The following is an 86321-nucleotide window of genomic DNA, read 5'->3' on the forward strand; positions in this document are numbered from 1 at the left end:
GCCAGCGCTGCGTTGTAGGACTTCCAGTTCGTCGTGCGGTAGCGTGCGCGGGGCGGTTTGCTCATCGCCTATCATTAACCCACTGGATTCACGAACGGAATCCCTTGGGCATTTGCGCAACAAAGCCACATTCAATTGAACGCGACTGCAGCCAGGCAGAGCCTGCCCGCGCAGTTGTGTGCAGCCTACTCTTGCGCCTCCGTCGCCAGGTGACCTGGATGGCCTGATCGGGCCGAAAGACGAATGTCCGGTTCGCCGCCGAACCATAAGGATAGCTGACATTCGAGCGGGTTTCTGGCCCACTGCGTTTTAGGTCTGGTCCGGCACAGCCCGTACCTTGGCGGCCAACCGGTCAATGCCAAATGGCTTTGCGAGGAATTCGGTGCCGGGATCGAGCTGACTGTTATGAACCGCAGCGTTGCGGGTGTATCCCGTGATGTAGATCATCGTGACGTCGGGAAGAATGGCTTGCGCCCGATCGGCAAGTTCCCGATACCCGGCATGGTGCGGCGACGATGGCCAGCGCCGCCTTGTCGCTTTCGTGGCGGATCGAAGAGATGACTCAACTCGATGTGCAATGTGTGACCAGGCTCGATTCCGCGACACCCGACGTGCGTCTCGTATTCGGTATCAGTCACAAGTTCCGAACTGGCGACCCGGCGAAGGGCCGGGCCGCCAGGATATCTTAAGCGATGCCGGCGCCGCCGGTCACGCCATAGACTTCTCCCGTGATGTAACTGGCCTCCTGCGAAGCGAGGAGCACGTAAACGGGCGCAATTTCGACCGGCTGCCCGGGACGACCGAACTGGCTCTGCTCGCCAAACTTGGCGACCTTTTCCTGAGGTTGACCACCACTAGGCTGGAGCACAGTCCAGAACGGACCAGGGGCCACGACGTTGGCCCGAATGCCTTTTTCGATCAATTGTTTTGCAAGTGCCTTTGTATAGGCGACGATGCCCGCCTTGGTCGTGGCATAGTCCAGCAGAATATCGGACGGCTCATAGGCCTGAACCGACGCCGTCGTTATGACTGATGCGCCCGCGGGAAGGTGAGGAACGGCAGCCTGGGCAATCCAGTGCAATGCGTAGAGATTTGTCTTGAGGGTCTTGTCGAAATCCTGCGAACTGACCTCGGCAACGCTCTCGCGAAATTGCTGGCGACCGGCATTGATGACCAGGATATCCAGGCCGCCAAGTCCGCTCACTGCATCCTCGACCAGCTGCTTGCTCCAGGCCTCGTCGGTAATATCGCCGGGCAAAGCCACGGCTTTGCGGCCTTCAGCTTCGATGAGGGCAAGGACTTCCTTCGCGTCCTTTTCCTCGTCAGGCAGGTAGGCAATGGCGACATCTGCACCTTCGCGCGCGTAAGCGATTGCAGCAGCACGCCCGATACCGGAATCGCCCCCTGTGATGAGAGCCTTTCGTCCTTTGAGCTTGCCGGCCCCGACATAGCTGTCCTCGCCATGATCAGGCTTGGGGTCCATTTCCGCGGCAACGCCGGGCGCCGTCTGCGGCTGTTCTGGAAACGGGGGCTGCGGATACTGTGTGCGAGGATCTTGCAGTGCGAGGCGGTCGGTCATGAACGCTCCTGTCATTTGGATGGGCCCGCTCTCGGAAGCGGGCGGGCAAGAACCAAAACAGCCGCGATGTGCCTGGTTCCATATCTCATCCAGTCCGGCGCCAAAGATGCGCCAGGGCGTTCCTCGGCAGACGCTGCCCGACAAGAATACCCGTTGTTCATGAACGGCGTGCTGCTGGCCCTGTCACGAGGCTGACAGTTCCGAATTGGCCCACCACACCTTGTCACTTATCGATGCGGGGTAATTTGATACGGCAACTCTGGATTAACGGAGTCATCCATTAAGGCTGCAGGTGGGTCCCGTTCAACAGTAGCAACTGTCCGATCAAGGTGTCGCCGACCGTCGCATCAGAGCCAGGCTATAGGATGTTTCGCTTCGAAGGGATCAAGTTTGCCGGCTGATGGTTGAAGCAACTCTCAAGAAGGATAACATCATGACCACGCAAACCACGATCTCAACGCTCAACGGCCTGATCAAAACGACCCTCGATAGCATGAAGGGCTATGAGGACGCTGCCAAGGATGCTGAGAGCACCCAGTTCGCTACGATGTTCGCTGAGTTCGCACGGGACCGCAGCGCGGCGGCCAGCGACCTTCAGGCCGAAGTTCGCCGATTGGGCGGAACCCCTGAGGACGACAGCAGCTTCCTCGCCGCCGCTCACCGCACGTTTATGGACCTGAAGCAGGCTATTACTGGCAAAGACGACAAAGCGATCATCCAGGAAGTCGAGCGTGGTGAAGACCACATCAAAGCCAAGTTCGAAGAGGCGCTGCGCGACAGTGAGCTGGAACCGTCTTCGCGCTCCGTCCTAGAAAAGGCGTTCGTATCCGTCAAAGAAGGTCACGATAAAATGAGCGCGTTGAAGCACAGCATTGCATGACAAGATTAAGGCCGCCCCGTTATGGGCGGCCTTTATACATCTGGACGAAGGCTTGTTGGCGGTTTCTGAGTCGTTCATGCCGGGAGAGAATGAAGCTCCAGACGACGAGAAACGCACAATCGCCCAGTAGGGTAGATCGCCAACATCCGCATGCGGGCGACCCGTTTTCGAAAGTAGCTTAAGGCCCTACGTCGCTCTCAGAGGTGCGCAGGCGATAACCTTGACGCGACGAAAAGCCCAGGGCAGCGGCCACGGGGTCATTCCAGCCATAGGGGTCAGAGCGGATAACGGGCTCACCATCCTCACCGAGCACCACAGTCTGGTAGAGCAACCTCACGGGAATCTCGCGCGGCAGCTTGACGAACGTCTCCTCGCCGGTCGCACGAGCTTTGTGCCATTCGTCGAGTACGCCTTCGTCCTTCGCAAGCATCTCGGCGAACCCTAGAGCATCTTCTACGCGCACGCAGCCGTGACTGCGCTGACGCTGGACCTCCTGGAAGAGCTGCTTGGCGGGCGTGTCGTGCAGGTAGATCTGGTGATCGTTCTTCATGTCGAACTTCACGAGGCCGAGTGAATTTTTCGGTCCAGGCTGCTGGACAACCCAGCCATCCTTCCATGCCATGTTATTGCGCTCAAGGTAGGCGCTCCCCTTGCCGGCGATCTCCTTGTTCTGGATCGAGCGCGGCACTGTCCACGTTGGGTTGGCGACGAGGCGATAGATCGGCGATCCCAACTGGGGTGTCTCGTTCTCAGGCTCACCGACGACCACTTTGCGGCTGTCGGCGACCTTACCGTCGCGCCAGTAGAGAAGGCGTCCCGCGGCAACGTTCACGTCGATGCGCGTAGGGGCAGGACTGCGGTCGAGCCAGCGCAACCGCTCCATCGCCACCGCCATCGTCCGGGCCCGATCCGCGTCCGACAGGTTGAGGATTTCGAGAGCGTCAGCGCCGATGACGCCATCCGGCTTGATTCCGTAGTCAGCCTGCATGCGCTGCACCGCGCGGACCATAGTGGGGTTGTAGGTGTTTCCCTGCACAGCAGAGCGATCGAGGTAGTCGGAGGCGACAAGCTGGCGCGTGATCGCGGGAACCCGCGCGTCAGTGGCGCCAGGCTTCAGCGGCTCGCCCTTGTCGGGGATCGTGGAGGCGGGCGCGCTGCCTTGCTTGCGCAGCGCGAGATAGGACCTGGACAGCGCGCGGTAGCCGTCGTCCTGCGGAGCCAGCCCATCGAGCCATTTGTCAAGATGACCTTCCTTGAGAGCTGCACCCAGACCATTCAGCAGGTTCGGATTGGGCCGGGTGACGGTATAGACGTCATAGAGCTTGGCAGGATCTGACGCCCCGCGGGCTAGCGCCGAGGCGTAACGCAACGCGCTTTGCGTCAGGGCGCGATCGCCTTCGGCATTGCCGGGCTGGCCATCCACAGCGAACCGCACCCGGTCGAGGCCATGCGCAGCACGGCGGCCGATTGCATCGCGCAACTGCCGGACAGCCCCATCATTCCAGCGCACCTGGTCAATGTTGATCGGCGGCGCTTCGGTTGTCTGGGACGTATTGTCAGGCTTCGAATGGCACGCGGGAAGCGCGACCGTTAGGGCCAGCAACGAGCAAGCGATCACAGTTCTATGCACACGGATCTCCTGGTAAGACCCGTACGACAACTTATGGAAATCACGTAGGTTTCACGCTTGCCCTAAGCGCGGGCTGCAAAGACCATCCGTCCTTCGCCCAGGAAGCTGAACACGTCGCTGAGCTTGTTCTCGCCGACCGCAAAGCATCCCTGACTGCGGCCGAGCTTGCCATGGGAGGGGATCATGTCGTCGTTTGCATACCAAGCGCTGTGGATCACGATCGCACGGCTGAGCGCGTTGTTGTTCGTCGGGTCGAGCCCCACCAGACGCTGCGACCGACCGTGCTTTCATGTATAGTAATCGGCCGTGAGGAAGGCACCCTCACTCGAGGCATTGGAGCCGAAGGCGTTGGAGAACCGCTCGAGGAACCCGGTATGCCCCGGGTCGGAGCCCGAACCATGCGCGACCAGTAACCGCGAAGCCTTGCCGCTCACTACATCGAGGAAGTGCAGCCGGGGATCGGAAGATGGCGCAGTAAAATCTACAATGGCCATCCGGTCTCGCGCCTTGACCGAACCTGAGTGCTGCTCCAGCGCAGATAGAGCCCGGCGCAGCAGCGCCGGGTCCACCGAAAAGCGAGCGGCATCTAAAGTCGTCTGCGGCATGCCCGAAGAATTACGGGGGGTAGCTGGAATAGCGGTTGGCCGGTGCGGCGGTGACGATTCTAAAAGTGGCTTGGCGGCCGGCCCGGCAAGGGCCGCAAGAGCAATGCCCGCGCTTGAAATAATCATGGCGCGCCGGTCGGTTCTGAAAGTCAGATCAGCCATGCCTCCGATAATGGCTATGTCCGCTTGCGATTAAATAGGCGTTGGCGACTTTTGTTGGGGCACTTTTGCAATTAAGCGCCGAACCGTTGTAAATACGCGGTCGGCAGCTTGAGGTGCCATCTAAATTTCTGGAACAAATTTCCCGCGCTGAACTTTCTTGCACTTTTCAAACACTCCGTTCGGATTGCAAAAGCCTGAAAGAGGTCTCGCAATCAGGGTGCGAGTGGTGCCGAGGCGCAAATGTCCGGCCTACCTATGAAACTCCGGGCGTGCATTGTTACGTTGTCGCCTCCTCAGTCCCGGCAGCTGCTGGCGAGGGGCCCTGCTTGGGATCGCCGGTATTTCCTTCCGCGACGTCTTGCTGAGCGCCCTCAGCCGCACCCTCCTTCGCCGCATCGGCAACCGAATTTTCGAACATCCGCTTGAGAACCCAGCCTACGGCGAAGGTGACAGAGGCCGTCACTACCGCGCGAACCGCAGTTTCCTTCAGCGACCGAACGAACTGCTTACGCTGCAGCCGCCCCGGCTGACCCGCGACTACGTCTGCTAGCTTCTCCCTGGTTCGCATCGGACCGTCCCTCAAATTGTTGCATGATCATCGAATAACGCCCAATCGCAGCTCTGGACGCGCTAAATGGGTCGCCGGACCTACGATGCAGCGTCTAGGACACCCGCTGACAGATTAGCCGCCGGCGACTTCAACCGCACCAGCGTCGCGAAAAGCCTGGATGACCGCATCGCCTTCATCCTCGTTCATATCCACCGAGACGACAAGCTGACCTTCGTATGCCGCGCCGGAGCCCTCGGGCGTTTCCCGGTTTTGTCCGCTCGCGACGTCCGCCCCGGCAGGCTGATCGCCAGCGCTGTTTTTGCTCCCCGCGGGCTCGATGAAGATGTCGGTCCGTTCTATGCCATATTCCTGAACAAGGTGCTCGACTGCAAGCTCGACTTCCCGGCGGCCAGGAAACAGTGCCTTGATGGTGGTGGACATGCATCTACTCCATTACAGGTATTGAGAGCGCAAGGGCACTGACATAGTTCCCGCGGCACGCCGTAATCGAACTCGCTGATTCCTTCGCTGTCACCTGGGCGAGGACATCTACCCACGCATCGGCAACGCGCTGTTCCTGATCTCGATGAGCCAGGGCGAAACCGGCCCCGGCCTGCCGGTCTAAACCGGGGCCGGCGCCGGTTGTATGGCGTAATGGATCGGCTTGAACGACCCGCCGTTCGATGCATAGGCCGAGCAGGCGGTCAGCCCGATCACGCAGTCCTCGGCCGCGCGCAGGCGGATCAGGTCGCCCGCGACGCTGGTGGGCGGGATCACCGAGATGCGCCCCGTATCCTGCTCCACCGGCACGTTCATGAAAAGGTTGAACGCGGTGGGGATTGCGTCCTCCTCGATCCCGTAGGGCGAGAGCGCTGCGGCGAGGTTGCCGAAACATCCGCGATGGACCGGCTTGTCGGGATAGAAGTGCCGGAATGTCGCCTCGCTGCAGGGCGTCAGCAGGAAGTCGTGTCGGCCGACGGTGTCCTCGACGATCTCCAGCAGCACCCGCGAGCGGTTGGACCAGAGTCGGTTGCCGGTGGTGAGACTGATGGTCTCCTCATAGTCGAACGTGCGCCCGTTCGAGATGACTTCGCGCACGTCGTGCGCCGCGAAGGCCAGCAGGTCGGCGACCTGGCAGCCCTGCGGGTCGGTCACGGTGAGTATCTCGCCCGCGCCGAGGAGGAAGGCGGCACCGCTGCGCGGGCCGATCACTTTGGGCTCAATCACTTTCGCATCGCTCATACGCGCGGGTCCCTGAACGGGCAGCCCCAGTCCGGCTCGACCGCGCGGCCGCTGTACTGGCGCGCCTCGCTCGCCTCGCCGTGGCGCGCTAGCATCGGATTGAGCGAGCCCGCGATGGCGAGGTCACGGTCGAGGATGCGCTCGCGCATGCGCTCGTAGCGGCCTTCGGTGCGTAATCTCTCGAACTGTTCGTGCAGGTTGAACACCAGCACCGGGCGCGTGAAACGTCGCGCGGGCCGCGAGGCATTGGGGTGCAGGCCGACGACGAAGAACGCGCTGCCACCGAAGCTGAGCGAGAAGTGCGGGTCCTCCGGATCAGGACTTACCGCATCGTCGTAGGGCTGGCCGAGCCAGGCGTCCTTGTCCGCGAAGGACTGAATGCGCTCCCACATCGCGTGTTCGAACGCGCGCTCGGTGAGGTCGTCGGGGCCTTCGAAGACGACGGCCAGGCTGCGCAGTCCTTCCGGGTCGCCCTGATAGTCCTGGCTCCACTGCAGCAGCTCCCGGTGGATCACGACGTCGTTCCAGGCGCTGGTCAGGTCGCGCGCCGCGACGACCTTGAGCGAACCCTTGGCCAGCGCCGACTTCGCCCCAACGCAAGGGAACGCTGGGTCGCGAACGAACGCTGTGAATTCTTCCTCCAGGTTCCGGAGCGAGGGGTCCGCCATCATGCATTTCTCTCCATTGCGGATGTAAACGAACGACGGCCGGAAAGGTGTCCACTCCTCGTCGCGGGATCGAAGACCCTGTGGTGTTCGCTGCTTGGGAAAGGGCAATGAAAAGGTGATGCCATGCACGTACTGATTATCGAGACGGCCCGCTGATCGCCATGTTGATACAGAATGCTCTGGAGGACGCGGGCACGACGAGCTTCATATCGTCGAACATGAAACCGATGCGGTAATTTCCGCCCGGTACGACCAACCCGCGTTCATCACCTCCGACGTGAAGTTGAACGAACGCACCGGCCCCGCGGCCGCGCGCATCCACGATGAACTCAGCGACATACCGGTCTTCGTCACCGCCACGCCGGACGCGGCCATGCCCTGCGACCCGGCCGGTGCGGTGCTCCGCAGGTCCTTTGCCCACGACGAGCTGGAGCGGGCATTCCGCAAGGCGCTGACGGCGTGAAAAGGCCAGTCGGCCGCCGGCCTTCACGCTTTACCGAGAACCACTCCATGAGGCCGCGCCTTCGACTAAAGCGAGGGAATTTGCGGTTACATCGTACCTCGCATCGCAGCATACTCCGCGATGAAATCTCTTCTCCCTTAGGCACCAGGAGCAGCGCTTCGCGTTCCTCGGTTCTATCCGACTAAGGAGTTGCCGCTTGGAAAACGTCGCCAGTTGGATTGCGCCCGCTGCCACGATGATCGCCGCCATGATGACCGGAGCCAATCTCGGTACGCGGGTCACAGGCTGGGGCTTCGTCGTCTTCACTATAGGCTCAATCGCATGGTCGGTCGTCGGCCTGACGACGGAGCAGACCAATTTACTGGCTACCAATGGCTTTCTGACCCTTGTCAACCTGATCGGTATCTGGCGCTGGCTGGGCAAGCAGCGGGCATACGAGGATGGCGGTAGGTCAGCCACCGAAGCAAGTCGGCGCTCCGCCTATCCCACACTGTTCACCGCGACAGGCATGGCCGGCATGCCTGTGACGACCAGCGATGGCGAGCCGATCGGCAAGGCGGTCGAAGCGCTCGTTACCTGTGAGGACGGCAGCGTTAGTTACGTCGTGGTGGCCGCCAACGGTGTCGGCGGTATCGGCGAGGAACTTCGTGCCGTTGACCGAACGCAGATCGACTTCGCTTGCGACGAGCTAAAGCTGCGGCGCTCACGCGATTGGTTCGAAAGCCTGCCGCCTCTTACTGACGGAGACTGGCCCGCGGCACCGGCGGAGATAGCCCCGCGCGACCGTCGCTGAACGCTTTTCATCGTTTGGGAGTGCCTGCCCTTCCGCGAGTACGGAGTAGGTCATCCGCCAAGCCATTTGAGAGTGATCCGCAACAGGAGCGAAAGTCTGGATCGCCGGTTATCGCGGGAGGCAGGCTACCTGCCGAAAGATAACAGCGAAGGAAAAACCATGACCAAGAAAGCGCAGGATGCGATCGCTTTGCTCAAGGCTGACCACCGTACTGTTGAGGAACTGTTCGAGAAATTTGAGAGTGCCAAGGCTCCGACGAAGCAGGCGACGCTTGCGAAGCAGATTTGCACCGAGTTGATTATTCATACAATCATCGAGGAAGAAATATTCTATCCTGCCCTCAAGGGTAAGATCGAGGACGACATGTACGACGAGGCGCATGTCGAGCATGATGGTGCCAAGCTGCTGATTAGCCAGATCGTGGCCGGAGAGCCTGGCCAAGATTTCTGGGAAGCCAAGGTGACCGTTCTGTCCGAGGAGATCAAACATCACGTCCATGAAGAAGAAATGCCCAAGGAGGGTATGTTCGCGCAGGCGCGCGCGGCGGACGTGGATTTGGATGCGCTCGGCGCTCAAATGGCCGAGCGAAAGGCCGAACTACAAGCCCAGTTCGAAGCCGACGGTCTGCCAACGCCGACCACGCGGACTCTCAGCCCGGTGGAAGTCGAACTTGGCGCGCCTGTCGCCTAAAATCGGCGACCGAAAGGCCACGCCTTCGAACCGAGAAGACCGGGTCCATGTGCCCAGAATGTAGGCCTTCGATTACAAGATCATTCCGGTAAGGCCTGCGGTTCTCTAAAAAGGGTGCGTTGCGATGCGACGCGCCCTTTTCATCCACGTGGCAACCAGCTCACGTTAGCTAAGAGTAAATCTAAGTCGGACGTATAAGCCTTCGGGGCGAAAATCGAATTCGGCCCCGCAACCCTCGCCGCGAAGGGCGCGTGAGATCATACGCGAGCCGAAACCTTTTCGGTCAGGGGAAGCCACCTTCGGCCCGCCAGTCTCGAGCCATCTGATTTTCAGGAATTCGATATTACCCTTAACGTAAAGCTCCCAAGCAATCTTCACCGTTCCGGTCAGGTTGGAAAGAGCCCCATATTTCGCTGCGTTCGTGGCCAGTTCATGAAGAACCATGGCAAGCTGCAGCGCGCGCTCACCCGAGATTTCCACGTCTGGCCCGGTGATTTCGAACCGCCTATCGGCCTCAGCAGCGAAAGGGGATACGGCCCGTTCTACGATATGGGTGACGTTGACCGCCTCCCAATCGCGCTGCGTGAGCAGATCATGCGCTTCGGAGAGGGCGAAGAGGCGCGCGTTGAATGCCTCCTTCTCCGCACCCGGGGCCTGGCGAAACGTTTGCATGGCCACCGCCTGGATCGTCGCCAGCGTATTTTTGACCCGGTGTTTCAGTTCGTGGAGAAGCAGCTCATTCGCTTCCTCCGCACGCTTTCGCTGCTCGATTTCCTGCTGGGCAGCCTTGTGCAGCCGCGCATTATCCATCGCGACAGCGGTCTGGGCTGCAATCGCGGAGACAAGGTTTTCGGTATCAACCGTGAACTTTCCGGGCTCATCATGGGCAAAAAACAGCCCCCCGAGCACTTCGCCCGACACTGAAGTCACAGGCACCGCGAGATAGCTGACGACAGGGAGGTGCCCCGCCGGCATCCCATAGTGCGGGGCACTGCGCCCGTAGCGCGGATCTTTCCGGATATCGTCGGAGCGGATTACACCTTCGCCTGCAAAGGTCGGCGCAAAGACCGCCGTGTTTCGAGGCATTCCAAAATTGAACGCCTCCCGCGCTGCGCCGGAAAGCGTATAAAGCTGGTAGGATTCTCCAGCAGCGTTGGTGACGTTATAGAAGAAAGCACCGAATTTCGCACCGCTCAGCTCCGTGCCAATGTCGGTCACTGCCTGCACAATCCGATCAAGATCAAGATCGCGGGAGATTTCGCTGGCGACGCGATAGAGGGTCTGCAGACGCTCGGATTGCTGAGTGAGCAATGTCTCGGTCTGTTTGCGCGCGGTGATGTCACGAGCGATTTTGGAGGCACCGATTACCTGACCATCAGCCGCTTTGATCGGGGATACGGTGAGGGAAATATGGATCAGCGACCCGTCCTTGCGCCGGCGCAGGGTTTCGAAATGCTCGACCCGTTCCCCTGTTTTGAGGCGCGCGATGATCTCGTCTTCTTCAGACCTGCGATCCTCGGGGATCAGTGTGAGTATCGAAGCGCCTATAATCTCGCTTGGGGAATAGCCGAATATCCGCTCGGCACCGGCGTTCCAATCCGTGATAATGCCATCAAGCGTCTTGCCGATGATAGCGTCATCGGAAAATTCAATGATGGCTGCAAGCCGATCGGCAGCGCTCAATGCGCGTCGCTGTTCAGATCCTTCTTCCCCGTCCATACCCGTAGCGACTTCCGCAGCCATTAAGGCTGTCCCCTTTTCCCGCCCAAATCTGCAACAGCAGTGAGCAAGCGATCCATTGCATATGGCTTGTCGAACACCAGGTCAAAGAGATCGGTACGAGACCTCGCTATGGCGCCCTGGGCCCCGCTCACCAAGATGATGGGGATGCCCTGAAGGACGCTGTCAGCCTTCATGGTCTCAGCCAGTTCGAGCCCAGTCATCAACGGCATCATGAAGTCCGTGATGACCAGATCCGGCGCCAGGCTGCGTATAAGCTTCAGCGCGTCTACACCATGTGCCGCGTCGTGCACCTCGTGGCCGGCATCTTCCAGACTGACCACCAACAAATCGGCGATCAGGAACTCGTCTTCGGCAACGACTATCTTCATGGAGAACTCCGACCGGGGTTTTTGTCCATGACGAGCGTCACGCTTCGAGGGGCTTTGCCAAACCGGTAGAAATTCCGGTGGCTTGTTCGAACTGTCCGCGGATCGCAAGGCCGTGTCCGTCAATGTAGACTTCCTGCGGAGCCGCCTGGAACGATTGGTCGCGGATCTTCAAGACGGACAGCACACGCTTATATTCGGACCGGATTTCCACTTGGCGCATCATTATCAGGTTATCTAGCAGACTGGAAATCTCGGGCCCTGGCGCTGCAACTCCGGAGGCGAAGAGGTCACGCAATTCCCACGTGCCAACAGCGGTAACGCCCATGGCGCGCAATTCGTTCGTCAGAGCCGCAAAGAATTCCACAAGCCGAGGAGGATGAACGGCTGCGCGCTCGAACCCGCCCAGAGAATCAATGAACAGCCGCTTCACACCACGTGCCGAAACAGCATCCAGAAGGCGGTAAGCCATCTTGTCGATGAGATTTTCCGTCAACGGCTGCCACAAGATTTCGACCTCTTCGCTTTCCACATTCCCCTTGAGGTCGAGGCCGAGCGCGCTCGCTTTGAGCAACAGGCGCTCGGGTGATTCGTAAAAGCCGAAATGCAGGCCGGGTTCCTCACGCGAGGAGGCCGATAGAAAGTTCAAGCCAAAGGAGGTTTTACCGCATCCCGAGGGTCCGATGAGCAATGTGATAGAGCCTTGCGGAAGTCCGCCGCCGGTAATTTCATCGAAACCTTCGATCCCTGAGCGCAAAGGCTTGGGGTCTGGTTTGTCGATGGCGGACGGAGTGTGAAGCGCGGCCTCGATACGTGGAAAAACGGAAATGCCTTCATTGGAAATTTCGTACTGATGATACCCGCCTAGGGCGGCGCTTCCTCGAGACTTACGGGCCCGCAGACGCCGCACGGTGCGGACACCGACCAGTTCGTCATGCAATTCCAGGACGCCGTCCACCATGGTGTGTTCCGGGCTGTCGTCGTGAACTCCGGCGCTTGTCAAAAAGAGGACCGTACAACCCACGAATGCCGCCTGGCTCTGGACTTCTGCCACGAACGTCTTCACGTCGAGATCGGTCTCGGCGCGGTCACGGGCGTTGAGCAGGCCATCGAAAACGATCAGAGAAGCGCCTTGCCGCTTGGTTTCCTTGCGCAGCAAATCGACGACAGCGCCAAGACCCTCTTTGGCGAGGGTCTGGAAGACGCTGACATAGACGATGTTGCTACCGAGCCGGTCTTTTTCGAAGAAGCTCAGCGTCGAAAGCGACTGGAACAGCCGATCGTGCGTTTCGGCAAGGAGCGTGACATAGAGCACTTTCTTGCCGGCAGCTGCCGTCGCGAACGCAATCTGATTGCCCAGGATCGTCTTGCCGGCGCCGGGCTGGCCCTGCACGATGTAGGAGGCCCCTTCGACGAAGCCGCCGCCAAAAACGGTGTCTAGGCCAGGGATCCCGGTTGAAAAGCGGGGAAGGGTCTGCGTCACGAATAACCTCATCAGCACGAAGTGGCCATGAGGCCATGGGTGCTGATAGCAGCCCATAAAGCCACCGTCAGGATGGGCGCAGGACTTTTTTGCCGTCACATCGCTGGCAGAAGCTTCCCCGTTCGACTGATGGGTCGCGTCATCGTTCGTTGGAGAGATTTTGAGTGTGCAGAGCGATCAATACCCCAAACGTCGATTTCGCAATTGCACAAATTTGTTCGCGCATGCAGTATGGCTTTGCCTTTCAGGCATCCTCTCCCAGACTCCAAGGCCGGCTCTGCCGGCCTTTTTCTTTTGGATTGAGCTTGAGCTTTGGCGCTTGCTACAGATCGGGCAACAACTGGTCGGCACGTCCCCAGTGGGCGAGGTTCTTCGACGAAGCGCGCTTCAGCATTTCGGCGCCGTCACCGATATGCCAGTGCGAAGGCGCGTCAAGATCGTGCAGTTCATCCCACGTCAGAGGAACGGCGATGGGCGCAAACTCGCGATTGCGGGCGCTGTAGGGCATCACAGCGGTCGCACCGCGCTGGTTGCGCAGGTAGTCGACGAATATGCGCCCTGTCCGCCGGGCCTTGGACAACGCGGCGGTATAGCGATCGGGTTCTGCCTGCTCCAGGGCTTGAGCGAACCGATGAGCAAAATCCTTCACCTGCGGCCATTCGGCCGATGGGGTGAGCGGGGCGATCACATGGACCCCCTTTCCGCCGGTGACCATCGGAAAAGTGGTAAGCCCCATCTGGGCGAGGAGATCGCGCACATGGAAAGCGGCCGAGACGACATCCTTGAACCCAAGTCCTTCATCGGGGTCGAGATCAAAAACCAGCCTGTCGGCCTTTTCGACGTCCTCGATCCGCGCGCCCCAGCCATGGAACTCGATCGTGCCCATCTGCACACAGGTCAGCAGACCTGCCGGAGTGTCGACGAAGAGATAGGCCTCTTCATGCCCGTCCTTTTCGCGAATGCCGATGTGTTTGACGTCATCGCCGAAGCTGCCTGCATCATGCTTCTGAAAGAAGCACTTCTTCGCCCGGCCTTGCGGACAGCGAACGAGACTGACGGGCCGGCTTCCTGCCCAGGGGAGCATGATGGGTGCAACCAATTCGTAATAGTCTGCCAGCTGGCCCTTGGTGAGCTTGCCCTCCGGGAAGATCACTCTGTCCCGGTTGCTCACTTTCACCGTGCTCGCGGGCGAAGCCGTGGCAGCCGTCACCGGGGCCTCCTTCTCGATCACCACCGCTTCGGGCTTCTTATCTTCTCGAAGCCCAAGGTAGCTGGGATGGCGCAGCACCCCCTCATCGGTGAACTCGAGGTACGCAATCTCGGCAACCAGCTTCGCCTCGATCCAGTGGGCGCCGCGCACAGCAGACCGCGGAGCCTGAACCGTTGCCTCCTTGCGCACGAGGGGCGCCATGATTTCCAGAAGGCGCTCTATCTCGTCGCCCGTAAATCCCGCGCCGACCTTGCCGGCGTATCGCAGCTTCCCATCCTCGTTTACGCCCAAGAGAAGCGAGCGGAACCCGCGCTGCTTGTCAGAAGGCGTCCAGCCTACGATAACGAACTCCTGGCGGCGTATGCACTTGGTCTTGACCCAGCTTCCGCTCCGCGAGCCGCTATATCGAGCGTCGACGCGTTTCGATATGACGCCTTCCAGCCCTGCCTCGCAAAAACTGGTCAGCAGCTTTTCACCGTTGCCGACGATATGATCTGAATAGCGCAGCCGACCTTTTTGGCCCTCAAGAATGCTCGCCAGCCTCTCCTTACGCTCAATCAGCGGTAAGCTGGTGAGATCCTCACCGTTCATTTCCAGCAGGTCGAACGCGAAATAATCGATGGCCTCACGGTTGTCCTTCAGCGCGGCTTGCAGAGCCTGAAAGCTGGTCCGGCCATCGGGCAGCGTCACCACCGCCTCGCCGTCGATCAGCGCGCTTTCAACGTCAAGCTGAGCAGCCTCTGTGATAAGGCCTGCGAAACGATCCGACCAGTCCAGACCTGACCGGGTATAGGCCCGCCCTTCACCGCCGCCAACGGTAATGAGCGTTCGATAGCCGTCATACTTCAACTCATGCAGCCAGCGATCGCCGGGTGGCACGTGATCGACCAGAGCAGCAAGCTGGACAGGCTGGAATGGCGGGAGTTTGCCTTTGTTCTTGCCCCGACCGGCCGTGGGGGGCGATGATTTGCGCTTCGCGGCCGGGCCTGTGGCCTCGCCGCTCTGTTTCCGGACCGGCTTGCCTGCGGCGATTTCTTCCATCGTCCGTCCGCTGTCGACACTCGTGAGATGGATGCCGATAAGGTCATCCGAGCCACCGGCAAACTCGTCGTCGACTTTCCGCAGGATCCAGTTTTCGCCCTTCTCTTTTCCCCGGGGCTTGAGGCGGAACATGATCCACTCGCCCTTCCTGCGTCGGCCATGGAGGGTGAAATGCAGATGCCCTTCGGCAAGGGTTTGGGTGGGATCCTTGCCCGGGACCGGCTCCCAGGTGCCATTGTCCCAAAGCATCACGGTGCCGCCGCCATACTCCCCCTTCGGGATAGTCCCCTCGAAACGGGCATAGTCGAGGGGGTGGTCTTCGGTGCGGACTGCCAGGCGTTTGTCTTCGGGGTTGGCGCTTGGCCCTCGGGTCACCGCCCAGCTGACCAGCGTGCCGTCGAGCTCGAGGCGGAAGTCATAATGCAGGCGGGTCGCGGCATGCTTCTGGACAACGAAGCCATTACCCGGCGTCGGCTCGGAGGCACCGGAGGGTTCGGCAGTACGCGCGAAATCCCGCTTCTCGCGATATTTCGCGAGCCGTTCTTCTGCCGAAGTTGCTTTCGCCTTTGTCGCCCGTGCCATATGCGCTCCGATCGAGAACCTTCTCAAATCCCGAAAATGGCGCCGCGTTCCCTTCCTGCACGTATCGGAAGCGTCGTTGCCCGGGAAACTCACATCAATATCGAGCGAGCAGCCGTTCCACGCTGGGCGCTGCAGTCTTCTGCTTGTTGTCTTCATCCTTGATGTCGGCTTCGAGCGCTTCGCGAATACGCGCGATTTGGGCATCCGTCAGATGCTCGATGCCGACGAACTCCACGCGTGCCTTGTCCAGCGCCCTGATAATCTCGTCGAGCTTTGCCTGCATGGCCGCGCCGTCACGATTCTGGCTGTTCTGAATCAGGAAGACCGCAAGGAATGTCAGGACCGTGGTCGCGGTGTTGACGATCAGCTGCCAGGTATCGGAGTAGTGCATGAAGGGCCGCTCACTGCCCACACGACAATGAACAAAGCGGAAATGATGAAGGCCAAAGGCTGACCCATCAACTGCGCACACTTTGTTGCAATGCCGGTGAAAATTCTATCCATCATGGGGCTCCGTTCTCTTCGTATCTGCTGTCATCGGTTGCCCCCGACGTCATTTCAGTTCTTTCAATCTCCAGTCTGCGAGTTGGGCGCTGCTACCGGCTTTGATTCGGGAGACTCGCGCTGGCGCAGGAATATGGAAAGGACTACCAGTACGGCCGTCGAAAGGAATTCGCTCTGCCAGTTCTGGAACGATTCAAACCACAGCTGCGGATCGCCAAGATAGGCAAGCACGGTCTTGGGTGTTTCCCCATGTTCTAGGGCTTCTTGCGCCGAAGCATGCGCGCTGTTGATCCAATGCATCGTGAACGACGCGACAAACAGCAGGATCAATGCCAGGCCAAGAGAGCGAGCGTATATCTCGCGCCAAAGCGGACCTTTGCGCAAGATCGATGGTGAGCCGTGTTCTTGGGCTTTCTGGTCCAGATCATTGTCGCGGGGAGGCGCATCCGGGTCCTTCGATTCTGCCGATCCGCGCTGGATCAGGAAAGCGGTAAGCACGACGTAAGCCGCCATTTGCAGGAACTCGCTTTCCCAATTCTCGAACACCGAGGATAGGAATTGCGGGCTTACGGCATAGGCCAGGAGCGTCAGACCGGGCTCGGCATGGCGCCGGGCATCTTCCAATTCGACATACCATCCCGAGATATATTGCCCGGCAATGCAAACGACAAAAAGTGCCAGAAGGGCAATCGTAAGCCCATTATTTTTAAGCAGTCGCATGCCGATGCCTCTCGCCGATTTGCTTTGGATGGAAACGCGCGGGAAACATTTGGGTTCGAAAGCATTTCAGCTATTGCGTGCAAGCAGCTAGCCATTCCCCGAGGGATTTCTGCGACGTGGCCGCCGTCTCGGCTCCCATGCTCTGTGCCATGATCTCCAGGGCCCATCGGCCTCGTTCATCGCCCTCGGCAGCCACGGCATCTTCAGGCACCCATAGGTCGTATTCGCGCATATGGGCATCCGCTGCGGTGAACAGCACGCAGATATCGGTAGCGATTCCGCTCAGCACCAGTTTGCTGACGCCCAGCTGCGGTAGCAGCACCGGCAGGTTCGTGGCGTAGAAACCGGAAAATTGCGGCTTGATGACGAAGAAGTCGTCGTGCTCCGGCCTCACCATCTCTGTGACCGGATTATCCTTTTCGAGCGCGCGCCTTACGAGCTTGGAAGCTTCTGAATGCCATTCGCCAAAATTATCGTTCACGTACACGACTGGCCAACCGTGCGCGCGAAACTCCTGGCGTAGGCGATCTATTCGCCGTGCCGCTTCGAGAGCCCGGGGCTCCAGAGCCTCGGCCCCCTCAAAATCAAAGCAGTTGACCATATCCAGGATCAGCAAGGCCGGGCCATCACCAGATCTCGGCGAAGTGGCTGCGGGCTGCTTGTCCTGAGAATCCATAGAAACCTGCCATGAATTCGGGGTCGGCGCTGGACGACCCCATTTCGCTCACTCCTTGGTGAGCTTTTGTGCCTGAGCGTCCAGCGCCGCGCGATCATTGCCAAATCGGTCGATGAGATCCTGCGCCTGCTCGACAGTAAGACCGTGCTTTCGAGCAAAATAGTCGACCTCATAGCCCTCGCCGCCAGCGACCGTGCGGCGATCAGCGCCGCCGCGCTGTGATTTATCATCTGCCATGATGCATTTCCTCTTTCGCAGCTGTCTGAATTTGCAACCCGTGCCAAAGCCGTGAGTTCCAGCGAGGTTGTCTTGACGAGCATGGAACCGGCATGCCGCATCGTCGTTTGCCCATCCAATGAAACAGCCGCTCGACTGCCTTGTCATCGGCGCAGGGCCCGCAGGTCTGACGGCCGCCATCTATCTTGCACGATTTCACTTCTCGATCGCGGTTGTCGATGCGGGGCATAGCAGGGCGGCGCTGATCCCACGCACGCATAATCATGCCGGTTTCCCGGGTGGGATAGCTGGCACCGAACTTCTCGGGTTGATGCGGGCGCAGGCTGCCGACTTTGGGGCAGTCGTGACGGAAGGTTTGATTGAGGGACTGGAGAGGACCGAAGAGGGTTTTGTTGCTCGTGCACAGGGCCGTGAATGGTCTGCGCGCACTGTCCTGCTCTGCACCGGCGTAATCAACAATCGGCCTCAGATCGCACCGGACATCCACGATGCGGCGTTGCGCCGCGGACTACTTCGGTACTGCCCCATATGTGACGGGTACGAGGTCACTGACAAGCGAATCGGTGTTTTGGGTACCCGCTCCCACGGCTTCAAGGAAGCAATCTTCCTGCGGATGTATACGCGCGATGTGACACTCATCGCTACCGATGGAGAGCACGACCTTTCAGATGACGAAAAGCGTCGGCTCGCTGTGGCTGGTGCCGTCCTAATCGATGGCCCCTGCGCGCCACTGCGGTTGGAAGATGCGCAGATTGTCGTGCCGACGCCGCGCGGCGAGCTCAAATTCGATAGCGTCTACCCGGCGCTCGGTTCTGTTATCCGGTCCGAACTGGCGACGGCGATTGGCGCGGAAGGCACTGACGATGGGTGTCTCATCGTGGACGACCATCAGCGCACTTCCCTTCCCGGCCTTTACGCGGCGGGAGATGTTGCCAGAGGTCTCGATCAGATCAGCCATGCGATGGGCGAAGCCGGGGTCGCCGCCGTTACGATCCGCAACGACCTCGCCGAGCGAGGCATCTTATTGCGCTAGCCCGCCGTTACAGCGGGCCGCTCCCACTTACGAATACCGGGTCTGGGCGGCGGCACCCGCGCAGATGTCACCGCAATCAGGATTCCAGAACGTTCCTCACCTTCGGGGCGAGTTGTTCGATGGTAAAAGGCTTGCCGATCAGTTCCAGACCCGGGTCGATAACGCCATTATGCACGACCGCGTTGCGCGTGTAGCCAGACGTGTAAAGAACCTTGAGTTCGGGTCGCCGGCGTTGGGCTTCGTCCGCCAATTTACGGCCGTTGATGTCCGGCATCACAATGTCTGTAAAGAGCAGCGCGATTTCCGGATGGGCGTCGATTAGCTGTAGTGCTGCCACAGCGCCGTCCGCTTCGAGCACCTGATAGCCAAGATCGGTCAACGCATCGACGCTGAATTGGCGCACCGCCGGTTCGTCCTCGACTACCAGGATGATCTCCTGTTCCTCACCCAATGGCAAGTCGCCGTTTGAAAGCTGTTCGGCCTCGATCTCGTCGCCGATAAAGCGGGGGAGATAGATCTTGACGGTCGTTCCTTGTCCCAACTCCGAATAGATTTTGACGTGGCCACCCGACTGCTTAACGAACCCATAAACTTGACTGAGTCCGAGCCCTGTGCCCTTACCAACCTGTTTGGTCGTGAAGAACGGGTCGAAGGCTTTGGCAATGATCTCAGGCGGCATCCCGCAGCCGGTATCGGAAATGGCAATAAGGACATAATGCCCTGGCGGAACGCCAAGATGCGCGGCAGCATAGCGGTCGTCGAAGTGGACGTTTTGGGTTTCGATCGTCAGTCGTCCACCCTCCGGCATCGCATCTCGCGCGTCCACGGCGAGATTGAGAACGACATTTTCCAGTTGGTTGCGATCGGCGTGTGTGCGCCACAGCCCTGCGGCGCGCACCGTCTCCAACCGCACGTCAGTTCCCAGAGAATGGATGAGCAGTTCGGACATACCAGGTACAAGCTTGTTCGCGTCCAAAACCTCCGGATTGAGAGGCTGCTGGCGTGAGAAAGCCAAGAGCCGCTGGGTCAGGGTGGCGGCACGTCCTGCGCCTTCCAGTGCTGCGTCGACGTAGCGCTTTGCGCGCGCATCCTCATCACCAAGACGGCGATTCAGGAGATCCAGTGACCCAACGATGACGGCCAGCATGTTATTGAAGTCGTGCGCGATCCCGCCGGTCAGTTGGCCGACCGCCTCCATCTTTTGAGATTGCCGCAGCGCTTCCTCGACCTGTTCCCGCTCGGAAATCGCCTGAGCCACGCGTCGTTCCAGATGTTCGTTCAGCTCCAGAACCCGCACCTCCGCGCGCTTGCGCTCCGTAACATCGATGGCGGTGCCGATGACGCGCAGACATTGGCCGCTTTCGTCGAAAACGCCGCGCCCTTTCGCGGCTACCCAGCGCTCTATCTGGTCTTCCTTCCCGATAGTGCGATATTCAACATCATAGATAGCACGTCTGGCAGGATCGGCAGCTGCGGCGTAAGCTTCGAAAGTGGCTTCCCGATCATCGGGATGAAGGCCGCTATAATAGTCTGCCATGGAGACCGGCACGTCGGGCGAAATGCCGAACATGACTTTGACGATTGGCGGCCAGATGAGAATGTCATGCACGACATCCACGTCCCAGAAACCTACCTCAGCGGCCTGCGTGGCGAGCCGCAGCCGCTCCTCGTTTAACATCAGCTCGGCGCGGGTGCGCTGCTGTTCTGTCAGATCGAGCATGGCGCCGATCATCCGGACAGCTTTGCCTTCCTGGTCGCGGATAATGTGTCCACGGTCGAGAATAGCTGCGTAGCTGCCATCGAAGCGGCAGAAACGATACTCATCCGACCAGCTTTCCGCATCACCATCGATGGCGCCATGAATGCTGTGATGGACACGATCGCGGTCGTCAGGATGGATATGTGCGATCCACCACTCTCCCGTCAGCTCTATATCGGCGAGCCTATGGCCATGCGCCGCTTCCAAAGCCTGGTTCCATGTGACGTGATCGGTGGTAAAATCCCAATCCCAGATGGCATCATTTGTCGCCCGGCTCACCAGGCGGTAACGTTCCCGAATGGCTCTCAGCGCCTTTTCAACTCTCGCACGCGGTTCCACCTCTACCCGCAATTCCTCAGCGCGTGAGGCTTGGGCCTGAAGGGCCTTACGAAGTTCCAGCTGGGCCATGACCTGCCGCGCCAGCACCTCAAGCACGTGGCGTTGATAGGAAGTGATACCGTCAGGGCGCGGCGCACGGTCCAGCACGCAGATCGTGCCGATCGGCAACCCGGCCTTGTCCCGCAGGATTGCGCCCGCATAAAAGCGCAGGCCACCCTCCGCCGTTACCAACGGATTGCAGGCGAAACGAGCATCCTCACGGGTGTCAGACACGACAAGAAAATCATTTTGCAAGATGGCGTGAGCGCAGATCGATACATCGAGAGGCAGCTCGCGTACGCCTATGCCAACTTCTGCCTTGAACCACTGGCGATCACTCGCCACCAAATTGACGACGGAGATCGGCGCTGTGAAGGTCTCCGCCGCTAGCCTGACGATATCGTCGAAGTCGGCTTCCTGCGGGGTATCGAGAATTCCATAGCTCCCTAGTGAAGCCACACGATCAGCTTCAGACCAGACCTCGGCCGTTGAATTGCCTGGGATTTCCGTCACTTTTGAACTCATGCGGGGTGACTATCATCCTCCCACGCGGATGGCACTGAAAACCTGCAAGGCGGTTGGACGGCGGTCAGGCTGGCGAGGTTAGCTGGGGCGTTGCTGCAGGCGTTCTTACTCCGCCCGGCGAAAGGCGCGGTCTGTCGCATCCTGCCACGTGACCGGCAGTTTTGTCTGAGCCCGGTGATAAGCGGACTAACCGCTAATGGGCCTGTCATTTTTCCACTTGAACGACTTGAATGGGCGCATGACGGAATTTCAGAACATGCCCCGTTGCGAACATAAGTTGGTGTTGCGATAGGAGGGGCATGACCGCCTTCGCTTTTATCGGTGCTGCCTTGGCTGAAATTGCTGGCTGCTTCGCGTTTTGGGCGTGGCTACGCCTGGGAAAGTCACCTCTTTGGATTATCCCGGGCGTCGCGTCTCTTTGCCTATTTGCCTATTTGTTGACTTTGCCATCTGCTGATCAGGCTGGCCGCTCGTATGCGGCATATGGTGGCGTCTATGTTGCTATGGCCGTGCTTTGGCTGTGGCTCGCGGAAGGGGCGAAGCCAGATCGCTGGGACTTACTCGGGGCTGTCGTTTGTTTGGTGGGTACGGCCATCATCTTCTTCGGCCCGCGCGGGGTGAACGGCAACTAGCCACCCATTCGGGCTACTGACCGAGCCGGTCGGCAAGGGAAAGCGGACGGCTCGCCGCCAAGTGCGCCAAATCGCCCCTTGAGCGACCTGCTAGAATACCTAGCAATCACTCCTCCGCCCGCATTTTGCTCGCCTAGCGTGCGTAACCTGTCGCTGCGAATTCACTTACCGTATAGAACCCAATGGCTCGGCAAGCTCGTGCCATTGAACCATCTCAAGGAGCTTTCCCCTTGCGCGCGATCCATGACCTGTCCGGCCTGATCAAATATGCTGGGCGCGAACCCTGGAAGACACGGCTTGAGGAGTGTCTGGAAGAACATTTCGGGCCGGCGGCCGACGAGCTCGACGTCGATTTCGACGAACTGCTCGACATTGTTGGCCCGCACTGGGAAGGTCCCTTGTGGGGCTGCGCGTTCGAAGACCTGATCGGGCGCGAGTTCGATGGCGAAAATCTCGCCGACGATTACCTGAAGCGGCGTGGCTGGAACGAAAAGGCCTCCGTCAAAGCCTATATCAAGGCCCTGCGTCAGACACCGATGTCACTCTACGAAGTGAGCGACATTGTGCCAGGCAAGTCGATGCGTTTGCGCGACCTGCTTCAGGACGGCGAGCCTGTCACCGTTGAGGAGCGCAGCGCGAGCAGTAGCTTGCACAACTGGGACCGGATTGCCACGCGCCTGATCGTCGGCCGAGGCGGCGCCGTCATTTCTGGAGCCTTGCTGGCATTTAGTCCGGATGGCAGCGAGCAGTTGATCGATGGCTTTACGAAGATCGGCGCCCAGCCCGACCCGGACTTTGATTTCGACGTAACCGACCGCGCGGTACTGCTGCACCACAGCGCGCCCGTGATCACCTCGACCTGGCTGCTGGACGCTGCCGGCGTGCTGGGCCCCCCGATGCCCGATCTGGTCAACAGCGACGGCGATGACATTCTTTTCCATCGCCTGGTTTTCCCGTTGCCCAAAGGCGTGACACAAAAGCAGATCGCAGCCCGATTCCAGACCCTGCCCACCTTGTCGCCCGCTTCCGCCAAATTCTGGAATTGGCTGGAAGACAAGCGCGTCAAATCCCGGCGACCCAAGCAGCCCGGCGCGCAAATGCTGGCATCGACCATGGACGATGGCTCGACGATCCTTGGAAATGCCGAGCTGGCGGGACGTTTCCTGACGATCGAGGTCAACAGCGCCGAACGCGCGCAGCGTGCCCGGGACCTCTTCATCCCCTTGCTGGGCGATCTGGTGCAGGCACCTTTGACCGAGATCCGAACCGTTGCCCAGATGATGGCTGAACAACGGCAGGTGCGCGACGAAACCGCCCAGCCGGAGATCCCTGCCGCGGAGATGCAGCGCATCGTTCGCGACATGATGGACCGACAATACCGACAGGTCCTCGACGAGCCGGTCCCCGCTCTGGGGGACAAGACGCCGCGGCAGGCTGTCAGGACCAAGGCCGGGCGCGCACAGGTGGTGGAATGGCTGAAGTACCTGGAGAACGGGACCGCCAAATCCGGCAACGAGCAGATGGCCGGCTACAGCTTTGCCTGGATGTGGGAAGAATTGGGCATAGCCGACCTGCGGAAGTAGATCGGTATGGCCATGTCGCACGAGTTCCAAAGACTCGGCAAAGGCCGGGTCAATCCTGCCCAATGACCTTGCGCGATACGCCCCACTCTTTGCCTCTGGCAGGACATCCCCGTCGGACAAGCTGAAGCCGCGCCCCCAAGCGCGGACATACCGGTTGTCAAAAAACGGGCGCATCGGGCAAGAACCCTGTCAAAGTCTTTTGACAAAACCCCAGATGTTCCCGATTTGTCAGGCCAACTTGGCTGTCAACGGACACTTCGCGGTATCCTGGCGCCGGCCGCAGCGCCGCGCGACGATGCCCGCCCCGACCGAGAACTCGGACAACGAACTGCCCGATCTGCCGCCAGCCAGCGGCGAGATGGGCGGCTCCTACGATCCGCAGACCACCGGCGACGGCCTGGGCGAGAGCACGGCGAGCGCGCCCAAGGGCCGCGGCGCCAAGGCGAAGGAGCCCGAAACGGCATAACCCAACCCTGCCGGCTCGCATTAGCGAGCCGGCACGCTTACCGCACCGCGAAAGCGTGTCGGCCCGTCGCTAATCGGGGTTCGATTGGCTTGCCAATGTCCTCGGGCATAAGCGAGGATTGAGAGCTGCGACTAGCCCCATGAGCGCGGGTTCGGCTCGACACACCAAGCGCTCCCAACACCTGCGCAACTGCCAATCCCCCCTGGCGCGCAGGTGGAAGACCCGCCGTTCGGACCACCGAACGGCGGGTCTTTTTTTCACCTCTACTCTCACGTCCTGAGCGCAGAACACGATGAGCCGAAATCTAAAGCATTGGGACAGCCGTAAAACAATGTTACCCAGACACACATAGACAACTGGAGAGCCTGCATTGCCGCCGCGCAAAATCACTATGCCGCGACACGCAAGTGACGATGCTTGCCAGTCCTCGTATCTCGTGCGCCTCGAGATGCGGCAATTGCTGATTGTATTTTATGTCCTCTTCGCATTTGACGCCAACATTCTGCTTTTCTGTGTCCACCGTACAGCCAGCAATTGGACGTCATCCATTGCTGACCATGCCGCAATTGCGATCTTCGTTAGCGGAGCGCTAATCATTTTATCCCGGGTGAAGCCTCGAGTGCGCAGAGACTGGGCAACGCTTCGTGAGCCCTTGTGCCAACCTTCCACAAGATCATCGCGCATACAGTCGATCGCGACCGACACATGCACGATTGCGCTCTGGCTCGGCTTCGTCGGCTGCTCGATTTATTCCGCTGTGCCCGTCGACCCGCTCACACACGGTTAGGATCACAGAACGTGTCAACTCGACCCAATGCTCAAGCGCTGCAGAGCCTCTACTGTGAGCATTGCCGCAGATCCATTCCGCTTGTGGCAACTGCAGTTTTCAAATTCATCATCATCATGATGGTCACGAGCCTCGTCGTCTCAGCCTTTCCAACCATTGCTGCACTGGCCTGGATACGCTTCGCAATCATCGCTTTGAGCGCCTACTTTTTTTGCCTCCCAAGTCTGGGATATTTAAGACTTGCCCTGCAAGTCTGGCCCGCCCTTGGCGGACCGAATTCCCTCAAACGATGGCACACCGCAAACATAATAGCGCACACCCTCTCAGCGACCACCGGTCTAGCCTGTATGCTCTGGACTCTCTCGCCAGCTCTAATGCCGCTGCTACGCTGATCCACCGCATAGCATCCCCCGCTAAGCTCAACCGGGGTCTATTAAGCTGCCCCCGGCTGAAGGCGGGCCAGCTGCACCAAGCCGCCCTACACCCGTCTCGATGCCTCGGGTGACCATTCCTGACGCGAAGAATGTCGACACAATAGCTGCCGCAGAGTGACGGCCAAAAACCATGATGGCGGGCCAGAGGCCCGGAAGGAAAGGGGGAAAGATCCAGCGAGTTTCTCAACATACGGAGGACGAAATGCTCGATCTGACCAAATCCCGCCGGAAAACCGCCTATTTTGGCAAGGATGCCCGCAAGGCGGCCGCTGCTACGAAATTCATTGGACGCGGATCCGCACTCAGCTCAACAGCAGCCTACGCCCGCGCATGTGGCGACCTCTCAAACTGCCATGCCTACACGCGCGAAGATGTCGTCATGATCTCGGCCGAAGGCAACCGACGCGGCCGCCTGACGCCAGATTTCACGGAGATCGACCTGGCAATCGCAGCACGATCGCGCTTCATCACAGATTGCCGAGAGGATCGCGAGCGAGCGTACAACATAGGCGAACGCGAAGTTGCTCGTTATCTCGCCCATCATGGCTATCGCGAATATGCAGGCGGCCACTGGATGCCACAGACCTCAGATATCGTCGGAGTTGAATGATGCCCGATATGAAAGCCTTTGACGACAACCCGAGTATGGGCCTCGACATCCTGAATCTCGAAACGGCCACCACCAAGCTTATCGAAAGACTTGTCAGCGCGGCCCTAAAGCAGACCTTCGCAGAGGATCCACCGCAATTCGAACTCGACTACTGGCACGATGCAGTCCGCCTGTTCGTCAAGATTCCCTTGCCCGATGATCCCTCAGGCGAATGGCCCGCATGGTACATCGGACTCGAGGATCTCGTGCGCGGCACAATGGAGCAAGATCGAGACAACATGCGCGATCCCGGCCTCGTTGCCAGCGCCGTCAATCTGGCGAACGAATTTCGACGCATGGCTAACCTGATCGAAAGCGCCTTGCCCGAAACATAGGAAAATGATGCCCGCCCACAAAGGCTGCTCACTCAATGCCGCGCTCAATAAAGGCCCGTTGCTCCACGCAAGCAACGGGCCTTTTCCTTTGATGGTGCCCTAACGGGCACGACAACCCATCACGACGCCACCGCACGTCCACAGTCCCACCCTTTCGCAAACAGGCCAGCCACGCCCTCGCTTTCAGCGGGGCGGACAGGCGCGCGTGACGCGCGCCGCCGGGCCCTCGAGGGGCCCGGAGGAGGAGGGGGAGGGAGAATGATGAGCTCGGACAGGGTGTTCGGGCGCATCAGGAGAATACGACATGGCACGCAACATCGGCACTCTCGCCCGCGTCAACAACGGCCCGATCGCGGGCGACATCAAGACCCTGACCTTCAGCGCGAAGATCGCGCTGCGCGAAGTTCACTCGAGCAACGAGCGCGCGCCGGCGTTCGATATCATGGCGCTTTCGAGCGATCGCCGCTCGTGGGTCGAAATCGGCGCCCTGTGGGAATTCACCTCGAACTCGACCGGCGAAGTCTTCTACTCGGGCCGCATCGACGACGTTTCGATGCCCGCGCCGATCGACATTGCCGTCTTCAAGCAGGAGGACGGCAGCTTCGCGGTGTCCTGGCGCCGGCCCCAGCGCCGCGCGACGATGCCCGCCCCGACCGAGAACTCGGACAACGAACTGCCCGATCTGCCGCCCGCCAGCGGCGAGATGGGCGGCTCCTACGATCCGCAGACCACCGGCGACGGCCTGGGCGAGAGCACGGCGAGCGCGCCCAAGGGCCGCGGCGCCAAGGCGAAGCAGCCCGAAACCGTCTGAACCATCCCCGGATCGGCGTAGCAGCCTCCACGCCGGTCAAACTTTGGCCCGCCGCCCTTCGGGGCTGGCGGGCCTTTTTTTGCTATGCAAACGCAAGTCACCAAAAAACCGAAAGAAGAGGGGGAGGCAATCGGTCAGACCAACCCTTGACCTAGAGATTCACATTGGGACAAAAAGGTCATGAAAGGACCGAGCAATGTTTTATGCCGATCACATCGCAAATTTCGCGCTGGAGCACGACCTTGTTTCGGCATTCACACTGTGTCTGCTCCCGGGCCTTTACTGCGTATTCTTCACCCTAATGCTTCTCGTTTGGGGAATGAAAAGTCATTCAGAAACTGTGATGCCAAGGGGGGGACGGCTACAAAATTGATCACCGCCAGCTCGACCACGCTGGCGGCTTATTGCGCCCTCTTGTTCGCCACGGGAGCTCTCGATTCGGCCATTATCGCAAATCCGACATGGCAAAACGAAACCATCTCCCGTTCGCAGCGTAACAAACTGTTGGCTGGCATCACCAAATACGGATGCGATCGCTCGAAAGTCGTGCACATTGAAGCCAAACGACCGCTCGAAAATTCCGATCTTGCCAAGCTTTTCCCGGACGTCGGGGCCAGTTTCCTCATCATCGGTCTACCCGATACGCCTATTACTGGTTGCTGATCTCATCGGGCAGCGCCACGTCGACCCATGAGCATCGACACAACAATCCGCCAATAGCAGACCCCGCGGATACAGACGCAGCACCACTATGCGCTGGTATGCCGGTATCCATTGCAACACCTACCATGTGATCCGGATGGTCCTCCACACCAAGCTATACGGCCTTGGAACCGCACCCACTACGAACCGGCTCAAGTCCCTTAGCCTCGCCATCACAAACAAGCGGGAATGCACCCCGAAGCCCTCGTATCCGTGCCAGCCAGAATGCGAATAGGGCTCCTTACCTGCTCCCGACCACCTAACGTTCTTCGCAGTCAGCCACCACCAAAGAGCCGGCGGCGCCGACCGCCTCGCCAGTGCCCCTTGCCCCTGTTCGCAACCCTGCCCAACCCCGGCAAACCGGGCCGTGTTGCCCGCTAAAGCGGGCTGCCCGCACCACCCCGGTTCTTAGGGGTTCCCCTCCGTTTCACTCCGGTGGGCCGGGCTCCGCCCCGGGGCTCATCAGGGGCACCGGCGGACGGGCCGCCGGCTCAAATGGAGGCTTGTAAAATGAACGTAGTCAACCTGGTCGGCCGCATCGCCAAGGACCCCACCACCCGCAGCTTCGGCAACACCACCGTCACCGAAGTGATCCTCGTCACCGAACGCCCGCGGATCCGCGACGGCAAGACCGAAAAGGACCCGCAGACCGGCTACACCCTGATGGACAGCGAGTTCCACAAGATCGTCATCTTCAACGGCATGGGCAAGGGCGTCCGCGACCACAAGGAAAAGGGCGACAAGCTCGCGGTTACCGGCAGCATCCACTACTCGCAGTGGACCGACAGCGACAACATCAAGCGCTACGGCTGCGAAATCCGGGCCGACAACGTCGAGTTCATCTGAACCCCAAGGGCGGCGCCTGGCGCCGCCCTTTCGCCTGTCCACGCACCTTCAGCTTCTACAGGAGCACCAATCATGGATGCTAACGATAAGATCACGGTCGAAATCGACGACGAGGTTCTCATTGAGCAAATCACGAAGCTCACAACCACACTCATGCCGTTACTCGCTGCAAGAGGTAAGCATCTACCGACCGACGATCTCGACCTGATACTCGTCAAGATCCTCTTTCACGGATATTTCCACACCGACCGGGACCGTCGCAGCAAGATCTGGTTCACCGCATTCAACAACATGATGGACGCGATCGATTCACAACTCGAGTTCATACCGCTCGGCCAACTCAGCCTGCTTGGCACACGAATGGTTGCCGCGGCGTGCCGCTCTGATGAAGCAAGCAAGGCGCGCATCGCCAAAGTCGAACAGGCCATCTTCGAAAACTACCGGGTCTTGAAAAAAAACGATCTGACAGTCTCCATTTGATCTGGGTGCGGGCGTCCCCCGCACAGCGGGGCCGGGCTCTATGGAGCTCGGCCCGGCTTCACCCTGGCGTACCGCCAGGCTTGCAGGCGGGCCAGCTCCACCAAGCCAGCCTGCGGCCGTCTTGGCCCTCCGGGTCACGATCCATGACGCGCTGATAGTCTCATCCTCCCCGAAACCTTGCCCGGCGCCCATGGAGCAAGGTACTATCTCTCTTCAGCGGCATGTTCATTCAACGGCACAGGACGACGTCCATGTCTGCAGTGATCTACGCTTGCGGCCATTCGCGCGGCCGCAAATTCCAATCCGAAGATAGCCTAGCCACCGAGTACCACGCTCCCGATCGCAAAAGTGGTAACCTTTGCCCGCACTGTCGATCGAAACACCAATTGCGACGCCTGCGCGGATCGGATCGGCAAATCCAATGGGCCAAAGCTATCCGAAAAAGCCTCGATCTCGACCTGTCCAACTTCTTTCAGCGCACTACCGGCGTGCTCTCAAGCGAGGACATCACCCAGCTGGATTGGATCGTCAGCTACGTGCATTCCCACGAATCCGCTGCGGAATGGTGGATCCAGAACCGACTGAAAACACCGCTGGAATTTCTCGAGCAAGCCATCGCGAAATGCCCTGAGAATATTCAACCCGAGGGTTTCCAGATCCTCGACAAGATTTCCTGAATTACAGCGTTACGCATCGCTCCGGGCGTCCCCCGCTGAGCGGGGACGGGCTCTATTACGCTGTCCCGGCTTCACCCTGGCGTACCGCCAGGCTTGCAGGCGGGCCATCTCCACCAAGCCAGCCTGCGGCCGTCTTGGCCCCCCGGGTCACGATCCCTGACGCACGGCACCGGCGTTGCCGAGTGCCTTGCAAAGACGCGCACGCGGCGCCGGTCTGACCGGTCCGCTAAAGCGGCCCGGCAGCCGGCTTTTGCGCGCACTCGCTTTGCGTCTCTCCCCCTCCAATTGCCTGCGGCAAAGCCGCCACCCATGGGGGTGGCTGGCGGCAGGGAGGGGGCTCGAAACTGGAGGTGTCCCCGCTGTTCGCCGTGCGTTCCGCGACGGCGGCGGGGACGTCTTTCCTATCACACTAGGAACACCTGCCAAAACCTATCGACGTTCGGGGCTCCGTCAAGGATCGCGGTGCCCCCAATTTTCACGACAACCAGCAAGCTGGCCGCCGAGAAAATCGGCTCCCCCACGCCCGTTTCACGGCGACGCGCCCAGGCGCGTCGTCCCTGACTTCTCCCCTCTGCGCCGATGAATTTTGGGGGTTCCCACGGTGGGAACGCTTCAAAAATCGGAGGCTTTCATGACCACTTTCAACAACTTCGCCGACCTCGCTGAACTCCTCGTCAACGACCGTATCGCCAAGGCTGCAACCGATGAACATGCCGCCGAGACTTACGCGGGTGCCTTCATCGAGCACAACGAGCTGGCCAAGCTCACCTACATGGACGAACCGGTCTCCAACCAGATGCCGGATCCCGATCAGGCCCGCGCAGCCGTCGAACTAATCGTAGGCACGCTCTTCGACGTTTTCCGCGACACGATCATGGAAGAACACGCGCAGCGTCTTGCATGGGGCTTCGTCAACTCCTTCCACATGACCGCACGGCTCGCCGAGGGGCGTGAGGACGATGCCGCCAAGAAGCTGGGCGAACTGGTCCGCATCAACGACACGAGCGAAATCCACACCGTCGAAGTCGAAGAGACACAGATCCTCTGCCAGACCATGCAAGGATGCCGCGAAGCGCTGGAAGCCATGCGCGACCACGCATCGGACATGTACCGGGTCGAAACCGGGCGCCCATTCACCGCCGCACGCGGTTCGCAAGTCTCGAAGAACACCGCCACGGCCTCACAGGTCCAAGCTCGTGACTTCCTCGCAGCCCGCCGGCGTCAACGCGACGAACAGCTCGCTCCGACCGGGCCCGTCGTTGTCGTATCGGGCGGTCAGGTCTGGCACGACCACGCGATGCTGTGGGAGATCCTCGACGACATCAAGGCGCGCATCCCCGAGATGGTCCTTGCCACGACCGGAATGCGCAAGGGCGTCGATGCCATCGCAACAGGCTGGGCACAATCACGCAAGGTCCACGCCGTTCACTTCCTCCCCAATCGCCAGCACGGCAACCGCGCGCCGTTCATGCGCAACGAGACGATCGTAAAGCTTCGTCCGGTCGAAGCGATCGTCTGTGAAGGATCCGGCATCCAGAGCAACCTCGCGCAGCGCCTTCGTGCCGCTGGCGTACCGATGCACATCCGCCGCATCGCCGACCAAATCTCGCCCGAGCGCATCAAGCAGGCCTGAGCGCCACATGGGAGGTCCCGGCTACGGCCGGGGCCTCCCATTTCTTTTTCCGTGCGCAAGACGCGGCTCCGGGGCATCGAACCCCTTCGCCGCGATCGGGACGAACCCTGACGGGTTGTACCCTCCGCAAACTGGAAACGCAGTGTGCCGGAACGCCGGCATTGCCGAGCCTTGTGACCCCGCCGCAGGCGCGCCGGGGCACGTCGTTCGGCTCGCCTCCGGGTTGCGCCTGGCGGCGAGGGCAGGGCGCCAGTGGCCCGCGTTTCGCGCCGAGCGCCGCAATCCCATCGGGCATGGCGGCCGGGGGCCGCGCGCCCTCGGTTTGCGTGCGCCGGAACGTCGGCATTGCCGATCCTAGTGACCCCGCCGCAGCCGCGCCGGGGCACGTCGTTCGGCCCGCCTCCGGGACACCCTTCGGGACCATGAAGAAAAGAGGAGGGGGGAAGCGATGAGCACCACCAAAAGGGAGGATAAGATGCTCGTATTTTTCCGGCTCATCGACAAGGCGACCCCACTGTCATCAAAGCCAGTTCACGCCACGATGCGCGATCTCGGTCACCTTAAAGGATTGCTACACGCCAATGGCGTCATCGCGGATCCTGACGACGGTCAACACGAACACTCTGCGAAGAGCTTCGAGATCAATGCCAACGGCATTGCTTTAGCGGCGTTCGACACACGATTTCCCGGCCGTGACGATCTGCTTAGTATCGTCGAAGAAGCCCAGTTCCTCGCTCGGATGATCCGTATCGACGAAGCTGAAGACGGATCGGGGGCAACTCTGTCCGTGAGCGATCACATTGCCATGACGCCGGATATGGCGGTCACCGAAATTGCAGCTTCGCGCATCATTCGATGTCTTGGCATTACCGAACGGCGAACCCAAACAATCACCTTGGACCAGCTGCGCAGGGCTCTTGAATACCCCGTCGTTTACGATCGCTTCGAAACAAAGAACCTCGAAGCGTACTACGCGTACCTCACGCGCATTGCCGGCCTCGAATATGGCGACCAGACACCAACAATGACGTGGTCTTGATTACCGCCACCACAGCACAGAAAAGGGGACCGACCGGCACGCCGGACGGTCCCCTTTTTTGCTTCAAACTCTCAAGCCTCAAGCCGCCAGAGAACTGGCCTCGGAAGTCGGGGCCGCAGCATTTGCCGTGCTGCGCTGCGTAGGCACGGATACCGAGCCCTGCAGAAGCGCTAGCGCCTTATCTGCACCCAACTGCACAGTGGCTTCAAGGATCCCCCGAGCAGCCTCGAAGGGAAGCTTTTTTACGAGCTTTTGGATCTGTCGATCCTGCTCCATGCGCTCCTTATCAGCGAGGCGCTTTTTACGCTCTGCAAGAGCCGCTTCTTCGGCTTCAATAGCCTGCCGCTCACGTTCAATTTTGGGATTCACAGCTTCCTCCATATGCAATTGGAAGAACCCTGAAAGCACGCTCGACAGTGGCCGCATTCAAGCAACACCTAGGACCTTCTGTGAGCGAAACTATTCCATCCACCAAGACGAAAGCAAGTGACTATGCTCTCCCCTCGACCACAGTCCCCCTTTAGATGGACCCTGTCGGCTTGGTCTGACGACCAGGCCGCAGGGTCAGATATCTCGGCCTTACGGCCACGGACCCACACTGGACGCCCCATGGAAATCTCGGGAACCCGACATTACCTCCCTCGCCAAGTCGAGGGCCCTCAGTCCCTGATTTTTTGCACACCCTACACGGCAAGCCGTATGGTTTTTCCTTTCCAAATCAACGTGTAGACTATCGTGTACGCGTACACCATCGTGCACACTGCCAACTATATGCAATTAAAGGTCATATAACAATATCTTAGGCGTGCACTATAGTGCTCGCCTAGATGCTAGACATGTGCGGAATAGGTAGAGTATAACGTCTTCGCGATAGCCAGATCAGGTTCTCTCAGGAGAGCTTGAGTTGGAACAAAATCAGAGCACGCAGGCTCGCTCAGTCCGTTTAAGTCCTGGCGAACTGAAGCTTATCGACCAGCTTGCCGAACAGATGGAAACATCACGTTCGGAAGCCCTTCGCTATGCCATCCGTATCGGCCTTCCATTTGCTCTCGCTCAGCGCGGGATCAACGTTGACCGAATCCTAATGGCAATCGAGATCCTCGTCACCCAAACCTTGTGGCAAATCGAGGAGCATGAAGGAGCCGAGTCTGTACAAAGACTCTTGAACGCATCCTCTCAGTCCGTGACTAAGTACCATGCGTGACGGCGACATTCGCTTCAGCCGAAAAGCGGCCACGCTCGAACATCATTCCGCCCGCGGAAAGGTGATCCGGAACTCGACTAACTTCACGCGCGGTTCCCAGCTCTTCTCGCACGAAATGATGATGACCTGGGCGGGCATCAAAGTCCCCTTGATGACCTGGCTCATCCTCTCGGTGGTGCTCCTGTTTGCCATCGCCTCATTCCATTTCCACGAACACCAATTCCAGCTCGTTTGCATGAAAATCTACGCCGATCTCTGGGGCTGGATCGGCCTCGATCCCGACAAAGCGGTCAACCTCACGCTACCTGATGGATCGGTGAAACACGGAAAAGTCCTCTGGGTCCCCTACCATCCAGCTGTCGTTGCCGCCTGGAATGCCGCCTTGCGGATCCTTTTTGCCGCCGCGCTTGGCTCAGTGTTCATCTGTATCCCCATGACTATCTGGTTCGTCGAGTATTCGCGCAAGCGTGGAAAGGACATCCTTCGGGAGCGTCATGAACGCGGCGCGCTGCTTATCACCAAGACCGAACTGGAGAACGAGATCATCGCTCATAACCAGGCCGAGTTCGGCAAGGAATGTGCATCCAAGGACCCGCCAGTCTCCCCATCGGACGTCCTGCGCAAATCAATGCGCGAACGCGTAGCGGAAGGGTTTCACGCTCCCTATCGTCTTGCAGGTATTCCGTACCCGTGGCGTCTCGAGCAGAGCCACGCCATGTTCATCGGCACGACCGGTGCAGGCAAGACCACAGAGCTCAAGAAAATCGTGACACAGGCCCGCGCCCGCGGGCACCGCTGCGTGATCTTCGACCTGACCGGAAGCTTTGTCGAGAACTTCTACAACCCCGAGACCGACGTCCTCCTGAACACGATGGACCGGCGTTGCCAAGCCTGGACCATTTTCAGCGATTGCGACAACTATTCCGAGTTCCTCTCAGCGTCCAACGCACTCATCCCAAGCGGACACAACGCCGAGGATGACTTCTGGCAAAAAGCGGCCCGAACCTTGTTCGTGGAAATGTGCATGAAACTGATCGCAAAGGGCGCCACCTCGAACGGTGCCCTTGCCTACCACCTCATGCAAGCCGACCTCAAAAAAATCAGCCGCGAACTGGAGAACACGGTCGCTGCCCCGCTCGTCGCGACGCAAGCAGCAAAGATGGCTGAATCCATTCGCGCTACCTTCAACACCCACGCCAATGCGCTGCGCTTCCTACCTGATCCCGTACATGGCGAAGAACCCTTCTCGATCAACAAATGGATGATCCAGGACGAAGAAGAAGGCTCGATCCTGTTCATCACGTCAAACCACAACGATTTGGTTCTCAATCGCCCCCTGTTGACCTTGTGGATGGACCTTGCCGTCAACGCGCTGTTCCGGCTGCCCCGCACTCGAGATCTGCGGACATGGTTCCTGCTCGACGAAGTGCACTCGCTCCACAAACTGCCAGCAATCGACCATGGCCTCCAAACCGCGCGTGCCTTCGGCGGAGCTTTCGTACTCGGCATCCACTCGTTCGACAAACTCGCCGAAACCTACGGTGAAAAAGGCGCGATTAATTTGGCGTCGCTTGCGCGAACCAAACTGGTCCTCACGACATCGGATCTCGAAACCGCGAAGCGCTGCGCCGACTTCATCGGAAGCCGTGAAGTGCGCCAGATGGACGAAGCCTACAGCTATGGCGCAAACAACACACGCGACGCCTCCACGATCACGCCACGCAAGGAGGTCCAACACCTCGTCATGCCAGACGACATCAAGGAGCTTCCTTCGCTCCATGGCTTCGTCAAATTCCCAGACGGCTTTCCGGCGGCAAAAATTCAACTGACCTACAAAAGCTATCCCGAGATCGCCGCTGGATTTGAGCGTGTGACTGTCATGCGAGCCTCAACCTACAAACCCAGCCAACCTGACGACGATGAGCTTGAAGAAGGCGGGCGGGAAACGGATGGACGCGATAACGCACCCATTGCGATCGCTGACCTGGCCGACAAGGAACGACAGCAAGAAAACAGCGAAGCGGCACCGCTATCCGAAGCGGAAATTGAGGCTGCGAAAATGGCCCAAACCTGGGATGACAAGGGCAACGCCCAAAAACCTGACACTCAGCCTCGCGACACTGAGTCCGCACCTTCTGCGAAGCCCCAAGCCAGCTTCGAATACATGAACAAGAAACCCGGTGAAGAAGACAGCTCGCGCGACGAGGAGCTCGATGAGCGCGGCCAAACCCAACCCGATGAAAAAGCCGCTGCGCACACGACCAAAACTCCCGACGCCCGTGCCGCCCGCGAGAGCCAACGCGACAATCAAGAAAGCCTCATCACCCGCGAGGAACGTGAAGGCATCGGCACGGAACACGCCGAACGAGAACACGACGCTGGCGACGATTTCGAACAGGAGATGTGAACCATGCACTCTGTCGCATCCGTTCGATCGGCCGCAGGTGCGGCAAACTACTTCGCCAAGGACGACTACTACACGGGCGAACACTCATCAGAGGCAACCGAGTGGGGCGGCAAGGGCGCCGAAGCTCTCGGACTGTCCGGCGAGATCTCCAAACAGGCATTCGAGAAGCTCCTCAACGGGAAATTGCCCGATGGAACCGAGGTCAATCAATCCGCGAACCGCCGCGCCGGGATCGATCTCACGTTCTCGATGCCGAAATCAGCGAGCATCATGGCCTACGTCGCGGGCGATACCCGCATCCTCACCGCCCACATGGCGGCCGTGAAATCAACCATGGCCTGGGTTGAACGCACGATGGCCGAGACACGCGACTACAGCCGCAACCGCAATGGAGAGCCAGTTCGAACAGGCAACCTCGTCTACGCCCTATTCCAGCACGACACGAGCCGCAAACTCGATCCACAAGGCCACATTCATGTCGTCGTCGCATCCCTGACTCGCAACGCTCAAGGCGCCTGGCGGGCGCTGCGGAACAGTGAGATCTGGTCGAAGAATTCCACTATCGGTTCCGCTTACCACGCTGCCTTTCGCGAACAGCTCAGCGAGCTCGGATACGAGACACGCCTGACCGGCAAACACGGTCAATTCGAGATCGCAGGCGTGAGCAAGGAGGTCATCCAGGAATTCTCGCAACGCCGTCAAGAGATCCTCGATAAAGCCGCCGAAGTCGGCATTTCAACACCCAAGGGCCAAGACCGCATCGTCGTCAACACGCGCGATGCAAAACTCGACGTCGAAGACCGCGGCAAACTGCGAGCCGAATGGGCGGAACGAGCTGAGCGCGTAAAATTCAATGGCAAGGAAATCCTCCAGAAAGCCATGTCACGCTCAGGCGGTCCATCTGAACAACCAATCGGCCTCGCCTCAAAACTCAATCTCATCATCCAAAACACCGAACGACTGATTGATGACTACGTCCGAACGAGCGACGCTCTCACAACCAGCGGTCTGGCGCGCTTGACCCTAACTCCGTCCAAGCTGCGAACCGAAATGGCCGTCGCTTCCGCGATCCGAATTCATGGACAAAGACAGGCCGCATTCCAACGAAGCGACGTCTCCAAAACCGCCCTCGATCTCGGGCTCAAAGGGGTCACAATCACAAAAGTCGAAGACCGAATCCAAACCCTCGTCGATCAGCAAAAACTGGTCATGGGGACGACAACTCGTCTCGATGGGGTTGCCGAACTGGTGACCACCCCCCAGCACATAGCCGAAGAACGCAAGCTGCTCGCTGGCATCGACGCCGGGCGCAAAGCTTCAAGCCCAATTGTTGAGGCCTCGCAGATCCAGGAACGCTTGGCGAGCGTCCCTACCGAACACCCCTTGAACAACGAGCAACTAGCCGCCGCAACCCTCGCACTTTCGACAAGCGACCGCATCGTCGTGATCCAAGGCGTCGCCGGCGCCGGAAAGACCACACTCGTTCAAAGCATAGAGGCGGTTGCCGGCCAGGAAGGGCGAAAAACCGAAGGCTTGGCGTTCGCCAACGAGATGGTCCAAAAACTCAAAGGTGACGCCAATATCGAGGCTTCAACGGTCTCGAGTTTCGTCAACGCACATATCAAGGGCGCTCTCGCTGGACAGGGGCCCAACTTCGAAAAATCGAAGGCGGAACTCGCTGGAAAAATCTTCGTGCTCGACGAGTCCTCGCTGGTCGCGAACGAAGCCATGAACAACCTGGTCACGATCGCCAACGCCTACAAAGTCGACCGTCTCATCATGATTGGCGACAGGCAACAACTCGAGTCCATCGATCACGGCAAAGCCTTTGCCCTCATTCAAAGCCACGACCCGGCCATGGCACACATGCCGACCAGCCTCCGTCAAACGACACCGGAAATGGTGCAGGTCGCAACTCTCACGCGCGAGAAGCAATTCAAGGCTGCATTCGAGGTCATCAAGGACCAGGTTCACTCCGAGAAGAACGCATACCTCGACAAGGCGGCCGAGCGCTGGCTCGAGCTCCCAAAAGAGCAGCGCGACCAAACGGCCCTTTACGCATCAGGCAGACGTTCGCGAGCCGAATTGAACGATCTCGTGCAGAAAGGCTTGCACAGCGAAGGCACTATCCGCGGTCCGGGCCGAACACTGACCACGCTGCTCCCGGCTCACTCGACCCGCGAGGAGCTCAGATACCCGCACACCTACGAAGCCGGGCTGGTAATGGACGTCGTGCGCCATCGCGGCTCCAGCGGCTTAACCCGCGGCCGCTACGAGGTCCTGGGAACCAACGAACGGGGGGATGTGCAACTGCGCAACGAGCGCGGAAAGGTCTTCACCTTCGATCCGACCAGGATCGACCCGTCCGACAAAACCGACAGCATCAAACTCTACGAGAAGATGGAAACCACACTCTACGAGGGCGACAAGATCGTATGGACCGACACCGATAAAAACCGGGAAATCTACAACTCCGGCAAGGCTCAAGTGCTGCGAGTCGACGAGAACACGATCACAGTCGAAAACGCCAAAGGCGAAGTCCTCGAGCTCGGCCACGGCGACAAGATGCTCGAACGCCTGGGCCTCGCCTATGCGATCAACATGCACCAGGCCCAAGGCATGACCAGCACCCACGGCATCGGGGTCATGCACTCATCTGAGCGCAATCTCGTCACCCAACGGCTTGCGCACGTCATGGTGACCCGTGTCCGTGAAAGCATCGAGATCTTCACCAACGACAAGGACAGCCTGCTCAAGGCAATCGAACGCAATCCTGGCGACAATCTCAGCGCGCTCGAGACCATCGGCGAAAATACGATCGACGCACCAGAGAAGTCCCGATCGCGCAACGCGGGCGAATTCAATCCTTCGATCCCCGGCGAAGCCAACCGCGAAGGATCGCAAAAAGGCTCAGCGTCAAACGCCACCTTCGAGATCCCACCATTGGAACCCCGGATCGATCTTCCCGAACGCAACATCGAAAGGACGCGGTGATGCCCACAGAACCCGTTGGCGAGGACCAGGAGCCATGGACAATCCAACCACCCGGCACAGCCCTATCTGCGCGCCTGCAAGCCCGCATCCATGATTGCGCGGCTCAAACCCATTCCTCCACTGAATGCCAGGCACTCGCGATAGCAATCGGACGCGAAACGCAAACCGCACACCTAATCGCATTCGGGTTCGGTCTCTTTTCGGCAGTCATCGTCGGACACATCGCCAGCACGTTCATCGTCATGCTCGGCCGCGCAATGCAACGCCGTCTTCGGCCCAGGTACACCCGAATATCCCCCACCCTCTTCCAAAGCGGAGCAAAGCACGATGCGTGAATGGCTTCCCTACATCATTGCGGGTGCGCTGGTCTTCGCCATCCTGCCATCACTGATGAAGCTGCTACGAGCCTCATCCCCACCCAAAGTCGCCCCCCGGCCGCTCATGACGCGCATGGAGCGCCGCACCATAACCTGCATCGAAATGGTCATCCCTTGGGCGCGCGTGCACGCACAGGTCTCAATGGGAGCAATCCTGAAGCCGCGAGGCAAACTCTCCCGGTCCCAAGCCACAACGATCCGCAACCGCTTCTCGAGTAAACGGATCGACTTTGTCGTTGAACACCCGACCACCGGCGAAATCATCATGCTCATCGAGCTCGACGACAGCACGCATAACGCTCGAAACGACAGATGGCGCGATACACTCACGAAGTCGGCCGGTTACATCACGATCCGGCTGCCGGCAGGAGAGGTCCCCTCTCGCCAGTCCATCTACATGCATATCCGCGCGGCCGCCCAGCAGCATCCAAAACTCAGCGACATTCTCGGCGAAGGACCTGGAGTAGCCAAACGCAGCACGAGGGCATCGTGACTCTCGCTGGCCGGAAAATAGCACAACTTCCACACCGGCCTGGATCACCAAACCGGTCGGCCACGCCAATCGGCCGATCAAAATCTCACCCCTTACATCCAAGGAATTCTCTGATGCGTATCCGTCACCAAGCAGCCGTTGCCCTCACCATCGCGATCCTGCCGGTCACCGCGCACGCCCAAAAAATTGGCGCTGGCGGCACCGGCATTGATGAAACAACCGAGCTCCCCAAATGCTCAGCGCCAATCGGAACCATCGCCCTCGTCGAGAGCAAAGCCCCCAGCATGGACGATGAACTACCACCTGGAATGCGGGCCCTTGTGCGAATGGCCGAGAGCCAAAACGGAGGCAGCGCAGCGCGAGTGGACCCACTGCCACTGCTCAAGCTTCTCACCGCACAATCCAACTGCTTTCAGGTTGTCGAGCGCGGAAACGCCTACGATGCCCTTCAGCGTGAACGAGCACTTGCCATGGGCAATGCACCAGGAACCGCGCAGCCGGTCCTGCAAGCAGCCGACTATCTCCTTTCTGCACAAGTGCTCTATTCGGACGCGAACAGTCGCGGGGCCAGCGCAGGGATCGGCGGAGCTTTCGGTTCCGCAGTCGGCCTCAAGACCAAAACTCTCGAGAGCCAGATCATGCTCTCACTCATCAACGTCAAAACCGGCGTTCAAGAAGCCGTCGCGACCGGCGCCGCCCGCAAAAAGGACACAAAAATTATCGGGGGAGGGCTGCTACTCGATCTCGGAATCGGAGCACTTGGCGGCGCCTACACTTCGACCGATATCGGTAAAGTCACGTCGCTTGCGATGCTCGATGCCTATCGCAAAATTGCTACGACTGCGAAGCTGCGACAGGAAGCCGCTCGAGCCGAATCCACTCAGGGGCCTATGATCGACCAAACAGTGGCCCACACGGTCAATGGCACCACCCAGGACCAATAGTGCTGAACCGGCGCCGCCTAAACGGCGCCGGGTGCTGTTAGAGTGCGGAATAGGGAGGGGAGGGGCAGCGGTGAAGCGCACCATCCATAGGTCTTGAGTGCGACGGCAAGGCAATTGTTCGTGCAGAGAGAGAGGTTAGAATCCATCGAAACGGCCGCTATCTGCGACCCGAACTTCTAGGATGCCATGGCAAAACGGTGCCAGTAGTGAGCATGGCGGAAGACAGGTCTCTCCCATCCTGAAGTTTGCAGCTCGCGACAGTTCTGGCGTAACTGGCCCCTGCGCTTCTGCACTGCATCGCAGGATACCGAACGACAATGTGGCCCGTTTTCCATCGCCCTTTCGGTCCACCGAGCAGGTCGACTAACGCATTGCGCGCTTGAATAGCGCTGGCCGCAGGGCAAGGTTGCCCGGGTTTGCACGATCCATCCATTTCCCTGGCGGCTATGCCTTCGATTCGAATTTTCTCCCCCTCCTTGCAGATCAACGGCCCGTCCCCATCGTAGACAGCAATAGGGGTACACATGAATAGAAGACCTGCAGCGACGCTCATTGTAACAAATCCTTCGAATGATTTGTGGAAGTGTGCCGCTGCCAGCTGCAATAACAGATACGCCGGTCAGCTGGTAAATCAGCATCTCCCTATAGGAACATTTCTGATCCTGGGACTATGGCGACAGTCGGCTTAGCGGCGAGCACCCCAAGAAAGCCGACGCTCCCTTCGCGGTGGTGCGAGCCCAGATCAGCGGCTTGCCCTGAGTAGCCCCTAGCACTACTTTGGCAGAAGTTTACTGGGACGTCTGATGAGGCAACATCCGCAGTGAGGGCAATGCCCCGGCGGTGAGCGAGACAGGCGGTCAAGGATGGCCTGGCGCACTGCTGGCAAGGTGGGTTGGGGAGGCGGACCGAGGATTCTTTTTTTTTCGCCCCGCCTGAGCGAGCCTTTGAGATTGCAGGAAGGCGTAGGCCATCATCGACATCAAGGCGTGGCGGTGAAGCCCGGTCCAGGATCGTCCTTCGAAGTGATCGAGGCCGAGTTCCTCCTTGAGTTGCTGATGCGCTTGGTCGCAAACCCAGCGCGCCTTGATCGCACCGGCGAGAGCCTTGATCGGGGTGTCGCCGGGCAGATTGGAGAGATAGTATTTGCGCTCGCCATTCGAGCGATGCTCACCAACCAGCCAGGCTTCCTCGCCCGGCATGTGCTGGGCCCCGGCAGAGCCGATCCGTTGAGGCGCACCATCGGCAATGCGCACGCGCATGGCGGCAAAGCGGGCCGTCAGCCGTCCCTTGGCGCCCTTGCACCAACTGACCTCCTTGCACCAACTGACCTGTCGCCACTTCGCGCCTTCGAGCATTGCGTGCGCGGCCATGGATTTGACGTCCGGCACATGTCGCACCCGTGGGCGACCGCGTCCTGCGATTGGGAAGATCAGTTGCACATCGGCCGGATAGACCTTCTGATGCCGGGGGATGCCAACCTTGTCCATGCGCGCAGCATCGCTCGTCCAGCTTTCCGGCAGGAACAGCCGCAAGCTCAACATGAGGGGAACTTCGCCCGAGGCCAGTGTCACCGATACCATCGTCTGGCAGTTGGCATTCTTGCCCAGCGCCGTGGCGTATTGGGGCGCGACACCAACCGAAGCCTTGCCCTTCTTGGGCAGGGCGGTGTCGTCGATGATCAACCAGGCTCCCTCACCACCAACCAATTCATCCGCCTGGTTCCACAAGGTCGCTTCCAGTGGGGCGCTGTCCCATAAGCCAGCCCCGATGAAATGATGAAGCCGGTCGTAGGGTAACGCATCCGAACGGGCTGCCATTGGTTGGATGCTCTTGCGATCGCCGGGCCCGATCAGACCAGCGATATAGGCCGGGCACATTCTACGTCGAGTCTTGTTCCCCAAGGCTTCCAGATATGGCGCAAGCCACCGTTCAAGATCCGCCTGCCACGCCTCTTCCATCGCCAGCCTCCATCAAAGCTGGCTCCCCATGAATCACGCATTCAGTGCCATGGGAATCCCGAAAATCAAACTTCTGCCAAAGTAGTGCTAGAGTGTAGCGGTAACGGACGTCCCGCAGTCAAGATGTGGGCCTGAGCATTTAATCGTCAGTAATGGAGCGAGGGCAGGAAGGCCATCTATCGCGGCAAATCCAGGACGCGAAGTAACGGCACCCGTCAGGGCGGCGTTTGACGATTCCCTCGCGAGATCGCGCGAGCGAGAGGCTCGATCTGATCCTCGGGGATGCGCTTTGCGATGACCGGCATGGGAAGCTGAGGCTTGTGGAGATCGATGACGGTCTCGTCCCCTTGCCAGGCCCGCAGGCGATCGGCGAGGTAGCCGGCCCGCTGTCCGGCCAGGATCGGCGCGGTCTTGCCCGGCGCGTGGCAGCGCGCGCAGGCGGGCAGCTGCCGGGCGCGATCCCCTCCATTTACGAGGGGATGCGCGGAGTCGAGCGGCGCATCGTGCAGTCCGGGTAGCTGGGCATAGTGCCTTGCCAGCGCTTGCATCTCGCTGTCGGTGAGCGTGGCCGCGGCGACCTGCATCGGACCGCTGTGGCGCGCTCCCGATGCGTAGCGGCGCAGCGCAGTGTAGAGATGGGCACGCTTCTGGCCCGCGAGGATGGGGATGTCGGGCTGGCCGTGGCCAAGGCCATCGCTCCCGTGGCAGCCGGCGCATTGGCGGACGAGGGGGGGAGATTTTGCGACGTTGGAAGTGGCGAGGCTCAGCTCGGCGTAGCGGCCCGCGTCCATCGTTGGCAGCTGGCGCAGGAAGCCGACCATACGGCGCACCTCGTCGGGGCGATCCTGTGTCGGCCAAGCCGGCATGCCGGTGTATTTCACCCCGTGTGTGACGATCCAGAACAGTTCGCGGTCGGAATAATGGGTAACTGTCCGTGCCAGATCGGGGGCATGAGGCGTGGCGCTCTGCATGGCGGGGGAGGGGGCCTCACCGGGGGCTCCGTGACAGACCTGACAGGCCTGCCGGAAATGCCCTGCAGCGCTGATGAGCGCATGATCGTCGCGCACGTACTCGGGGGTCTGAAACGCCGAATAGGTACGTGCCGAATTCTGCATCGTCCAGTGCAGGAACCATTCGGTCACTGCCCAATGGCCCGTCGTTGCCGCGAGCGGAAAAAGACCCGACCAGGCGAAGAGCAAGGCGGCCGCGGCAAGCGCTGCAAGGCTCGCAAGGACGCGTTTCCAGGTAAGGCGCAGGGTCATGCGGTTTCCTTCGGGCTGGTGCGCAGAAGCGTTGCAAGGAGGGCGAGCCCCCCGATCAGGTAGCTGGCACCGCCGACCAGCAGCATCACCACACCGCCCAGTTGCTGGTCACTCAAGGCATCGAGGCCGAAGGGCCCCGATCCGCAGATGTAAAGCGGGCGCGGGGCGAGGCCAATGAGTACGCCCAGTAGCGTCATGTGCATGGAGGTCAGCAGGAGAGCGCCGATCCCGGCGGCGCGCGCCTGCACGTTCAGTGCCGCACACCACAAAAGCGTACCGGCTGCCAGAAAACTCGCCTGCTCCAGTATGGCCGCCACCAGCGAGCTGTCCGCCAGGGCGCGCAGCAGCGGCAGGTGCCAGCCCCAGACCGTCATCAATTCGAGCAACATCATCGGCAACGGGGCGACGATACCGGGGTATCTGCGGGCAGGATCGAGCCCGCTTCCCGTCAGCCCCCAGGCAAGAAGCGGCGCGGCCACTGCGACCGCCAGCATGTGGCCAGCCATATGTCCCGTCATGCCCCACCGGGACGTCAGAGCTCCCAGTGGGACCAATGCGAGACCGAGGAGAACGGGCGCGCGCCTCATGTGCATTCCCGCAGGAAAACAACCGGGAGCGCGGTGAAGATCACACCTACCGTGCTGAGCGCAGCCAGGAGCAGAGTGGCCGTGGCCAGAAAGCGCAGACGGTCGATCCGGGTGCTTTCCTGGTGCGGAGGGGGATCGCCCGGTGTGCGGGACTGGTGCCAGGCGACCCAGCCCGCAAGCGCAATCACCGCAAGGGCTAAAACCGTTCCGCCGATAAAGAGCCACGGCATTGTCGCGAAGTGACCTGTCTTGGCGCAGGAAATCGCCGCCCACAGATACGAAAACAGGAAATGCGCCGCCCAGGACGTGGGAGGCACGATCAGCACCCACAATGTGATGCGAAGGCGATGCTCCCATTTTCGAGGCGCGGGGTCGGACATCACGATACCTCCGGAAACAGGCCGATGGTCGCATAAGTCACGACGACGCTCAGCACGAAGAAATGCATGAACAGGGTGACATTGCGGATATCGGCATCGTGCCGGGCGGTCATGCGCCCGGCCAGACCGCGCGCCAGGACATAGGCCTGCATGATCACCGCGAGCCCGGCGTGGGCGACCGTCCAGAGGGTCAGCGTCCAGACTATGGCGGGGTAGGAGTGGGCCTCGGGGTTCAGACCCGACAGCCACGGCCCGGCGAGACCGGCCGCGCCGCTTCCCAGCGCGGCGAGCATCGCCCCTGTCAGCAGCAGCGCCATGGCCCCCGTTGCCCCCCGGCTGTTGGCGCTGCGCGCCGCCAGGGTAAGGAGCCAGCTGACCCCGCCTGCGAGCAGCGCGACCATCGGCCAGAACCAGCCCGGTCCGTCGGCCAGCGCCATGGGGGGGAAGGTCTCGTGGCGGGTCCAGAAGAAGTAGTAGCCGAAGACAAGGCCCGAGAACGCCGTCGCGTCGGCCATCATGGTGATGAACATGGCCCACCATCCCGGCGCGCTGCGCCCCGAGATGTAGAGCGGTAGCTCCAGGCCGTGACCGATGGGCTTGAAAGGTTTCTCGGGGATCTCGGCCGTGCCGGTCCAAAGCCACCAGACCACGCAGGCCAGCGTCAGCACAGAGCCGATCAAGGCGAGACCATAGAGATGGTATGTCGTCAGGATGAACACCGAGCCAAGCGCGAAGGCCGTCAGCATCGGCACCCAGGCCGGGGTGCCCAGGCGGATCACGGCAAGCGGGCGCGCGTCAATCACGCTGGTGACGATGGTCTCGCGTCGGCCTTCCTCGGCGTCGGGGAGAAAGTAGCGCCCCTCATCCACCTTACGCATGAAGTCAGGCTGGTCCCAGATCGGGTAGCGGCTTTCGATAAGGGGGATGGAGCGGATGCCCCAGTGCTCGTCCTGTGGGTGGGCGAGCCATTCCAACGTACCCGCGTTCCAGGGGTTGCGGTTGGCGAGCGGGCGGCGCGGGCTCAGGCACATGTCGAGGCAGATCACCGCGACACCCGCAGCGAACAGGAACGCCCCGGCCGTCGAGGCCATGTTGAGATCGCCCAGGCCCAGTTCTTCGGGGTAGGTAAAGACGCGGCGCGGCATCCCCATGAGGCCGGAGAGGTGCATCGGGAAGAAGCACAGGTTCACGCCCGCGAACAGGATCCAGAAAGCCAGGCGCCCCAGCCTGTCGGAGAGTTTCTTGCCGGTGATCAGGGGCCAGTAATAGTAGAGCCCGGCAAACAGCGGCAGCAGCGTCCCCCCGATCAACACGTAGTGCAGGTGGGCGACGACGAAATAGGTGTCGTGCGCCTGCCAGTCGAAGGGGGCCACGGCGACCATCACCCCGGTCAGTCCACCGATGACGAAGACGCCCAGGCTTCCCGTGGCGTAGAGGAGGGGCGTCGACCAGTTGACCCGGCCCGCCCACAAGGTGGCGATGAACACGAAGATCTGGACCGCAGTGGGAATGGTGACCGCTTCGGACGCGGCCGAGAAGAAACCGAGGCTGATCTTGGGCAGGCCCGTCGTGAACATGTGGTGGACCCACAGCCCGAACGAGAGGAACGCCGTGCCCACCGCCGCGAGTACGATCCAGGGGTAGCCCAGCAGGTGCCGCCGCGCAAAGGTGGGTACGAGCATCGCAAACAGCGCGATCGAGGGGAGGAAGACGATATAGACTTCCGGGTGGCCGAAGATCCAGAACAGGTGCTGCCACAAGAGCGGATCGCCCCCGCGCGTTGCATCGAAAAAGGGCCAGTTGAGCAGGCGCTCCATCTCGAACAGGACATCGCCCGCAATGAGCGGCGGGAAGGCGAACAGGATCATCACCGCCACCACGAGGATGTACCAGGCGTAGAGCGGCATGAGATTGAGGCGCATGCCCGGCGGGCGGCATTTGAGAACGCCGACGATCAGCTCCACGGCCGCCGCGATTGAGGAGACCTCGATGAAGGAGAGGCCCAGCATCCAGATATCCGCGCCGATCCCGGAGAGGTCGGTGCGGGTGGTAAGCGGGGGGTACATGAACCAGCCCCCGTCGGGCGCGGCGTTGAACAGGATCGAGCCACCCACGAAGACCCCGCCCAGGAGGAACGACCAGTAGCCAAAGGCGGAGAGGCGCGGGAAAGGCAGGTCCCGCGCGCCCAGGAGTTGGGGCAGGAGAATGATCGAGACCGCCTCGAACATCGGCACGGCGAAGAGAAACATCATCATCGAGCCGTGCAGCGTGAAAAGCTGGTTGAAGGTGGCCGGGCCGATCAGGTCGTTCTCGGGCACGGCCAGCTGTGCGCGCATGAGGAGGCCTAGCACCCCGGCAAAAAGCATGAAGACGAAGCCGGTCAGCACATACCACGCGCCCACAGCATCGTTGTTGCAGTCCGTCCACTTGAGGAAGATGCCCTTGGGCGCGGCCCAGACGGCACGAAGGCGCTCCTCCTGGGCACAGCGCAGGGCCGGATCGTCCTGGTCGTGGAGGCTCATTCGCGGCCTTTCAGGTAGCGGGCGATGGCCAAGGCCTCTTCGCGCGAGAGATCGGTGTAGGTCGGCATCCGCGCGCCAGGCTTGAGGTCCTGCGGCGCACGGATGAAGGCCGCAGTGTTGGTCAGCGTCGGCTCCAGCGTGCCCGCGCCAAGACTCCTGCGGTGGGCATAGCGGGTAAGATCAGGACCGATCTGGCCTGTATGTTCGGTCCCCCGGATGGCGTGGCAGGCGCCGCAGCCCTCGCGCGCAAAGAGGCGTGCTCCTCGGCTGTCCTTGGGGGGAGCGGCTGTGCCCGTCCGTTGCTCGGCCAGCCAGGAGTCGAAGGCGACAGGCTCCATTGCGACGACCTCGAAAGCCATGAGTGCATGGGCAAGCCCGCACAGTTCCGCGCAGACCCCGCGGTATCGGCCTGGCTTGGTGGCCTTGACGACAAGGCGGTTCTCGCGCCCGGGGATCATGTCCATCTTGCCCGCAAGACCCGGTATCCAGAAGCTGTGCACGACATCGTGTGCGGCCAGCGTGAAAACCACGGTGCGCCCGGTCGGGATGCGGATCTCGTTGGCATCGACAAGGCGTCCTTGCGTGTCTTGCGGATTGTAGATGACGCGCCACCAGAACTGTTCGCCCTCGACCCGGATCTCCAGATCGCCCGGCGCACTGTCCATCGGCCGCATGGCGGGGAGAGCGTAAAGGAGGAGACCTGCCAGCAGCACGGTCGGCACGATCGCGCCCATCCAAAGTACCAGCTTCATGCCGCCTTTGTGGCTGAGGCTGCCTTCGGGTGCCCGTACCGCCCGAAAATAGAGCGCAAAAGTGATCGCGGCGAGGCCGAGCGCCGCCAAGGCCATGACCAGCGTGAGCGTGCGTGTCTCCCCGGCCTCCACACCGAAAGGGGCCAGTGCAGACTGGTGGGTATTGCAGGCCGCGGCCAGCAGGCAGGCCAGCAGGATCGCGTAGCGCACAGAAAGCCCCTTGCTATGAACTGGGCGCAACGTTCCGCACGCGCATTTGTTCGACCTTCCCGCGCCGCAAAAGCATTTCAAAGTATGTCTGGGCCATGACCAGGCAACCCCGCTGCGCGTTCGGCCATTCTCATCGCTCGCAGGAAGAGGATGTGCAGATGGCTGATTGGATACGCGATTTTGTGGCGGAAGGAGGCTATCCTGCCATCGCGCTCCTTATGTTCCTGGAGAACGTCTTCCCGCCCATTCCTTCCGAGATCATTATGCCGCTGGCGGGAGCGGAGGCGGCGAACGGAAAGCTTGCCATCATCGGCGTGGTCGTGGCGGGCAGCATCGGATCCCTGGCCGGTGCGCTGCTGTGGTACGCCTTGGCCCGCTGGCTGGGTGGGAAGCGGCTGAAGGCCTGGTCTGCAAAACATGGGCGATGGACGACGCTGTCGGTCCAGGACATCGAATGGGCCGAGCGCCTCTTTCGTAAGTTCGGCACGCCGCTGGTCTTTGGCGGGCGCCTTGTGCCCACAGTTCGTACGCTCGTTGCCATTCCTGCGGGGATCTTCGCCATGCCGCTTGTGCGCTTCGTGCCTCTGACGCTGGCGGGCACGCTCTTCTGGGAGGGCGGGCTTGCCTATGCGGGTTATGCGCTTGGCGAGGAGTACCGCAAGGTGCAGGATTATCTCAACCCCGCAACCACCGCGATCCTCCTCGGCCTGCTGGGCTATTACATCTACCGCCTTGTCACCTTCAAACACTGAAAGTGCGCGGTTGTCCTGTTGTGGTCGGTCTCACCTAGCGTACGGGCATCAGACGCCGCTTCTCGGTCACGTCGATCTGGACCAGGCGGCCTTCGTGAACGGTCAGCGAGACGCTGCCGAACTTTAGCCCGCTCAGAGCTTCGCGCACGCTCGCCAGGCTGGCTTCAAGCGCGTGGTCACCCGTCCCGGCGGCATTGGTATGCGACGGAGCCGTCATGACGCGCCCCCGTCCAGTCCGTGAATGATGTGAAAGCGGCGCGGGCGTATATGGACCGTGTCGCCCGACGTATCGACCTCGATGTTGTGCGGTCGCACGAGGTGCCCACCAGGCAGACGCGTGCTTTCGCCCACGAAGCAGGTGACGAAGGGGCTGGCGGGCGCCATTTAGATCTCCTCTGGTGAGCCGACCTGCTTGATCCATCCGCCCTCCATCACCACCACACGATCCGCCAGTTCGAGTGCCTCTTCCTGGGGGAGACACGAGAGGTGGTCTGGAGAATCTGCACACGGAGATAATTGGATTTCTTGCGCCAGGAGTGCATTGAGATCGGCCGCTGCTACATGTCGCTAGCCTAACGAAGAAGATGGCGATCAAAGCGATCTATCGCCGCCCCAGCACCTCCAAGCCAGCGCCAGGACGCAATATCTAGCCCTATCTCCTGCCCAACTTCCAATCGTGAGGCCCAATCAGTTTGGGCGAATTCCCGTGGCTGGGGGTCACGTCACTGGGCTCCTACAATGCCTGCAGACCCCATTCGAGCCTCGGCGGGCGTACGCCCATCCAAGACACTTGACTGCGGCCTTCCCGCGCCGGGAAGCGGTCATTCAGATTTCGACGGAGTCTGGGACGTTGTCACCGCTTCCAGTTTTCCCATCAAACGACGACTCTCAGCGTGACCCGTCAGAAAAGCAGACAGCCCGGATCTGAGAAGCAAAAACTGCCTGATGAGAGTCTGAAATGGTGAAGGGTTTCGGGCGCTTGCGTACGAAAGCCTCCCATGCAGGAACCCGCGGGCCCGATAGGCCGGGCTATGGGGATTTGCGCTTTGGTGTGGTCTGGCGGGGTGCAGTGCGCGCTTTGATGGAGGCACGACAGCAGCGCAGTAGCGGGTGTCTGGATGCGCTGAAGGTGCGTTGACCGCGCTGTCGAGGTTGATGCCAGGAGCAGACGCTGGCGCGTCGCGCATTGGGAGCAAGTCGGCCCTCTGACCACCGCGCGCTCTGCGGGGCCATGGTGACAGGCGGATCATGCCGGGTCATGCGGCGCGCTCCCGGATTGGCGGGCTGGGCCTGGGCGGCGCGCGGGGTTGGCTCCAGCGCGGAAAGGCTTCGATGACGATCATGCGCCCGCCGCAGCACGGGCATGGCGCACAGATGTCGGGCTCGGCTTCGGGCTCTGGCACCTGCGTCTCCGGGGTGACCGCAAGCAGGCGGCGGGCGAGCGCGAGATTGTCGTGGCGTGCGGCGCTGGCGAGCAGGCCGTAATGGCGGATGCGATGGAACCCGCGCGGCAGGACGTGGAGCAGGAAGCGGCGGATGAACTCGTACGCGGTCAGCGTCATGACCCGCTGGCGTTCGGGGCCATCGCGGCGGTAATCCTTGTAGCGCAAGGTCACGCCGTTCGCGTCGAAGGCGACGAGGCGCCGGTTCGAGATGGCGACGCGATGGGTATAGTGCGACAGGTAAGCGAGCACCGCCTGCGGCCCGGCAAAGGGCGGCTTGGCATAGACCACCCAGCGTTTCTTGCGCGCCGGGGCAAGGTGACGCTGGAAGGCCCGCCGCTCTGTCAGACCGGTCAGGGAGCCGAGGAAGGCGAGCTTGCCGGCATCGTGCAGCGCGTTCAGCCGGGTGAGGAACAGCCGCCGGAACAGCGCACCCAGGACGCGCACAGGCAGGAGAAAGGCCGGACGCGAGGAGATCCAGCGACTTGCATCGGGGGCGATGCCACCGCCCGGCACGATCATGTGGACATGCGGATGGTGGGTCATTGCCGATCCCCAGGTGTGGAGGACGGCGGTGATCCCGATCCGGGCGCCCAGATGGCGGGGATCGGCGGCGATGGTCAGCATCGTCTGCGCGGCCGCCTTGAACAACAGGTCGTAGACCAGCGCCTTGTTCTGCCACGCGATGTCGGCAACCTCGGCGGGCAGCGTGAAGACGACGTGGAAGTAGCCGACGGGAAGCAGGTCGGCCTCCCGTTCGGCCAGCCAGGTGCGCGCGGCGGCGCCCTGGCATTTTGGGCAATGCCGGTTGCGGCAGGAGTTATAGGCGACCCGCCAATGCCCGCAGTCCTGACAGGCCTCGACGTGCCCGCCCAGGGCTGCGGTCCGGCAGGCCTCGATCGCGGACATCACCTTGAGCTGGGCGAGACTCAGATGCCCGGCATGGGCCGCCCGGTAGGCCGGCCCGGCCGAGCGGAAGATGTCTGCGACCTCGAGGTCGGAGCGCACCGGCTCATCCGGCGTCGTCTGGTCCTGTGGCCGCCTTGCCCTCCATCAGCGCCATCAACTGGTCGAGAGGGCTCGACACGGCGTGGATCGTGCGGGTGGAGACCTTGGTGTAGAGCGCGGTGGTCTCCAGCTTGCTGTGGCCCAGCAGGACCTGGATCACGCGGATATCGACATCCTGCTCGAGCAGGTGCGTGGCGAAGGAATGGCGCAGGGTGTGCGGGCTGACGCGCTTGCGGATACCGGCCACCTCGGCCGCCTCCTGAACCGCGCGGTGCAACTGCCGGGTCGAGATCGGATCGGTGACGTTCTGGCCGGGGAACAGCCAGCCATGCGCAATCAGCACCCCGCGCTTCCTGCCCTCACGCCACCACATCCGCAGCAGTTCGAGCAACTGGGGCGAGAGCATGGCATTGCGATCCTTGCCGCCCTTGCCTTGTTCGACGCGGATCAACATGCGTGTGCTGTCGATATCGTCGACCTTGAGGTGGGCGACTTCCGACACGCGCAGGCCCGCGCCATAGGCCACGCCCAGCGCCGCCTTGTACTTCATCCCCGGCGCCGACTGGAGCAACCGCGCGGCCTCCTCGACGCTCAGCACTTCGGGCAGCCGGGGCACGACGCGGGTGACGACCAGGGCTCGTGCCAGATCGCGGCGCCTGAGCGTGACGTTGAACAGGAAGCGCAGCGCCGACACAGCGGAGTTGATGGTCGTCGGCCTGACCCCGCTCTCGTGCTGCATGAGTTGGAAGCGGCGCAGATCCTCTTCCGTTGCCGTATCAGGAGGGCGCCCGAGGAAGGCCGCCAGGCGCTTCACATGGCGCACGTAGTCCTTCTGGGTATGTGGACCGAGCCCCCGCATCATCATGTCGTGCTGCATCCGCTGGCGCAGCGGGCTGATCGGGCCGGTAGTGATCGAGACAGTCATGGCAAGTTCCTCTCCGTTAAAGGAACTGCCAGCCTCGCCCCGCTAAAGGCCTACATATACCACGCTACATCCCCCCACGCGCCCCTCCCGCGCGAGCGGGTTCGTGCATGGGTCGGTCGCAGAAGGGGCCTCTATGCACTGGCGGCGGGAGTGGCCGCCAGGCGCCCTTTGCGGCGATGGGGCAGAGATCTGCCACCACCAACAATCAGACATTCAAATTATGACTGCGACCTCGGACCTAGTGGTCAGATCGCAACGGATGAGTCCCTTTTGAAGGCCAGGAAATGGCCGATTTCTAGCAATTCGGGCGGAACCATCCGATTGAATCTAACCACTAGCCAACTGTCGGGATCTCCGTAGCGAGTGATGAATTTTCTCCTATGATGGCGATAAACGTGGCCGAGCCACCCTATCGCCTAGCGATGCCGCTACTGCGCCATGTCATCCTGAAATGGCTTATCGGGTTTGCGTCATTGACCCTTCGCCTGGCCTCTTCGTCTAGCGGCAAATCAGCCAGCATCAGCAAGTAGGCAAGGCATTCGGTCCCAAGGACCGCCAGTTCAAATTCCGTCTCTTCCTGTTCCGACTTCACGATGACGCGACCGTGCGCAGCTTTGCCCCGGAAGTCTCGGGCGAACATGCAAGCCGTCACCAGTGGCCCCGCCTCGAATGTAAGCGGGTCTAACACTGTCATTCCCCGCGCGACTAGGCGCTCTAAGCGCTGTCGGTTCGTTTCGCTCTTGAGGCTTCTCAGGCTTCCCTTAATCCGGCCTTCTAGTCCCTTGTGTCCGAACTCCTCGGCCCTAGCTGCTGCCACGCGCACGATCTCTGCAAAGTGCTCATCCAGCATGTTGCCCGCCGCCGCGTTGCCCGGGATGCATTCGACCCAGCGAGTTGCAGCCAACAGCCTTGCACCTGACATTTCCCTAGCCAATTTGAAACTGGCGACCATGAGCGCGCTTGCTTCGCGCCAATCCTCACCCCGAGAGAGCCACTGTTTCAAACAGGCTTTGAACAGTTCCATGTCAGGGTCTTCGCGGAGGTAGGCAAAGGACTTGGCGAAGAACTGGTATTCCAGCTTCGTGGCAGGCTCGTGTTTGAAAGTGTGAACGGAGTAATGATACGGAAAATCGCCGAATTCCTGCAGCTTATTTTTCAGCTCCGTCAACGTGGATCGGTATATCTTGATATCGTCCGCAATCAATTCACGGCTCTGCGATGCAGATAGGAACTCCACGATTGAAGAAATGAGGTACTTTGTATCCCACAGGGTCCGGCCCGCTGCAAACTCGATTGCAAAGCGCGGCCTTAGCTCCGGTGCGCGATTGAAAATCCTGTTGCTCGACATTGCGTAATAGACCGAGATCGTTGCGTCTCCGATTTGGAGTGACAGCACTTCGGTTGATGGCTTCTCATCAGACACCGCGCGCAAGAGGGTTTCAAAGCGCGGGTTGTTATGAAGCTGGTCGTCGGTGCCTTCGACGCTAAACGTGCAGCATTTCAACCGATCATCTTCATGCCACGTTTCAGGCCCGACAATCGCGGTATTGCCTCTTAGGTACTCGTGATAGACGATACTACCTGCACGGCTTTGTTGCACAAAAGCCGAAGGGATTCCGTTGGTGAATCCAGTTGGTTAGGTGGCGGTGATGAGCAAACCGCCCCACGCCCGCTACCGCACGACGAACTGGAAGTCCTACAACGCGGCACTAGCGCAAAGAGGTTCGCTTCAGGTCTGGTTTGACCCGGGGATGCAGTGGCTTGCCCCGCCCACCGGCAAGCGCGGGCGCCAACCTGTCTTCTCGGACGCCGCGATCCAGGCCTGCCTGACGCTGAAGGGGGTGTTCAAGCTTCCCTTGCGTCAGACCACCGGCATGGTCGCCAGCCTTCTCGAGATGGCCGGGCTCGATTGGCCGGTGCCGGATTTCAGCACGCTGAGCCGGAGGCAGAAGACCTTGCTTGTCGAGATACCCTGTCAGCCCAGTTCCGGGCCGTTGCACCTGCTGATAGACAGCACGGGTATCAAGGCGGTTGGTGATGGGGAATGGTGCAGGCGCAAGCATGGCCCGTCCAAGCGACGGCAGTGGCGGAAGGTCCACCTGGGTGTGGACCTCGGATCCTTGGAAATCCACGCCATCGAAGTGACCGGAAGCCGGGTTGGCGACGCCCCCATGCTGCCCGAACTGCTGGAGCAGATCCCACCCGATCAAGCCATTGCAAGCGTCAGCGCCGACGGCGCCTTTGACACCAGAGCCTGTCACGAAGCGATCGCCGCGCGCGATGCCTATGCCATCATCCCTGCTCGCAGCAATGCGCAAGCCTGGCCGGAGAGTACGCCGGGCGTTGCGGCCCGTAACGAAATTGTTCGCTCAAGCCGGCGGTTTGGCAGGACGATCTGGAAGCGATGGAGCGGCTATCACCAGCGCAGTCTGGTCGAGACGAAAATGCATTGCTTCAAGCTGCTGGGCGAACGGATCATGGCGCGAGACTTCGATCGCCAGGTCGCCGAAATGCAAATCCGCGCGGCCATACTCAACCGCTTCACCGCGCTCGGAAGGCCTCAAACGCAGCGTGTCGCGTAACCCAATGCCTTCAAGGGCCAACTGCTGCCTTGGGGCCGATTTGCGCAACAAAGCCCCTCGACGATACCCCAGAGAGGCGTGCCGGGCGAAAGGCGAATGCCTGTGCGGTCGGCACCGATGGCCTGCGACGTCGCTTGCGCCACCTCGATGGCGAAACGGGCGCGGTTCTCGATCGAGCCGCCGTAGCGGTCGGTGCGCTGGTTCGCGCTGGGGGCAAGGAACTGCTGGATCAGGTAGGCATTGGCGCCGTGGATCTCGACACCGTCCGCGCCGGCTTCGATCGCCGAGCGGGCGGCGTGCGCGAAGTCGGCGACCGTCGCGGCCACTTCCTCGGTCGAAAGCGCACGCGGGGTCGGTGCGTCCTGAAGGCCCGTCGGCGTGAACATCTGCGCGCCCGGCGCGATCGCGGACGGGGCGACGCCCTGGCGGTGGTGCGGCGTGTTGTCGGGGTGCGACATGCGGCCGGCGTGCATCAGCTGGATGAAGATGTGCCCACCCTTGGCGTGGACGGCCTCGGTGGTCGCGCGCCAGGCCGCGACGTGCTCGCTGGTGTAGATGCCGGGCGTCGTCATGTAGCCTTGCCCGTCTTCGGAAGGCTGGGTGCCTTCGGTCACGATGAGGCCGATGCTGGCGCGCTGCGCGTAATAGTCGGCGGCCAGCGCACCGGGGGTGCCGTCGAGGTTCGCACGACTGCGTGTCATCGGCGCCATGACGAGGCGATTGGGCAGGTCGTAGCGACCGAGGCGGACGGGATCGAAGGGGGTGCTCACGGTATGTCTCCGTTCGGGGAATGTCTGGGCCCCACTATCGTCATTCGATTGATCGGGATAAAGCCATCGATCTGGAGAACATTGATCCAATGATGGAACAATCGGCATGATGCATCTCGACGACATGGCGCTCTTCGTCGAAGTGGTGAAGGCGAAGAGCTTTCGCGGCGCTGCAGAAGCGCTCGGCATGCCCAACTCCACGGTCTCGCGCCGCATCAGCATGCTGGAAAAGGCGCTCGGCCTCAGGCTTCTCCACCGCACGACGCGGCGGATCGAGCTTACCGAGGCGGGCCAGGTCTACTACGAGCGGAGCAAGCGCATCGTCGAGGAAGCGCGTCTTGCGCATCTCGAACTGGGCGACATGCTGGCGCAGCCGACGGGGGTGCTGCGCGCATCGCTGCCGGTGGACTTCGCCGTGACCTATCTTGCGCCGCTCGTTGCCGAATTTGCGCGGCTCTATCCCGGCATAAGCTTCGAGATCGACCTCACGCCGCGGCGCATTGACCTGGTCAGCGAGCGTTTCGACATCGCCATCCGCATGGGCGAACCCGAGGATTCGCACCTCATCGCCCGGCCGCTGGCCCGTCTGGTTCCCCACCTCTACGCCGCGCCGTCCTATCTCGCGCTGCGGGGCGAACCGATCAGCCCGCAGGACCTCGGCCGACACGATTGCATGGGCATGATCCGCGAGGGTCATTGGATGCTCACTCGCGGCGATAGCCAATGCGAGGTCCCCGTGGGTGGACGCTTTCACCTGAACAATGTCGGTATGATCAAGCGGTTGAGCACCCTGGGGCTCGGCGTCATCCTCGTTCCTGAGGAAATCGTGGCGGACGAACTTGCCTCGAGCCAACTGCAACGCATCCTGCCGGATTGGCAGGGCAAACCCATGCCCGTCTACGCTTTGACCGAGACCCGCCTGCTTCCAGCCAAGACCCAGCGTTTCATCGAGTTCCTGAGGGAAAAGCTGGCTTCGAAGCGGTGATGATGTCGCCTCTTACGAGGTGGGGGAAGTCCTAAACAAAGCGGACACCGGTCCGACCGGAATTGGGAAGCGAAAGTCGGCGACTGAGCGGCGACAAAGGGTCGGTGACCGAAATCGCGGTTCCTCCTGACCAGTAAGCGTCCATATAGCTCTCTGCCGCGAGCAAATTCAGCCTTAGGGCTGGGACGAGGCTGAAGCCAGCGTTGCTGCCACGCGCGCCCGATTTTGCGTCCCCCATTCGCACAGGGGACGCAGCGTCTCGACCAAAGTCTCGCCAAAGGGCGTCAGCGCGTAATCGACCATCGGTGGCACACGTTGGTGATCCCGCCGGATGAGCACGTTCATCGCGACCAACTCTCGCAATTGCTGGATAAGGACTTTCTCGCTGATGCCTACGACACGCTGCTTCACCTGGGAAAATCGGGCCGGGCCACCCTGAAGGTGGTAGAGGATCAAGGGCTTCCACTTGCCTCCAATCACCTTCAACGAGACGTCGAGTCCGCAGGGGCTATCCATCATGTCCATGTGCAATTCCATACTTACCTTTAGGTAGGTACTGCCATGATTGTAACCTCATGTCTATCTGGTGTGCCGAGCGTGGCCCAGGCTGGGCCGACGCCTGCCTCTCTCAAGGAAGGACACTCGGAATGACACGCAATATTCAGACCATCGAAAAGCTTTATGCCGCAGCTGAAGGCGCTAGCCTTGACCTTCCAGGTTTCCTGTCCTGCTTTGCGCCGAACGGCTATGCCCGTAATGTCCCTGCCGGGATCGACTTTCGCGGTGAAGACATCGCCCTTGTCGCCAGCGCAATGGCTGAAGCGTTTCCGGACGTGCACCGGGAGATCCTGCATGTCGAAGCAACCGACGACCTCGTCGTCGTCGAACTGGCCATTCGTGGAGAGCATCGAGGCACCTTGATGACGCCCGCCGGCGCCGTGCCGGCTACCGGCAAACGTATCGACGTGCCGTGCTGCGACGTGTTCCATATGAAAGAAGGCAAGGTGACTGCCTTTCATTGCTACAATGCGGCCAATATCCTGCAGCAACAACTCGCATAGACCGAATTGACAGGATGGGCGGCGGAACGTCGATCAGGAAGATCTGTTCCTAGCAGCGACATCTTCAGCGGCGGTCAACCTTGGCTCACTCGGGATTGGGAAACTGCGAGTCCGCTCCTGAGAAGCGGAAATTGGCGCCTGAGCGGCAATAAAGGGTCGGCTGCAGACGCCGCATAGAGTCAGCTATCCCCGCGACAAAACTCCAATCCGGCCATTCCGCAACCGGCCCCTTGCGCGTTCCCAATGGGTTAGCGGACGACCTTGCCTGAGAATGGAAATTCCTCAGCTGAGCGGCAAAGAAAGGTTGTAGATGTTAGAGCATTTTCCAGTCAGGTGGAATCACCTGACGGTTCAGAAAATGCGTTAAAACAAAAGTCTAGAGCGGTAGATCTGATGCAATCTGATCGAAAACCGCTCTAGAAGCCAGCCTTCAGATCGAGCCGAGGTGGGGCGTGACGATCGAAGCTGTTTCGAGCAGGCCGTTGGCTTCCAAGGCCCGTAAAAAGTCTTCAGGGGACATTTCAGGTCGCTTCAGGCGCTCGCGCATTTTCCGGATGGCGGCGATCGCCCGCCCCTCTTCAAGGGCAATGGTGTCGGCAATGAAGTCGTCGGCGCTTCGTGCCTCGATGTTGAGTTGGCCGAGGATGTCAGCCGGAAAATCTTTCAGATTCTCGGTGACGAGGGCCTGGGCTTGCGTTTTGACGGCAGCGGCGATGACGTGTTCGTCGCCAGGGTCGGGCAAGCCAAACTGGGCGCTGCCAATCAGCGTGAAGTCTTCGACCATGGCCTCCGGGAAGGCTGTCTGCATAGCCTGTACCGCTCGCACTCCTCGCGCCTCAGGATCATCGAGACCGCGCTCTCGCGCCATTTTGATCAGGGCTGCTTTGGTCTCGGTCAGAATGGGCTCTGACCAGCGGATGCGGAAAAATTCGGCTTCCGCAAGCGACAGGAGCAAGTTGCGCCGCCAGACACTGACGAGCGTACAGGCATCAATGAGGGCAGTGTAGCGGTTTGCGAACACGGGTCAGACCAGGTCGGCATCGCCGCTGATGAGTTCGTCGAGGGCCCGCGAACGTTCATCATCGCGCTGCGCCTTGTAGCGAAACACGTCATCGGCCCGGATGCGGCGATGACGTCCGACCAGAGTGTGGGGCATCGCCTCCTGCTCAAGCAGCTTGATCAGGTAGGGACGTGACACATTGAGGAGATCGGCGGCTTGCTGCGTCGTCAGCATTTCCTGGATCGGCACGAGTGTGACCGCGCTGCCGCTGCCGATATGGCGCAGCAATTCCAAAAACAGATCAGACATGGCGGGCGTGAGAGTAATTTCGACCGGCTTTTTTGATTCCGGCTCCTGGACACGCAATGTCGCTTCACCCGACTTTTGGGCCGCCAGCATGCGACGAAGCTGGTTCGCGATCTGACGGTCATCAGCCGACGGCATATGGCCGCCGAACGGCTCTGAATGCGCCGGCAATGTCATGGGAACTCTCCGTGGTAGAGCAATTCAGTAGCATATATTCGAAATAAACGCAACGAGAATCGGTTCCCTCGGGCGTCGTACCCTTGTCCGGATCTACAAACATCGAGGGCCAGCGGGGCGCCAGCGACGCGCAGAAGCACGGATCAAGGGAACGGCGCAATGGGTGCACAAGGCAACGTCCTGCCCTTGCTTGTCGCGCGCGATGGATTGCCGCGAAGGCTCGTGCCAGCCCAGGAAACAAAGCAGGGATCTCATGCACGCCGCTTACCGTTTGCAACGGCAGGTGTCATCCAGAACTGGCGGTGTTTTGAGGCCTGGCGGTTGTCCACATCCGCAGGCCGATCCTGTAATCGCCTGCGTGAATCAGCAAGCGGCCTGTGATTCAAAATTCGCGTTGGATCGCGGCCTTTGCGCGCGCGTAAAACGTGTCCCATGGACATCGAGACGACACTCAACCAGCTGCTGGCACCCGAAGGCGGACACCTCGCGCTGGAAGCCTGCGACCCGGCACGCGGGCTCGCACGGCGCTGGCAGGTCGAGGTGGGCCAGGACCTGTTTGGATGGACCACGCTGAGCTGGAACTGGGGGCGGATCGGGACGGCCGGGCAGGGCAAGCAGCTTTCCTTCGCCGCGCGATCCGAGGCCCGCAAGGCGGTGCGCGCGTTGTTGCAACGGCGGATGCGCGCGCCGCGCCGGATCGGTGTCGCTTACGTGCCTGTCGCCTCCTGATCTTCAGTGCGCGCGAGCAGGCGATCGATGTCGGCCATGGCTTGGTCAAGCGCATCGACCGCCGGGCCGAGGGCGTTCGAGGCGGCCGGAGCACGGATATTGGACGGCCTCGCATCCTCGCTCGCCACCAGCAGCACTCTGCCGTGGCTTTGCCGAGCCTCGGCCAATCCGACCTCGCGCAACGCGTCGCGTAGCGCATAAGTCCCCCGTCGTCTGACCCCGACCGCGTCCATCAACTGGTCGAGCCCAAGCGGCGCAAACCCAGCCAGCAAAATCCAGGCCGCGCCCGCGCGCGAGTTCCGACGAAGCCCGGCGAGGCGCTGCGTGAGGAGCGCGGCGCGCGCGTGCGCCGTATCGAGCGCCGCCAGATGCGCGGTGGCGACGACATTGAGAGTATGGGCAAGTTGGAGCTTCTGTCGATCCGCCGCATGGGCCATTAACAGGCGCTCGGTGGTGAATAGACCGGGCATCGGCAGCGCACGCGCCAGCGACTTGCGCCGCGCAAGGTGGGCGCTCACGGCGACATCGAGCGCCCAGAGCGGCGTGATCGGGCGCCGCCCCGCGAGCGCGACCCAGGTCTCGCCTGTGTCGAACGTGCGAACGCCCGCTTCCATCGGGGCAAAGGCCGGGGCGTGCGTAGCGGAAGTGCACAGCGCCGCCAGGGTATCGAAAGGGAGCGGGCCGTTTACGTCATCGGGCATGCCTTCGACCAGCGCGCACGCGCGTTCGAGCGCGCCGATGGTTGCGTCGGTCTCACGGGCCTGATCTTCGAGGGAAAGCGGCACCTCGTCGCCGACAAAGCGCGCGCAGCGCGCGAGCGTCCGCGCTGTCTCGGCAAGCGGCTCCCAAGGGTGGAGCGCCATTTCGGAGAGGAGGGCGCGCACGATCGCGAGCGCTGAGGAAGGCGCCTCGGCGACGCGCTCGGGCCCACGCGCGAGGCCTGCAAACCAGGCCTCAAATCGCTCCGGGGCATCAAGATAGCCCGCTTGGGTAAGCGCGCCGAGCAGCGTGCGGCGCACCAGATCGGCGCAGAACAGCCGTTCTTCGGTCTCGCCAAGGCTGGATAGCCGTCCATCGAGCCTGCCCAGCGCATAAGCGGCTAACGTCTCGGCGCGCGCTAGCTCACGCGGGTCGACAGTGTCCTCGGAGGACCAGGGATCGAAGGGCTCCATGGCGAAAGGTGTAGTTAAGTTCCGATAACTGCACAACGGCTTGAAGGGTTGTTAAGCGAACATGTGATAATTGCAGTTATCACATAAGCAGATTTGACCGTTCTTTATAAGGTGGGCTACAAGCGCGGCTGAGGAGCGAGGCGCGTCGTGAGCACCGAAACCGCCCGGGAAGGGCCAGAAATCCCCGTAGCGCCGCCTGAGGCTGTCCTGCCGGCGGTCAGGGCGCCGGCCGACCTTGCGCGGACGATCGTGCAGATGCGCGCCGGCGAGCGCATCACCGTCAACGAGGGCCTGATCGCCGCCTATCAGGCCGCTTCATCGCCCCATAGCATCCGTGCGCTCAAGTCCGACGTCGAGGCGTTCGATGCGTGGTGTAGGCGCAACAACCGGATTGCACTGCCGGCCACGCCCGAGATCGTCGCCGACTATCTCGACGCGCGGGCAGGGCAGGGGGCCAAGCCCGCCTCGCTTGGCCGCTACAAGGCGTCGATCGCCAAGATCCATCAGCTGCTTGATCTCAAGGATCCCACCCAGGCTGATCTCGTGAAGCTGCGGCTACGCGCGATCCGGCGCGAGAAGGGCACCGCGCAGGCTCAGGCGCGTCCCTTGCGCTTCAAGGGGCCAGTGCGAGACGTGGAGCGCGACAGTCCTCGCGGACTGAATGTGCGAGCTTTGCTGGAGGCGTGCGCGGGCGATCTGCCAGGCCTGCGGGACCGAGCCCTGTTGTCGGTGGCCTATGACACGGGGCTCCGTGCATCGGAGCTCGTCGCAATCAGCATCAATGACATTCTCGAGGCGCTTGATCCCGAAGCGCGCCTCCTCGCCATCGCGCGAAGCAAAGGCGATCAGGAGGGCGAGGGAGCCACAGCCTATTTGTCGCCCCGCTCTGTGCGGGCTGTCGCGGCGTGGAGAGAGGCCGCTGGGATCGACGCGGGGCCGTTGTTCCGGCGGGTGCAGGTACGGCGCTACAAAGCGCGGGCGGCTGTGAAGGGTCGTTCGATCGACAGCATCTCGGGCCGTGAGACTTGGGATCTGCGCAAGACGCTGTCCAAGCCCGCTGTGAAGGCGCGGGTCGAGTATGACATCGGCGCCGCGGCGCTCCATCCGGGATCGATCGGCCCGATCTGGCGGGCAATCATTCAGCGTGCGTTCGATCGCGGCGCGCTGCCCGATTTGACGGCGGACGATCTGGCGCGGTTGCTGAAGGGGATCAGTGCGCACTCGACGCGGATCGGGCTCAATCAGGACCTGTTCGCCAGCGGGGAGGATTTGGCCGGCATCATGGACGCGCTGCGGTGGAAGTCGCCGCGGATGCCGCTCGCTTATAATCGCAATCTCGCGGCAGAGCAGGGGGCGGCGGGGCGCCTTATGGCGAAGATTGGCTAGTCATGACGGCCTAAATAGGTCTTTGGATGATGCCGTGCGACCACACGACGGCGGCAGGTAGATCGAGGGATTTGCGCAGCGGCAAGAACCGGAGAAGGGAGGCTGAGCCCCCGGGGTCTTGAGCTACAACGTTAAGCCTAAGAAACGGGCAGGGGCCTGGTAGCGCGTAGTGTATGAGCGAAGCCACCATCGCTCAAACTCATCAGCACAGTCCAATTTCGAAGAGGAAACAAGAAAGTGGTTCCGGAAACGGTATGGATCTTATCCTGTGTAAACGCTCGCGCTAAATGGCGGCGTTCTGATCGCGCTATTTGTCAGTTGCCGGGTCCGATGACGAGGCAATCGCGCGCGGCCTGAACGATGTCAGCGGTGACCTCCTCGACGCGGTTGAGGGTCATGATCCGCCGCATCTGCGCGAACAGGCGCTCCATGAGCCGGAAGTTGCCGCGCGTGATGCGGATCACGGCTGCCTGCGCTTCGATCGCGTCGAGTTGGGCCGGGTCGAAGCTGATCCCGAAATCGCCGGCGTGGGTCGCGAGCAGCAGCCGCATTTCGGTCTCGGTAAGCGGTTTGAACTCGTGGACGAAGCCGATCCGCGAGTAGAGCTGGGCATAGCGGGCGAGGCGCTTCTCCAAGCCCGGCATACCCATCAGGATCAGCCCGAAGCCGTGGCGATCGGCCATGTCGCGGAGATGTTCGAGCGACTTTATGGTCAGGCGGTCGGCCTCGTCGACGATGACGAGGGGGCAGGCGATGCGGGCGGCGTCATGGGTGATTTCGTCCTGCGAGCCGCCCGCGACCGTCAGCCGGGCATAGCCCAGCTTAATGAGGTTGAGGCCCAACACCGCGTCGATCGTCTTGGGCGTGTTGCTGACCGACACGGTGTAGAAGACGGCGCGGCAGCGAGCGACCTTTTCGCCAAGGAGCGCGGCAATGGGACGGAGCGCGGCATATTCCCCCAGGTCGGGGAAGCTGGAAAACTCGCGCGCCGATCGCGTCTTTCCGACGCCCGGCCGGCCATGACACACGCCGATATAGCGGTAGTGCGCGCAGGCTTCGGCAAACTCGACGAACCGGGCATGTTCGCGGGTCGCCAGGAACGGCTGCTCGACCAGGAACTCAATCGTCAGCGGCGTAGAGCCGGAGCCCTCGGTAGGTGGTGGGCCGGAAAGCCGTATCCTCTTGGTCGCCATCGAAGGTCTCCGTGGGGGCAGGCACCTGCTTGTCGCGCTCCTTCGCGCCGCGCCGGGCGCGCTGGATCGCGCGCAACGACGGGTGCCCAGCGTGCTCGGAGCTGAGCGCACGGCAGACGAACCGGCCCTGGTGGTAGACGTGGATCTCGGTCAGGTCGCGGGGGTCATAGACCGCCTCGACCTGCTCGCCGACGAAGGCCGCGAGCGTGGGTTCGACATAGCGCCTGCCCATCAGACGGATGCCGTCGCGCAGCACTTTACGGGGCTTGGGCACGTGCACGAGCAGCATGTCGAGCTGTTCAAGGCTGTCGGGCATTGCGGGCAGGAACCCGCCCTTCTGCCAGCGCGTGATCGGCGGTTCGCCGGTGCTGCCATGCGGGCGACGATGATAGACGCCGCACACGAACGCCTCGAAGCGGGCGCGCAGCTCGTCGAGCGTGAGCACTGGCGCCGACAGCGGCTTGCCCGCGATCAGGTGGCCGGGCAGGTCGGGCAGGAACATGTCGTTGATGGTGCGGAACAGCCGCTCGATCTTGCCGCGCCCGCGAGGACGCCCCGGCAGCGAATGGATGAGGCGGATTTTGAGGGCGATGCACGCCTGCTCGATATGCTCGGAGATGAAATCCGAGCCGTTGTCGACGTAAAGCTGTTCGGGAATGCCGCTGACGATCCATTCGGGATTGGGCTTGCGCCAGATCGCCTGCCGCAAGGCGAGCGCCGTGTTGAGGGCACTGGGGGCATCGAGGCTGAGGAAGTAACCGGCGATGGCTCGGCTGTGATCGTCAACGATGACGGTCAGCCAAGGACGCACCGGGGTTCCGGCATCATCGAGCACGAGAATGTCGAGAACGGTATGATCGGCCTGCCACATCTCGTTCGAGGTCGCGGCTTCGCGCCGATGCACTAGCTCGTGCTGGTCGCGGTAGACGGCCGGATCGGAGGCTGCGGCGATCTGGCTTGCCGGTATCGCCCTGACGACACGCGCGACGGCCGCATAGCTGGGGGTTCGGTGTCCATGCGCGATGGCGAGTTCCTGCACCTTTCGGTGAATGGCGGCGACCGGGGGTCGCGGGCGCTTGGTGGCGAGAGTGCGGGTCAGTTCGACCAGATGTTCCGGCAGGTGCAGCCTGCCCCGATCGTTGCGCGGCAGACGCGCGAGACCGGCAAGTCCTTCGGCACGGTAGCGCCCGAGCCAGCGCTGCAACGTCCGCTCGCTCAGCGTGCCGGTGCGGGCGAGGTCCGCGAGCGGGATGCCATCGGCGAGGTGCGGTTCAAGGACGCGGTAGCGCTCGATCGCCAGCGGCGGGACAAGCGCCGGATGCGTCACCGCCGACGGTCCGTGTCGCAGGTAAGGAAAACGGAGATTTGCCTGCCCATCGCCATGCGAGTCCGCTCGCGTTGCCAAACCGGCCTGTTCGACGTAAATCTACCCGGTAAAGAAAACTAGGGCAACATAGACCTGCCGATGACGACTTTCTTCCCAAACCGCGCCCGATCGGGGCGCCACCGGCCCTACGCATGAAAATCGGTTACGCCCGCGTATCGACCGCCGAGCAGAACCTGGACCTCCAGCGTGATGCGCTGAAGGCTGCCGGCTGCGAGAAGGTCATCACCGACAAGGCCTCCGGGGCGACTGCCGCTCGCCCTGGATTGGAAAAGGTGAAGGAGCTGCTTCGCGCCGGCGACACACTGGTGGTCTGGCGCCTCGACAGGCTCGGCCGCTCGCTCCGTGATCTGATCGGATGGATGACCTACCTCGACGAGGAAAAGGTCGGGCTGCTGAGCCTGCACGAGGCGATCGACACGACCACCACGTCGGGCAAGCTTACCTTCCACCTGTTCGGGGCATTGGCGGAGTTCGAGCGCAACCTGATCCGCGAGCGGACCCAGGCCGGTCTCACCGCAGCCCGCGCTCGCGGCAAGAAGGGTGGCCGGCCGGCCGCACTCGGCAAGGAAAAGCGCGACCTGCCCGTCAGGCTCTACCACGAGAACACGATGCCGATCGCCAAGATTTGCTCGATGCTCGGCATCTCCAAGCCAAAACTCTACGCCTATGTGCGATCGGCCGAGACCAAGCCGGTAGCCGCGTAGCGACGCTCGCCGACAAATAGCGCGATCAGAATGCCGCCACTTAGCGCGAGCGTTTACACCGTTCGCGGTCCCGATCGGCCCAGCGTCCCCCGGAACCGTTCGTTATCGGGAAGGCATCTAAGCGGTCTGCACCATCCTTCATCTAAAGTTCTCCAAGCGCTTCTGAGGATTTTCGGGCGCACCAAAAGCACTTGCTCCTCCAGTGGCTGGAGCATGTAACCGCAATTTGCTCTCCTGCGGACGGGGGGCTGGAGGTGGCTTTTTGACGGCCCGTGTTGAAGCAATCGGTATGTCTCGACGCTCATTAGTGGCGCGGCTGGTGGCCTGTGGAACCGGCTTGGTGCTCGGTTCTCCAACGCTCGCGCGACAGACTTCCCGGTCTGCGGGCTCGTGGAACTTCGGTGCGGCTCACCTCGAATGGGAGCCGCTGGAAGTCGGCACGGGTGATACCCTCCTTGTTTCGGCACAAGTGCGCGGAGTGCCGGTGCGGGCGGTGCTCGACAGTGGCAGCGGCGCGTCGATCATGAGCACGGCGCTCGCGGCGAAGCTCGGCTTGAACGATGGTGAGCGGCGCATGATTAGCGGGCTGAGCGCCAAGGCCCCGGTGCTGCTGGTCCGCGACATCGACGTACAGCTCGCCCGCGAAACCCGTCGCTTACCCTTTGCCGTCGTTGGTGATCTGAGTTCAGTGTCGGCGGCCTTCGGACGACCGATCGATATCCTCCTCGGTGCCGATATGTTCACGGGTAGCTGCATCGCGCTCGATTTCGCGAAAAGGCGTATGGCGGTCGTCAAGTCAGGCACGTTTCTCGCCGGTCCCGACTGGCGCGCTGTCGCGCTCGGGCGCGGTGCCAAGCAGGAGCTGTTCATTCGAGCTTCCGTCTCGGGTTTGCCTCCCGTGCCCTTGATGATCGATCTTGGCAGCTCGGCCGCGCTGATGCTCTCGTCGGCCTATGCCCGCGATCAAGGGCTGTTGAACGGGAAGCTCGTCTCGACCGCGGCGATCGGCGGCGTCGATGGTGTGCGTATCAACGATGCTTTCACGATCCAGAACATCAACATCGAAGGGCTTGGCGTCTCGAACGTCCCCACACTCGGGATGAGAGCTTGGCTCTCCACCAGCACGGTTGGCAATGTCGGCCTACCGCTGATCGCTCAATTCGACGTGGTGTTCGACGTGACCGCCGGATTCGTGTGGCTCCGGCCACTCGGTCCTCGTCGTCGCCTGCCGATGCTGAAGGACCGTAGCGGCCTTGGCCTCGCAGCCTCACCAACGGCGCTCACCGTTGTTCATGTGGCGGCGAACAGTCCCGCGGAAAAGGCTGGCTGGGCGGTCGGCGACCGGATCGTGGCGGTGAACGGCCATTCGATCGATGCGAACTATACGCGTGGGGAGCTCTGGCAAGTGCGCTCCCGGCCTGCTGGCACCCTCGTAAAGCTGACGATGGCCTCGGGTGATGTGCGCGAGCTCAGGCTGGCCGATTATTATTGATCGGCTTGAGGGTGGCCTTTGCCGATCGCCTTCATGATCCGACAATCGGCCATGCGCGCCTTGGTGCAGCTCTGGCTGAGCATTGCCAACTCATCCCGCAACACCGCGAGTTGCGCCAGTCTCTCCTCCACATCCTTGAGGTGCTGAGCAGCGATAGCTGAGGCGGCACCACAATCCTGGTCCGGGTTCTGCGCCAGCCCCATCAACGAACGGATCTCGTCGACGGAGAAGCCAAGCCGGCGACCGTTGCGGATGAAGTGCAAACGCTCAATGTCACTGGCATCGTAGGTTCTGCGACCCGACGCCGTGCGAGGGGCGGATCGGAGCAACCCGATCGACTCATAAAAGCGGATCGTCGTCACCTTCGTCGAGGTCTCGCTGGCGAGCTGCCCAATCATCACCGGCTTCATCATGCCATCCTTGTTTATGCGAACGTGTCGCACATTTCGCTTGCTTCTACAGCGACTGGAGGTGGTAAGGAAGGCCGCATGAATGCTTCTACCGAAAGCTGCGGGTGCCACGGGGAGCCCGCGCGCGCGCAAACCGATCCGGCCTATCGCCGTGCGCTGCTGACCGTCGTGGTGCTCAACCTCGGCTTCGGAGTCGCCGAGCTGTTCGGCGGGTTCATCGCCGATAGCCAAGCGCTGAAAGCGGATTCCCTCGATTTTCTCGGGGACGGGTCGATCAGCCTTATCGGTCTTCTCGCGCTTGCCTGGTCCGCACGGGCGAGGGCAAAGGTCGCGCTGACGCAGGGGTTGTTTCTCGGTGCGCTTGGCGTGGGCGTAATCGGTTTCGCGATTTGGCGCGCCCTGAACGCAACCGCGCCCGATGCCGAACTGATGGGCACAATCGGCGTTGTCGCGCTCGCGATCAATGTCGTGTCCGCCTTGGTGCTTGCGCGTTTCCGGGAAGGGGACGCCAATGTTCGCGCGATCTGGCTGTTCAGCCGCAACGACGCGCTCGCCAACGTGGCGGTGATCGCCGCGGCCGGTCTGGTGGCGTGGACAGGAAGCGCCTGGCCGGACCTCGCCGTCGCCGGCCTCATCGCCCTCCTGTTCCTCCACTCCGCTTATGAAATCGTCACTGGCGCTCGGCGCGAATTGGGAGAGCGGTAGTGCGTCTGCTCGCGTTGATCCGGGCAATGCTCTCGTTGCGGCTGCTCTCCGCGCTCGCGGCGCTGCTGATCCCTGCTGCGGCAATCGCCGAACCCGGCGACGTGCAAACCGCATGGCGGCTGCTCGACTATATGGCCGTCGATTATGGCGGCGCGGTCGCCAACGGTCGGATCAAGAGCACGTCGGAATATGCCGAGATGACGGAGTTCGCCGCGTCGGTCTCGACACGGCTTCAGGGCCTGCCAGCGAAGCCGGAGCGTCAAGCCCTCATCCAGCGGGCTGCCAACCTCCAGGCGGTGATCGCGGAAAAGGGACCGACTGAACAGGTGGCAACATTGGCGCACGGGCTCGCGGCCGATCTGTTGCGCGCCTACCCGGTGCCGCTCGCGCCCGATAAGGCTCCGAACCTCGTCTCCAGCGATGCACTGTTCCGACAATCCTGCGCGTCCTGCCACGGGATGACGGGCAACGGCCGTGGCCCTGACGCCGCCAAGCTCGCTACGCCCCCGATTGCTTTCACCGATGCCGAGCGCGCGCGCCAGCGCAGCGTGTTCGCGCTCTATCAGGTGGTGACGCAAGGCATCGACGGGACCGCGATGCAGAGCTTCGCCGATCTGCCCAACGATCAGCGCTGGGCGTTAGCATTCCGAGCCGGGAGCTTCGCCTTCACGGATGCGCAGGCGCGCGAAGGCGAGCGGCTTTGGAAATCCGACCCGACCCTTCGCCGGCGAATTCCGGACCTGAAAACCCTGGTCGCGCTCACCCCGGCCGCGCTCGGCGCGGCGATCGGCGACGCCAAGGCTGACCCAGTGCTCGCGTTCCTGCGTCGTCATCCCGAACAGGTGATACAACAGGCTCCCGGCTCGCTCGCGGTCGCCCGCGCCAAACTCGCCGAAAGCGTGGCGGCTGCGCGGCGCGGCGATGCGCGCATGGCGAAAGAGCTGGCGCTGTCGGCCTATCTCGATGGGTTCGAGCCGATCGAGCCAACACTCACCGCGCGCGACGCGACGCTGATGGGTCGAATCGAGGGCGCGATGGGGGAGTTCCGCGCCTCGATCGACCGGGGCGCGTCGCCCGATGATCTCGCGGAGAAGGTCGCAGTACTGGGCGGCCTTTTCGACGATGCGGAAGCGGCGCTCGCGCCTGATGCCGCCACCGAAGCGTCCACGTTCCTGGGCGCGTTCACGATCCTGCTGCGTGAAGGGCTCGAAGCCCTGCTCATCGTTGTCGCCATGATCGCGTTCCTGCGTAAAGCCGAGCGCGGCGAGGCGCTGCGGTACGTGCATGGCGGCTGGGTCAGCGCGATCATCGCGGGCGGGATCACCTGGGCGGTCGCCACCTATGCGATCGGGATCAGCGGTGCGAGCCGGGAGCTGACGGAAGGGTTTGGCTCGCTGTTCGCCGCGGTCGTGCTGCTCTCGGTCGGGATTTGGATGCACGGCAAGGCGCAGGCCGATCAGTGGCAGCGCTATATTCGCGAGAAGATGTCGCGGGCGCTCTCGGGCGGGTCGGGCTGGTTCCTGTTCGGGCTGGCGTTCGTCGTAGTTTATCGCGAGGTCTTCGAGACGATCCTGTTCTATGCCGCGCTTTCGGCGCAAGGTGACAACGGGATGCTTCTCGCGGGGGCCGGGTCGGCGATTGGACTGCTCAGCCTGATCGCTTGGGCCATGCTTCGCTACAGTCGCAAGCTGCCGATCGCGCAGTTCTTCCGCTATAGCTCCTGGCTCATGGCGGTCCTGACCGTCGTGCTGGCGGGTAAAGGCGTCGCCGCGCTCCAGGAAGCCGGCCTTATCAACATCGCACCGCTCGCGGACGTGCCACGGCTGTCGATGCTCGGCGTGTTTCCCACTTGGCAATCGGTGCTGGCGCAACTCCTGATGGCGGTCGCCATTGCGGTCGGGTTCGCCTGGAACGGGCGCGACCGATCCCGCTCGGGTTCCGGCTCAGTGACCCTTGGTTCGAATTAGTGCAATGACATGAAAACCCTTCCGTGATAGAGGCAAGCTAGTGCGAGCCTTTTTGCCTTTCCTGACATGCCTGATGCTGGTCCTGACCAGCTTCTCCGGCATGGCCCATGCCGCCGATCTGGCGGGGGGAAGCATCGCGGGCGTTGAGTTCACGGTCCATACCGCCGGTGACATCGATCAGGTGCCATCGGACTCGGACAAGAATGTCCCGCATCATCACAATTATTGTCACGGACACGACGTCGACGCGCCTGCGCGCACGACGATGGAATATACCCCCGTCCTCACAGTGCCCAAGCCGACAATCTCCGCCTCTGCGTCGCTCGACGGCCGCACCGGCATGGTCCATTTGAGGCCCCCCCAAGCCTGACGTCCGATTTGGGCGTGCGTTGGCGCGCCCCTGTCGATCATCGTCAGGAGTCCTATTTTCATGAATCGTATCCTCGCGGCCATGCTGGCCGCAGCGTCTTGCGCCACGATGGCGCAGGCGCAGGTCGGACCGTCCGCGCCTGTTGCGCAGGATGCGCCGGTCTACACGCTTGACCAAGCGGTCAGTGCAGCGGGCGGTTCGGCCCCTGCTGCGGAAGCGGCGACAGCTGGAATCGACGCGGCCCGTGCAGGTCGCACAGTCGCCGGCTTGCGGCCCAATCCGGTGGTTCAAGGCCAAGTCGAGAATGTCATCGGCTCCGGGCCGTATCGGGGGGTCCGCAGCGCGGAAACCACGGTCGGCTTTGCGATCCCGATCGAGCTAGGCGGCAAGCGCGGCGCCCGCGTCGCGGTCGCCAATGCGCAATTGTCCCGGGCCGAGATCCAGGCCGCGATCATCGCGGCGGATGTCCGGCTTCAGGTAACGCAGCTCTATGTCGAAGCGGTCGCGGCCGATCGCCGGGTAATGACAGCCCGCGATCAGGCCCGGATCGCCAGCGATGCGCTGCGGGCCGCGAGCGTTCGCGTGCAGGCAGGGCGGGCATCGCCACTCGAGCAACAGCGCGCGGATGTCGCGCGTATCAATGCCGACGCCAATGTGGAGCGGCAGCTTCGCTTGGCCGAGGCGGCCCGCGCCAATCTGGCGCGTCGGATCGGACGGCCGATCGACGGCCTGCTCGATGACACGCTGCTCGATCGCCTTCCCGGTGTGAACGTCTATGGGCCGTTGGCACCGGTCAACACGACCGGCACACTCGCGCTGGCGGCAGCCAACGCGGATTTCTCCATTGCCGAAGCCGGCGTGCGGCTCGCGCGCGCCAATCGCGTGCCTGACCTGAACGTCGGGCCGTCGATCCGCCGCCTGGAAGCGACCAACGACATGGCGGCGGTGTTCAGCGTGTCGATCCCGATCCCGGTGTTCAACAATGGTCGCGCCGCGATTGCGCAGGCGACCGCGCAGCGGACCCAGGCGGATGCGCAGCGCCGCGTGACCGCGCTCGACATCGAACAGGCGATCACGGACGCGCAGGCGCAGGCGGCCAATGCCGCAACGACGGCTCGTGCGGCGTCGGGGCCGGCGCTGGCGGCTGCACAGGAGGCCGCCCGCATCGCGCGGATCGGCTATCGCGAGGGCAAGTTCGGCCAGCTCGAATTGCTCGATGCTGAACGCACGCTCGCCGAAACGCGGGTCGCCGCGATCGACGCGCTTGCCAATTACCAGAATGCCCGCGCGCAAGTGGAGCGACTGACCGCTCGTGCGCCCAATGGGGGGAATCAGTGATGAAGAGCTTTTATCTCGCGGGCGCGGCGTCGCTCGCCCTGCTCTTGGCTGCCTGCGGCGGCAAGGATGGCGGAAACGAGGCAACTGCCGAAGGCGCAGCTGCCAATGAGACGGCAGCGGGCACGGAAAAGGGCGGTGCTGAAGGCGGTCATGCCGGTGAAGGCGTCGTCACATTGGGTGCCGACCAGATCGCCACAGCGGGCGTCCAGGTCGGACGGCCGATCATCGGCGGGGCCGGGACGATCGAGCTGCCCGCGATCATCGAGGGCGACCCACAGGGAACGCAGGTCGTCTCGGCCGCAATTGCGGGACGCGTGGTCGCGCTCACCCGTAACCTCGGCCAATCGGTCGAACGCGGCCAGACCATTGCGGTCATCGAAAGCCGCGAGGCGGCGCAGATCAAGGGCGAGGTCGAGGCGGCGCGGGCGCGGCTTCAGCTCGCTAATTCGAACCTCGCGCGCGAACAGCGGCTGTTCGCGCAGAGAGTCTCCCCTGAACAGGATCTGATCGCCGCCCGCACAGCGGCGACGGAGGCGCGGATCGCCCTGACGCAGGCGCAGAGCATGGTTTCGGCGGCGGGTGTCGGCGGCGGCGGGCTCAACCGGCTCGGCATTGCCGCGCCGATCTCGGGCCAGATCATTGCGCGCCCCGTGACGCTGGGACAAACGGTCGCGGCGGATGCCGAACTCTATCGCATCGCCAACCTGAGCCAGGTGTCGATCGCGCTTAATCTCAAGCCCGAGGATGCGGGCCGGGTGCGTCCCGGCAATACGGTGCTGGTGAAGGCGGCAGGCCGTCAGGCGACCGCCCGCGTGACCTTCGTGTCGCCGGCGCTTGATCCGCAGACGCGGCTCGTGCCTGCGCTCGCCACCCTCGACAATCGCGGTGGCGAATGGCGGGTCGGCGAGCCTGTGACGGCAGCCGTGCAGCTCACGGGCAGCGGCGGGAGCGGGGCGGTCCGCGTGCCGACGACGGCGGTCCAGAGTTTCGAGGGCAAGTCGGTCGTGTTCGTGCGCACGCCCACCGGCTTCAAGGCGACCCCGGTCCAGCTCGGCGATGCGTCGGGCGACACGGTGATCGTCCGGTCGGGCCTGACCGGCAACGAACAGATCGCCACCACCGGAAGTTTCACGCTCAAGGCCGAGATCGGCAAGGGCGAAGCGAGCCACGAGGATTAAGCCATGATCGCCCGTATCGTAACCTGGGCGGTCGAGAAGCGCTGGCTAGTCCTGCTCCTCACCGTCATCGTCGCCGCCATCGGCGCCTTTTCCCTCTACCGGCTACCGATCGACGCGGTGCCGGACATCACCAACAATCAGGTCCAGATCAACGTCCGCGCGCCTGCCCTCTCGCCCGAGCTGGTCGAGAAGCAGGTGTCGTTTCCAATCGAAACCGCGCTCGCCGGCACCCCCGGCCTGGAATATACGCGCTCGTTGAGCCGCAACGGCTTCGCGCAGATCACGGCGGTCTTTTCGGACGCGACGGACATCTATTTCGCCCGCCAGCAGGTGGGCGAGCGTCTGCGGGGCGTGCAAGAGAATCTGCCCGACGGCGTGAACCCTGAAATGGGTCCGATCGCGACAGGCCTGGGCGAGGTGTACATGTACACCGTTCGTCTCGATCATCGCGAGGACGACAAGCACAAGCCCGGTGAACCGGGCCAACAGCCCGATGGCAGCTACATCACGCCAGAGGGCGAGCGACTGACGACCGAAGAGGACAAGGCGACCTACCTGCGCACCGCGCAGGACTGGATCGTGACGCCGCTTCTGAAGACCACACCGGGCCTCGCCGGTGTCGACTCGATTGGCGGTTACGCCAAGCAGTTCCTCGTCGTGCCCGACGTGCAGAAGCTGGCCTCGCTCGGCATCACGCTGACGGACCTGGGAAATGCGCTGGAGCGCAATAACACCAGCGTCGGCGGTGGCTTCGTCAATCGCAATGGCGAAGGTCTGGCTGTTCGCTCGGATGCGCTCGTTCGCAATGCCAGCGAGTTGGCCAGGACCGTGATCGCGACACGTAACGGCGTGCCGATCACGGTCGAACAAGTTGCGACTGTGAAGACGGGTCAGGCGATCCGCATGGGTTCGGCATCGGAGAACGGTACCGAAGTCGTCGTCGGCACGGCGATCATGCGGATCGGCGAGAACAGCCGCATCGTGTCGACCGCGGTCGCTGAGAAACTGAAGACGATCAACGCTTCGCTGCCTCCTGACGTCGTAATTCAGCCGGTGCTGAACCGCACCGAGCTGGTCAATTCGACGATCAAGACGGTCGCGAAAAACCTGTCCGAAGGCGCGGTGCTGGTCATCGTCGTGCTCTTCCTGCTGCTCGGCAACTTCCGTGCGGCCCTGATCGCGGCGTTGGTCATCCCGATCACCATGATGCTGACAGGCTTTGGTATGCTGCGCGCTGGGGTCTCGGCCAATCTGATGAGCCTTGGGGCTTTGGACTTCGGTCTGATCGTCGACGGCGCCGTCATCATTGTCGAAAACGCGCTGCGCCGGCTTGCCGAGCAACAGCATCATGAAGGCCGATTGCTCAGCGTCAAGGAACGGCTCGCGACCGTGGCAGCCGCTGCGCGTGAGATGATCCGTCCCTCTGTGTACGGGCAGGCAATCATCATCCTCGTCTACGTACCGCTGCTCACGCTGACCGGCGTGGAGGGTAAAACGTTCGGACCGATGGCGCTGACCGTCATCATCGCGCTCGCCTTCGCCTTCATCCTCTCTCTCACCTTCGTGCCGGCGATGATTGCGATCTGGCTGTCGAAGAAGGTCGAGGAGAAGGACGGCCGCATCATCACGTGGCTGAAGAAGCGCTACGAACCCGGTCTCGACCGGGCCATGAAGCGCCCGGCGCTGACGATCGGTGCGGGCGTGGGAAGCCTTGTGGTGGCGGCGCTTGCTTTCACTACGCTCGGCTCGGTGTTCCTGCCGCAGCTCGACGAAGGCGATTTGCTGATCCAGTCGCTCCGCATTCCGGCAACGTCGGTCCAGCAGAGCCAGGCGATGCAGGTGCCGATCGAGCGGATGATGTCGAAGCAGCCGGAGGTGCAATTCGTCTATTCCAAGACGGGCACCGCCGAGCTGGCGGCCGACCCGATGCCGCCGAACGCGACCGACATGTTCGTCATCCTGAAGCCGCGCAAGGATTGGCCGGATCCTGAGCTTCCCAAGGAGGAGCTGGTCAGCCGGATCGAGGGTAATCTCGCGAAGATTCCGGGAAATGCCTACGAGATCACCCAGCCCATCCAGATGCGCTTCAACGAGCTGATCGCCGGCGTGCGCGGCGACATCGCGGTGAAGGTGTTCGGGGACGACTTCAACCAGATGAACCGGACGGCCGAGCAAATCGCGGCGGTGCTGCGCAGAACGCAAGGCGCAGCGGACGTGAAGGTGGAGCAGACGACCGGTCTTCCCATGCTCGACATTCGCGTCAACCGCGACGCGATGGCGCGGTTGGGCGTTACGGCTCAGGATGTGCAGGACACCGTGACTGCGACGATCGGCGGGCGAACATCGGGCCAGATCTTCGAGGGCGACCGTCGCTTCCCCGTGGTGATCCGCCTGTCGGAGGCGCAGCGTGCCGACATCGGCCTGCTCCAACAGGTGCAGGTGCCGGTGGCAGGCGGCGGCTATGTACCGCTGTCCAGCGTCGCCGAGATCAAGGTGGTCGATGGTCCGAACCAGATCAGCCGCGAGAACGGCAAGCGGCGCGTGGTGGTGCAAGCCAACGTGCGTGGCCGCGACGTCGGATCCGTCGTGGCGGATGCGCAGGCGGCGATCGGCAGCCAACTCCGGCTGCCTGCCGGCACCTATCTCGAATGGGGCGGCCAGTTCGAGAACCTCCAATCGGCAAGCGAACGGCTGAAGCTGGTCATTCCGGCTTGCTTCATCTTGATCCTGCTGCTCCTCTACGGGGCGTTGGGATCGGTCCGCGACGCCGCGATCGTGTTCACCGGCGTGCCTTTCGCGCTGGTGGGCGGCGTCCTGTTGCTGTTCCTGCGGGGCATGGACTTCTCGATCTCGGCGGCAGTGGGCTTCATCGCCCTCTCGGGCATCGCGGTCCTCAACGGCCTCGTCATGGTCAGCTCGATCCAAGATCTGATCCGATCAGGGATGAGCCGCGAGGAAGCCGCGCATGTTGGCGCGATGCAGCGTCTGCGACCCGTCATCATGACCGCGCTAGTCGCCAGCCTCGGCTTCGTGCCGATGGCGCTGGGCGAAGGCGCCGGCGCAGAGGTTCAAAAGCCTTTGGCGACGGTCGTCATCGGCGGTCTGATCTCGGCGACGCTTCTTACGCTGTTCGTGCTGCCGACACTCTATGCCCGGTTCGGGCAGAAAGTGATCGAGAAACCCGAGCACTACAATGAGGAGCATGAAGGGGACGACCACGGTCAGACCTTCGTGAACAACTTGGCCTGATGGATGGGCGGGGCGATCCGCGATCGCCCCGCCCATCTCTGGGAGATGGGGATATGCCTCGCACCATAACCAGCTCGATGCTTCACGGCGGGCCACTGCGCATCTGGTCGGCACTCACCGATCCGGATCATCGCCGGGCGTGGAGTCCGCTCGTATTTCTCGATGATCCGTCCCGGCTCGGCGACACAGAATGCACCTTTGCGATCCAGGGCATCACCCGGCCAATTCGGACGCCAGCACGGATTGATCGATTCGATAAACCGCACGCCTTCGCTTGGTCCTGCGGCATCCCCTATCTGTTCACGCTCGAAGAGCGGTACGAGCTGGCGGGGGACGATGGCGGCACCAGGCTAACGCATAGCTGCACGCTGCGCGGGGCGCTCTCCCTGCCGTTCGCGGCGATGATGTTGCGCCGCCTGCGATCCCTGATGGTCGAATCTGACGATCGCCTCGCAACCTATCTCCGCTGGCGGGTAGGTCAGCCTGCCCGGGCTATCAATCGTCAGCGCGTCCCCTTCCGCTACAGGAGGAAGGCGGGATGATGATGCACTGTAAGCGGGTGCTGCCCGCCGTCATCCTCGTTGTCGGACTCGCGGCGTGCTCGGAAAGAAAGCCGCCAGCCCCGCCAACGGAGCAGCAGTTCCATTCGTCCGACAGCGCCGTGGCGACCGGGGAAATGGGGCGGCATAGATATCGCTGTTCCGACGGGGAACCGCTGTTCGTCGATTACAAGGACAACGGCCTGCAGATCGATTTGCGGCGCTCCAACGGGGGACCGCCGATGATGCTGACCGCGCCAGCGCAGGGCCTGCAATATGTCGGCGAAACAGCCACCGCGACCTTCAAGGGGTCGCAGCTCACCATCGTGGAAGGCGATGGCCGTACCCGGATCTGCGAGCGGGAAGGCACGCGATGAACTGCCCTGCCTTCGAACGCCACAGGGCGCTTCGTCGGAAGAGACCGATGTCTGACACGTCGATTTCAAATGTGACAACCTTGTGCGGCCTGAATCGGGCCGGTCTGGCGATCGCGCGCCTCGGCGTCGTTCTCGTCTCCGGGGCGGTTATAGGGGCGTGTAATCCAGCGCCGACCCAGCCTACCGAGCCGGCGCATGAAAAGCATCTGACGTCGAAACTAATCGCGCAGCGCATCATGTACTGCGACGACGGCACACGCGCCGATGTCGACTTCATCGATGACGGCTTGAAAATGGCCGTCACCTGGCTGCCGAAGGGCAGGACCGAGATCCTGCGCGCACAGCGAACCGGTGACGAGTTTCGCGGCGACCATTCGCGGGCTGTCGTGGCGGGCGGATCGATCGCGTTCACGCGACGCGGGAAGATCCGCGTCTGCCACCGAACCCCGGAGGAGTCCTAGGAAATGCAGGCACTGCTCTATACGCTTGCGCCTGTGCTGGCGGTCGTGCTCGGCGCGATTGTCGCGAGCCGCACCAAGTTGAAACCTGGCCTCGTGGCGGGCCTACAGCATCTCGCTGCCGGCGTCGTGTTCGCGGCGGCAGCGACCGAAATCCTGCCGCAGGTCAAGCATGAGGCATCGCCCAGCGCGACGTTGATCGGCGGGGCGGCGGGCGTCGCGACCATGCTGGGGCTCAAGGCTCTTGAGGCCCGCTTCAAGGGGCCGATGGCGCTACTCGCCGCGATCGGCATCGACATTCTGGTCGACGGCCTGGTGCTCGGCCTCGCTTTCGTGGCGGGCGAGAAGGCAGGTCTCCTGCTGACGATCGCGCTCACTCTGGAAGTGTTATTTCTGGGACTGACGCTGACCGACGAGCTGGCGGAAACCTATCGCTCGCGCTTGCGCATCATCGTGATCGTCTCGGCATTGGCCCTGCTGCTGCCGATCGGCGCGCTCGCTGCCGTGCCGGTCGCCGCGCTGTCGCCGGTGATGATCGCCGGCTTCCTCAGCTTCGGGCTGATGGCGCTGCTCTACCTCGTCACGGAGGAGTTGCTGGTCGAGGCGCACGAGAAACCCGACACCCCGCTCATCAGCTCGATGTTTTTCGTCGGCTTCCTGGCCCTGCTGACACTTGAGGAGATGATGGGATGATCCCGGGCAACGACAACAATGGCGGGCAGGAGCGCCGCACACTGTGGATCGTCCTGCTGCTGAACGCGGCGATCGCTGCGGGCTTCTTCGTTTCCGGCTTCTTCGCGGACTCGAGCGCGCTGATCGCCAACGGCGTCGACAACCTGTCCGATACGGCTGTGTATGCGCTGAGCCTTGTGGCGCTCACCCGGGGCCAGACATGGAAGACACGCGCCGCGGTCGCTTCGGGCGTCATGCTGCTGATCTTCGCGGGCGGCATCTTGATCGATGTCGGACGGCGCTACGTGCAGGGCAGCGAGCCCATCGGACCTACCATGATGGTCATGTCCGCGATCGCCGGCGTCGTGAATTACCTCTGCCTGCGGCTGCTCCAGCGCCTCAAGGATCCGGACGTCAATCTCCGGGCCGCAACCACCTTCAGCTTCAACGACTTCATTTCCAACGGCGGCATCCTGATCGCCGGCGTGCTGGTGCTGTGGTTGGGTACCAATTGGCCGGACCTGCTGGTCGGCTTCGCCACCGCCATCATCGCCATCAAGGGCGGTGTCGAAATCCTGCGCGACGCGCGCGCCGAAACCAAGAAAAGCGAAAGGAGGTCGTCATGAACGACAAGCTCGAACTCGACATTCCAGTGTTGTTGCCGGACCTTCCTGACGCGGCCGATGCCTGCCTGGACCGTCTCGTATCAACCCTGTCAAAGCGCGAAGGTGTCGAGCGGGCGCATGTGATCTGTCTCGACGGCAACACGCCAGCGGCGCTGTGCATCCATTTCGATGCCGCCAAGCTGCCGCTGCCACGGTTGCGCGAAATGGTGCGCGCCGCAGGTGCCGAAATCACCGAGCGCTACGGCCATGCGATCTGGCAGGTGACGGGGATCAACCACGAACGTCGGGCGCGCACGGTCAGCGATGCGCTGTGCGCCTTGCCCGGCGTGGTCCAGGCAAGCGCCAGCACCAGCGGGTCTGTCCGGGTCGAATATGATCGCCGCGAAACCACCGAAGAGGAGGTGCGCGCTGCGCTTCGCAAGCTGAAGGTGAGGGTGGGCAAGCGGGTCGCTGCCGATGAACATGCCGGCCACGACCACGGCCCCGGGGGCCACGGCGCGGGCGAAGAGAAGCACGGCCCCGGCGATGGCCACGACCATAGCCACGCCGAATTTCTCGGCCCCAATACCGAGCTGATCTTCGCGCTCGCCTGTGGCGCGCTGCTGGGGATCGGCTACGCGATCGAGAGGCTGGTCGCTGGCGCGCCCGAATGGCTGCCGACCGCCTGCTATATCGCAGCCTATTTCTTCGGCGGATTCTTCACGCTGCGCGAGGCGATCGACAACCTCCGGATGAAGAAGTTCGAGATCGACACGCTGATGTTGGTCGCTGCGGCCGGCGCCGCTGCGCTGGGCGCATGGGCCGAAGGTGCGCTGCTGCTGTTCCTGTTCAGCCTCGGCCATGCGCTTGAGCATTATGCAATGGGCCGCGCCAAGAAGGCGATCGAGGCGCTGGCGAAGCTCGCGCCCGAAACCGCGACCGTGCGACGCGGCGGGCAGACCAGCGAAATCCCGGTCGAGCAGATGGTCGTCGGGGACATTGCCATCGTCCGCCCGAACGAGCGCCTGCCTGCCGACGGCTTCGTCATCAAGGGCACCAGCGCGATCAACCAGGCCCCGGTCACGGGTGAAAGCATCCCGGTCGACAAGGTGCCGGTCGCAGATGCCGCAGCGGCACGCGCCAAGCCCGATGCAGTCGACGCGGAAAGCCGGGTTTTTGCTGGTACGATCAACGGCGGCGGCGCGATCGAGATCGAGGTGACACGCCGTTCCAATGAAAGCGCGCTTGCCAAGGTCGTGAAGATGGTGAGCGAAGCGGAGACGCAGAAGTCGCCGACGCAGCGCTTCACCGACCGGTTCGAACGGATCTTCGTGCCCGCCGTCCTGGTCCTGTCAGTGCTCCTGCTGTTCGCATGGGTGGTCGTCGACGAGCCGTTCCGCGACAGCTTCTATCGCGCGATGGCGGTGCTGGTGGCGGCAAGCCCGTGCGCGCTCGCGATCGCAACGCCGAGCGCGGTCCTGTCGGGCGTTGCCCGTGCAGCGCGGGGCGGCGTGCTCGTGAAGGGCGGTGCACCGCTCGAAAACCTCGGGTCGCTCAAAGCGATCGCTTTCGACAAGACGGGCACGCTGACCGAAGGTCGTCCGCGCATCACTGATGTCGTGCCCGTCGATGGCGCCGATGAAGGCGAGTTGCTGGCGCTGGCTGTCGCCGTCGAAGCGTTGAGCGACCATCCCCTGGCCCAAGCGATCGTCAAGGACGGCCGCGAACGTCTGAACGATCGTGCCGTGCCGACTGCCGGCGACCTCAAGAGCCTGACCGGTCGGGGCGTCACCGCGAGCGTGGATGGCGAGACGGTGTGGATCGGCAAGGCCGAGATGTTCGGAAGTGAGGGCATTCCGGCGCTGGGGCAGGGCGCGCAGGACGCAATCGCGAAGCTGCGCGAGAACGGCCGCACGACAATGGTGGTCCGCAAGGGGGACCGCGACCTGGGCGCGATCGGCCTGATGGACACGCCTCGCGAAGCTGCCAAGACCGCGTTGCGTCGGCTGCACGAGATGGGCGTGTCGCGGATGATAATGATCTCCGGCGATCACCAGAAAGTCGCCGAAGCGATCGCCGACGAAGTCGGGATCGACGAAGCGTGGGGCGACCTCATGCCCGAAGACAAGGTTGCCGCGATCAAGAAGCTCGCCGGCGAAGACAAGGTCGCGATGGTGGGCGACGGCGTGAACGATGCGCCGGCGATGGCAAGCGCCACGGTCGGCATCGCGATGGGCGCGGCGGGGTCGGACGTTGCGCTGGAGACAGCCGACGTGGCGCTGATGGCCGACGATCTGGCGCACCTGCCATTCGCAGTCGGTCTTAGCCGCCATACCCGTGGAATCATCCGGCAGAACGTCTTCGTCAGCCTGGGTGTCGTCGCCTTCCTGGTGCCTGCTACCATCCTCGGCCTCGGCATTGGGCCAGCGGTGGCGGTTCATGAGGGATCGACGCTGCTCGTCGTCATCAATGCGCTCAGGCTGCTCGCCTACCGCGATCCGGCAGGGAAGGCGGCATGAAGTGGCTGATCGCCTTCGACCTCGACGGCACGCTTGCCGAGAGCAAGCGGCCGTTATCGGAGGATATGGCCGCAATCCTCGCCCGATTGCTCGCCATCACGGATGTGGCGGTGATCTCGGGCGGGGACTGGCCGCAGTTCGAAAAGCAGATCGCCTCGCGCCTTCCTGCCGGCGTCGCGCTCGACCGTCTCTGGTTGATGCCGACCACAGGCACGAAACTCTATCGGTTCATCAATGGCGCTTGGCGCGCGGTCTATGCCGAACTGTTCGACGACGCGGAGAAGGCGAAGATCCGCACGGCCTTCGATCAGGCGCTGACCGATGCCGGTCTCGCCGACGAACGTATCTGGGGCGAACGGATCGAGGACCGGGGCAGCCAGATCACCTTTTCGGGCCTGGGGCAGGCAGCGCCGCTGAAGGAAAAGGAAGCGTGGGATCCTGACCGAAAGAAGAGGACCGCGTTGCAGGCCACGTTGCGCGCGAAGCTGCCGGAGCTCTCGATCAATCTCGGTGGCACGACATCGATCGACGTGACCAGAGCAGGGATCGACAAGGGCTATGGCCTGAAGCGCCTGAGTGCCGAGAGCGGTGTCCCGCTCGACGGGATGCTGTTCATTGGGGATGCGATATTCCCCGGTGGGAATGACTATCCCGCTGCTGAAATCGGCCTCGACACAGTGAGGGTGCGCGACGTCGCGGAAACCACCGCCGTCGTGACCGCCATCATCGCGTGTCTGCACCGATAGGATCAAGATACATGGTCGGCTCCATCGCGGAATGCCGCATTGTCAAAGCTCTGGCTTCTGTCGCTTAGGGCAGCGCTTCCTAAAACGAAAAGAAGGCAATGTGCGCGTCTCCGCGAACAAAGCCTCCAGCGATCAATCTAAGAGATTCCGCCGCGCTTCTCAATCGTAGGGGGCGTTTGCGGGAGGGGGCGGAATCCTACGCTAAGGATTTGGGCCAGCGATATTCCCCGGTTAGATTGATGTGTTCCCATCCCAACGGCGAGACGTGGGCGAGTAGATCAGGCGCGATATGGGTACCGCTGGCGGCCCGGGTATTGACGACCTCGCCGAGCTTCATGGTGTTCCAGAATATGATGATGGCGGCGAGCAGGTTCATTCCGGCGATGCGATAGTGCTGGCCTTCGCCGGATCGATCCCGGATTTCACCTCGGCGGTGGAAGCTGATGGCGCGCTTTAGGGCGTGGTGGGCCTCACCCTTGTTGAGGCCGATCTGAGCCTGGCGCTGGAGGCCGGCATCAAGAATCCAGTCGATCATGAACAGGGTTCGCTCGATGCGGCCCACCTCTCGCAATGCGAGGGCCAGCTCATTCTGGCGCGGGTAAGAGGCGAGCTTGCGAAGAATCTGGCTGGGGGCGACGATCCCCGCTGCGATCGTCGCCATGATGCGCAGGATGTCGGGCCAGTTGCGCTCGATGAGCGGTTCATTGATCTTACCTCCGACCAGCGCTCGCACATTGGCCGGCGTCGCGTTGGGCGTGAAGGCATAGAGTCTTTTCTGAGGGAGATCGCGGATACGGGGGGCGAACCTGTAGCCGAGCAAGGCGCAGGCGGCGAACACATGATCGGTGAAGCCGCCCGTGTCGGCAAAATGCTGGCGAACGCGGCGGCCCGCGTCATTCATGAGCAGCCCGTCCAGGATATAGGGAGCCTCGCTGACCGTTGCCGGGATCACCTGGGTTGCGAACGGCGCATATTGATCGGACACATGGCTGTATCCCTTGAGGCCCGGGACGTTGCCATATTTCGCGTTGATCAGATTCATCGCCTCGCCCTGCTCGGTAGCAAGGAAGAACTGCCCGTCGCTGGATGCCGATTGCCCTTGTCCTCAGAAGGCGGCCATGGGCAGGGCGGCGTGGGCCTCCACGATCATGGCGAGCGCCCGATCATAGGCGCTGCCTTCGACATGCCAGCGCGCGATCCGCAGCAATTCCCAGAAGCTGTGCGTGTTGGTCGCCGCCGCCATCTTGCGCAAACCGAGATTGACGCCTTCCGCCAGCAACACGTTCATCAGGCCGATCCGGTCGCTGCAGGGCGCGCCGGTGCGCAGATGCGTGAACGCCTCGGAAAATCCGGTTCGCTCATCGACTTCCAGCAACAGATCGGTGATCCTCGCGGGCGGGAGCTGTTGATAGAGATCGAGCACGAGATCCTCGGCCCCTTCGGGCGTGTCGGCCCTCAGCTTGTCGATGTGCAGCTTGCCGTTCTCGATGATGCCGCCTGGGATCGTGCCGGTTCGCGCCGCGCGGCCAAACTCCTTCAGCCGTGTATCCAGTCGAGCCCTGCGCTCGGCCAGCCATTCGCCGGGTCGCAGCGGCACGGCGAGCCGCGCGGTCTGCTCTATCGCCTGTGGCGGGACCAGAAGCTGCTTGAGGTCGCCATAGCGGCGCGATCCCGCCAACCATATGTCACCGGACCGGAAGGCGTCGCGGATGTGGAACAGCACCGCGATTTCCCAAAGCCGGTGGTCGCCGCTGGGCTCAGCGCGAAGATGACGATGCCATTTCGAGTTGGGACGTAGAAAATCCACCGGCGGATCGACCTTGATCCCGTTACGCAGCATCGCAACGGCCGCCAGAAGAGGCGTGGCGATCGGCGCCGCCTGCATGTCGAGCAGGCGCAGCATCCTGGGCGCGTAGAGGCGGAAACGGTGATAGCCGTCCAGCACACGGCTGAGCGGGTCGGCCGCGAGCACGTTGGTCAGCGCGGAGGCCGTGGCGACAAGGGTTCTGAACCGTTCCCAGCCAGGCCCGGTGGCGATTATCCCGTCCAGGGCCGTGCCATCGTCCTGCGCTCCAAGCAAAGCACCACCGATTTCGGCAAAGGACTTCAGCGTGTCCCGAACGGCCGCCTTTTCGTCGGCGATCCTGGTGTTGCAAAGGCGTTCGGAGGCCCGATAGAGACGGCCTACGATGCGATCGTGGGTCTCCACGATGACATCGGCCAGCGATGACCGCCATTCCAGGGTGCAGACAGCGAGGATCGCAAGCCGCCTGTCTTCGGGCAGATCACGCATGCCGTCGGCGTAATAGCGCTCGCCCTGCCGGCGAAGCCGGGTCACACGATGCGCCGGCACGCCGTCCAGCAAATCCGCCGGAAGATCGAACCTTTGAAGATATTCCAGTCGATCCATCAGCCGGTTAGCGGCTGCTGAATTTGCGCCAACCTCGAACTGTCGCAGCCATACGAAGCGCGTGACGCGACCATCCACCGTATCCTCCAACAGGTGAGCCAAATTCTCGCTCAGGGTTGGCGTGATGCGATGGGCGATAAGATCCTCGATCCGGCGCTCGGCCTCAACCAGCGCATCGGCGCAAAGGCGCTCGATCGTCGAGGAGCCGGGAAGGATCGTGCGGGTGCGGCGACACTCCGCAACGAAGCGACGGGCAAGATCCTCATTCGATGTCGCCGCCTCGGCTTCCCGAGCGATCCATTCGCGCAAATCCCGTGCGCCCCGCCCCGAAAAGGAGCGATAGCCGTAGATTCGGCGAAGGTCCGCCAGATGCTCGTGCCGGGTCTCCTCGCGCGCGGCATAGAGGAGTAGATCGTCGCTGGTCAGACCGAGCTGGGCCGCGACGAAATCCGATACCTGCGCCGGGATCAACTCGCCAGGAGCGAGCACCCGGCCCGGGTAGCGCAGGACGCACAGTTGCAGCGCGAAGCCAAAACGATTGTGGGCGCGCCGGCGCTGGCGGATATGCCCGAGATCCTCATCGCTGAGGGTATAGTGCCGCAGCAGCTCACCTTGATGGCTCTGTTGCAAACTCTGGCGCAGTGGCCAAGATTGGGCTGCTGGATTGGCAGGATCGGTTGCGATGAACGATTTCAAGGGGCGGCACTTCACCGGAGAGGTCATCCTATGGGCGGTGCGCTGGTATTGTCGATACGGCATCAGCTATCGTGATCTCGCGGAAATGCTGGCTGAGCGTGGGATCGATGTCGATCATACGACTATCTATCGTTGGGTGCAGCGCTACGCGCCGGAGATGGAGAAACGACTCCGCTGGTTCTGGCGGCGTGGTTTTGATCTGAGCTGGCGCCTCGATGAGACTTACGTCAAGGTGCGGGGCAAATGGACCTACCTGTATCGGGCGGTCGACAAGCGGGGCGACACGATTGATTTCTACCTGTCACCGACTCGCAGCGCCAAGTCTGCGA

The 86321-nt window shown here is 61.9% G+C and carries 78 protein-coding genes and 4 pseudogenes; 45 read left to right on the forward strand and 37 right to left on the reverse strand.

The features are described from left to right. Positions 1 to 309 precede the first annotated feature (309 nt). Both HT136_RS22110 and HT136_RS22115 read right to left on the reverse strand, forming a co-directional pair. Positions 310 to 447: a response regulator gene (locus HT136_RS22110; protein WP_170065850.1), complete on the reverse strand. Its 138-nt coding sequence runs from the start codon at positions 445 to 447 to the stop codon at positions 310 to 312. Positions 448 to 685: 238 nt separating this feature from the next. Beyond that, positions 686 to 1579: an SDR family oxidoreductase gene (locus HT136_RS22115; RefSeq protein WP_036528184.1), complete on the reverse strand. Its 894-nt coding sequence runs from the start codon at positions 1577 to 1579 to the stop codon at positions 686 to 688. A gap of 433 nt (positions 1580 to 2012) precedes the next feature. On the opposite strand from HT136_RS22115, the gene HT136_RS22120 reads away from it, so the two are divergent. Next, complete coding sequence (locus tag HT136_RS22120; protein WP_214202038.1) at positions 2013 to 2459, forward strand: ferritin-like domain-containing protein; 447 nt, start codon at positions 2013 to 2015, stop codon at positions 2457 to 2459. A 178-nt stretch (positions 2460 to 2637) separates the two neighbouring features. Here HT136_RS22120 and HT136_RS22125 read toward each other — a convergent pair whose 3' ends face one another. The 5 genes and pseudogenes from HT136_RS22125 to gntA all read right to left on the reverse strand — a co-directional run bounded on the left by HT136_RS22125 (position 2638) and on the right by gntA (position 7319). Further along, positions 2638 to 4089: a L,D-transpeptidase family protein gene (locus tag HT136_RS22125; protein WP_103095163.1), complete on the reverse strand. Its 1452-nt coding sequence runs from the start codon at positions 4087 to 4089 to the stop codon at positions 2638 to 2640. A gap of 62 nt (positions 4090 to 4151) precedes the next feature. Then, positions 4152 to 4820: pseudogene (locus tag HT136_RS22130) on the reverse strand (murein L,D-transpeptidase catalytic domain family protein). Positions 4821 to 5538: 718 nt separating this feature from the next. Next, positions 5539 to 5847 carry a hypothetical protein gene (locus HT136_RS22135; protein WP_103095149.1) on the reverse strand — a complete coding sequence of 103 codons (309 nt, stop codon included), beginning with the start codon at positions 5845 to 5847 and terminating at the stop codon, positions 5539 to 5541. 180 nt (positions 5848 to 6027) lie between these two features. Next, entirely contained in the window at positions 6028 to 6648 is a 621-nt protein-coding gene (locus tag HT136_RS22140) for a DUF1989 domain-containing protein (RefSeq protein WP_103095148.1), read from the reverse strand. After that, positions 6645 to 7319, reverse strand: coding sequence for a guanitoxin biosynthesis heme-dependent pre-guanitoxin N-hydroxylase GntA (gene gntA / locus HT136_RS22145; protein WP_214202039.1), 675 nt, complete (start codon positions 7317 to 7319; stop codon positions 6645 to 6647). The genes HT136_RS22140 and gntA overlap by 4 nt, the downstream gene beginning before the upstream one ends. 280 nt (positions 7320 to 7599) lie before the next feature. On the opposite strand from gntA, the gene HT136_RS22150 reads away from it, so the two are divergent. From HT136_RS22150 to HT136_RS22160, 3 genes are all read left to right on the forward strand, one after another. Then, positions 7600 to 7779, forward strand: a complete 180-nt coding sequence (locus tag HT136_RS22150) for a hypothetical protein (protein WP_103095146.1) — start codon at positions 7600 to 7602, stop codon at positions 7777 to 7779. A gap of 235 nt (positions 7780 to 8014) precedes the next feature. After that, positions 8015 to 8572 carry a PRC-barrel domain-containing protein gene (locus HT136_RS22155; protein ID WP_214202084.1) on the forward strand — a complete coding sequence of 186 codons (558 nt, stop codon included), beginning with the start codon at positions 8015 to 8017 and terminating at the stop codon, positions 8570 to 8572. 159 nt (positions 8573 to 8731) lie between these two features. Then, positions 8732 to 9262, forward strand: coding sequence for a hemerythrin domain-containing protein (locus tag HT136_RS22160; protein ID WP_214202040.1), 531 nt, complete (start codon positions 8732 to 8734; stop codon positions 9260 to 9262). Between the two features lie 165 nt (positions 9263 to 9427). Here HT136_RS22160 and HT136_RS22165 read toward each other — a convergent pair whose 3' ends face one another. The 8 genes and pseudogenes from HT136_RS22165 to HT136_RS22200 all read right to left on the reverse strand — a co-directional run bounded on the left by HT136_RS22165 (position 9428) and on the right by HT136_RS22200 (position 17823). Beyond that, a complete protein-coding gene (locus tag HT136_RS22165) occupies positions 9428 to 11005 on the reverse strand; it encodes a PAS domain S-box protein (protein WP_214202041.1) in 1578 nt (525 codons plus the stop codon). Next, on the reverse strand, positions 11005 to 11373 hold the full coding sequence (locus tag HT136_RS22170) for a response regulator (RefSeq protein ID WP_103095144.1): 369 nt from the start codon (positions 11371 to 11373) through the stop codon (positions 11005 to 11007). The genes HT136_RS22165 and HT136_RS22170 overlap by 1 nt, the downstream gene beginning before the upstream one ends. A 37-nt stretch (positions 11374 to 11410) precedes the next feature. Continuing rightward, the gene (locus HT136_RS22175) at positions 11411 to 12853 is read right to left on the reverse strand and encodes an ATPase domain-containing protein (RefSeq protein ID WP_343222285.1); all 1443 of its coding nucleotides are present in this window, start codon (positions 12851 to 12853) and stop codon (positions 11411 to 11413) included. Between the two features lie 322 nt (positions 12854 to 13175). Continuing rightward, complete coding sequence (gene ligD, locus HT136_RS22180) at positions 13176 to 15686, reverse strand: DNA ligase D (RefSeq protein ID WP_214202085.1); 2511 nt, start codon at positions 15684 to 15686, stop codon at positions 13176 to 13178. A gap of 94 nt (positions 15687 to 15780) precedes the next feature. Beyond that, positions 15781 to 16190 (reverse strand): annotated as a pseudogene (locus HT136_RS22185) (low affinity iron permease family protein). Between the two features lie 63 nt (positions 16191 to 16253). Next, positions 16254 to 16910: a DUF6766 family protein gene (locus HT136_RS22190; RefSeq protein WP_214202043.1), complete on the reverse strand. Its 657-nt coding sequence runs from the start codon at positions 16908 to 16910 to the stop codon at positions 16254 to 16256. A gap of 70 nt (positions 16911 to 16980) precedes the next feature. Continuing rightward, complete coding sequence (locus tag HT136_RS22195) at positions 16981 to 17586, reverse strand: cysteine hydrolase family protein (RefSeq protein WP_214202044.1); 606 nt, start codon at positions 17584 to 17586, stop codon at positions 16981 to 16983. A 48-nt stretch (positions 17587 to 17634) separates the two neighbouring features. After that, positions 17635 to 17823 carry a DUF3606 domain-containing protein gene (locus HT136_RS22200; RefSeq protein ID WP_103095139.1) on the reverse strand — a complete coding sequence of 63 codons (189 nt, stop codon included), beginning with the start codon at positions 17821 to 17823 and terminating at the stop codon, positions 17635 to 17637. Between the two features lie 118 nt (positions 17824 to 17941). Between HT136_RS22200 and HT136_RS22205 the strand changes: the two genes are divergently transcribed. Next, positions 17942 to 18856, forward strand: a complete 915-nt coding sequence (locus HT136_RS22205; RefSeq protein WP_103095138.1) for an NAD(P)/FAD-dependent oxidoreductase — start codon at positions 17942 to 17944, stop codon at positions 18854 to 18856. A 76-nt stretch (positions 18857 to 18932) separates the two neighbouring features. Here the strand turns inward: HT136_RS22205 and HT136_RS22210 are convergent, their stop codons facing one another. Continuing rightward, positions 18933 to 21518: a PAS domain-containing protein gene (locus HT136_RS22210; protein WP_214202045.1), complete on the reverse strand. Its 2586-nt coding sequence runs from the start codon at positions 21516 to 21518 to the stop codon at positions 18933 to 18935. Between the two features lie 299 nt (positions 21519 to 21817). Here HT136_RS22210 and HT136_RS22215 point away from each other — a divergent pair, with 299 nt between their 5' ends. The 12 genes from HT136_RS22215 (at position 21818) to HT136_RS22270 (ending at position 32592) form a co-directional block, all read left to right on the forward strand. Beyond that, positions 21818 to 22150: a YnfA family protein gene (locus HT136_RS22215; protein ID WP_214202046.1), complete on the forward strand. Its 333-nt coding sequence runs from the start codon at positions 21818 to 21820 to the stop codon at positions 22148 to 22150. A gap of 230 nt (positions 22151 to 22380) precedes the next feature. Next, positions 22381 to 23733 (forward strand): DUF7986 domain-containing protein, encoded by a 1353-nt coding sequence (locus HT136_RS22220; protein ID WP_246544134.1) that lies wholly within the window; start codon positions 22381 to 22383, stop codon positions 23731 to 23733. Positions 23734 to 23971: 238 nt separating this feature from the next. Then, entirely contained in the window at positions 23972 to 24199 is a 228-nt protein-coding gene (locus HT136_RS22225) for a hypothetical protein (RefSeq protein WP_214202048.1), read from the forward strand. 1423 nt (positions 24200 to 25622) lie between these two features. Continuing rightward, positions 25623 to 26030, forward strand: coding sequence for a hypothetical protein (locus tag HT136_RS22230; RefSeq protein ID WP_214202049.1), 408 nt, complete (start codon positions 25623 to 25625; stop codon positions 26028 to 26030). 8 nt (positions 26031 to 26038) lie between these two features. Then, positions 26039 to 26404: a hypothetical protein gene (locus HT136_RS22235; RefSeq protein ID WP_214202050.1), complete on the forward strand. Its 366-nt coding sequence runs from the start codon at positions 26039 to 26041 to the stop codon at positions 26402 to 26404. Between the two features lie 304 nt (positions 26405 to 26708). Then, positions 26709 to 27215, forward strand: a complete 507-nt coding sequence (locus HT136_RS22240) for a DUF736 domain-containing protein (RefSeq protein WP_214202051.1) — start codon at positions 26709 to 26711, stop codon at positions 27213 to 27215. Positions 27216 to 27584: 369 nt separating this feature from the next. Next, entirely contained in the window at positions 27585 to 27878 is a 294-nt protein-coding gene (locus HT136_RS22245; RefSeq protein ID WP_214202052.1) for a hypothetical protein, read from the forward strand. Between the two features lie 549 nt (positions 27879 to 28427). Then, positions 28428 to 28763: a single-stranded DNA-binding protein gene (locus HT136_RS22250; protein ID WP_214202053.1), complete on the forward strand. Its 336-nt coding sequence runs from the start codon at positions 28428 to 28430 to the stop codon at positions 28761 to 28763. Positions 28764 to 28835: 72 nt separating this feature from the next. Continuing rightward, entirely contained in the window at positions 28836 to 29243 is a 408-nt protein-coding gene (locus tag HT136_RS22255) for a hypothetical protein (RefSeq protein WP_214202054.1), read from the forward strand. Between the two features lie 251 nt (positions 29244 to 29494). Next, a complete protein-coding gene (locus HT136_RS22260; RefSeq protein WP_214202055.1) occupies positions 29495 to 29920 on the forward strand; it encodes a hypothetical protein in 426 nt (141 codons plus the stop codon). Positions 29921 to 30551: 631 nt separating this feature from the next. Then, the gene (locus HT136_RS22265; RefSeq protein ID WP_214202056.1) at positions 30552 to 31553 is read left to right on the forward strand and encodes a DUF2493 domain-containing protein; all 1002 of its coding nucleotides are present in this window, start codon (positions 30552 to 30554) and stop codon (positions 31551 to 31553) included. 448 nt (positions 31554 to 32001) lie between these two features. Then, positions 32002 to 32592, forward strand: coding sequence for a hypothetical protein (locus HT136_RS22270; protein WP_214202057.1), 591 nt, complete (start codon positions 32002 to 32004; stop codon positions 32590 to 32592). A gap of 78 nt (positions 32593 to 32670) precedes the next feature. Here HT136_RS22270 and HT136_RS22275 read toward each other — a convergent pair whose 3' ends face one another. Further along, on the reverse strand, positions 32671 to 33018 hold the full coding sequence (locus HT136_RS22275) for a DUF1207 domain-containing protein (RefSeq protein ID WP_214202058.1): 348 nt from the start codon (positions 33016 to 33018) through the stop codon (positions 32671 to 32673). Positions 33019 to 33496: 478 nt separating this feature from the next. Between HT136_RS22275 and HT136_RS22280 the strand changes: the two genes are divergently transcribed. The 5 genes from HT136_RS22280 (at position 33497) to HT136_RS22300 (ending at position 41011) form a co-directional block, all read left to right on the forward strand. Beyond that, positions 33497 to 33796 (forward strand): ribbon-helix-helix domain-containing protein, encoded by a 300-nt coding sequence (locus tag HT136_RS22280; RefSeq protein ID WP_214202059.1) that lies wholly within the window; start codon positions 33497 to 33499, stop codon positions 33794 to 33796. Continuing rightward, complete coding sequence (locus HT136_RS22285; RefSeq protein WP_214202060.1) at positions 33789 to 36203, forward strand: type IV secretion system DNA-binding domain-containing protein; 2415 nt, start codon at positions 33789 to 33791, stop codon at positions 36201 to 36203. The genes HT136_RS22280 and HT136_RS22285 overlap by 8 nt, the downstream gene beginning before the upstream one ends. 3 nt (positions 36204 to 36206) lie before the next feature. After that, positions 36207 to 39197: a MobF family relaxase gene (gene mobF / locus HT136_RS22290; protein WP_214202061.1), complete on the forward strand. Its 2991-nt coding sequence runs from the start codon at positions 36207 to 36209 to the stop codon at positions 39195 to 39197. A 327-nt stretch (positions 39198 to 39524) separates the two neighbouring features. Continuing rightward, complete coding sequence (locus HT136_RS22295; protein WP_214202062.1) at positions 39525 to 40067, forward strand: DUF2726 domain-containing protein; 543 nt, start codon at positions 39525 to 39527, stop codon at positions 40065 to 40067. Positions 40068 to 40180: 113 nt separating this feature from the next. Continuing rightward, positions 40181 to 41011 (forward strand): CsgG/HfaB family protein, encoded by an 831-nt coding sequence (locus HT136_RS22300; RefSeq protein WP_214202063.1) that lies wholly within the window; start codon positions 40181 to 40183, stop codon positions 41009 to 41011. Between the two features lie 857 nt (positions 41012 to 41868). Here HT136_RS22300 and HT136_RS22305 read toward each other — a convergent pair. The 6 genes from HT136_RS22305 to HT136_RS22330 all read right to left on the reverse strand — a co-directional run bounded on the left by HT136_RS22305 (position 41869) and on the right by HT136_RS22330 (position 48682). Continuing rightward, a complete protein-coding gene (locus HT136_RS22305; protein ID WP_214202064.1) occupies positions 41869 to 42969 on the reverse strand; it encodes an IS701 family transposase in 1101 nt (366 codons plus the stop codon). Positions 42970 to 43184: 215 nt separating this feature from the next. Further along, positions 43185 to 44231, reverse strand: coding sequence for a c-type cytochrome (locus HT136_RS22310; RefSeq protein WP_214202065.1), 1047 nt, complete (start codon positions 44229 to 44231; stop codon positions 43185 to 43187). Continuing rightward, the gene (locus HT136_RS22315; protein WP_214202066.1) at positions 44228 to 44818 is read right to left on the reverse strand and encodes a cytochrome c oxidase assembly protein; all 591 of its coding nucleotides are present in this window, start codon (positions 44816 to 44818) and stop codon (positions 44228 to 44230) included. Before HT136_RS22315 ends, HT136_RS22310 begins: the two co-directional genes overlap by 4 nt. Further along, positions 44815 to 45198, reverse strand: coding sequence for a hypothetical protein (locus HT136_RS22320; RefSeq protein WP_214202067.1), 384 nt, complete (start codon positions 45196 to 45198; stop codon positions 44815 to 44817). The genes HT136_RS22315 and HT136_RS22320 overlap by 4 nt, the downstream gene beginning before the upstream one ends. Beyond that, entirely contained in the window at positions 45198 to 47720 is a 2523-nt protein-coding gene (locus HT136_RS22325) for a cbb3-type cytochrome c oxidase subunit I (protein ID WP_214202068.1), read from the reverse strand. Before HT136_RS22325 ends, HT136_RS22320 begins: the two co-directional genes overlap by 1 nt. Beyond that, positions 47717 to 48682, reverse strand: coding sequence for a cytochrome c oxidase subunit II (locus HT136_RS22330; RefSeq protein WP_343222286.1), 966 nt, complete (start codon positions 48680 to 48682; stop codon positions 47717 to 47719). Before HT136_RS22330 ends, HT136_RS22325 begins: the two co-directional genes overlap by 4 nt. 95 nt (positions 48683 to 48777) lie before the next feature. On the opposite strand from HT136_RS22330, the gene HT136_RS22335 reads away from it, so the two are divergent. Beyond that, the gene (locus HT136_RS22335) at positions 48778 to 49434 is read left to right on the forward strand and encodes a DedA family protein (protein WP_246544139.1); all 657 of its coding nucleotides are present in this window, start codon (positions 48778 to 48780) and stop codon (positions 49432 to 49434) included. A 34-nt stretch (positions 49435 to 49468) separates the two neighbouring features. On the opposite strand, the gene HT136_RS22340 is transcribed toward HT136_RS22335, so the two are convergent. After that, positions 49469 to 49651 (reverse strand): YezD family protein, encoded by a 183-nt coding sequence (locus HT136_RS22340; protein ID WP_214202069.1) that lies wholly within the window; start codon positions 49649 to 49651, stop codon positions 49469 to 49471. Next, the gene (locus HT136_RS22345) at positions 49648 to 49818 is read right to left on the reverse strand and encodes a hypothetical protein (protein WP_214202070.1); all 171 of its coding nucleotides are present in this window, start codon (positions 49816 to 49818) and stop codon (positions 49648 to 49650) included. Before HT136_RS22345 ends, HT136_RS22340 begins: the two co-directional genes overlap by 4 nt. 141 nt (positions 49819 to 49959) lie before the next feature. Here HT136_RS22345 and HT136_RS26740 point away from each other — a divergent pair. Continuing rightward, positions 49960 to 50158: pseudogene (locus HT136_RS26740) on the forward strand (IS3 family transposase); the annotation flags it as partial. A gap of 532 nt (positions 50159 to 50690) precedes the next feature. Here HT136_RS26740 and HT136_RS22350 read toward each other — a convergent pair. The 3 genes from HT136_RS22350 to HT136_RS22360 all read right to left on the reverse strand — a co-directional run bounded on the left by HT136_RS22350 (position 50691) and on the right by HT136_RS22360 (position 54409). Continuing rightward, positions 50691 to 51884: an IS91 family transposase gene (locus HT136_RS22350; RefSeq protein ID WP_214202071.1), complete on the reverse strand. Its 1194-nt coding sequence runs from the start codon at positions 51882 to 51884 to the stop codon at positions 50691 to 50693. Between the two features lie 4 nt (positions 51885 to 51888). After that, positions 51889 to 52809, reverse strand: a complete 921-nt coding sequence (locus HT136_RS22355; protein WP_214202072.1) for a tyrosine-type recombinase/integrase — start codon at positions 52807 to 52809, stop codon at positions 51889 to 51891. 409 nt (positions 52810 to 53218) lie between these two features. Beyond that, entirely contained in the window at positions 53219 to 54409 is a 1191-nt protein-coding gene (locus tag HT136_RS22360) for a hypothetical protein (RefSeq protein ID WP_214202073.1), read from the reverse strand. A 49-nt stretch (positions 54410 to 54458) separates the two neighbouring features. On the opposite strand from HT136_RS22360, the gene HT136_RS22365 reads away from it, so the two are divergent. Next, positions 54459 to 55391: an IS5 family transposase gene (locus HT136_RS22365; protein WP_214202074.1), complete on the forward strand. Its 933-nt coding sequence runs from the start codon at positions 54459 to 54461 to the stop codon at positions 55389 to 55391. Here the strand turns inward: HT136_RS22365 and HT136_RS22370 are convergent. Beyond that, positions 55370 to 56161, reverse strand: a complete 792-nt coding sequence (locus tag HT136_RS22370; RefSeq protein WP_343222288.1) for an alkene reductase — start codon at positions 56159 to 56161, stop codon at positions 55370 to 55372. The genes HT136_RS22365 and HT136_RS22370 overlap by 22 nt on opposite strands. Positions 56162 to 56267: 106 nt before the next feature. Here HT136_RS22370 and HT136_RS22375 point away from each other — a divergent pair, with 106 nt between their 5' ends. Next, positions 56268 to 57146 carry a LysR family transcriptional regulator gene (locus HT136_RS22375; RefSeq protein ID WP_214202076.1) on the forward strand — a complete coding sequence of 293 codons (879 nt, stop codon included), beginning with the start codon at positions 56268 to 56270 and terminating at the stop codon, positions 57144 to 57146. Between the two features lie 174 nt (positions 57147 to 57320). On the opposite strand, the gene HT136_RS22380 is transcribed toward HT136_RS22375, so the two are convergent. After that, positions 57321 to 57671: a winged helix-turn-helix transcriptional regulator gene (locus tag HT136_RS22380; RefSeq protein ID WP_246544141.1), complete on the reverse strand. Its 351-nt coding sequence runs from the start codon at positions 57669 to 57671 to the stop codon at positions 57321 to 57323. A 122-nt stretch (positions 57672 to 57793) separates the two neighbouring features. Between HT136_RS22380 and HT136_RS22385 the strand changes: the two genes are divergently transcribed. Beyond that, positions 57794 to 58207 (forward strand): nuclear transport factor 2 family protein, encoded by a 414-nt coding sequence (locus HT136_RS22385; RefSeq protein WP_214202077.1) that lies wholly within the window; start codon positions 57794 to 57796, stop codon positions 58205 to 58207. Positions 58208 to 58637: 430 nt separating this feature from the next. On the opposite strand, the gene HT136_RS22390 is transcribed toward HT136_RS22385, so the two are convergent. After that, positions 58638 to 59228 carry a PIN domain-containing protein gene (locus HT136_RS22390; RefSeq protein WP_214202078.1) on the reverse strand — a complete coding sequence of 197 codons (591 nt, stop codon included), beginning with the start codon at positions 59226 to 59228 and terminating at the stop codon, positions 58638 to 58640. Positions 59229 to 59231: 3 nt separating this feature from the next. Next, on the reverse strand, positions 59232 to 59690 hold the full coding sequence (locus HT136_RS22395) for a helix-turn-helix domain-containing protein (RefSeq protein ID WP_214202079.1): 459 nt from the start codon (positions 59688 to 59690) through the stop codon (positions 59232 to 59234). Between the two features lie 432 nt (positions 59691 to 60122). On the opposite strand from HT136_RS22395, the gene HT136_RS22400 reads away from it, so the two are divergent. Beyond that, a complete protein-coding gene (locus HT136_RS22400; RefSeq protein WP_214202080.1) occupies positions 60123 to 60419 on the forward strand; it encodes a WGR domain-containing protein in 297 nt (98 codons plus the stop codon). On the opposite strand, the gene HT136_RS22405 is transcribed toward HT136_RS22400, so the two are convergent. Then, positions 60398 to 61591, reverse strand: a complete 1194-nt coding sequence (locus HT136_RS22405; protein ID WP_214202081.1) for a hypothetical protein — start codon at positions 61589 to 61591, stop codon at positions 60398 to 60400. The two genes, HT136_RS22400 and HT136_RS22405, sit on opposite strands and share 22 nt — an antisense overlap. 147 nt (positions 61592 to 61738) lie before the next feature. Here HT136_RS22405 and HT136_RS22410 point away from each other — a divergent pair, with 147 nt between their 5' ends. After that, the gene (locus HT136_RS22410; RefSeq protein WP_039396757.1) at positions 61739 to 62977 is read left to right on the forward strand and encodes a tyrosine-type recombinase/integrase; all 1239 of its coding nucleotides are present in this window, start codon (positions 61739 to 61741) and stop codon (positions 62975 to 62977) included. A 314-nt stretch (positions 62978 to 63291) separates the two neighbouring features. On the opposite strand, the gene HT136_RS22415 is transcribed toward HT136_RS22410, so the two are convergent. Both HT136_RS22415 and HT136_RS22420 read right to left on the reverse strand, forming a co-directional pair. After that, on the reverse strand, positions 63292 to 64170 hold the full coding sequence (locus HT136_RS22415; RefSeq protein ID WP_084592359.1) for an AAA family ATPase: 879 nt from the start codon (positions 64168 to 64170) through the stop codon (positions 63292 to 63294). Continuing rightward, positions 64097 to 65497 (reverse strand): Mu transposase C-terminal domain-containing protein, encoded by a 1401-nt coding sequence (locus HT136_RS22420; protein WP_039396760.1) that lies wholly within the window; start codon positions 65495 to 65497, stop codon positions 64097 to 64099. The genes HT136_RS22415 and HT136_RS22420 overlap by 74 nt, the downstream gene beginning before the upstream one ends. Positions 65498 to 65688: 191 nt before the next feature. On the opposite strand from HT136_RS22420, the gene HT136_RS22425 reads away from it, so the two are divergent. Further along, the gene (locus HT136_RS22425) at positions 65689 to 66261 is read left to right on the forward strand and encodes a recombinase family protein (protein WP_021224432.1); all 573 of its coding nucleotides are present in this window, start codon (positions 65689 to 65691) and stop codon (positions 66259 to 66261) included. A 289-nt stretch (positions 66262 to 66550) separates the two neighbouring features. Then, a complete protein-coding gene (locus HT136_RS22430; RefSeq protein ID WP_013039112.1) occupies positions 66551 to 67753 on the forward strand; it encodes an aspartyl protease family protein in 1203 nt (400 codons plus the stop codon). On the opposite strand, the gene HT136_RS22435 is transcribed toward HT136_RS22430, so the two are convergent. Beyond that, complete coding sequence (locus HT136_RS22435; RefSeq protein WP_004212867.1) at positions 67747 to 68163, reverse strand: MerR family transcriptional regulator; 417 nt, start codon at positions 68161 to 68163, stop codon at positions 67747 to 67749. The genes HT136_RS22430 and HT136_RS22435 overlap by 7 nt on opposite strands. Positions 68164 to 68241: 78 nt before the next feature. Here HT136_RS22435 and HT136_RS22440 point away from each other — a divergent pair, with 78 nt between their 5' ends. The 13 genes from HT136_RS22440 (at position 68242) to HT136_RS22500 (ending at position 82886) form a co-directional block, all read left to right on the forward strand. After that, on the forward strand, positions 68242 to 68868 hold the full coding sequence (locus HT136_RS22440; RefSeq protein ID WP_004212870.1) for a cation efflux transmembrane domain-containing protein: 627 nt from the start codon (positions 68242 to 68244) through the stop codon (positions 68866 to 68868). After that, positions 68868 to 70835, forward strand: coding sequence for a cytochrome c/FTR1 family iron permease (locus tag HT136_RS22445; protein ID WP_004212871.1), 1968 nt, complete (start codon positions 68868 to 68870; stop codon positions 70833 to 70835). The genes HT136_RS22440 and HT136_RS22445 overlap by 1 nt, the downstream gene beginning before the upstream one ends. A 73-nt stretch (positions 70836 to 70908) precedes the next feature. Then, positions 70909 to 71205: a hypothetical protein gene (locus tag HT136_RS22450; protein ID WP_214202082.1), complete on the forward strand. Its 297-nt coding sequence runs from the start codon at positions 70909 to 70911 to the stop codon at positions 71203 to 71205. 60 nt (positions 71206 to 71265) lie between these two features. After that, positions 71266 to 72543, forward strand: a complete 1278-nt coding sequence (locus HT136_RS22455; protein WP_004212875.1) for a TolC family protein — start codon at positions 71266 to 71268, stop codon at positions 72541 to 72543. Then, positions 72543 to 73721 carry an efflux RND transporter periplasmic adaptor subunit gene (locus tag HT136_RS22460; protein WP_039396764.1) on the forward strand — a complete coding sequence of 393 codons (1179 nt, stop codon included), beginning with the start codon at positions 72543 to 72545 and terminating at the stop codon, positions 73719 to 73721. Before HT136_RS22455 ends, HT136_RS22460 begins: the two co-directional genes overlap by 1 nt. Positions 73722 to 73724: 3 nt before the next feature. Then, positions 73725 to 76970: an efflux RND transporter permease subunit gene (locus HT136_RS22465; protein WP_039396767.1), complete on the forward strand. Its 3246-nt coding sequence runs from the start codon at positions 73725 to 73727 to the stop codon at positions 76968 to 76970. 53 nt (positions 76971 to 77023) lie between these two features. Continuing rightward, positions 77024 to 77512, forward strand: a complete 489-nt coding sequence (locus tag HT136_RS22470) for an SRPBCC domain-containing protein (protein WP_039396771.1) — start codon at positions 77024 to 77026, stop codon at positions 77510 to 77512. After that, the gene (locus HT136_RS22475) at positions 77509 to 77886 is read left to right on the forward strand and encodes a hypothetical protein (protein WP_039396774.1); all 378 of its coding nucleotides are present in this window, start codon (positions 77509 to 77511) and stop codon (positions 77884 to 77886) included. Before HT136_RS22470 ends, HT136_RS22475 begins: the two co-directional genes overlap by 4 nt. A 47-nt stretch (positions 77887 to 77933) precedes the next feature. After that, positions 77934 to 78347 carry a hypothetical protein gene (locus tag HT136_RS22480; RefSeq protein ID WP_004212881.1) on the forward strand — a complete coding sequence of 138 codons (414 nt, stop codon included), beginning with the start codon at positions 77934 to 77936 and terminating at the stop codon, positions 78345 to 78347. A 3-nt stretch (positions 78348 to 78350) separates the two neighbouring features. Next, the gene (locus HT136_RS22485) at positions 78351 to 79037 is read left to right on the forward strand and encodes a ZIP family metal transporter (RefSeq protein ID WP_004212882.1); all 687 of its coding nucleotides are present in this window, start codon (positions 78351 to 78353) and stop codon (positions 79035 to 79037) included. Beyond that, on the forward strand, positions 79034 to 79642 hold the full coding sequence (locus HT136_RS22490; RefSeq protein ID WP_004212885.1) for a cation efflux transmembrane domain-containing protein: 609 nt from the start codon (positions 79034 to 79036) through the stop codon (positions 79640 to 79642). The genes HT136_RS22485 and HT136_RS22490 overlap by 4 nt, the downstream gene beginning before the upstream one ends. Continuing rightward, a complete protein-coding gene (locus HT136_RS22495; protein ID WP_004212886.1) occupies positions 79639 to 82140 on the forward strand; it encodes a heavy metal translocating P-type ATPase in 2502 nt (833 codons plus the stop codon). Before HT136_RS22490 ends, HT136_RS22495 begins: the two co-directional genes overlap by 4 nt. Then, on the forward strand, positions 82137 to 82886 hold the full coding sequence (locus HT136_RS22500; RefSeq protein ID WP_004212890.1) for an HAD-IIB family hydrolase: 750 nt from the start codon (positions 82137 to 82139) through the stop codon (positions 82884 to 82886). The genes HT136_RS22495 and HT136_RS22500 overlap by 4 nt, the downstream gene beginning before the upstream one ends. Positions 82887 to 83082: 196 nt before the next feature. On the opposite strand, the pseudogene HT136_RS22505 reads toward HT136_RS22500, so the two are convergent. Then, positions 83083 to 85938 (reverse strand): annotated as a pseudogene (locus HT136_RS22505) (Tn3 family transposase). A 40-nt stretch (positions 85939 to 85978) separates the two neighbouring features. On the opposite strand from HT136_RS22505, the gene HT136_RS22510 reads away from it, so the two are divergent. After that, positions 85979 to 86321, forward strand: a 343-nt coding sequence (locus HT136_RS22510) for an IS6 family transposase (protein ID WP_214202083.1), incomplete at its 3' end; no start/stop codon positions are given.

Source organism: Novosphingobium profundi, assembly GCF_018491765.1.
GTDB classification, from domain to species: Bacteria; Pseudomonadota; Alphaproteobacteria; order Sphingomonadales; family Sphingomonadaceae; genus Novosphingobium; species Novosphingobium profundi.

Excerpts from the sequence above, each read along its gene's own strand:
- HT136_RS22500 (WP_004212890.1), top strand. The coding sequence starts at position 82,137 with ATGAAGTGGCTGATCGCCTTCGACCTCGACGGCACGCTTGCCGAGAGC.
- HT136_RS22395 (WP_214202079.1), bottom strand. The coding sequence starts at position 59,690 with ATGACATTGCCGGCGCATTCAGAGCCGTTCGGCGGCCATATGCCGTCG.
- HT136_RS22285 (WP_214202060.1), top strand. The coding sequence starts at position 33,789 with ATGCGTGACGGCGACATTCGCTTCAGCCGAAAAGCGGCCACGCTCGAA.
- HT136_RS22270 (WP_214202057.1), top strand. The coding sequence starts at position 32,002 with ATGAGCACCACCAAAAGGGAGGATAAGATGCTCGTATTTTTCCGGCTC.
- HT136_RS22115 (WP_036528184.1), bottom strand. The coding sequence starts at position 1,579 with ATGACCGACCGCCTCGCACTGCAAGATCCTCGCACACAGTATCCGCAG.
- HT136_RS22200 (WP_103095139.1), bottom strand. The coding sequence starts at position 17,823 with ATGGCAGATGATAAATCACAGCGCGGCGGCGCTGATCGCCGCACGGTC.
- HT136_RS22430 (WP_013039112.1), top strand. The coding sequence starts at position 66,551 with ATGTCTCGACGCTCATTAGTGGCGCGGCTGGTGGCCTGTGGAACCGGC.
- HT136_RS22355 (WP_214202072.1), bottom strand. The coding sequence starts at position 52,809 with ATGACTGTCTCGATCACTACCGGCCCGATCAGCCCGCTGCGCCAGCGG.
- gntA (WP_214202039.1), bottom strand. The coding sequence starts at position 7,319 with ATGATGGCGGACCCCTCGCTCCGGAACCTGGAGGAAGAATTCACAGCG.
- HT136_RS22165 (WP_214202041.1), bottom strand. The coding sequence starts at position 11,005 with ATGGCTGCGGAAGTCGCTACGGGTATGGACGGGGAAGAAGGATCTGAA.
- HT136_RS22415 (WP_084592359.1), bottom strand. The coding sequence starts at position 64,170 with ATGGCGACCAAGAGGATACGGCTTTCCGGCCCACCACCTACCGAGGGC.
- HT136_RS22310 (WP_214202065.1), bottom strand. The coding sequence starts at position 44,231 with ATGACCCTGCGCCTTACCTGGAAACGCGTCCTTGCGAGCCTTGCAGCG.
- HT136_RS22155 (WP_214202084.1), top strand. The coding sequence starts at position 8,015 with ATGATCGCCGCCATGATGACCGGAGCCAATCTCGGTACGCGGGTCACA.
- HT136_RS22265 (WP_214202056.1), top strand. The coding sequence starts at position 30,552 with ATGACCACTTTCAACAACTTCGCCGACCTCGCTGAACTCCTCGTCAAC.
- HT136_RS22495 (WP_004212886.1), top strand. The coding sequence starts at position 79,639 with ATGAACGACAAGCTCGAACTCGACATTCCAGTGTTGTTGCCGGACCTT.
- HT136_RS22275 (WP_214202058.1), bottom strand. The coding sequence starts at position 33,018 with ATGCGGCCACTGTCGAGCGTGCTTTCAGGGTTCTTCCAATTGCATATG.
- HT136_RS22255 (WP_214202054.1), top strand. The coding sequence starts at position 28,836 with ATGGATGCTAACGATAAGATCACGGTCGAAATCGACGACGAGGTTCTC.
- HT136_RS22135 (WP_103095149.1), bottom strand. The coding sequence starts at position 5,847 with ATGTCCACCACCATCAAGGCACTGTTTCCTGGCCGCCGGGAAGTCGAG.
- HT136_RS22375 (WP_214202076.1), top strand. The coding sequence starts at position 56,268 with ATGATGCATCTCGACGACATGGCGCTCTTCGTCGAAGTGGTGAAGGCG.
- HT136_RS22195 (WP_214202044.1), bottom strand. The coding sequence starts at position 17,586 with ATGGATTCTCAGGACAAGCAGCCCGCAGCCACTTCGCCGAGATCTGGT.
- HT136_RS22230 (WP_214202049.1), top strand. The coding sequence starts at position 25,623 with ATGCTCGATCTGACCAAATCCCGCCGGAAAACCGCCTATTTTGGCAAG.
- HT136_RS22295 (WP_214202062.1), top strand. The coding sequence starts at position 39,525 with ATGCGTGAATGGCTTCCCTACATCATTGCGGGTGCGCTGGTCTTCGCC.
- HT136_RS22400 (WP_214202080.1), top strand. The coding sequence starts at position 60,123 with ATGGACATCGAGACGACACTCAACCAGCTGCTGGCACCCGAAGGCGGA.
- HT136_RS22385 (WP_214202077.1), top strand. The coding sequence starts at position 57,794 with ATGACACGCAATATTCAGACCATCGAAAAGCTTTATGCCGCAGCTGAA.
- HT136_RS22425 (WP_021224432.1), top strand. The coding sequence starts at position 65,689 with ATGAAAATCGGTTACGCCCGCGTATCGACCGCCGAGCAGAACCTGGAC.
- HT136_RS22475 (WP_039396774.1), top strand. The coding sequence starts at position 77,509 with ATGATGATGCACTGTAAGCGGGTGCTGCCCGCCGTCATCCTCGTTGTC.
- HT136_RS22250 (WP_214202053.1), top strand. The coding sequence starts at position 28,428 with ATGAACGTAGTCAACCTGGTCGGCCGCATCGCCAAGGACCCCACCACC.
- mobF (WP_214202061.1), top strand. The coding sequence starts at position 36,207 with ATGCACTCTGTCGCATCCGTTCGATCGGCCGCAGGTGCGGCAAACTAC.
- HT136_RS22460 (WP_039396764.1), top strand. The coding sequence starts at position 72,543 with ATGAAGAGCTTTTATCTCGCGGGCGCGGCGTCGCTCGCCCTGCTCTTG.
- HT136_RS22260 (WP_214202055.1), top strand. The coding sequence starts at position 29,495 with ATGTCTGCAGTGATCTACGCTTGCGGCCATTCGCGCGGCCGCAAATTC.
- HT136_RS22365 (WP_214202074.1), top strand. The coding sequence starts at position 54,459 with ATGAGCAAACCGCCCCACGCCCGCTACCGCACGACGAACTGGAAGTCC.
- HT136_RS22335 (WP_246544139.1), top strand. The coding sequence starts at position 48,778 with ATGACCAGGCAACCCCGCTGCGCGTTCGGCCATTCTCATCGCTCGCAG.
- HT136_RS22240 (WP_214202051.1), top strand. The coding sequence starts at position 26,709 with ATGGCACGCAACATCGGCACTCTCGCCCGCGTCAACAACGGCCCGATC.
- HT136_RS22215 (WP_214202046.1), top strand. The coding sequence starts at position 21,818 with ATGACCGCCTTCGCTTTTATCGGTGCTGCCTTGGCTGAAATTGCTGGC.
- HT136_RS22325 (WP_214202068.1), bottom strand. The coding sequence starts at position 47,720 with ATGAGCCTCCACGACCAGGACGATCCGGCCCTGCGCTGTGCCCAGGAG.
- HT136_RS22170 (WP_103095144.1), bottom strand. The coding sequence starts at position 11,373 with ATGAAGATAGTCGTTGCCGAAGACGAGTTCCTGATCGCCGATTTGTTG.
- HT136_RS22405 (WP_214202081.1), bottom strand. The coding sequence starts at position 61,591 with ATGGAGCCCTTCGATCCCTGGTCCTCCGAGGACACTGTCGACCCGCGT.
- HT136_RS22485 (WP_004212882.1), top strand. The coding sequence starts at position 78,351 with ATGCAGGCACTGCTCTATACGCTTGCGCCTGTGCTGGCGGTCGTGCTC.
- HT136_RS22380 (WP_246544141.1), bottom strand. The coding sequence starts at position 57,671 with ATGGACATGATGGATAGCCCCTGCGGACTCGACGTCTCGTTGAAGGTG.
- HT136_RS22450 (WP_214202082.1), top strand. The coding sequence starts at position 70,909 with ATGCTGGTCCTGACCAGCTTCTCCGGCATGGCCCATGCCGCCGATCTG.
- HT136_RS22140 (WP_103095148.1), bottom strand. The coding sequence starts at position 6,648 with ATGAGCGATGCGAAAGTGATTGAGCCCAAAGTGATCGGCCCGCGCAGC.
- ligD (WP_214202085.1), bottom strand. The coding sequence starts at position 15,686 with ATGGCACGGGCGACAAAGGCGAAAGCAACTTCGGCAGAAGAACGGCTC.
- HT136_RS22470 (WP_039396771.1), top strand. The coding sequence starts at position 77,024 with ATGCCTCGCACCATAACCAGCTCGATGCTTCACGGCGGGCCACTGCGC.
- HT136_RS22465 (WP_039396767.1), top strand. The coding sequence starts at position 73,725 with ATGATCGCCCGTATCGTAACCTGGGCGGTCGAGAAGCGCTGGCTAGTC.
- HT136_RS22455 (WP_004212875.1), top strand. The coding sequence starts at position 71,266 with ATGAATCGTATCCTCGCGGCCATGCTGGCCGCAGCGTCTTGCGCCACG.
- HT136_RS22480 (WP_004212881.1), top strand. The coding sequence starts at position 77,934 with ATGTCTGACACGTCGATTTCAAATGTGACAACCTTGTGCGGCCTGAAT.
- HT136_RS22435 (WP_004212867.1), bottom strand. The coding sequence starts at position 68,163 with ATGAAGCCGGTGATGATTGGGCAGCTCGCCAGCGAGACCTCGACGAAG.
- HT136_RS22210 (WP_214202045.1), bottom strand. The coding sequence starts at position 21,518 with ATGAGTTCAAAAGTGACGGAAATCCCAGGCAATTCAACGGCCGAGGTC.
- HT136_RS22110 (WP_170065850.1), bottom strand. The coding sequence starts at position 447 with ATGATCTACATCACGGGATACACCCGCAACGCTGCGGTTCATAACAGT.
- HT136_RS22490 (WP_004212885.1), top strand. The coding sequence starts at position 79,034 with ATGATCCCGGGCAACGACAACAATGGCGGGCAGGAGCGCCGCACACTG.
- HT136_RS22345 (WP_214202070.1), bottom strand. The coding sequence starts at position 49,818 with ATGGCGCCCGCCAGCCCCTTCGTCACCTGCTTCGTGGGCGAAAGCACG.
- HT136_RS22120 (WP_214202038.1), top strand. The coding sequence starts at position 2,013 with ATGACCACGCAAACCACGATCTCAACGCTCAACGGCCTGATCAAAACG.
- HT136_RS22190 (WP_214202043.1), bottom strand. The coding sequence starts at position 16,910 with ATGCGACTGCTTAAAAATAATGGGCTTACGATTGCCCTTCTGGCACTT.
- HT136_RS22340 (WP_214202069.1), bottom strand. The coding sequence starts at position 49,651 with ATGACGGCTCCGTCGCATACCAATGCCGCCGGGACGGGTGACCACGCG.
- HT136_RS22320 (WP_214202067.1), bottom strand. The coding sequence starts at position 45,198 with ATGTCCGACCCCGCGCCTCGAAAATGGGAGCATCGCCTTCGCATCACA.
- HT136_RS22315 (WP_214202066.1), bottom strand. The coding sequence starts at position 44,818 with ATGAGGCGCGCGCCCGTTCTCCTCGGTCTCGCATTGGTCCCACTGGGA.
- HT136_RS22160 (WP_214202040.1), top strand. The coding sequence starts at position 8,732 with ATGACCAAGAAAGCGCAGGATGCGATCGCTTTGCTCAAGGCTGACCAC.
- HT136_RS22300 (WP_214202063.1), top strand. The coding sequence starts at position 40,181 with ATGCGTATCCGTCACCAAGCAGCCGTTGCCCTCACCATCGCGATCCTG.
- HT136_RS22205 (WP_103095138.1), top strand. The coding sequence starts at position 17,942 with ATGAAACAGCCGCTCGACTGCCTTGTCATCGGCGCAGGGCCCGCAGGT.
- HT136_RS22305 (WP_214202064.1), bottom strand. The coding sequence starts at position 42,969 with ATGGAAGAGGCGTGGCAGGCGGATCTTGAACGGTGGCTTGCGCCATAT.
- HT136_RS22235 (WP_214202050.1), top strand. The coding sequence starts at position 26,039 with ATGAAAGCCTTTGACGACAACCCGAGTATGGGCCTCGACATCCTGAAT.
- HT136_RS22440 (WP_004212870.1), top strand. The coding sequence starts at position 68,242 with ATGAATGCTTCTACCGAAAGCTGCGGGTGCCACGGGGAGCCCGCGCGC.